Source organism: Streptomyces sp. NPDC001709 (assembly GCF_053596375.1).
In genome coordinates this window covers 54,926-153,356 of record NZ_JBSFGB010000024.1, presented here as the reverse complement: position 1 = coordinate 153,356, position 98,431 = coordinate 54,926, and the positions used below count along the sequence as shown (strand labels likewise).

Here is a 98,431-nt window from a genome sequence, read left to right as displayed (position 1 = left end):
GCGACGTGGTGGCTTCGGCCGCGGGCGGGGCACCGCCTTCGGAGACGGAGCGGCGGCGCTTGGGCGCCGCGCGGCGGCCACCGCGCTGTCGCGCTCGTCTCTCTTCCGCTCGTCCCATGGGTTCCTTCGCTCCGCTTCCGTCTCGGGGTCAGCTCCGAAAGCTAACACCCGGCTATATGACAAAGGACGTCCGATCCGTTCTTTTACGGACGTGACAATCAGCACCTGCTCCAAGGGAACCGACGGCTGTGGAGGGCGTGGGGTTGCTTCGGCCCGGAAAAGTGATATCACTTAGCTAGACCAACGATAGGCACCACCGGAACGGGGATCACCATGACCGCCAACGACTCCGCACTCGACGTACCCGAGATGCCCGCGCCACGAGTGCGCGAGTTCACCGCGCACAGCATCGGCGGCGGGCTCGCCCTGCTGCTCGGCCTGCTCGGACTCGGCGCCGGCATCGCCCTGTTCATCACCGCCTCCACCGTCTCCGCCGCCGGGGCCAAGGCCGGGCTCATCGTCCCCGGCATCGCCGTCTTCCTCGCCGCCGTCATCGCGATGCGCGGCCTGAACACGGTGGCGCCCGGCGAGGCCCGGGTCGTCCAGCTCTTCGGGCGCTACCGGGGCACGATCCGGCAGGACGGCCTGCGCTGGGTGAACCCCTTCACCTCGCGGACCCGGATCTCCACCCGGGTGCGCAACCACGAGACCGCCGTCCTGAAGGTCAACGACGCCTACGGCAACCCGATCGAGCTGGCCGCGGTCGTGGTCTGGAAGGTCCAGGACACCGCGCAGGCCACCTTCGAGGTGGACGACTTCGCCGAGTTCGTCGCCACCCAGACCGAGACGGCCGTGCGGCACATCGCGATCGAGTACCCCTACGACGCCCACGACGAGGACGGCCTCTCGCTGCGCGGCAACGCCGAGGAGATCACCGAGAAGCTGGCCGTCGAGCTCCAAGTGCGGGTGGAGGCGGCCGGAGTCGAGATCATCGAGTCCCGCTTCACGCATCTCGCGTACGCTCCCGAGATCGCCTCGGCGATGCTCCAGCGGCAGCAGGCTGGTGCGGTCGTGGCCGCGCGGCGGCAGATCGTGGACGGCGCGGTCGGCATGGTCGAGGCGGCGCTCGGCCGGATCGCGGAGGCGGACATCGTGGAACTGGACGAGGAGCGGAAGGCGGCGATGGTGTCCAACCTGATGGTCGTGCTGTGCGGGGACCGGGCCCCGCAGCCGGTCCTCAACACCGGGTCCCTCTACCAGTGACGGACCCCTCGGAGGCTCCGAAGCGACGGCCGCAGCAGCGCAAGCAGGTGCTGCTGCGGCTGGACCCGTCGGTGTACGAGGCACTCGCCCGATGGGCCGGGGACGAGCTGCGGTCGGCCAATGCGCAGATCGAGTTCCTGCTGCGCAAGGCGCTGGCGGATGCGGGGCGGCTGCCGAAGGACACGGGACCGCTGCCGCGGCGGGGCCGTCCGCCTGTTTCGGAACCGTGACAATCGGCCCCCACCTGCACCACCGTACAGCGGGCCATGATCCCCACACTCCGTGTATACATGCGGCGTATACACCGTGTGTAGAGTGCCTCCCATGTCCATCGGTCACACCCTTCTGGGACTCCTGGAGTCCGGCCCGCGGCACGGCTACGACCTGAAGCGGGCCTTCGACGAGAAGTTCGGTCACGACCGGCCACTGCACTACGGCCAGGTCTACTCCACGATGTCCCGGCTGCTGAAGCACGGGCTCGTGGAGGTCGACGGGATCGAGGCCGGCGGCGGCCCCGAGCGCAAGCGGTACGCCATCACCGACGCCGGCATCACCGACGTCGAGCGCTGGCTCGCGACCCCGGAGAAGCCGGAGGAGTACCTCCAGTCGACCCTGTACACCAAGGTCGTCCTCGCGCTGCTGACCCACCGGAACGCGGCCGACATCCTCGACAGCCAGCGCTCCGAGCACCTGCGCAGCATGCGGATCCTGACCGACCGCAAACGCAAGGGCGACCTCGCGGACCAGCTGGTCTGCGACCACGCGCTGTTCCACCTGGAGGCCGACCTGCGCTGGCTGGAACTGACCGCCGCGCGCCTCGACAAGCTCCGCGCGGCGGTGGCCGCATGACCGGCGTCGCTCCTCCCCCCGGCTCCCTGCTCACCGCCGAGAACCTGCGCAAGGCCTACGGCCCCACGGTCGCCCTCGACGGCGCCGAGTTCTCCATCCACCCCGGCGAGGTCGTCGCCGTGATGGGCCCCTCCGGCTCCGGCAAGTCGACGCTGCTGCACTGCCTCGCCGGCATCGTGCCGCCCGACTCCGGGTCCATCACCTACGACGGCCGCGAACTGGCCGGTATGAGCGACGCCGAACGCAGCGCGCTGCGCCGGTCCGAGTTCGGCTTCGTCTTCCAGTTCGGCCAGCTGGTACCCGAGTTGACCTGCGTCGAGAACGTGGCCCTCCCGCTGCGGCTGAACGGCACCCCCCGCAAGCAGGCCGAGAAGGCCGCGCTCGGCTGGATGGAACGCCTGGAAGTGGACGACCTCAAGGGCAAGCGGCCCGGCGAGATCTCCGGCGGCCAGGGGCAGCGCGTCGCGGTGGCGCGGGCGCTGGTCACCGGGCCCCGGGTGGTGTTCGCCGACGAGCCGACCGGCGCGCTCGACTCCCTCAACGGCGAGCGGGTGATGGAGCTGCTGACCGACGCGGCCCGCACCACCAACGCCGCCGTCGTCCTGGTCACGCACGAGGCCCGGGTGGCCGCCTACTCCGACCGCGAGATCGTCGTACGCGACGGAAAGTCCCGGGACATGGAGCGCGCCATATGAACACCCGCCAATGGGGCCGGGACCTGGGCATGGGCGTCCGGTTCGCCTTCACCGGCGGGCGCGAGGGCTGGATCCGGATGCTGCTGACGGCGGTCGGCGTCGGTCTCGGCGTCGCGCTGCTGCTGCTGACGACCGCGATCCCGACCGCGCTGGCGGTACGGGACCAGCGCAACCAGGACCGCCTGGACTACACCTTCGGCCCGAACCGGCCGAAGGCCGCGAACACCCTGGTGATCTCCGACACCGACAGCACCTTCCGCGGCAGCGACGTACGCGGCCGGCTGGTGGAGCCCGAGGGCCCGCGCGCACCGATCGCACCGGGCCTCACGAAGTACCCGGCGCCCGGCGAGATGGTCGTCTCCCCCGCACTGAAGGACCTCCTCGGCTCGGCGGACGGCAAGCTGCTGCGCGAGCGGCTGCCGTACCGGATCGCCGGGACGATCGCCGAGCCCGGACTCATCGGCTCGCACGAACTCGCCTACTACGCCGGGGCGAAGAACCTCGCCCCGCGCATCAACGGCTGGCGCACGGCCCGGATCGACCACTTCGGTCCGCCGAAGGCCTCACCGGTGGACAAGGCCGACCCGGTACTGATCCTGCTGGTGCTGGTCGTCTTCGTGGTGCTGCTGATGCCGGTCGCCGTGTTCATCGCCACCGCCGTACGGTTCGGCGGCGAGCGGCGCGACCGCAGGCTGGCCGCGCTGCGGCTGGTGGGCTCCGACAGCCGGATGACCCGGCGGATCGCGGCCGGCGAGGCACTCGCGGGCTCGCTGCTCGGGCTGGTCTTCGGCACCGTCTTCTTCCTGCTCGGCCGGCAGCTCGCGGGCTCGGTCGAGATCATGGGCATCAGCGTCTTCCCCAGCTATCTCGATCCCTCCCCCACGCTGGCCGCCCTGGTCGCTCTCGCCGTCCCGGCGGCGGCGGTCCTGGTCACCCTGTTCGCGCTGCGCGGGGTGGTCATCGAGCCGCTGGGCGTGGTCCGTACGGCCAAGCCCACCCGCCGCCGGCTGTGGTGGCGGCTGCTGCTGCCGCTGGGCGGCCTTGCCTGCCTCGCGCCGATGATGGGACAGGGCCGTAACAACGGCACCTTCAACGAGTACCTGGTGATCGGCGGCGTCCTGCTGCTGCTCGTCGGTGTCACCGCGCTGCTGCCATGGGTCGTCGAGGCGGTCGTGGCCCGGCTCGGAAGCGGCGGGCTGTCCTGGCAACTGGCCGTACGACGGCTGCAGTTGAGCAGCGGTTCGGCGGCCCGCCTGGTCAACGGCATCGCGGTCGCGGTGGCCGGGGCGATCGCGCTGCAGATGCTGTTCGCGGGGGTCCAGGACGACTACACCAAGTACACCGCGCAGAACACCGACCGGGTGCAGATGCAGGTCAACCTGTCACGGGGGCTGCCCTTCCTCCCGGCCGCCCGGCAGTTCGCCGCGACCAAGGGCGTACGGAAGGCCACCTCGCTGGGCAGCACCGAGCTGGGCGACGGGCGCTGGAGCTCCGACAAGGGGCCGGCAAACACCGTCGGTCTCACCGTGGGTACCTGTGCCACGCTGCGGGAGATGGCCGACCTGCCGAGCTGCCGCGACGGCGACGTCTTCGCGGTGACCGGCGCAGACCGGGACGCCGACGTGGCGAAGCTCGCCCGGCCCGGCCGCACCCTCCATCTCAATGCGAGCGACGGCGCGGGCAACGGCCCGGACGTCGTGTGGACCGTGCCCGGCGACCTGAAGCGGGGCCGCGCGCTCATCGGTCCGGCCGGCTTCAAGGAGAGCGGTGTGCTGATGACCCCGGCCGCCGTGTCCCACCGGATGAGCGCCACGCTGACCGGATCGGTGTACCTCGCGCTGGACGAGTCGCTGCCGGACGCGCACGAATACGTCCGCAACACCGCGGCGCGGATCGACCCGCTGGCGGACGCGATGGTGTGGTCGTCCTCCGAGCGCTCGAAGCAGTTCACCTCCATCCGCACCGGTACGTTCGCCGGCGCCGTCTGTGTGCTGGCGCTGATCGGCGCGAGCCTGCTGGTGTCCCAGTTGGAACAGTTGCGCGAGCGGCGCAAGCTGCTGTCGTCGCTGGTCGCCTTCGGCACCCGGCGGCGCACGCTGGGCCTGTCGGTGCTGTGGCAGACGGCGATCCCCATCACCCTCGGCCTGCTGCTCGCCTCGGCCGTCGGACTGACGCTGGGCGCGGTGCTGCTGAAGATGGTGGGCGCGACGGTGGGCGTGGACTGGCCGAGCATGCTGTCGATGACCGGTGCCGGCGCGGCGGTCGTCCTCACGGTCACGCTGCTGAGCCTGCCGCCGCTGCTGCGGATGATGCGGCCGGAGGGCCTGCGCACGGAGTAGGCGGCGCAGCCGCCACTGGGGGCGCGGGGGCTGTGTCTGATATGCGGCTACCGCCGCGTGGCCGGTTAGTCGAGGACCCGCACGGGCAGCGCGCCCAGCGCACCGCGCAGAGCCGAGGCCAGCTCCTCGTACTCCGCGGAGCGCGCCGCTCCCGCCCGCATGGCGAAGGCGACGCGGCGGCTCGGGGCCGGGTCGGCGAAGTAGCCGGTGAGGAGGTGGCTGCTGCGGGTGGTCTCCAGCTTCAGGGCCGTACGGGGCAGCAGCGTGCAGCCGAGGCCGCCGGCTACCAACTGAACCAGCGTCGAGAGCCCGGCCGCTGTCGTCGTGACCGGCGCATCCTCGCGTCCCGCCTCCCGGCAGATGTCGAGCGCCTGGTCGCGCAGGCAGTGGCCCTCGTCCAGGAGCAGCAGGTTCAGCTCCTTCAGGGCCTCGCGCGGGATGCCCTCGCGGCCGCCGAGCCAGTGGTCGAGCGGGGTGACGAGCACGAAGTCCTCGTCGAACAGCGGGAGTTCGACGATGCCGGGCACGCCGAGCGGGACCGCCAGCAACAGCAGGTCGAGGCGGCCGGAGTTGAGGCCGTCGATCAGGCTGGCGGTCTGCTCCTCGTGCACCTGGAGGTCGAGGTGCGGGTAGCGCTCGTGGACGAGCCGCAGCACGGTCGGCAGCAGATACGGCGCGACCGTCGGGATCACCCCGAGGCGCAGGACGCCCGTGAACGGCGCCCGGACCGCCTCGGCCTCCTCCAGCAGCGCCCCGACCGCGTCCAGCACCGCCTTCGCCCGCACCGCGAGCCGCTCACCGGCGGGCGAGAGCAGCACCTTGCGCGTCGTACGCTCGAGGAGGGTCACCCCGAGGGTCTCCTCCAGCGCCGAGACGGCACCCGACAGGGCGGGCTGGCTCATCCCGATGGCGGCCGCCGCGTCCCGGAAGTGCAGGTGCTCGGCCACGGCGGCGAAGGCGCGCAGCTGGGCGAGGCTCGGCTGCCTCCGCTTGCCGTTACTCATGGTCACTGATAACTACCTCCGATCAACATGACCGAGTGTAGCTATTTCACTAATCAATCCACCCTGTGCCAACATCGGCGACGTCCAACCCAAGGGAAAGACCCTCAAAAGGGGTCTCTCCTCGCTGCAAGGAGAGCGTGTGCTCACTGTCGGTGACAAGTTCCCCGAGTTCGAACTGACCGCCTGCGTCTCGCTGGAGAAGGGCAAGGAGTTCGAGCAGATCCACCACAAGTCCTACGAGGGCAAGTGGCTGGTCGTTTTCGCGTGGCCCAAGGACTTCACCTTCGTGTGCCCGACCGAGATCGCCGCGTTCGGCAAGCTGAACGACGAGTTCGCCGACCGCGACGCCCAGATCCTCGGCTTCTCCGGTGACTCCGAGTTCGTCCACCACGCCTGGCGCAAGGACCACCCGGACCTGACCGACCTGCCGTTCCCGATGATGGCGGACTCCAAGCACGAGCTGATGCGCGACCTGGGCATCGAGGGCGAGGACGGCTTCGCGCAGCGCGCCGTCTTCATCGTCGACCCCAACCGCGAGATCCAGTTCACGATGGTCACCGCCGGTTCCGTGGGCCGTAACCCCAAGGAGGTCCTGCGGGTCCTGGACGCCCTGCAGACCGACGAGCTGTGCCCGTGCAACTGGAACAAGGGCGAGAACACCCTGGACCCGGTCGCGCTGCTGGCTGGTGAGTGACCCATGTCGCTCGACTCGCTGAAGTCCCGCGTCCCGGACTACGCCAAGGACCTCAAGCTCAACCTGGGCTCGGTCATCGGCAACTCCGACCTGCCCGCGCAGCAGCTGTGGGGCACGGTGCTGGCGACCGCCATCGCCTCCCGTTCCCCGATCGTGCTGCGTGAGCTGGAGCCGGAGGCGAAGGCGAACCTGTCGCCGGAGGCGTACACGGCCGCGAAGGCCGCCGCCGCGGTGATGGCGATGAACAACGTCTTCTACCGGACGCGCCACCTGCTGTCGGACCACGAGTACGGCACCCTGCGCGCGGGCCTGCGGATGAACGTCATCGGCAACCCGGGCGTGGAGAAGGTCGACTTCGAGCTGTGGTCGTTCGCGGTCTCCGCGATCAACGGCTGCGGGATGTGCCTGGACTCGCACGAGCAGGTGCTGCGCAAGGCCGGTGTGGAGCGCGAGGTGATCCAGGAGGCGTTCAAGATCGCCTCGGTGATCCAGGCGGTCGGCGTCACGCTGGATGCGGAAGCGGTGCTGGCCGAGCCGGCCGAGTAATCCGACCCGGCGCGTCACGGCCCCTGCCCACCTGGTGGGCGGGGGCCGTCGCCTGTTCCGGCGTCCTCCCATCGATGTGGTATGTACCACTCGACCTCTCGAGGCCGGAGACCGCGAGTGACCAAGAGGTCGAACAATTGCCCGGTTCTCCCCCTCGCGCGAGGAAGATCCACACGCATAGAGTCACAACGGAATCCAACTCTCCGCTTCATTGTCGAATAGCTGATCGACAGTCGCCGAGGCGATCTGATTGGCTCCGGGGGACCACATTTCAGCCGCCGAACCGCGTGAGGCCGGCGGCTGCTTGAATGCTTTTCAGGGGGGATCCCCATGTCCATACGAAGCCATGTCTCGGCACGAGCCGTGCTTGCCGCAGCCGCAGCCGGCCTGGGCGTCCTCGGCGTGACCGCTCCTCAGGTCGCCGCCGCCGACCAGCCGGTTCCCAGCATCTCGGTCAAGGCCGACCAGCACACGAAGGCGATCGCGGCGGCCCATCCCACCGCTGCCGCGGCAGGCGCGACCGTCTGCGGCACGGGCTACGCCCTCTACAAGGCGGATCAGCTGCCCGACGCCCGGCGCTTCGCGACTCTCTTCGTCTATGTGAAGGGGAACAACCCCGCGAGCAACGACGCCCCCACGTGCGCCATCCTCGACAACAACGCGTCCGGCGCGAAGTGGATGAAGATCAAGCTCTGCTCGAACTACACCGCGGAGGGCTGCGCGAGTGACGCGGGCGTCTACTCCCAGTACGCGGGACCCGTCTACCGCAACCACGGCGGCTGCGGCACGGTCACGTCGTTGATGAGCTCCACCACGTCCAGCTCGGCCCCGCTCCTCGTCAACAACGTTACGGACAGCACGAACTGCAACTAGCGGGTGCTGCACGAACCGTGAACCGGGACCCCACGCATCTCGCGCGTGGGGTCCCGCGGTGTTGCCTCTCAGGGCCGTTCCCGCCCGGGGCGGAGAAAGGCTGGCGGCATGACCACCCCCCGCACCGAACCCGAGCCCCGCACAGAGCCACGGCCCGTGCTGCCGCGCGTGCTGGGCGCGGCCGTCACCGGAGCGGTGGCGGCCACCGGCGCCCGGGCCTACCTCTCCTGGGCCGGGCATCGCAGCGACCGGATCTGCCGGACGACCGAGACCCTCTGCTTCACCGGATGGAACCTGACGGCGCTGCCCCTCATCTTCACCGTCTCGCTGATCGTGCTGCTCGTCGTCTACAAGCGGCTGGGCATCAGGCCGCGGCTCGCCGTCATCCCGCCGACGCTCGTGCTGGCGCCGATCCCCCTCGCGGCCGCGGACACGGCGGCCGGCTGGTGGGCTGTCGCCCTGGCGGGCGGGGCCTGGTCATGCTCGTTCGCGCTCGCCGCGTGGAGCCGCTACCGGATCCCGGCGCTCGCGGCCTCAGCCGCGCTGCTGCTCGCTTCCCTGGTCGTCCTCTACGGCTGACGGCCCGCTCCGGTTCGCGGCCACTTCCTGGGAGTACACGCGCAGGTACCCCACCACCGTGTTCGTCACCGCCACCAGCGGTACGGCCACCACCGCGCCGCCGATGCCCGCCACCATGCCGCCGGCCGCCACGGTGAGGACGACGGCGAGCGGGTGGACGCGGACCGCGCGGCCGAGGATGAACGGCTGGAGCACATGACCCTCGATCTGCTGGACGGCGAGGACGACCAGCAGGGTCATGACGGCCGTGAAGACGCCCTGGGTGACCAGTGCCACGATCACCGCGAGCGCGCCGGAGGCGACCGCGCCGACGAGCGGGATGAACGAGAACAGGAAGATGAAGACGGCCAGCGGCACCGCCATCGGCACGTCCAGGAAGTAGATGCCGATGCCGATGAAGGTCGCGTCGATCAGGGCGACCAGGACCGTGCCGCGCACGTACGCCGTCAGCGTGCGCCAGGCGCGCGGGCCGGCACCGGCGATGGCGGGGCGGGCCGCGGCGGGCACCAGCTTCAGGAACCACTCCCAGATGCGCTTGCCGTCGTAGAGCAGGAACAGCGTCGAGAAGAACACCAGCAGGATGCTGGTGAGGGTCTCGATGATGACCTGAACGCCCTCCAGGCCCGCGGACGTTATCTGGTCGGCGTTGGCGCCGATCGCCTCGCGGAGGTTCTTGGCGATCTGGTTGATCTGCTTGTCGGTGACGTGGAAGGGGCTCTTCAGCAGCCAGTCGCGCAGGTCGTCGATGCCGGACTGGATCTGGGTGGAGAGCGTGTCGATGTTCTCCATGACCTGCCAGGTCACGAACCAGCCCATCAGCCCTATGACGACGAACCCGCTGATCGCGGTGAGCGCGGTGGCCAGGCCGCGCGGCACCCCGCGGCGGGTGAGCCGGGCGACCGTCGGCTGCAGCAGCGCGGTGACGAGCAGGGCGATGACGAAGGCGAAGACCACCAGCTGGACCGCGCTGATGACCCGCATCAGCACCCAGACGGTGCCGGCGAGGACCAGCAGCCGCCAGCCGGCCTCGGCAGCGACGCGTACGCCCCAGGGGACGGCCTCGACGGGGTCGGGGCGCGCACTGGCGGGAGGTGCGGCGGCGTCGGGGGCGTCGGCGGCGCGGGCCGGGGCGGCGGGTGACGGCGGGGTGTCCGAGGGGCCGGGGTCCTGCTCGCGCTCCACCTCCGCACGGCGCTCGTCCAGGCGCTCGCTCATCTCGGTGAGACCTGCACCGACCTTGCCGAGCCACCCTGGCACTCGCGACATGATCCGTCCTCTTCCCCCGCGTCCCCGCGTGCTCGCCACCTCTCCTCCCCCTGGAGGCATCCGGGTACGACCGTACAGGGCGAAAGCCCCTCCCCTAAGGACGGGGAGGGGCTGCGCGAGGTTGAGCGGGCCGGGCGGATCCCCTACGGGACCGGCGGGCGGCCTAGTACCAGTGGTTGGCCTGCCAGAACGACCAGGCGCCGCAGGGGCTGTGGTACCGCTCGTTCATGTAGTTGAGGCCCCACTTGATCTGGGTCGCCGGGTTGGTCCGCCAGTCGGCGCCCGCGGAGGAGTACTTACCGGCGGGCAGGGCCTGGAAGAGACCGTAGGCACCGGAGGAGGCGTTGACCGCCTGGTAGTTCCAGCTCGACTCGTTGTTCACGATGTTGCTGAAGCACTGGAACTGGTCGCCGGCCACCATCTGACGCGCCATCGCCTGGATCTGCGCGACGCTGTAGCTGCTCTGGACCGGGAAGTCGCTGGAGTCGCGGGAGCTGTCACGGCTGGCGGCCTGGGTCTTCGCCTCTGCGCGCTCCTTGGCCTCCTTCGCCGCCTTCTCGGCCGCCGCCTTCTTCGCGATGGCGGTGTCGGCGGCTGCCTTGCGGGCGGCCTCCTCGGCGTCCTTCTTGGCACTCGCGTCCGCGGCGATGGCCTGGGAGTCGGCCTGCTGCGTCAGGGACGCGGACTGCACCTGGGCCTGCTGGCCCGCGGGTATGTCCGCGAGGAGCGTGGTGTCGGCAGCCGTCGCCTCGGCGTCGTTGTTGTTCTGCGCGACGCTGCCCGAGGCAACTCCGACGACGCTTCCGACGGCGGTGACCGCGGTGGCCGAGGCCACTGCGAATCCCCGGACCGAAATCCGGCTCACACGGTTTCCTTCCAGCATCGCCCGCTTCGGTGACCCTGGCGGACGCAATCGTGCCCCTGGCACTGGCCTCCCAACTGCGGGGTCACGGGAGGCGCGGGCCCGGTGGGCAACTCCCGCATCGGGGAGCGCCGCGTGGTGCTCGGGCGGCATACGACGAACTCTATGGAGTTGGTGGTGCTTCTGTGGCGCCGTACCGCTGGGGGTACAGCTGTGTCGTATGCGGGGCCTGACAGGAACGAGACTCTGCCGTAACCGGACGCCGGGTGGCAATTCTGTGTTGCGTGGGAAACGTCACATGCCGTTTGACCCCGGGGATTTCAGGAAAGCTCCACATGCCAAGGCGCCGCCCGGCTAGGCTCTTGCCTTTGCCGGACGGCGCCAACTGCTGTGCGGACTGGGTCAGATGTGACCGTCCTCCAGCATTTCGGTCACAAGCGCCGCAATCTGGGACCTCTCGGACCGGGTCAGCGTGACATGCGCGAAGAGCGGGTGCCCCTTCAGCTTCTCCACGACGGCGACCACACCGTCGTAGCGACCGACGCGGAGATTGTCCCGCTGTGCCACGTCATGGGTGAGAACCACCCGTGAATTTGCGCCGATTCGGGACAGAACGGTGAGAAGTACATTCCGTTCCAGCGACTGCGCCTCGTCCACGATCACGAACGCGTCGTGCAGCGAACGGCCACGGATGTGGGTGAGCGGCAGCACCTCCAGCATCCCGCGCGCGGTGACCTCCTCGATGACCTCGCGGCTGGTGACCGCCGACAGCGTGTCGAAGACGGCCTGCGCCCACGGGCTCATCTTCTCCGCCTCGGTGCCCGGCAGATAGCCCAGTTCCTGCCCGCCCACCGCGTACAACGGCCGGAAGACCATCACCTTCTGGTGCTGGCGGCGCTCCAGGACCGCCTCCAGGCCCGCGCACAGCGCCAGCGCCGACTTGCCGGTGCCGGCCCGGCCGCCCATCGAGACGATCCCGATCTCCGGGTCGAGCAGCAGGTCGAGCGCGATGCGCTGCTCGGCGCTGCGCCCCTTGATGCCGAACGCCTCCCGGTCGCCGCGCACCAGGCGGACATTGCCCTCGGCGGTGATCCGGCCGAGCGCCTTGCCGCGCTCGGAGTGGATGGTCAGCCCGGTGTGCACGGGCAGCTCGGCGGCGTCGGGGACGTACAGATGCCCTTCCTCGAAGAGGATGTCCACCTGCTCGCCGGAGAGCGTCAGTTCGGACATTCCGGTCCAGCCGGAGTTCTCCGTGATGGCGAGTTCGGCTCGGTACTCCTCGGCGAGCAGCCCGACCGACGACGCCTTGATCCGCAGGGGCAGATCCTTCGACACGACGGTGACGTCGTACCCCTCGGCCTGCAGGTTGCGGGCCACCGCGAGGATGCGGGAGTCGTTGTCCCCCAGGCGGTAGCCGGTGGGCAGCACGCTGGGGTCCGAGTGGTTCAGCTCGACACGGACGGTCCCGCCGAGTTCCCCGATCGGGATGGGGGCGTCGAGGCGACCGTTCTTCACCCGGTAGTCGTCCAGCAGGCGCAGGGCCTGGCGGGCGAAGTAGCCGAGCTCCGGATGGTGCCGCTTGGCCTCCAGTTCCGTGACCACCACGATGGGGAGCACGACCTCGTGCTCGTCGAAGCGGGTCAGGGCGTTCGGGTCGGCCAGCAGGACGCTGGTGTCGAGAACATAGGTGCGCCGGTCTGGCTTGTGGCGCTTTGTGCTGGTCACCACGGAAGGACGTACCCCCTCGGATGAGGTCGGGGAGCGACGAGAGAGAGCTGGACCGGTCGACGGCCGCGATGCACGTGCGCGAGCCGAGAACCGGCCCTCCGCGTCTGCTTCCGTGCAGTGACGGCACGGTCGGGCTGGTGCAACGGGCCTCCCGGGCGGACGGCCCCGTGCCGCCCGCTGAGATCCGACACCCGTGGTTCGGGTGTCGACCTGTTTGGCTTATGCCCTCGAACATGCACTGCCATGCAAAAGCGGCCACCTGCGCCCCGGTGAACTCCTCGTTAAGTCCGCCCGAATCCGGGGATGCCGAAGCCCCGCCGGCGTCGCGGCCGGCGGGGCGTTCGCGGTGTCTCAGCCGCCGTAACGGCGGTGACGTGCGGCGTAGTCGCGCAGGGCGCGCAGGAAGTCGACCTTGCGGAAGGCCGGCCAGAAGACCTCGCAGAAGTAGTACTCGGAGTGCGCGGTCTGCCACAGCATGAATCCGGACAGCCGCTGCTCGCCGCTGGTGCGGATGACGAGGTCCGGGTCGGGCTGGTCGCCGGTGTAGAGATGACGGCCGATCATGTCGATGTCGACGGACTCGGCGAGGTCCTCCATCGCCACGCCCTTGTCGTGGGCGTCGAGCAGCATGGAGCGCACGGCGTCGGCGATCTCCTGCCGCCCGCCGTACCCGATCGCGACATTGACGACTATCCCGTCGATGTGGGCGGTGGCCTCCTCGGCCTCCTTCAGGGTGCGCTGCATGCCGGCCGGCAGCAGGTCCATCGTGCCGACGTGGTGCACACGCCAGCGGCCGTCCCCGGCCAGCGTACGGACGACGTCCTCGATGATGCCGAGCAACGGGACGAGTTCGTCCTGCGGCCGGTCGAAGTTGTCCGTGGACAGCAGCCACAGGGTGACGACCTCGACGTCGGTCTCGGTGCACCAGCCGAGGAACTCCTCGATCTTCTCCGCACCGGCCCGGTGGCCGTGGACGGTGGTGGAGCCGGATGCCTTCGCCCAGCGGCGGTTGCCGTCCATGATGACGCCGATGTGCTTCGGCACCTGAGCGTGGTCCAGGTGGCCCTCCACCCGGCGTGCGTAGAGCCTGACGAGCAGGCTGCGCAGAGTGTCGCGCAGGTTCACGTGGCCCTCCGGGGGTTTGGCATGGGGGTTCGGTGCGGCAAGGGTGCCCGAGCCGTTGAGCCTACCCCTGCCGGGGGCTTGGTTCTGGCTCGGGGTTTGGGCATTGGGGTTCGGGGGCGTGCGGTTTCGCCGTCTGGTGCGGGTGTGTGGGGGCTTGTCGCGCCCACGCGGCGGAGCCGCATGTCGAGCACGGCCCCGCGCCCCCGAGTAGAGACGCTGGGCCGGTACCGAGTGGTTCCCGGAGTTCCCCTCGGAAGGCCTGCCGTCGGCGGCACGAAAAACGGGCCGGTCCGTGGGGGGGAGACGGACCGGCCCGAGGGGGGGTTTCCACCATAACCCTTCGTAAGGGATGGTGGGTGCATCGGCGGCACACAACTACTCTCCGGAATCACCCGGCGACGCCCCGGTGGGCGCGGAATGCCGAATTCAAGGGTGTCGCATGGCCGATTCACAGCGGAATCCCAGGGAAACCCGATCAGATACGACGAGATTCAGAGGGATCCGGACGATTTGCGCCAGCTTGCGGGCATGTCGGCGAGTTGCCCCGGGGATCCCCCCGATGGGCTACCCGGTCAGCGAACGGTGACTTGACGGTTCCGCTACGGGTGCGCCGGAAGATCGCCGGGAGATCACCGAGGTGTCACAGCACCGCGCAGCCCCCTCCACTGCGCGGTACCGCCCGCGCGGGTTTGCCTGCGCGAATTTCCTTGGTCTGAACTTATGTGACAGGTGAGGCTGATGTGAACCGCAGCGGATAACAATGTGGAAACCCTGGGCAAACTGCGGGTGAATCAGCCGGTGTTACTGGCCCGCCCCTCGAACCAGGAGAAGTCCCACCCCTCGGTCGGTACGGCGGCACCTTCGGCCACGCCCTCCATGATCGCAGGATGCTGCCTGGCGCGACCTGCCCGCGGAGACGACGGAGCGGATCATGGACATCCTGCGGGGGCGGTGCGGCGGTCGGCGCCGTGCGGCACCCGCTGGTCACCGGCAGGGGCTGATCAGAGACGGGGCCGCCAGGGCGTACGCCTCCCCGGCGGTCGGCGCATCGAGCATGCCGGCGTCCAGCAGCCGCCCCTGGGCGAGGGCGTTGATCTCGGCGTGCGCGAGGTCCGTGCCGGCCGACCCGGCGGGGCGTCGGTCTCCCGGCTGCGATCGCGCCCGGCCGCGATGGCGTTGCCCTCGGGGTCGTACAGCACCGCGCCGATGGGCCGGCTACCGGCCCGCAGCGCTTCCCAGGCCGGCTCGAAGGGCAGTTGCCAGGCCGTGGGGAGGGCCGTCATCCGGGGCGCCCGCTCTCGGGCCCGCCGAGGACGAGGAGGATGTGCTCGTCGTCCCCGTGCCGTACGGTGCCGGACCGCTCGAAGCCGTGTCTCTCCAGCATGCGGACGGAGGCGGTGTTGCCGTGGAAGGGGTCGGCGTACAAGGGCCGTACGCGATCGAGCTCCAGGAACAGACCGAGGGCGCGGGTGCCGACGCCACGTCCCCAGTACGGCCGCCCGAGCCAGTACCCGACGAACCGCCGCTCGCCCTCCGTCCACGACACGACGCTCCCCGCGACCTCACCGCCCACGGTGACCGTGCGCACGAGGACGTCGGGATCGCCCAGCACGCGCTCCCGCCAGTGCCGCAGGAAGGCGTCCTGCGGCCGGGGCGTGAACCTCGACCGCCGGACGGCCTCCGGGTCGTGCTCATAGGCGAGGAAGAGAAACAGATCGTCGTCCGAGACGCCCCGCAGCCGCACGTCGTCATCGGTGGCATCCGTCGCATCCGTCGCATCGGTCGCATCCGTCATGCAGGGCAGTGTGGCAGCCGCCACTGACAACGCGTCCCCACCTGCGGTTACGGCACCAGCGGCCGGACTTCCTCGGCGGCGAACCGCACGAACCCCTCCGGGTCCGGCTCGTCCCCGGTCGGCTGCAGCACGACGGTGTCGGCACCGGCGTCGACGAGCCGCCGTACGGCCGCGGCCACGGCCGCCGCATCGCCCGCGACCCCGACGCCCGAGGCCGACTCCAGTCCCTCGTCCGCGAGTTCGACCCGCAGCCGGGTCTCGGCGTCGGCCCCCGTGGCGGCGAGCAGATAGACGACGACCGGGTGATGTGCACCGCGCCCCGCCTCCTTCTGCCCTTCCTCGATGAGCCGCCGGGCCTGCCGTACGCCGTCCGGGGACGTGGAGGCGGTGAGTACGGTGCCGTCGGCCTTGGCGCCGGAGAGGCGGAGCGTACGCGGCCCGGTGGCGCCGGTGAGTACGGGCACCGCCTGCTCGGGTGGCCAGTCGAGGGCGACGTCGTCCAGGGTCACGTACCGCCCCCGCACGTTGAGCCGCTCGCCGCCCAACAGGGCGCGCAGGGCGTCGAGATGCTCGCCGAGGAGGGTGAGCGGTGAGGCGGCGCGGGCGCCGACCTGGCCCATCCAGTCCTGCACACCGTGGCCGACGACGAGGGTCGCCCGGCCGGGGAACATCCGGTGCAGGGAGGCGGCCTCCATCGCGGTCAGGGCCACGTTCCTGAGCGGCACGGGCAGCAGTCCGACCCCGACGCGCACCCGCTCGGTCCACGCGAGCGCCGCGGCGGCGGTCGAGATCCCGCCCTCACTGAAACAGTCCTCCCACAACCACAGTTCCTCGAGGCCCGCATCATCCGCGAGACGGGCCACCGCCCGCAGTCGCTCGGGCGGAAGCTGGGGACGGAACACGACACCGAGTGCAGTCATGGATGCCTTCCTAGTGGGGAGTAGGTGGTGTGGCAACCGGGTTTCTGTCACTGGCGAGTTGGCGGACCACGCCCGGCGGATGCGGGAGGGGACGAGGCGACATGGCACGACGGTGGCGGGACGGAGCCGGAAGGCTGATCGTGCCGGGAGGTGAGGGCGGCGGGTACCCGGTGAGCCTCCCCCTGGAGATCGCGGCCTCCTACCGGGCCCGGACGAAGGGACTCCTGGGCCGGGACGCGGTGGACGGGGCGCTGTTCCTGTCACCGGCGAGCGGGGTCCACACGTTCGGCATGCGCATCCCGATCGACGTCGCCTACCTGGACCGCCGCCTGACCGTCCTGGCCGTCCGCACGATGCGCCCGGGCCGCCTGGGCCTGCCCCGCCTACGGGCTCGGCATGTGCTGGAGGCGGAGGCGGGGGCGATGGCGGGGTGGGGTCTGCGGGCGGGGGTGCGCGTGGGTGTCGACGTCGAGGGCGATACGGGCGGTGCCGGTGGCTCGGACTGAGGGCGTCGCGTTGTCAGTGGCACGCCCTAGCATCGCGGCATGAAGGCTTCAGGGACATTCAAGGTCGAGGAGTTCACTCCGGCGGAGGTGCGGCTGCCGGAGCCGGTGGTCGAGACGGCGGTGCCGGTCGGGGTGGCCACGATGCGGAAGCGGTACGAGGGTGAGGTCGCCGGGGTGTCGCAGACGCTGTTCACCGCGGCGTACGACCAGTCCAGCGGGACCGGCACCTATGTCGCCATGGAGTCCTTCGAGGGGACGCTGGGTGAGCTGAGCGGCACCTTCAATTTCGCCCACTCGGCGACGGCCCTCGGGGAGGGAAGAGAAGCCGAGTTCTTCGTGATCGTGCCGGGGAGCGGGACGGGGGCCCTGACCGGGATCCGAGGGGCCGGCGGTCTGCGGATCGACGCGGACGGCACCCATCGGATCTCTTTCGAGTACGAGGTGGGTGACGGCGGTTCCTAACAGTCCACCGCCTGCGCCACTGCACTATGCCGCTCTGCCGCGACGCGGAGCAGGATCTCGCGGAGTGATGCGCGGGTACGGCCCCGCGGCAGGCCACGGTCGGTCGTATCGGACGCATGCCTATGTAGTGGTAGTTCCCACTGACGTTGACGGAAGTGTGCCGCCTTGCCTCCCGGCGGTGACTACTGGCTTCGCGGGAACGACACCTCGACCCGTCGGTTCTTCCGCCGGCCCTCCTCGGTGGAGTTGTCGGCGATCGGGTACTGCTCGCCGTAGCCGCGGACCTCGAAGGTGACGTTCGGGTCGTTCAGGTCCTGGTCCAGGACGGCCTGTACGGCGTTGGCGCGCTGCCTGGACAGGATGTCGCCGTGGGCGGACGAGCCCAGGTTGTCGGTGAAGCCGAAGACGCGGATCTGGGTCGCGTTCTGCTTCTTGATCTCGTCGGCGATGGTGGCGATCCGGGACCTCGCGTCGTCACTGAGCTTGGCGCTGTCCTTGCCGAAGAGGACTTCGGCTTGGAGTGCGAAGGTGACGTCGGCGTTGGTGTCCTCCCGCCGCTCGTCCCCGCTCTGGTCTTCCACGACCGACTTGATGTCCAGCACCTTGGGCGTGGCGAGGGTGGCACCCTCGGGGAGCTTGAGGTCGGGGTCGGTGGGGTCGATCTTCACCGGGGCGGTGGCGGAGGGTTCGGTGACGGGGGGCTGACTCGGGTCTGTGTCGTCGGCCCGGGCCGGGGTGGCGGTGAGGACGAGGACGGCGGCGGTGAGGGTGAGGGCGAGGCGGGGGGTGGTCACTTTGGCCTCACCCGGAGATCTTGATGGTGGCGGAGGAAAACGTCGGCAGCTGGAATTCCACTTCGGCCACGTTCGCGGGGGGCGCCGGGAACTGCATGAAGACGGCCAGGGTGGCACCGGCCTTGAGTGTCGAGAAGCCGGTGGTCGTCAGCGGCCGGCCCTCGGTGTCCCGTAGCACGTAGTACCGCTTCTTGCCTTGCGAGTCGACCAACGTGGCCCCGCCCAGGGACTTGCCGTTCTTGATGATCTCTGTCTCATTGCCGCTCAGCGCGGAGGGGATCACCAGGCTTTGCGCGCCATCGTTCTTCAAGGTCCCGTTGACCGTCACGAAGCCGCCCGCATCACGTTGAGCGGAGGTGATCTGGAGCAGCAGGCCGTCCGACCCCTTCAACTCGGCGAGCGGCTGGTCCGACTGCCCTTCCTGGGCGCTGGGGTCAGAGCCGCTTGTCCGGGAAGCGGACGCGGAACTCTCCGGCTTCTTGTCGTCGCCTCCACCGCTTCCACCGCAACCGGCCACGCCGACGGCCAGACCAGCCGCAACGGTCAATGCGACCATTCCCCTGCGGGCCTTCGCAGTGAACCGAATGCTCATCGCTCCGCTTCCTTCGTCATTGGTCGTGCACTCGTCAGTCGGCCAGGTGGACGTCGAAGAGGTCTTCGGGCTTCGGAAGCCCCGTCGTGTCGTCCGGCTTGAGATGCCAGACCTTGTGGTTGCAGGTGAGTTGGGGCAGCGCATCGCCGTCGGCCCCCTCGCCAGGGGGCTTGAAGGTGCAAAGGGACTTGATCTCGGCAGTGGCGGAAGCCTTTGACCGGAAGTTCTCCGACCCCGGCACGACGGACCGGCCTACGGACTTGTTGGTCTGCACGTCGACCCGGTACTTCAGCAACCCCGGTGGAAAGCAGTTATTCAGTACGGCATCGTTCTGCTTGGCGAGTTCGCCGGCTCGTTGGCACGGGTTGGCGAACGTCACCTTGCCGTCGAAGATGTCCTGCCACTTCTCCGGGTCGGCCAGAACATTGATCCACTGGGCCGTGAGTTGGTCCCGCTCATTCTGGGCCGCCGCGAGTGCTGCCGAGTCGGCAGCGGTCTGGGCCCCGCTCCGGTTCACCGATGCCTGGCCGACCGCAAGGTACGCCAACGCAAGAAAGAGCAGGCCCGCCACCACCGTGATGTAGATGGGGAAGGCCTGCCCTGCGTCGCGGGGTGGAGGAATCAGCCGCCGGTTACCTCGGAGATCTTGCTCGTGATCGCGTCGAAGATCGTCTGCCCGATGCTCGTCCCCGTAATCGCCAAAACGATCGCCACCACCACCGCGATAATCCCCAGGTACTCCACCGCCGTCTGCCCCCTGTCGCCGCGAGCGGCGCGGGCCTGCAGGTACGCGGCGGTGGTGTTGAACCAGTTGCTCATGGTGGTCCCCTCCGGGTTCGCCTCCGATCTCGGCAACGTACGGTTCGGCGCTCCGGTCGCCCAAGGGTCCCAGGGCCCAACCCCGGACCCATTTCCCCCGCCGTCCGCTCCCCCGCACCCTCATCTCAAGCCACCCCCAGCCACTTCGCGGCCGCCTGGGACCTGGTGGTGGTGTGGAGTTTGGCGAAGATGCGGTTGATGTGGTTCTTGACCGTCTTCTCGGTGATGAAGCACGCGGCGGCGATCTGCTGGTTGGTCATGCCGGACGCGATGAGGTCCATGATCTCCGCCTCCCTCGCACTCAACCGGAAACGTGAACGGAACGACTGTCCCACGGAGGATTGCAGTTGCGAAAGACTTTGGGGCGAGTTTTTCCCTAAAAATTGCGGGAGTTGAGGTTCAGCGTGTGCAGGTGCACTTGCCTGTAGGTCCATCAGCAACGCCTTCGCCGCCCCTGGAGTGACATGCGGCCGGCCCTCCCGGACATCCCGCACCGCCCTCACCAACTGCTCCGTCGTGAATTCGCCGTGCACCAGATATCCACCCGCCCCCAGCCGCAACGCCTCCCGCACGGTCTCCGTCTCGTGGCTGTAGGTGAGCATCATGACCGGCGCCAGCCGCACCAGGTGCGGCAATGCCGAGATTCCGTCGACTCCGGGCATGCGGACGTCGAGGAGGATGACGTCCGGCCGGTGCCGCAGCGCCGCCTCGTACGCCTCGCGGCCGTCCGCCGCCTCCGCCACCACCGTGGTGTCCTCCCGGTCCGAGAGCAGGGCCGTGAGCCCCGCCCTGACCACGGGGTTGTCGTCGGCCACCAGCAGGCGCAAGGGGGGAGGAGCGGGTGTGGGGGCCTCCGGCCAGGGGTGTACGTGCCGCATGGTGACTCCTCTCAGGGTTCCCGGGGGGATGGACCGTCGCTGTCCAGCGCCGACAGCGGAAGTTCCACGCGGACCTCCGTGCCCCGCGCGTGGCCGCCCTTGCCGATACGGATGCGGGCGCCCGCCTGTGCGGCCCGTTCCACCATGCCGAGCAGGCCGAAGTGGCCGCAGCTGCGCAGCCGTTCGAGGGTGATGCCGGGTGGGAGACCACGGCCGTCGTCGTGGACGGTGAGGCGGAGCAGGTCGCCGTGGACGGCTGCGTGTACGTCCACGTGGGTCGCGGACGCGTGCCGGTGGGCGTTCTCAAGCGCCTCCGAAACGATGGAAAGCAGGTGACGGGCCGAGGCGGACGACACCGGGGGGAGGGCCGTATCGGCTCCGGTGGGCCAGTCGCAGGTCACCCGCAGGCCCGTGCGTGCCGCGAATTGTCCGATGCTGTAGGCGAGTTCCTGCCACAGGGGCTGTTCCTCGGGCATGACAGCCGGCTCGCGCCGCAAGTCCCTGAGCAGTTCCCTCGACTCCGCCGCCGCCCTGCGCGCCGAGCGGGACACCAGTTCCGCCTGCTGCCGGATGCGGTCGCGGTCGGGCACGTCGGTCGAGGCCGTCGCCGCCAGGCCGTCCGCCGCCAGGGCCACGCCGTAGAGCGTCTTGGCCACGGAGTCGTGCATCTCGCGGGCCAGTCGGGCGCGTTCCGCGCTGACCGCCTCCGCCGCCGCGAGGCGCGCCTGGACCGCCGTCAGGGCGTGGGTCGCGGCGCCGAAGCGGAGCATCAGGTTGCGCAGGGTGGAGCCCATCGCGCCGGCGATGACGCACAGGCCCGGGAGGAGGAGCGCTTCCGCGACCGGCGCGTGGCGGTCGGCCTTCAGGGTGGCGTGGACCAACAGCAGGATCAGGGACTGGAGGGAGGCGAAGCACGCCGCGCCCCGCCAGCTGTAGACCAGCCCGGCCAGCAGTGGGGTGCACACGCTGACGTAGGCCAGGGTGGTGTCCGGGCCGGCCGAGATCAGGAGGAACGAGCCGAAGAGGGTGTCGGCGGCCAGGAGGCTGGGGTGGCGCAGGAGGAGCGGGCCGAAGCGCTCCCAGTCGCGGAAGAGGACGTAGGACACCATGAAGGTGACGACGACGGCCGCGCCGACCAGGCGGGCGCCCAGGCCGGGGGCCGCGTGGAGCAGGGCTGCGGGGGCGGCCAGGGCGATCATGGCCAGGCGGAAGCCGAAGACCTGACGGCACATGGCTTGCAGCGCGCTGACCTGGATCTTCATGGAGGGTTCGGGCGAGGCGGCCGCTGTAGCGGACGTCGCTTTCGCACCACTCGGCTTCGCACGGCGTACGAACCAGCCGGTGATTCCCGTCCACCACTCACCGGCGGACCTGCCGCTCCGCCCCGTCACCCCGGCCACCGCCACCGCCGCCTCACTTCCCCGTGAGCGAGCCGAAGTCCACGCCGGAGCCGAGCAGCAGGCCGGCGCCCAGCAGCAGCATCGTGGCCGGGACCATGAACGTGGTGATCATCAGCGTGGCCTTGGGCACCGCGCGGGCGGCCTTGCGGCGGGCGTTCTGGGCGTCGGTACGGCGCATGTCCTTCGCCAGGGACACGAGCGTGTCGACGATCGGCGCGCCCAGTTCCTCCCCTTGCTGCAGTGCGGTCACGAACATCGCGACCTGTTCCGAGTCGTTGCGGCGCCGTAGCTCCGCGAAGGCCTGGCGGCGGCTCATGCCCAGGTCCATCTGGCGCAGGGTGATGCGCAGTTCGTCGGCCCACGGGCCCTCGTAGCGAGAGGCCACGCGGTCCAGGGCCTGGCGGAAGCCGAGCCCCGCGCTGACCACCACCGCCAGCACGTCCAGGAAGTCCGGCAGCGTGCGCTCGATGACGTCCTTGCGCACCCGGATCGCCGACCAGATGCCGACCTCCGTCCAGAACGCGCCGAACAGCAGCAGCAGTACGGCTACGACCCACTGGCCACGGAGCAGGAACACCACGCAGCCCAGCGCACCCAGCGCCCCGTACACCGCCCGGCGGGCCGCATAGCGGTCGATGGTCAGGCCGCCCGGGTTGCCGGCCTGGTCGATCTTGCGGCGGTACTTGGCCACCAGGCGCGGGCCCATCAGGCGCAGCACGGCGGGGGCGTAGCGCATGCCCATCCGGTCGATGACCGAGCCGACCGCGCCGGTGCGGGTGGCGCCGACCTCCAGGGCGAGGGCGAGGTCGCCGGGGAGCTTGGCGTCCGCGCGGTACATGCGGATGCCGGCGAAGGCGCCCCAGACGGCCACGCCCGTCAGCAGTGCGAGCAGGAGTCCCACCATCAGGCCGGTCCCCCTCACACATCGATCCGGCTCAGCCGCCGGATGAGGACGAAACCGACCGCGTACATGGCGAAGGCGACGATCACGCAGCCCTGGCCGACCGGTGAGCCGGTCATCCGGGCCAGCGCGCCGTCCTTCACGGCGTTCATGAGGAAGAGCGCGCCGACGCCGAGGACGGGGACGGCGTACGACGTCATGGTCACCTGGGAGAGCTGGGTGCGGATCTCGCGCCGGGTCTCCTTGCGTTCCTCCAGGGTCTCGGTCAGGTTCCGCAGAGCCGATACCACCTGGCCGCCCGCGCGGTTGGACAGGATCAGGGTGGTGACGAGGACGACCAGCTCCCGGGACGGCAGCCGGTCCGCCAGCTCGCCGAGCGCGTCGTCGAGGGACTGGCCGATGGCCAACTGGTCGGAGACCTTGGCCAGTTCCTCGCCCGCCGGGGCCTCCAGCTCCTCCGCCGCCATGCCGATCGCGGTGCGCAGGGCGAGGCCCGCCTGGGTGGCGTTGGCCAGGATGCGGGCGAGTTCGGGGAGTTGGTTGATGAAGCGCTCGATGCGTTTCTGCCGCTGCCAGTTGAGGAACTGGACCGCCGCCCAGATGCCGAGGAGGCCGGCGAGCGGGCCGAAGAAGGGGGCCAGGGTGGCCTGGCCGATCAGCCAGAGGGCGGCGACCGTGGCGAGCATGTAGACGAAGAACTCGCCCGGGGTGACGTCGAGACCGGTCGCGGCCAGGCGCAGTTCCAGCCACCGGCCGAAGCGGGTACGGCGCAGCCGCCGGTCCAGGTCGCGGAAGCGGCGCCTGCGGCCGGTCGCCGGTACCGGGCCGGTGTGCGAGAGGCGGTCCACCAGGGCCGCACGCTGGGACCGGCCCGAGGCGTAGGCGTGTACGCCGGCCACCGCCAGGACGCAGGTCAGCAGCGTCACTCCGGTGGTGAGCTGGACGAGGGTGTGGAGTTCCATGGGGCCTACCTGGCTTCTCGGGTGGCGAGCTGGTCCGCGGAGTGGGCGACTCCGAAGGCCTGGGGGATGGGCTGGCTCGCCATGTAGAGGCGGTCGGCGCTGCGGCGGGGCAGCGGGAAGTACTGGAAGCTGCCGTACACGCGGCCGTCGGGAGTCATGGGCTGGGCGTCGAACCGGGCCACGGTCGCGATCCGGTACGGTTCCCCGCCGTGGCTGTCGAGGAGCGCGATCTCGGTGATCCGGCGGGCGCCGTCGGCGAACCGGGTGAGCTGGACGATGACGTCGACCGCGCTGTTGATCTGGTCGTGCAGGGCTACGAAGGGGACCTCGACGTCGGACATCGAGGCGAGGGTCTGGAGCCGGGTGAGGGCGTCCTCCGCGCTGTTGGCGTGCACGGTCGCCAGCGATCCGTCGTGGCCCGTCGACATCGCCTGGAGCATGTCGAGGGACTCGCCGCCGCGGACCTCACCGACCACGATCCGGTCCGGGCGCATCCGGAGGGAGTTGCGGACGAGGTCGCGGATGGAGACCTGGCCCTTGCCCTCGACGTTCGGCGGACGCGACTCCAGGCGGACCACGTGCGTCTGCTGGAGCTGGAGCTCGGCGGAGTCCTCGATGGTGATGATGCGCTCGTGGGACGGGATCAGCCCGGACAGGGCATTGAGGAGGGTCGTCTTCCCGGTGCCCGTCGCGCCCGAGACGATGATGTTGAACTTCGCCTGCACCAGCCCCGCCAGCAGGTACACCATGTGCTCGTCCAGGGAGCCGAAGGAGATCAGCTCCTGGAGGGTGAAGGAGCGCGGGAAGCGGCGGATGGTGAGGATCGGACCGGTCAGCGACAGCGGCGGGATGATGACGTTGACGCGCTCGCCGGAGGGCAGGCGGGCGTCCACCATCGGGTTCGACTCGTCGACCCTGCGGTTCACCGTGGAGACGATCCGCTCGATGGTCTGCATCAGCTGGTCCGCGGAGACGAAACGGAGCGGCAACTGCTCTACCCGGCCGCCGCGTTCGACGAAGATCGCGTCGGGGCCGTTCACCATGATCTCGGTGATCGAGGCGTCTTCGAGGAGGGGCTCCAGGATGCCGAGGCCCAGCGCCTCGTCCACCACCCGGCGGATCAGCTGCGAGCGCTCCACGGTCGACAGCACCGGGCCCTCGCGGCTGATGATGTGGCCGAGCACCCGCTCGAGCCGCGCCCGGCGCTCGGCCGCCGCCAGCGAACTCATCTCCGCGAGGTCGATCTCCTCCAGCAGCTTGGCCCGGTAGGAGGCGACCAGATGCCCGTCCTCGCCCCGGCTGCCGTGCTCCTCCGGAGTGCTGATGCGTGCCCGCAGGCTCATGTCGGCATCTCCTCGGTCAGTGGTCGAGCGGCATGGTGGCGGACTGGGTGGCGTAACCGAAGTCCCAGGCGATCCTCGGGATCTTCACCTTGGCGGTGACGGTGACCGAGCCGGCGTCGCCACCGCTTGTCCCGCACGTCACGGTGAGTGCGCCGCTGACCGCCTGTGCACAGGCCGCCTGTGGGTCCTGTCGCAAAGAGGCCGCCCGCGCCCCCGCCCGCGCCGCCGTACTGGCCTGCTCGCCGGCGTAGGCGATGGCCCCGATCTGGATGCCCGCCATGGCCACGATCAGCAGGATCGGGATGAACCCGAGGTACTCGATGGCGACTTGACCCGCGTCCCGCCCCGTGCGCCGGTACGACATCTCAGCGCTTCACCTCCTCGACGGCGCCGGCGTGGCCGGTCACCGTGGCCGGGAAGTCGATCAGGCCGGGGAACAGGACGGGTACGTGAAGCCTGACGTCGGCCGTCACATATCCGCTTCCGCCGCAGGACACTTTTGCGCTCCCCTTCCACGCCGCCGACAGGTGCTCGAGCCCCGCCGCCGAGCAGGCCGCATCCCTCGCGCCACCGGGCGCCGTGGCCGTCCCCGCCCGCACCGCCTCGTCCGCAGCATTCCCGGCGAGCGTGAAGGTGTACCCCACGAGCACGGCCTGCCACACGAGCACCAGCGTCAGAACGATCAGCGGCGTCATCCCCAGGAACTCGATGCTCACCTGCCCGCGATCGCGCTCCCGGTCCCCACCCGGCCTCCTCATGACCCGCTCACTCCTTCCGCCGCCGGAATCCGCCCGAGCCGCGCCCGCTCCCGCGATGGCCCGCAGCCCCCTCGGCCGCCTTCACCAGGCCCAGCTCCCCCGCGAGCGCCCACAGCGCCTGCTTCACGGAACTTCGGCTGTCCAGCTCATGCACCCGCCCCGCGTCCACGACGCCCTGCAGTTCCTTGAAGTTGGCGGGTACGGCCGTACGCGCCACCGCTGTTCCGGTGATGCGCTGCACCAGCGCCGGCTGGATCTCCGTACTGCGCGTATGCCGGTTGACGACCACCGTCGTCTCCTCGGCCTTGCGGATCTGCAGCCGGTCCCACATCCGTACCGTCCGCTTGGCGCCGCGCACGGCGACGACGTCCGGCGTGGTGACCAGCAGCGCGGTGTCGGCGATCTCGATGACCGCCGCGCCCGCGCCGCTGAGCTGGGCGCCGCAGTCCACCACGACCACCTCGTAGCGCGAGCGCAGGGCGCTGACCATCTGGCGGGCGGCACGGTCGGTGACCTCCTCGCCGCGTTCGCCCTCGGCGGGGGCGAGGAGCAGGGCGAGCCCGGTGTCGTGGCGGAAGACGGCGTCGGCGAGGACGCGCGGCGAGATGTCGGTGATGGCGGCGAGGTCGACGACGGACCGGCGGAACTGGATGTCCAGGTAGGAGGCGATGTCCCCGGTCTGGAGGTCCAGATCGACCAAGGCCGTCGCTCGCCCGGAGGCCTGCGCGGCAAGGGCGAGCTGAATGGCCGCCAGGGTGGCGCCCGTTCCCCCCTTGGCGCCGCTGACCGTGACGACCGTACCGCCGACTCCGCCGAGCATGTCGGAGGCGCCGTGGCCCAGATGGCGCCGTACCCCCGTCGACCACTGGGCGACGGCCTGGACGCGGCTGGCGAGTTCCTCGTACGACAGCGGGAGCGCGACCAGGCCGCGGGCGCCGGAGTCCATGGCGGCGGAGAACAGACCGGGGCTCGCGTCGGTGGTGACGAGGATGACGCCGACGGCGGGGAAGCGGAGGGCGACCTCGCGGATCAGTTCCAGCGCCGGGACCGGGCCGATCCGCTCGTGGACGACCACGACCTCGGGCAGTTCGTCCACGGACTCGGCGGCGAGGCGGGCGAGGGTGTCGACCAGCTGGGTGGAGTCGCCGACGGGTGGCTGGGGCTCGGCGTCCGGGAGCTGGCTGAGCAGGGTGGTGAGGGAGCGGACGGCGTCCGGGTCCGCGCCGGCCGGGAGGATCCTGGTGGGCATGCGGGCCGCCTCTCACTTGTCCGTCGCGAGTTCGTAGGTGCGGTCCTTGTCCGGGACGCTGGTCTCGCTGCCGGGGGCCACCAGCGCGAGCCGGACGCGCTGGGCGAAGGACTCGGCGTAGGTGATGCGCTGGGCGTCGAGGGTGGACAGCGCGAAGGTGATGGGGACGGCCTCGCTGGGCTGCTGCTGGTTCTTGCTCTGGTCCGGGTCGAGGGCGGTGATCTGGCCGACGTCGAGGACCCGGGCGTCGGTGACGATGATCTTCGACTGGTCCGGGTCGCCTTCCTTCTTTCCGCCGAAGGTGGCGTACACGTTGACGTGCGATCCCGGGGTGATCTTGCCGGCCACGCCCGTCGCCGCGTCGATCATGATGGCGACCTCCTGCTGTCCGGGCTGGAGGGCGGGCTGGTCGACGATCATGTCGGTCTGGAGCAGGGAGCCGGCCCGCAGGGTGGTCACGGCGATCTTGTTCTGGATCTGCCCGAGATCGGTGACGGCGGTGCCGGACAGCCACCGCTTGGGCATGCTGACCTTCTCGAACTGGCCCGGCGACAGCGCGGTGTACGGCTTGACGTCGGACCTGACCCGGTAGGCGGTGACCTCGGGGCCGACCTTGGAATTCACGTCGTGGACGACGGAGAGCACGCCGGCGAACGCGCCCAGAGCGCACAGGACCGACAGGATCAGGAGTATCACGCCGCGGCGCTGACGGGAGTTCATGAGCCGTGCAACCTCATTGGGGGAATCGGTCGAGCGGGATGTGTGCTTGCTGGGCTGGTCAGGCGGGCGTGCGCTGTTCCAGGGCGCGGGGCGCGGCGGGTTCGTGGACGGGCGGGGTGGCGGAGCAGAAGACGCAGCGGTCGCCGATGACGTCCAGGCCGCACCAGTGGCAGCTGGACTGCCGTACCGATGTGACCAGTTGGTACAGAACGGACAGATCGGCGAGGTAGCTGCAGAACTCGGTGATGCGGCCGGTCCCCCACCACACCGGGGACTCGGCGGGCAGCGGGACCTCGCGCAGCCCGTGCACGCTCCACTGCCCCGCGAGCCCGGCGACCCAGTCGCCCTGCGGTTGCTGCCCTTTGGCGACGAGCATCCAGGTGTTGAACTCGGGCCCTTTGAGCGTGACGCCGGGCGCCATGCGCACGAGCTGCGGCTCGGGATGCGCGAGCACGGCGAACTGGCTGCCGGGCACCCAGGACTTGGCGTGCGCCTTGAGTCCGACCGGCACCCGCTCCAGTCTGGCGACGGAACCCAGTACGGCCCCGGCGTGGATGTAGTGGGTGAGCAGCCGCCCGGCGGAGGCGAGCAGGCCCGGGCTCAGGTCGCAGGAGGCGAGCTGCCGCAGCTGCCGGGCGAGTACGGCGATGCCCAGCGGGGGCAGTTCGGGCCGGAAGAGGGCGATGCGGTCGCTCTCCAGCAGCGAGCGCAGGGTGTGCAGCCGTCTCAGGACGGGCTCGGGAGCGGCCTGGGAGCAGACGACGACGAGGTATCCGTACTGCTCGATCAGGGTGTGGAGTTCGGTGAGCGTGTGCTCCAGCGGCCGCTGGTCGAGGCCGCCCAGCACGACGGCCGGCATGGTCCGTTCGTCCTGCGCCGGCAGTGCCATGTCGGCACTGGTCACGGCAATGGCAGTTGGCACGCGCAGCTCCCCGCTCTTCACACCCGCCGACCCACCGGGGTAACTCCAGTGCGCCAGGACGACTTCACTGCGTGACTACGTGAGCACTGTATCCACGGCCGAATGACCGGAGAACAGCGTTTGTGAAGCTCGCGTGGAACTCTCTCGTCGCAAGTCCCGCCAAATCCGGACAGGTTGCGCGGCGATCCGGAAACGCATTTGGTCTGGACCTCTTGACACCTGGATTGGTCTGGACCAACTTGTAGCCCAACGGTGGCCACCGCTTCTCCCCCTCCTCCCTCCCCGCCAAGGCTCCCTCGCCGGGCTCGACTTCCCCACCGGAGGCCCCAGTGGACCATGCACCAGGCATACCCAGACCCCGTGGACGGCGAATCACCCTGTGGTCCGCCGCCACGGCCCTGGCCCTCTCCGTCGCGGGCCTCACCGCGACCGCCGGCCCGGCCGCCGCGGCGGACGTCAACAACGTCAAGAACGCGGGCTTCGAGTCGGGCCTCGCCGACTGGACGTGCACGGCGGGCAGCGGCACGACGGTCTCCTCCCCGGTGCACGGCGGGACCGCCGCCCTGAAGGCGACCCCGGCCGGCCAGGACAACGCTCAGTGCACCCAGCCCGTCGCGGTCAAGCCCAACTCGACGTACACGCTGAGCGCGTGGGTCCAGGGCGGCTACTCCTACCTGGGCGTGACGGGCACGGGCACGACGGACGTCTCGACGTGGACCCCCGACACACCGGCCTGGAAGCAGCTGTCGACGACCTTCACCACAGGTGCCTCCACGACGTCGGTCACGATCTACACCCACGGCTGGTACGGCCAGGCGCCCTACTACGCCGACGACATCTCGGTCTACGGCCCCGACGGCGGCGGAGGCGGCGACCCGGCCCCGACGGTCCCGTCCGTGCCGTCCGGCCTGGCGGTCTCCGGTACGACCTCCTCGTCCATCTCCCTGTCCTGGTCGACGGTCTCGGGCGCGACGGGCTACAACGTGTACCGCAACGGCACGAAGGTGACCTCCGTGCCGGGCACCTCGGCGACGGTGACGGGCCTGTCGGCGTCGACGTCGTACAGCTTCCAGGTGACGGCGACGAACGCGGCGGGCGAGTCGGCGAAGTCGGCGTCCGTGACGGCCACGACGGCCCCGACCGGCGGTGGTGGCGGCGGTGCGCTGCCCAAGCACGCGGTGACGGGCTACTGGCAGAACTTCAACAACGGCGCCACGGTCCAGAAGCTGTCGGACGTCCCGTCCGCGTACGACATCATCGCGGTGGCCTTCGCCGACGCGACGTCGACACCGGGAGCGGTGACCTTCAACCTGGACTCCTCCGGCCTGGGCGGCTACACGGTCGACCAGTTCAAGGCGGACATCAAGGCGAAGCAGGCGGCCGGCAAGAAGGTCATCATCTCGATCGGCGGCCAGAACGGCACGGTGTCGGTGAGCGACTCGACATCGGCGACGAACTTCGCGAACTCCGTCTACTCCCTCATGCAGACGTACGGCTTCGACGGCGTCGACATCGACCTGGAGAACGGCCTCAACGCGACGTACATGACACAGGCGCTGCGCGCCCTGTCGTCGAAGGCGGGCTCGTCGCTCGTCATCACGATGGCCCCGCAGACGATCGACATGCAGTCGACGTCGAACACCTACTTCCAGACGGCCCTGAACGTCAAGGACATCCTGACGGTCGTCAACATGCAGTACTACAACAGCGGTTCCATGCTCGGCTGCGACGGCAAGGTCTACAGCCAGGGCTCGGTCGACTTCCTCACGGCCCTGGCCTGCATCCAGCTCCAGGGCGGCCTGGCCCCGTCCCAGGTGGGCCTCGGCCTCCCGGCGTCGACGAGCGCGGCGGGCAGCGGCTACGTCTCCCCGTCCGTGGTCGACAACGCCCTGGACTGCCTGACGGCCGGCACGAACTGCGGCACCTTCAAGCCGTCGAAGACCTACCCCGACCTGCGCGGCGCGATGACCTGGTCGACGAACTGGGACGCGTCGGCGGGGAACGCGTGGTCGAACGCGGTGGGGGCGCATGTGCACGCGCTGCCGTGACGTGAGATCCGGCTGGTGACGCACCGGTGGCGGGACGACGCCCGGGCCTTCGGCGGCCCGGGCGCCGTCGCACGGTGCCGCGGGTGGAAAGCCGGTGACCTGGACGGCTCGATCCGGCGATCATGGATGGGTCACCGGTACACCCAACCGCCGAGGAGCCGCGCGCGATGCCCGTACCCGCCGACCCGACCGTCCTGCATCCGATGCCCGGGCAGCCGCGGGTGGTGCTGCTCAAGCCGCTGGTGAAGTCTCCCCTGATCGAGGTCGGGGAATTCTCGTACTACGACGACCCGGACGACCCGACCGCGTTCGAGACGCGCAACGTGCTCTACCACTACGGGCCGGAGAAGCTGGTCATCGGCAAGTTCTGTGCGCTGGGCACGGGCGTGCGGTTCATCATGAACGGCGCCAACCACCGCATGGACGGCCCCTCGACCTTCCCCTTCCCCACCATGGGCGGCTCCTGGGCCGCCCACTTCGACCTGCTCACCGGCCTGCCGAACCGCGGGGACACGGTCGTCGGCAACGACGTCTGGTTCGGCCACGGCACGACGATCATGCCCGGCGTACGGATCGGACACGGCGCGATCATCGCCTCCGGCGCGGTGGTCACCACCGACGTACCCGACTACGGCATCGTCGGCGGCAACCCCGCCCGCCTCATCCGCACCCGCTACGACGACCAGGACATCGCCCGCCTGCTGGCGGTGGCGTGGTGGGACTGGCCGGCGGAGCGCATCACCGAGCACGTGCGGACGATCATGTCGGGGAGCATCGACGATCTGGAGTCGGCCGCGCCGCCGGTATGACGCGCGGACGGGGGGTCTCCCGCCCGACGAAGTCATCGAGCGGGAGACCCCCCGGAACAAGCCCATTACTGCGGCTGGGCGGTGGCGGTCAGCCCACGGTGAGCGGGCCGGCCGTGTACAGGGCCTCGTCGAAGGCCTGCCCGGTGGTCGGGGCCGCGCCGAGCGGGAACGCGGATACGGCCCGGCCCCCGACGATGGAGGTGGAGATGTAGTCGCCGACCATGCGGCCCTGGTTGGTGTTCGCGATCTGGGAGAGGGGGAACGGCCCGGTCAGCGTCGTGGCGGTGGTCCAGGTGACGCCCCGGTCGGCGGAGGAGATGTAGCCGACCTGGAGGCGGCAGGTGGTCGAGGTGCAGTTGGCGACCGGATAGAAGTAGTAGTACAGGCCGATCCGGGTGGTGCTCCCGGATGTGGTGCGGTCGACGCCGAGGCCGGGGAGGAAGTGGTCGACGCCGCTGGTGGTGGCGTCGATCGGGACACGGCGCACGGTCTCCCAGGTGACGCCGTCGAACGAGGTGGAGTAGACGATGTCGTTGGCCGTGCAGTTCGCGCGGAAGCGGCAGTCGTGCCACGCGACGAAGATCCGGCCGGAGGCGCTGATCTCCGCCGAGGAGATTCCCCGGATGGCCCGCAGGCCGCCCGCGACGGTGTGGGCGCTGACGGAGGCGATGAGTGAGGTGCCGCTCCAGGAGGCTCCACCGTTGGTGGAGTTGAAGACGCGGATGGCGCTTCCATTGGCCGAGTACGGTACGACGACGGTGCCGTTCGGCCGGACGAGCGGCTGCCCGGCCAGGCCGCTCGGGGCGCCGGACGGAGTGACCGGTGCCGACCAGTGGAGTCCCCCGTCGGTGGAGGTGCTCATCAGGATCCGGTTGCCGGCCGAGTTGTTGTCGACCTCGATGTAGCAGCGCCCGTAGAACGGGCTGGTGGGGGTGTTGTCACAGGTGATCCACGGCTTGTCGTAGTTCGGCCCGTTGAATCCGACCGCTCTGACGGGGCTCTGCCAGCTCACGCCGTCGGTGGTGGAGCGGCTGACGGTGACTCCGGCGCCGATGACGCCGCTTGAGGTCGCGTTGAGGGCGAGGCCCGCGGTCAGCCAGGTGCCGTGCCGGGCGTCGTAGCCGACCGACGGGTCGGAGACCCGGGAGAAGGGGCCGCCCTGGTAGACGGTGATGCCGGGGATGGTGCCGTGGGTCCAGGTGACCCCGCCGTCGGCCGACCGGGCCCAGCCGAGGCCGGAGGCGCCGCCGCTGAAGAAACGGCCGTTCTGGGCGACGGCGATGACCGTGTTGCCGGCGGCGAAGGTGTCGGGCTCCACCACGGTGGCGTGCTGGCTGGCGGAGTTGGTGAAGGGGTCGGTGTCGATCCGGGTCAGGGGATCGGCGGTGAGCTGGACGTCGTCGTAGCGGGTGAAGGTGCGGTGGGCGGCGGGGTGATCGCAGTGGTGGGCCAGGCGGAGGGTGTAGCTGTGGCCCGGCCTGACGGCGGTGCTCGCCTTCTGCCAGCCGCGTCCCTGGGTGCAGGTCTTCCGCACGACGGTGGTGGTCACGCCGGTGGTGTTGTCCCGCAGCCGGGCCGTGGCCCAGTTGCGGGCCGCGGAGCCGTGGCAGCTGACGTCGTACCAGAACGACAGCCGGCGCTCGCCCGTACGCGCGCGGAAGGTCTGGGTGATGGCGGAGTCGCCGTCCGCGGCGCCGGCTCCGCCGACGCGTGCGGCGTACCTGCCGCCGTGGGCACCGGAGCTGACCATGGCGGTGGCACCGGCCCGGGTCCAGCCGGTCAGGGTGCCGTTCTCGAAGCCGCCGTTGGCCACGGCGGCGGAAGCCGGGGGTGCGAGCAGGAGGGACGGGACGGCAAGGGTGGCCGAGGCCGCGAGGGCGAGGAGGCTGCGGGTGCGCAGCGTGGAGAGGGAGAACACGACCGGATCGTCGTCGAGCGGACCGCGACCCGGTGGGCGACACACGGACCCGTCCCCCGCACGGACCTGCATCCGGGGTGTGCGGCCCCGAACGCTTCCACGGTCCGTTCAGCCGCCCCCGGTCACAACGGGCGAACCGTCGTCCTCAGTCCGAACCGTCGTCGAAATACGCGTCCAGCACGGCGTCCAGCTGCGCGTCCCACTCCTGGAAGCGGGCCCTGGCCGCCGCCTCGATCTCGATCGGGTACCAGCGGCGGTCCGGGGTGTGCACGGTGATCGTGTAGCGCTTGCCGAAGCGGGGGGACTCCGTCTCGACCGCGGCGATCTCCTCCCAGCGGAATTCGCAGGACTCCTCGTCCAGGCGGAGGCGGACGCCCTTGCGGTCGGCCACGATCTCCGCGCGGCGGTCGGAGGCCTCGAAGACCGGCCCGTCGTCCGGGCCTTCGTCGTCCGTGCTCTCGTCGCTCTCGTCGGTCTCCGCGGTCTCCCCGGGCGCTGCCGAGCCCTCCGGCCGAGCCGCCGCCTCGCCCGGCAACGCCGAATCCACCGGCTCCGGCTGGGCGTCCCCCACCTCCTCTGACGTGGCCGGGGCCGGGACGGAGATCCCGGGGATGAACGCCGGGTCGAAACCGGCGCCCGTCACGGGCCCGGCCTTCAACGGCTCGGTCCCGGACGGCTTGCTGCTCGCTCCTATGCGCTGCTCCACGGCGGCAGTATGGACGACTTCCCTGTGCCGGAACCAGTCAGCCCGCTCATCCCCGGTTTCACTCACATCACGTTCACACGAAGACGCTCACCACCGCCGCCACCGCGAACCCCGCCACCGACAGCACCGACTCCAGGACCGTCCAGGTCCGCAGCGTGTCCCGTTCGGTGATGCCGAAGTACTTGGCGACCATCCAGAAACCGCCGTCGTTGACGTGCGAGGCGAAGATGGAGCCTGCCGAGATGGCCATGATGACAAGCGCCACGAAGGCCTGGGAGTGGTGGCCCTCGGAGAGGAGGGGCGCCACGATGCCCGCCGTCGTCACGATCGCCACCGTCGCCGAGCCCTGGGCCACCCGCAGGGCCAGCGAGATCAGGTACGACAGCACGATCACCGGCAGGCCTACGCCGTGGAACGTGTCCGACAGGGCCTGGGCCACGCCGCTCGCCTTCAGTACGGCGCCGAAGACCCCGCCCGCGCCGACCACCAGCAGGATGTTGCCGACCGGCTTCAGCGAGGAAGTGGACACCGTTTCCAGGGACTTGCGGGACCAGCCGCGGCGGATGCCCAGGAGGTGGTACGCGAGGAGAAGCGCCAGCGTCAGGGCCACGAACGGGTGGCCGAAGAACTCCAGGACCGAGCGGGCGGGGGACGGGTCCAGGGCGATCGAGGAGAAGGTCGCGGCGAGGATCAGGATCAGGGGCGTGCCGATGACGGCCAGGACCGTGGCGAGCGGGACCGGACGCTCCTGCGGTGCCACGCCCTGCGCGCGCTGTTCGGCCACCACCGCCCGCTTCGCCTCCTCCGCCGCCTCCACCATGTCCTGCGGTACGGCGACGAAGATCCGCTGTCCGATCCAGGCGGAGAACGCCCAGGCGGCCAGGACGGCCGGGATGCCGCAGACGATGCCCATGAGGATGACCCAGCCGAGCTGGACGTGGAGGAGGCCTGCGGCGGCGACCGGGCCGGGGTGCGGGGGCAGGAAGGCGTGGGTCATGGACAGGCCGGCGAGGAGGGGGAGGCAGTAGAGCAGGATCGACCTGCCGGTGGGGGTCCCCCCGGGACGGAGCTCTTCGGAGTCCTGGGGGAGTTTGGCCGCCGCGTAGACGAGCGGGGCCAGGACGAAGATGCCCACGTCGAAGAAGACCGGGATGCCGAAGATCAGGCCTGTGAGGCCCATGGCGAGGGGGGCGCGCCGCTCGCCGAACAGGGCCAGCAGGCGGGTCGCCAGTACCTCCGCTCCGCCGCTGACCTCCAGGATCGCGCCGAGCATCGTACCGAGGCCGATGATGATCGCGACGTGGCCGAGGATGCCGCCCATGCCGGACTCGATGGTGGAGACGGCGTCGGAACGCTGGACGGTGCCGAAGAGTTCGGTGACCGGGAGTCCGGCGAGCAGGCCCACCGCTATGGAGACGGCCAGGAGGGCCACGAAGGGCTGCAGCCGGACCTTGATGATCAGGAACAGCAGGAGGGCTATGCCGAGGGCTGCGACCGTGAGGAGGCCGGGGGTGCCGTTCAGGAGGAGGAGCAGGCCTCCGGTGTGGGGTGGGGTGGCGGGCGCGGCTGCGGCCACGGAAATGCCGGGAACGAGGGACATACGGGGGGTCCTCTGCGTAAGAACATGGTGCTTTCGGGCAGGGGGGATCGCGGTACGGCGGCCCGGGGGTGAGGGCCGCCGTACCGTGAAAGGACGTGCGGGAAGTGAGGGACCGTCGGGCGCTCAGCCGAGTACGGCGAGTGCGTCGATCTCGATGAGGAGGCCGGCCGGGAGACCGACGTAGACCGTGGTCCGGGCGGCGGGCGGCTGGGTGAGGCCCTGCTCCTCGAAGTAGGCGTTGTAGATCTCGTTCATCTCGGCGAAGTGGTCCACGTCCGTCAGATAGACGCGGATCATCATCACGTCGTCCCAGCTCGCGCCGCCCTCTTCGAGGATCGCCTTGACGTTGGCGAGGGTCTGGAGGGTCTGCTCGCGCAGGGTGGGACCGGCCGGTGTCGGGGGCTTGCCCTCCTCCGCGGGCAGGAAGCCGACCTGGCCGGCGACCTGGAGGATGTTGCCCTTCCGCACGCCGTGGGAGAACTTGGCGGGCGGGGTGGTGTGGGTCTTCGGGGTGAGGGCGATCTTTTCCGTCTTGTCCGTCATTCGCGGTCCCTTGCTGGTGTTCTGCCGGAGTACTCGCCGCTGATCGCGTCCGCGGTACGGCGGACCTGCGGGAGCAGGGTGAGGAGTTCCTCGGCGGTGACGACCACGTTCGGCGCGGACACCGACATCGCGGCGACCACCCGGCCGTCGGCACCGCGGATGGGGGCGGCGACGCAGTTGATGGACTCCTCGTGGCCACCGAGGTCGGTGGCCCAGCCCTGTTCGCGCACCGTGGCCAGTTCCTTGAGGAAGGCCTCGGCGTTCGGGGTCGAACGGGGCGTGTACGGGGGGTAGTCGAGCTTGTCCGCGAGGGCGTGGCGCTCGGGTTCGGGCAGGTCGGCGAGGAGGAGTTTGGCGACCGCGGCCACCGTGATGGCGACCGGTTTGCCGATCCGGGAGTACATGCGGACGGGGTAACGGCTCTCCACCTTGTCGATGTAGAGGACCTCGCCCTCCTCGTACACCGCCAGGTGGACCGTGTGCCCGCACTGCTCGTTCAGCCGTACGAGGTGGGGGTGGGCGATCTCGCGGATGTCGAGGTTCTCCATCGCCTCCTGGGCGAGGGCGAACAGGCGGGCGCCGAGGCGGTAGCGCTGGTCGGACTGGCGGTAGACCAGGCCGTGTTCGTGCAGGGTGCGCAGGAGGCGGAGTGCGGTTGATTTGTGCACGCCCAGGCGGTCGGCCACCTGGCCGAGGTCGGCGGGGCCCTCGGCGAGGAGCGGCAGGATGCTCAGGGCGCGGTCTACGGTCTGACTCATGGGGTGTTCGCCTCCTCCGTCGCCCGCACGGCTTGCGTCCAGCCGGGGGCGAGTCGAAGTCTCCCCCATGCGGTGTCGTCCAGGGCGGACAGGCGGTCGGCGTGGTCTCGGGTGGGGGGCGGGGCGAGGTCGGCGGGGGTGGTGAGGGCGGCTGCGGCGAAGAGGTGGCCGAGTCGGAGGCGGGTCCTCAGGGGGAGCGCGCGGAGGGTGCCGGAGAGAAAGCCCGCGGCGAAGGCGTCTCCGGCACCGGTTGTCGCTACGACGTCCACGCGGGGGGCCGGTTCGAAGGTGCCCGGGGCTACCGTCGGAGCTTCGTGGGTCGGCTGTGCGGCGCCCGGGGTTACGGTGGGCCGAGGGTCGTCCGCGCGGCCCGGCGCCGGCGGGATGCCGCCTTGCCCGGGGACGGGGGCCGCCCCAACGGCACGACTGCCCGCGGGCTGACGGCACGGGTCCGCACCGTCAGCGACCGCGGGAACGACCGAGGAGCCTTGCACGCCGTCCACGCTCACCCCAGCAACACGACCGCCCGCAGACTGACCACGCAGGTCCACGCCCCCCTCAGCCACGGGGCCGATCGCGGAGCGCTGCGCGGGGAGTGCCGGCCGTTGCTCGCCGCGCCCGGCCGCCCCAGCCGGAGGGCCGACCGCGGACTGGCCGCGCTCGAACGCCGTCGCCCCCTTCGCCCCCTGTTTCACCACCAGCACCCCCGGCTCCGGAAGTGCCGCTCGGATCGCCTCGGGTCCGCCCGTGATGCCCCAGGCCTGCTCCGCCTCGTCCTCGCCGACGAAGACGATGTCCGCTCGGCGGGCCAGGTCCAGCAGGATCAGGGGTCCGTCCGCGGTGGGCCACAGGGGTGGGCGGTAGTTGATGTCGAAGGAGAGGAGGGGGCGCCCCGGGCAGGGGGCGGTCAGGGTGTGCATCAGGGCCAGGCAGTCGTGGGACAGGGCCGCCGTGATGCCGGACAGGTGCAGTACGCGGCCCGCTCGCACCGCCGCCAGGTCCACGTTGCCCGCCGACATCGCCGACGCCGCCGAACCCGCCCGGTAGTACGCCACCTCGTGCGCACCCGTGCCCCGGTCGCCGGCCGTGCGGAAGTAGACGCCGGTCGGGCGGGCCGGGTCCCGGGGCACGGAGGTGACGTCGACGCCGTACCCGGCGAGCCGCTCCACCAGGTGGTCGCCGAAGCCGTCCGCGCCGACCCGGCCGACCCAGCGGGCGGTGTGCCCGGCGGCGGCCAGCGCGCAGGCCACGTTGGACTCGGCGCCGCCGATCGCGCGGTCGAAGGAGGGCACGTCCGCGAGGCGGCCCGGCCGGCTGGGCAGGAAGGTGACCATGGACTCGCCGAGCGCCACCACGTCCACCACCTCTGCCACGTCCGCCACGTCCACGGCATCCATGTCCGAAACCTTCACGGCGTAAGCAGCGTCGTTGATGATGACTCCTGTCCGATGACCGGGTAACCACTCCGTTGACCTGGTGTCGGCGAGATGCTAGACACCAGTTGGCAACACATGCAATGGGCGTTGCAGAGAATGCAACGAACCGATGAAAGGGGCCCCATGAGCAGCAGCGAAACGCTCGCCCGGCTGGCCGAGGAACGCGTCGACCACCGCTTCAAGGGCCTCCCGCCGGACGCCGACGGCCTCACCGTCGGCGAGCTGGCCGCCCAGCGCCGCAACCTCTTCACCGGCGGCTTCACCACCCCGGTCCTCGCCCTGTCCGCCGAGCGCCTGGAGCACAACCTGGCACTCATGGAGACGTACACGATCCGGCACGGCCTGGCCTTCGCCCCGCACGGCAAGACCTCGATGGCCCCGCAGCTCTTCCACCGCCAGATCGAGCACGGCGCCTGGGGCATCACCCTCGCGCTGCCCCACCAGGTGCGGGTGGCCGGGGAGTTCGGGATTCGGCGGATCTTCCTCGCCAATGAACTGGTGGACGCCTCCGCGCTGCGCTGGATCGCCGGTGAACTCGCCGCCGACCCGGAGTTCCGCCTCGTCTGCTACGTCGACTCCGTGCGCGGGGTGGAGCTGATGGACGCGGCGCTGACCGGCGCGGCCCGGCCGGTGGAGGTCGTGGTGGAACTGGGCGCCGGCGACGGCGCCCGCACCGGTGTGCGCACGGAGGCGGACGCGTGGGCGGTGGCGGACGCGGTGGCCCGCACCGAGACGCTGCGGCTGGTGGGTGTGGCGGGATACGAGGCCCAGGTGCCCGGCGCCGACCCGGAGCGCGTGCGGGAGTGGCTGACACGGCTGGTCACGCTCGCCGCCGAGTTCGACAAGGCGGGGCGGTTCGCCGGGGCCGGGGAGATCGTGGTGAGCGCCGGCGGCAGCGAGTGGTTCGACGCGGTCGCCCACGCCTTCGCCCGGATCCCCGCGCTCTCCCTCCCGGTCCTGAAGCTGCTCCGCTCGGGCGCCTACGTCTCGCACGACGACGTGCATTACAGGAAGCTCACGCCGTTCAACCGGGTGCCCGAGGAAGGTGCCCTGGAGCCCGCGTTCCGGCTGTGGGCGCAGGTCGTCTCCCGCCCCTCGGCCGACCAGGCCTTCGTCAACGCGGGCAAGCGGGACGCCGCCTACGACCTGGACCTGCCCGTCGCCCAGGTGGTACGCCGGGACGGCACGGAGCACGCGGCGACCGGGATCGAGGTGACCGCCCTCTCCGACCAGCACCTGTGGCTGGGCACCGCCCCGGAAGCGGACGTGGAGGTCGGCGACTGGGTCGGCTTCGGCCTGTCCCACCCGTGCACGTCCTTCGACAAGTGGCAGCTGATCCCGGTCGCCGAGGCGGACGGGACGGTCGTGGACTACATCCGCACCTACTTCTAGTACCTACCTCTAGTACTTCTAGGGAGCCATTCGTGGAGGACCTGGTCATCCGGGACGCCGACGTCGCCGACGGCAGCGGCGAACCCTCGTACCGGGCCGATGTGGTGATCGACGGCGGCCGGATCGTCTCGATCGTCAAGGAGGCCGCCGCGGCCGGCTGCCAGCGCCCGCGGGCCATGCGGGAGCTGGACGCGGAGGGCCTGGTCCTCTCCCCCGGCTTCATCGACATGCACGCCCACTCCGACCTCGCCCTGCTGCGCGACCCCGACCACAGCGCGAAGGCGGCGCAGGGGGTCACCCTCGAAGTCATCGGGCAGGACGGGCTGTCGTACGCGCCGGTGGACGATCGCACGCTGGAGGAGGTGCGGCGGGCGATCACCGGGTGGAACGGGTACGGCGACGACGTCGACTTCGACTGGCGCTCGGTCGGCGAGTACCTCGACCGGCTGGACCGAAGCATCGCCGTGAACGCCGCGTACCTGATCCCGCAGGGCACGGTCCGCGCGCTTGTCGTCGGCTGGGAGGACCGGGGGGCGACGCCCGAAGAGCTGGCCCGGATGCGGCGGTTGGTCGCGGAGGGGCTGGAGCAGGGCGCCGTCGGGATGTCCTCCGGGCTCACCTACACACCCGGCATGTACGCCCCGGACGCCGAACTGACCGAGCTGTGCCGGGTGGTGGCGTCGTACGGCGGCTACTACTGCCCGCACCACCGCTCCTACGGCGCCGGCGCCCTGGAGGCGTACGCCGAGATGGTCGCCCTGACGCGGGAGGCAGGGTGCCCGCTGCACCTGGCGCACGCGACGATGAACTTCGGCGTGAACGAGGGTCGGGCGCCCGAGCTGCTCGCCCTGCTCGACGCCGCCCTGGACACCGGCGCGGACATCTCGCTGGACACCTATCCCTACACCCCCGGCTGCACCACCCTGGCCGCGCTGCTGCCGAGCTGGGCGAGCGAGGGCGGCCCGGAGGAGGTCCTGGCCCGGCTCACCGAGCCGGCGACGGCCGCGCGGATCCGGCACGACCTGGAGGTGACCGGCTCGGACGGCTGCCACGGCGTGCCCGTGGAGTGGGAGACGATCGAGATCTCCGGCGTCGCCGACCCCGCGCTGGGCGATCTCGTGGGCCGTACCGTCCGGGAGGCGGCGGAGCTGCGCGGCGAGGCGCCCTGGGACACCGCCCGCCGGCTGCTGGTCGAGGACCGGCTCGGTACGACGATCCTCCAGCACGTCGGCCACGAGGACAACGTCCGCACGATCATGCGGCACCGTACCCACACCGGCGGCTCCGACGGCATCCTCCGGGGCGACAAGCCGCACCCGCGCGCGTACGGCACGTTTCCACGCTATCTCGGCCACTACGTACGGGAGTTGGGGATCCTGTCCCTGGAGGAGTGCGTCGCCCACCTCACCTCCCGGCCCGCGGCCCGGCTGCGACTGCCGGACCGGGGGCTGGTGCGCGAGGGGTACCGGGCCGACCTGGTGCTCTTCGACCCGGAGACGGTGGCGCCCGGCGCGACGTTCGCCGCGCCCCGCACGCTTCCCACGGGAATCCCGCACGTCCTGGTCGACGGCCGGTTCGTCATCGAGGACGGGAAGCGGACGGATGTGCTCGCGGGGCGGGCGGTCCGTCGTACGGACGTCGGCTAGGGCTTGGGCAGGATGCAGCCGGCCGCGCTGAGGTCCAGCTTGTTGCCCGTGGTGAAGCAGGCGGGGATCTGGTAGGTCTCCTCGGCGTAGTTGATGCCCTGGTGGATGGTGACGTTGCCGCTCTCGTCCACCTCGCACGGGTTGTTCTCCGTGCAGGTCTCGCCGTCCTCGTTGCCGGTGTTGTTGACGGCGACGACCTTGCCGGTGCTGGTGTCGATGACCGGGGAGCCCGAGGTGCCGCCGATGGTGTTGCACGACGAGGTGTAGCGGACGGAGTCCTTCCAGGTCCAGTCGCCCTCCTTCAGCCGGTACACGAACCCGTCGATGCTGCAGCTGTACGTCCGCTTCCAGTAGCCGGAGACGACCTTGATGGCCGTCCCGGCGGTGGGGTGGGTGTCGTTCACGGTGAGCGGACTGATCCCGTACGAGCTCTTGATCTGCGCGTACGTGGTGGTCAGCCGGTAGATCGTGACGTCCGTGTCCGTCATGGTCGAGTAGACGACCTGGTTGGCGCGCAAGGTGGCGACCTTGCTGCCGGAGGCGTTAAGCAGGCCGAAGCTGCGGCTGGAGGACTGACCGGTGATGACCTCGCCGGGGCCCGGGAAACCGGTCTCCAGGCAGTGGCCGTTGGTGAGCACGAGCGCCGGGTCGCTGTCGGCGGAGTTGGGGAAGCGGATCACAGAGCCGGAGCAGTTGCTGAGCGAGACGGTGCCGGCGAAGTTGACGGTCGCCTTGGGTTTGGCGGTGGCAGCGGCGGTGGTGTGCGGCGCGGCAACCGCGGGGGTCGCGCCCAGCCCGGCTATGGCCAGGGAGGAGAGCGCGGCAAGGAGAGGCTTGTTCATGTGGGGGTCCCCTCTTACGACTTGGGCGACCGGAGTTCTCCGGCCGCCCCTCGTTTGTCATGCGCATTGTCGATGCATCGGAGGGGCGGGAACAAGAAGCCGGCTCAGGTCATAGGGGTTTCCCTGTGCGACGCCGATGTCGTCCGGGACCACGATCCCGGTGCCGCCCCGGAGCGCGGACGTCGTCGGACCGGCCGTCAACACGGTGAGCTCGGGCGGCAACAGCACCCGCCGGCCGGCCCGGATACCTCGTCACACCACGCCCGCCCCAACCCCAGCCGCCAAGAGGCCCGGCGCGGACATCATCCGACCAACCGTCAACGCGACAGCCTCACGCGACACAGCACCCACCGGTCAGTGCAGGTGCTTCGTCGCACCACGACTCCGACCACAGCCACCGGGAAAGCCCGGCGCGAACCTCATCCGACCAACCGTCAACTTGACGGCCTCACGCGACACGGTGCCCGTCGGTCAGTGCGGGTGCTTCGTCGCGCCGTGGCCATGGCCGCGGCCGCTGGGGAAGCTGGGCGGGGAGGTCGTCGGACCGGGCGTCGTCGGGGTGGGCTCGGGTGCGCGGGACGTCGTGGGGGCCGTCGCGGTGGAGGCGGAGGCGGTCGGGGTGTCGGCCTGCCCCTGGGGGGCGCCGGCGGCCGGGGAGGCGGACGAGTCGGACGGCTTGGCCGAGGGGGCGTCGGCGGCGGCCGTCGAGGCCGCGGACACGGCCGGGGAGCCGGCGTAGGTGCGCGGGGTCGCGGTGGTGGAGCCGGCGACACCCGGGCCGGACCCGTCCGAGGCGGGGGAATCCGAGCCGCCCGCCAGAGCGGCGATCGCCGCGATCGTGCCGGCCACTCCCAGCACCCCGGCGACGACCGCCACCCGGCGGCGGCCACCCGTGCGCCGATCGGCGCGCCGCCGCGCGGCCCGCCCCTCACCCGGCCGGGACCGGCCGGCCGACGCGACCGGATGGGCCGACCTGGCCAACTCGGGCAGCTCCGGCGACTCGGGCCACTCGGACAGCTCGGTCGGCACGGGCCGCTCCGTCGGCTCCGTCAGCGGGGGCAGCTCGCGGGTCTCGTCGTAGGCGTTCTGCCAGCCGTGGGCGGCGGCGGGGTCGGCGTACTCGTCGTACGCGGGAGCGGAGGCCGCCCGGGGGAGGTACACGTTCGGCGGGGCCGAGCCCGACGGCGCGTGACCGGCGTGCGGCGGGACCTGGGGCGGCTCGGTGTCGTACACGTTCGGCCGCGCCTGGGTCGGCTGCGCGTCATCCGTGTTCGGCGGGACCTGGGGCAGGTCGGCGCCGTACACGCGCGGCAGCGCCTGGGTCGGCTCGGTGGCGTGCAGGGTCGGCGGATCCTGGGGCGTCGGCGCTTCGCCCGGTCCGTGTCTGCCGTTCATGCCCGTGTCTCCGTGCATCCCCGCCCCACTCCGCCTCGCTGTGCACACAAGCCGCCCGCTCGGGCCCGCCCCCGCCGTACCGGGCCGATCCGGCGGAGCGGCACCGCATTTTAGGGACGCGAGTGGCTCCTGAGACAGCCATGGACGATATCCGGACAAATCTCCGCGTCTCACGTGTCGGAAAACACGACCCACGAGGCATTACCGGGCCGTAAGCTCACGGATATGCAGGTGATCCAGTCGACCAAGCTCGCCAACGTCTGTTACGAGATCCGGGGTCCGGTTCTCGAGGAGGCCATGCGGCTTGAGGCGGCAGGCCACCGCATCCTCAAGCTCAACACCGGCAATCCCGCCGCCTTCGGCTTCCAGTGCCCCCCGGAGATCCTCGAGGACATCCTCCGCAACGTCTCCAGCGCGCACGGCTACGGCGACGCCAAGGGCCTGCTGGCCGCCCGCCGCGCGGTCGTCATGCACAACCAGACCCTCGGCATCGAGACGGACGTCGAGCACGTCTTCATCGGCAACGGCGTCTCCGAGCTGATCGTGATGGCGATGCAGGGCCTCCTGGACGACGGCGACGAGGTCCTCGTACCCGCCCCGGACTACCCCCTGTGGACCGCGGCGGTCTCCCTCTCCGGCGGCACCGCCGTGCACTACCGCTGCGACGAGCAGTCGGACTGGATGCCCGACCTCGCCGACGTCGAGCGCAAGGTCACCGACCGCACCAAGGCCATCGTCATCATCAACCCGAACAACCCCACGGGCGCGGTGTACGACGAGGCCGTGCTGAGGGGCCTGACCGACATCGCCCGCCGGCACAACCTGCTGGTCTGCTCCGACGAGATCTACGACAAGATCCTCTACGACGGCGCCACGCACACCTCGACCGCGAAGATCGCCCCCGATCTGCTCACCCTCACCTTCAACGGCATGTCGAAGGCGTACCGGGTGGCCGGGTACCGGGTGGGGTGGATGTCCGTCTCCGGGCCGCGCGCGCACGCCGACTCCTACATCGAGGGCCTGACGATCCTGGCGAACATGCGGCTGTGCGCCAACATGCCGGGCCAGCACGGCGTGGTCGCCGCGCTCAGCGGACGCCAGTCGATCAACGACCTGGTGCTGCCGGGCGGACGCCTGAAGGAGCAGCTGGACACGGCGTACGACCTGCTGACGCAGATCCCGGGCGTGAGCTGCGTACGACCCAAGGGCGCGCTGTACCTCTTCCCGCGCCTCGACCCCCAGGTCTTCAAGATCAAGGACGACCGGCGGATGGTCCTGGACCTGCTGCGCCAGGAAAAGATCATGGTCGTCCAGGGTACGGGCTTCAACTGGCCCGAGCCGGATCACTTCCGCGTGGTGACCCTGCCGACGATCGGCGATCTCCGGGACGCGATCACCCGGATCGGGAACTTCCTGGACGGATACAGCCAGCCGTAGTCGACGGACTTCATTCCGTGACACGACTCAACTTTAGACGAAATCTAAGCTAGGATGGCTTCCTGTCAGAGCACAGGAGGCCATCCCATGTACGAACCGATCCGCGCCAAGTCGGTCCACAGCACGATGGCCGACACCGCCTCCGACTTCCCCCACCGGTCACGCGAGGAGGAGCTGGACATCCAGCTCGCCGGACACCTCGCCGCCCTACTGGCCGTCACCGACGAGCTGCGGGGGTTGACTCCGTCGGCCGATCTGGAGGCCGCTGCGGAGCGCCTTGCCGGCGAGGTGAGCAGGCTCCGGGCGGGTCGTACGCCGGCGCGTGCGGTACCGGCCTCGGCCGGTGAGCCTGCGCCGCTGCACCGGCGGGCGCATGCCCTCGCGGGCCGTGCGCTGGTCGTCGCCGCGTCCCGCGCGGACACCGCCGCGGCGATCCTCGCCGCGGAACGCATGGACGCCCACGCCGCCGCCCTGGCCGACCCGAAGGAACTGAGCACCGCCCACTGACCCCTTCCGAGGGTCCCCCGATCGGCCCCGGTCCGCGTGCACCCGCAGCGACGCGCGGACCGGGCGCCACAGCACTGCGTCGGCTTCGGCCGGCTTCTTGGCGTGCGGGACGTTTCGTGGGCCCGGTTGACCCGGCAGCGTCCACCCACACGGCGGAGCCGCATATCGATACAGCCCCGCGCCCCTGGCGGGGGTCCGGCAGGCGCCCACGTCCGGACAAGGCGGAGCACCTCGTCTCGGCGCTCCGGGGCACGGAAGCGCGCAGGCAGGAGTCACATACGCGGTATCCGGGACCGTGGCCGGTGGAGACAGGCGAAGGCCTGCCGTCGTGCTCCCGCGGGGCGAGCGGGAACGTGACGACAGGCCCAGGGCCCCCACGCCGTTGTGCGGGCCTCGCCGGCTTGTCACCACGGCCGGCCGGGACGATCGCTGGTCAGGGCACGGCGGCCGGCCGTGGAGTCTCGGGTGGGACTAGCCCAGGCGCTTCACCAGCGCGTGGTACTGGTCCCACAGCTCCTTCGGGGTGTGGTCGCCGAAGGTGTTGAGGTGCTCGGGGACGAGCGCCGCCTCCTCGCGCCAGACCTCCTTGTCGACCGAGAGCAGGAAGTCCAGGTCGGAGTCGGCCAGTTCGAGCCCGTTGGTGTCCAGCGCCTCGCGCGTCGGCAGCACGCCGATCGGGGTCTCCACGCCCTCGGCCTTGCCGTCCAGGCGCTCCACGATCCACTTCAGGACGCGGGAGTTCTCACCGAAGCCCGGCCAGACGAACTTGCCCTCGTCGTTCTTCCGGAACCAGTTGACGTAGTAGATCTTCGGCAGCTTCGCCGCGTCCGCGGACTTGCCGACCTTGATCCAGTGGGCCATGTAGTCGCCCATGTTGTAGCCGCAGAACGGCAGCATCGCGAACGGGTCGCGGCGCAGCTCGCCGACCTTGCCCTCGGCGGCGGCGGTCTTCTCGGAGGCCACGTTGGCGCCGAGGAAGACGCCGTGGTTCCAGTCGAAGGACTCGGTCACCAGCGGCACCGCGGTGGCGCGGCGGCCGCCGAAGAGGATCGCCGAGATCGGCACGCCCTTCGGGTCCTCCCACTCCGGCGCGATGATCGGGCACTGGGAGGCCGGGACGGTGAAGCGGGCGTTCGGGTGGGCGGCCGGGGTCTCGGACGCCGGCGTCCAGGCGTTGCCCTTCCAGTCGGTCAGGCGGGCCGGGAGTTCCTCGGTCATGCCCTCCCACCACACGTCGCCGTCCTCGGTGAGCGCGACGTTGGTGAAGACCGCGTTGCCCCACAGGGTCTTCATCGCGTTGGCGTTGGTGTGCTCACCGGTGCCGGGCGCGACACCGAAGAATCCGGCCTCGGGGTTGATCGCGTACAGCCGGCCGTCCTCGCCGAAGCGCATCCAGGCGATGTCGTCGCCGATGGTCTCCACGGTCCAGCCGGAGATCGTGGGCTCCAGCATGGCGAGGTTGGTCTTGCCGCAGGCGCTCGGGAAGGCGGCGGCGACGTACTTCGCCTCGCCCTGCGGCGGGGTGAGCTTGAGGATCAGCATGTGCTCGGCCAGCCAGCCCTCGTCACGCGCCATGACGGAGGCGATGCGCAGCGCGTAGCACTTCTTGCCGAGCAGGGCGTTGCCGCCGTAGCCGGAGCCGTAGGACCAGATCTCGCGGTCCTCGGGGAAGTGGGAGATGTACTTGGTGGAGTTGCACGGCCACGGAACGTCGTGCTGGCCCTCCTCCAGCGGGGCGCCGAGGGAGTGGACGGCCTTGACGAAGAAGCCGCTGTCGCCGAGCTCGTCCAGGACGGCCTGGCCCATGCGCGTCATCGTGCGCATGGACACGGCGACGTAGGCGGAGTCGGTGATCTCCACGCCGATCGCGGACAGCGGGGAGCCGAGCGGGCCCATGCAGAACGGGACGACGTACATGGTGCGGCCCCGCATGGAGCCGCGGAACAGGCCTTTCTCGCCGCTGAAGATCTCCCGCATCTCGGCGGGGGCCTTCCAGTGGTTGGTCGGGCCCGCGTCCTCCTCCTTCTCGGAGCAGATGAAGGTGCGGTCCTCGACGCGCGCGACATCGGTCGGGTCGGAGGCTGCGTAGTAGGAGTTGGGGCGCTTGATCGGGTCGAGCTTCTTGAAGGTGCCCTTGGCCACCAGCTCCTCGGACAGCCGGTCGTACTCGGCCTCGGAGCCGTCACACCAGACCACGCTGTCCGGCTGGGTCAGTTCGGCGATCTCGTTGACCCACGAGATCAGTTCCTTGTGATGGGTGGGGACGGGAGCCGCGATGTCGCGCGCCACGATTGCTCCTAAGTGAGGGATTTTTGCCCTGGTGAGGGATTTTTCCTTGGGGCCCCGTGGGGGCTGCGACCCGGATGCTTCGCAGTCGTTCGACTGTGGGCGCTCATCCGGTGCCGACCGCACTCATTTGATCATCCGTCCCGAGTGCGCATATGTCCAGGGGGAGTCACAGGTGAGCGGCGTGAGGAAGGCCACGGTTTTCGCATCCTTCCTGCGTACCTCCACGTCCCTTTACGTGCACGTTGAGTTCGCCTGAAAGACTTTTTGAACACGGCCGTGGCGTTTCGCATGAGACGATGGCCACTCCGCGACGCTCCGCCGACCGCACTGACCCGTAACTTACGGTTCCGTAGGTACGATGCGGCCCATGACTGCGTCCGCCCCCGACGCGCCCACGGACTCGCCGGCCGCCGGCCGCGGTCCCGTCGCGCTCTCCGTGCCACTTCCGGTCAAGCCCATGCTCCGCGGCTGGCTGCACCTCGGCATGTTCCCGGCCGTACTCATCGCGGGCCTCGTGCTCACCGCGCTCGCCGACTCCACCAGAGGCCGTGTCGCCTGCGGGATCTACGTCCTCACGGCCTGCCTGCTCTTCGGCGTCAGCGCGCTGTACCACCGGGGCAACTGGAGCCCCCGGATGGACGGCGTCCTGCGCCGCCTGGATCACGCCAACATCTTCCTGATCATCGCGGGCACCTACACCCCGCTGACCCTGCTCCTGCTGCCCGGCGCCAAGGGCCAGTGGCTGCTGTGGGGCATCTGGGCCGCCGCCGCGGCCGGGATCGTCTTCCGCGTCTTCTGGGTCGGCGCCCCACGCTGGCTCTACACCCCCTGCTACATCGCGATGGGCTGGGCCGCCGTCTTCTTCCTGCCCGACTTCCTGCGCACCGGCGGCATCGCCGTCCTGGTCCTGGTGGTCGTCGGCGGCCTGCTCTACAGCGCCGGCGGCCTGGTGTACGGCATCAAGCGACCGAACCCCTCACCGCGCTGGTTCGGGTTCCACGAGGTCTTCCACTCCTTCACGCTCGCCGCGTTCGTCGTCCACTACGTCGGCATCTCGCTGGTGGCCTACCAGCACGCGTAAGGCTCCGCCAACTCCCCTTCCCGGCCACGGCTCACCAGCCGTGGCCGTTTTCGTATGCCTGAAACCGGCTCTCCATTGACAGCTTCATGATTTTGCGAGTTACTCTCATTTCATGGCTACTGTCACTCACCCGGACGACACGCGGTCCGACCCCCGCCGCTGGTGGGCCCTCGGAGCCCTGGTCGCGAGCATGCTGGTGCTCGCCTTCGACTCGACGATCCTCAACGTGGCCCTGCCGACCATGGCCGGGCAGCTCGGCGCCACGACCGGGCAGCAGCAGTGGATGGCGGACGCGTACGTCGTCGTCTTCGCCGCGCTGATGCTTCCGGCGGGCCTGCTCGGCGACCGGTTCGGCCGGCGCCTGATGCTCATCGCCGGACTCGCGGTCTTCCTCGGCGGCTCGGTACTGGGCGCCCTGGCCGGTGATGTGAACGCCGTCATCGCCGCCCGCGCGGTAATGGGCATCGGCGCCGCGCTGATCATGCCGCTGTCGCTGGCCGTACTGCCCGCGATGTTCGCCCCGGACGAGCGCGGCAAGGCCATCGGCATGATCTCCGCCGCCTCGGCGCTCGGCATGCCGCTCGGCCCGCTGGTCGGCGGCTGGCTCCTGGGCCACTTCTGGTGGGGCTCGGTCTTCCTGATCAACATCCCGATGGCCGCGCTCGGCATCGCCGCCTGTCTCTTCCTCCTCCCCGAAACGAGCGACCCGGCGAGCCCGAGGGTCGACACCGTCTCCACCGCGCTCACCGCGACCGGCCTCGGCGCGCTGATCTACGCGATCATCGAGGCCCCGGACCGCGGCTGGGGCGACGGCCTGGTGCTGGCGATGTTCGCCGCTGCCGCCGTCCTGCTCACCGCTCTCGTCCTGCGCGAACGCCGGATGAGCCGCCCCATGCTCGACATGGGCCTGCTCACGCACCGCGGCTTCCTGCTCAACACCACCGCCGCGACCCTGGTGATGTTCGTGCTGTCGGGCCTGATGTTCACCGTGCCGACCTACCTTCAGGCGGTGCTCGGCCATGACGCCTTCGGCACCGGCCTCCGGCTGCTGCCGATGACCGGCGGGCTGCTGATCGCCGCCAAGGGCGCCCAGGCGGCCGTCGCCCGGTTCGGGGCGCGCGCGGTGGTCAGCGCGGGACTGGTCGTGCTCGCCTTCGCCGCCCTGCTGGGCAGCCGTACCACCACGGACTCCGGTTACGGCTTCACCGCGCTGTGGCTGTCGATCACCGGACTCGGCTTCGGCTTCGCGGTCGTCCCGGCGATGGACGGCGCGCTCGGCACGCTGCCCGCCGACCGGGCCGGCAGCGGCTCCGGGCTCCTCATGACGTTCCGCCAGGTCGGCGGCGCCATCGGCATCGCCCTGCTCGGCAGCCTCCTCGCGGGCGTCTTCCGGGACCGGCTCGACGTGGCCGGGCTGCCGGGCGCGGCGGCACACTCCGCCGGGGAGTCCGTGGTCGCCGCGCACGCCATCGCGGCGCAGAGCCGCTCGGCCCACCTGGCGGCCTCCGCGAACAGCGCGTACGTCCACGGCATGACCGTGGTGCTGCTGGTGTGCGGCATCGCCGCCCTGCTGGCCGCCCTGCTCGCGGCGCTGCTGCTGCCGAACGCCCCGGCCGTCCGGCACGCCGGGCGGGAGGAGGCCCCGGCCATGGCCGCCCCCGTGGCGGATGCCGGACAATGACCGGCATGACGGCCGCACGCTCCCCCCGCTCCCCCCTCTCCCCCGCCGACCGCCCGCAGCTGGGGCTGCGCGAGCGCAAGAAGATCAAGACCCGGGAGGCGATCCGCGCCGCGACCTACGCCCTCGTGCGGGAGCAGGGCTACGACGCCACGACGATCGACCAGATCGCCGAGCGCGCCGAGGTGTCGCCGTCGACCGTCTTCCGGTACTTCCCGACCAAGGAGGACATCGTCCTCACGGACGAGTACGACCCGGTCATCCTGGCGGAGATCAAGGCACGGCCCGCCGACGAACCCTGGTCCGACACCATCCGGTACGTCCTGCACCGGGCCGTCGAGCTGGGCATGACCGAGGATCTCGCGGTCTCCCGGCTGCGCACCCACCTCATGGTCCAGGTCCCCGCGGTGCGCTCGCGGATGATGGAGAGCATGTCGGCCAGCGGCCGCATGCTCTGCCAGGCCATCGGCGAGCGCACCGGCCGCGACCCCGACAGCCTGGAGGTCCGGGTCTACGCCATGTCCCTGATCGGCGGCCTGATGGAGACGTCCATGTACTGGGCGGAGAACGACCACCGGGACGACTTCACGGCCCTGATCGACCGCACCCTCGACGTCCTGGAGCACGGCCTGCCGAGCGAAAACCGCTGAGGTTCGGGCGGCCCCGCGTGCGATGCTGACGAGGTGAACGGACCCGAGATCCACGTCGAAGTCGCCCCCGCGCTCCACCTGTTCGTGCCGCACGCCCGACGGGCCGGCACCACACCCCTGGCCACGGACGGCGTCTCGACCCTCGGCCATGTCATCGAGTCCCTCGGCGTCCCGCTCACCGAGGTCGGCGCGCTGGTCGTCGACGGCCGGGAGGTGCCGGCGTCGCACATCCCGAAGGCGGGCGAGACGGTGCGGGTACGCCCCGTCGACCGCCCCCAGCGGGTCCCCGGCGCCCCCCTCCGCTTCCTCCTCGACGTCCACCTCGGCACGCTCGCCCGCCGCCTGCGCCTGCTCGGCGTGGACACGGCGTACGAGTCGACCGACATCGGCGACGCGGCGCTGGCCACCCGCTCGGCCGCCGAGCAGCGGGTCATGCTCAGCCGCGACCGGGGCCTGCTGCGCCGCCGCGAACTGTGGGCCGGCGCGTTCGTCTACAGCACCCGCCCCGACGACCAGCTCCACGACGTCCTCGACCGCTTCGCCCCCGACCTGCACCCCTGGACCCGCTGCACCGCCTGCAACGGCCTGCTGAAACAGGCCACGAAGGCCGAGGTCGCCGACCAGCTCAAGCACGGCACCCAGCGTTCGTACGACGTGTTCGCCCAGTGCACGGACTGCGGCCGCGCGTACTGGAAGGGCGCACACCACGACCAGCTGGAGGCTGTCGTGGAGCGGGCGTTGAGCATGCGTACCCAGGCGGATTGAGTACGGCAGCCGATCTCCGCAACCGGCCGGCGCGGTGGGATGGCTTCATGAACACCACGACCGAACAGCACGTGACGCCGACCCCGCAGCACAAGGACCGGTTCATCACCGGCTGGGCCGTCGCCGGACTGCTCTCGCTCCTGCCGATCGTCGCCCTGTCCTGGATCGTCGTGCTCTCCGGTGAGCGCGGCTCGAGGTGCCTGGAGTACGGCGAGCAGTGTTCGACGATCCCCGGCTACGCCCTCTACGACGCCTTCTGGCTGGCGGTGTTCGCCGGTCTGGTGGCACTGGTGTGGCCCAGAGCCCGGTGGACGTACGCCAGGCTCTGGGCCGTGTTCGTGCAGTGGGCCGCTCAGCTCACCCTCGGGGCAATGATCCTCAACGGCGCCTGACGTCGCCCTTTCCGCACGCCACCCCGTCCCGGTTCCGGTCCAGGCCCAGTGGGTCGTCGGCGCCGTTGACCTTCAGCCGGCCGTAGTCGTTCTGCTGAAGCCAGGCGCAGCGAGCCGCCGCCGTCTTCCTCACCTCGGGCGGGAACACCGTCGGCACGCACACGTTGGCCGACCCGTAGTGCCGGTCGCAGCCGGAGATGGTCGGGCTGACCCGCTGCGAGGCGCGTTTCCCGGCCGGGCCGGAGACCTGGCCCGACAGGGAGTCGGCGAAGGCGTGGATGTGCGGGGACGCGGCGGTGAGGGCCGTCGGGCCCGTCAGGTGGACCCACTTGGCCACCGAGGGCACCCCGTTGGCGTCGACCGCGAAGAGCATGTACCAGCCGGGCGGGGCGATGTTCGGGTTGTTCGTGACGTTCAGGTCGACGTTGTTGCCGTCCACGCTCAGCGGCAGATCCACGAACCGCTGGTTCGGATCGGACGAATGGGTCACCGCGGCCGGGCGGATCAACTCCGCCTTGGCGATGGGACGGTCGACGGTGATCCGCTGGGTGTCGCCGTACTTCCACTCCTGGTTGATCACCGAGGTGATCGTCGGACGCGTGCCCTTGTAGAGGTAGGGCGGGGTGTAGATCGACACGTTGTGGTTCCAGGTGCCGTTGCCCGGGTTGTCGCCGGTGGCCATCACCCGGCCGTCGGGCAGCAGGAACGCCGAGGAGTGGTAGCCGCGGGACTCGGGGTCGGCGGCCACGGGGTCGAAGGTGTTGGTGCCGGGGTCGTAGATCGAGGACTCGTACACCGGGTTGGCCCGGTTGTGCAACGCGCCGCCGGTCTCCAGCACCTTGCCGTCGGGCAGCAGTACGGCGGAGACGTACATCTTGCCCTGGTTGCCGGTCTCCGGCTGGGGCCCGTTGCCGAGGTCGACGGTGCCCTGCGGGACGGGCGGCCCGGCGAGGTACGACGGGTTCGCCTGCTTGAGGTCGATCAGGTCGGTCAGCCGGTTCGCGTCCGGGTTGGAGTCGATGTTGCCGCCGCCGATGGTGAGGACCTTCTGGTCCTGGGCGGGGGGCAGCAGCACGCTCGCCGACTGGTCGCGCTGGTCCTTGTTCTGCAGCCCCGGGATCTGCGTGATCGTGTTGGCGCCGTAGTCGTAGATCGCCGAGCCCGTGCCGGGGATGTTGTTGCCGAAGACATGGCTGCCCGTGTAGAAGAGGCGGCCGTCCTGCATCAGGATCATCGCCGGGTACAGGCCCCAGTACGACCAGGTCTGGTTGACCTGCGACAGCGGCAGCCACTGGTTCTGCGCGGAGGAGAACCTCTCGGCGGTCACCGATCCGGAGGAGTCCTCGCGCAGCCCGCCGAAGGAGATGACGTCGCCGTTGCCCAGCTCGGTGGCCGACGGGTACCAGTGGCCGTCGTTCAGGTCGTTGGTCTTGGTGTAGGTCTCGGTCGTCGGGTCGAAGAGGTACGAGTCCTTGAACCCCTCGTAGCCGTGCCCGCCCGCGACCGGGTACGCCTTGTTGCCGCTCAGCACCAGCACCCGGCCGTCCTGCAGCTGGACGTGGCCCGCGCAGAACATGTCCTTCGGCGTCGGGATGACCTTGTACGTGCCGTTCGCCGGGTCGTACACCGCCGAGGTGAACGTGCCGGCGTTGAAGTTCTCCTCGCTGTTGCCGGAGCCCGCGATCAGCAGCACCTTGCCGTTGTTCAGGACGACGGAGTGCATGGAGCGGACCGGGTTCTGCGTCGGCAGCACCGACCAACTGCCGCCTGCGCACTGGTCGGCGGTGCCGGTGCACTGGGCCGGCGGGAGCGGGTCCGGGACCTGGTCCATGGTGTAGTCGTCGGTGGTCGCCGAGCCGGTGCCGTAGACGGAGACACCCCAGGTGATGCGGTCGGTGCCGGCCGGGACCTCGGGCGTGCGGACGGTGGCCTGCGTCCAGGCGGACGCCATGTCCAGGGTCTTGAGGTCGGTCCAGTACTGCCAGCCGGTGGTGGCGTCGTGCCGGAAGAGGGTGATGTTGGCGTCGGGGGTCGTGGTCTTGTACCAGAGCCCGAGGTCGTACTGCCTGCCGGCGGACACGGCGGGCGCGCAGTCGGTGGACTCCGTGATCAGCGCCTTGCGGTCACCGTTGACCCGCCGGGTCAGTGTGACCTTCATGGCCTTGGTCCCGGAGTGCGCCTCCGAGGTGGTTGCGAAGCTGAAGTCGTTGTCGCCCCAGCCCGACTTCTCCCAGCAGTACGGCATGCCGTCGCTGCCGGCGGTCTCGAAGCCGGGGTTCTTGATCAGGTTGGCGGCCTCGGCCGGCTGGGGCGCGGTCAGGAGCAGACCGGTGGTCAGGGCGCCCACCCCGGCCAGCGCGGTCCGTCTGCGGTACTTGGCTCTCACTCGGCTCTCCTTGCTCGGCTCCCCCGGCGGCGGGGGAGGTAGACCAGCGCCTCGGTCCCGACGAAGCGCAGGACGAACGTCAGGACCAGCGCGAGCGCCGTGGCCGGCAGGGCGCCCATGCCGAACCGGCCGACGAGCAGGGCGATCAGCGGGATGCGCAGCACCAGGTCGGCGTTGGCCAGCAGGGTGAACCGGCCGAGCCGGTCCCACCAGCGGCGGTGCGCGCGCCGGTTGCGGAACAGCAGCTGCTCGATGAGCAGGAAGTTCCAGGCGACCCCGAACTGGTTGGCGAGGATCTCGGCGGGCAGGTAGTGCATCCCGAGGACGGTGAGCGCCCAGAGCCCGACGAGGTTCGGCACGAACCCGCTCGCCCCGATCAGCCCGAAGCCGATCATGCGGGCGACCGGGGAGGCGGTGCGCAGACCCGCCAGGTGGCGCAGGAAGCGGAAGCCCTCCTGGGCGGTGGACTTGGACTCGCCGGCGAACCGGTCCTGGAAGACGAAGGGCACCTCGGCGACCCGGCGCGGGCGGCTGCGGACGGCCAGTTCCAGCAGGATCTTGTAGCCGAGGGGCTTGAGGACGTCCGCCGCCACCGCGCTGCGGCGGATGGCGAAGAAGCCGCTCATCGGATCGCTGATGCCCCGCAGTCTGCGCGGGAAGAGGGCCTTGGCCAGCCAGGTCGCGCCGCGCGAGACGGCCACCCGGTAGCCACCGGCGAGCCCGGCCCGGCTGCCGCCCTCGAGGTACCGGGAGGCGACGACGAGCGCGGCGTTCGCCCGCTCGCCGGTGGCCACCAGATCCGGTATCAGGGACGGTGGGTGCTGGCAGTCGCCGTCCATGACGACGATCCACTCCGAGGTCGCCGCCTTCAGCCCCTCGACCACCGCCCCGCCGAGCCCGCCGACGGGTTCCTCGCGGTGCAGTACGGCCACCGGGAACGGGCAGTCCTGGGCGGCCTCGCGGATGACCTCGGGGGTGTCGTCGGTGGAGTCGTCCACGAAGACGACCTCGCAGGGCAGCCGCGCGGGCACCGACTCGGTGATCCGGTGCAGCAGCTGTCGGATGTTCGCGGACTCGTTGAAGGTCGGTACGACGACGGTGACGGCGCCCGGCTCCGGAACCTCGACGGCGTCGAGACCGGGGACGGGGGCGGTGTACTCATGGCCGTTCATCGGCCCGCTCCCACGGCCTGGATCTGCCGGATCTCGATGCGGTCGGGACCGCTGCCGAAGGTGGCGACCGGGGTGGAGTGCCGGATCGCGGCCCTGACGACCGGCAGGTCCTTGGCGTCCCGGCGGACGGTCGGCGAGGCGACGACGTAGTCGATGTCCTGCCAGCCGTGCGGCATGGTCCTGGTGACGGCCGGGTCGAGGTCGGCCTTGTAGAACCAGATGGCGCCGAGCCCGGGCCGGTACCCGGCGTGCACGAGGTCCAGCCAGAGGGCGTCGTCGACGAGGACACGGGTGTCCTTCGGGTCCGCCACCTTCGTGCCGAGCCAGTGGGAGGCCTGCCGGTAGGGCTTGTTGGCGTCGGCGGTGACGGCGGTGCGGTCGCCGTCGTACCAGTGCGGTACGACGTAGGCGCCCGCGGCGAGCGCGAGGACGGCGGCGAGCGCGTACCGGCCGCCGGTGAGGTACCGCTTCTCGCTCTCGGCGCGCCCCCTGCGCAGGACCGCGTGCGCGACGGAGGCGGCGCCGCCGGCCAGCACCAGGGCGAGGAAGGGCAGCGCGCCGATGACGTACATGGCGGGCAGATAGCCGCTCGGGCGCAGGGCCACGGCGGCCAGGACGGCGACCGTCAGCGCGGGTCCGGCGAGTGCGCGGGCGGTGACCGACCAGCGCCAGGTGAGCAGCAGGAGCAGGGCCGCGGCGAGGCCGCCGAGGGGCAGGACACGGTCGTAGTACAGCCAGGCGTGCAGGACGCCGTACGAGCCGGATCCCCGGTCGAGGATGAATCCCGAGCCCGGCCTGGACATCTGGTACGTGATGCCGTCCCACAGGGACACGTGCCCGGCGCCCGGGAACAGTTCGCCCTTCAGCAGGGCGAACAGCGGGTAGGAGAAGCCGATCAGGGCGCAGGCGGTGACGGCTCCGGTGAGGGCGAACTTGCGGGTGTCGCGGTGGCTGTGCCGCCACATGGTGACGAACAGGGCGGGCAGGACGACCAGCATCGTCTCCTTGGTGAGCACGCCCGCGGCGGCGGCGAGGCCCGCCCCGAAGTGGTGCCACAGATGGCGGCTGGGCGAGGCGGCCAGGCAGAACGCCAGCAGCAGCCACATCACGGCGATGTTGTCGAGGAAGATCTCCCGGCTGAGCACGACCGCGAGCGGGGAGAGCCCGAACAGGGCCATGCCGAGTCCGGCGGCCCAGCGGGGCAGGGAGAGCCGGCGGCCGAGGACGTAGACGAGGACCGCGCTGACCCCGGTGATCCCGAGCATGACGAGCCGCATGGTGCCGACGGTCATCGAGCCGGGGCTGACCGCCGAGGGGATCCAGCTGAGCAGGGCGATCTGGATCCAGCCGAGCGGCGGGTGGTCGTACCAGTAGGTGTAGTGGGCGAGGCCGCGGCCCTGCTGGACGGCCCAGGCCTGGGCGAGGTAGGTGCCCTCGTCGTCGCTGAGGGTCGGGTAGTCGGCGATGTTCCAGCCCTGGACGACGAGGATCGCCGTGAGCAGGGCACCGCAGAGCAGCAGGTCGGGGCGGGAGGAGCGGAGTCGTGGTGGGCTTGTCCGACCCGTCGGACGGCCATCCGGCACAGGTGGGCGCTGCGCGGGGACCTTCGCTGTGGTCACCGCGGGGAGTGTGGAGGTCACGCGGGAACGTCCTCTCGGATGGGCTCGGCCGCGGTGAGGTGCGCGCCGACGTGGGTCGTCAACTCCCAGTCGTTACGGCCGCGTTGCTCACGCCACACGGCGCGGATCGCGGCACCGGCGAGGAGGACCTGGTAGAAGGGGCCGCCCACGATGAGCTTCACGTAGTGGCCGAGGCGGACCTTCAGGCCGTACTGCTTGCCGAAGTCGTGCAGGCCGACCACCTCGAAGACGAAGGTGACGACGGCGGTGACCAGCGGCAGGAAGGTGAGGAAGGCGATCCCGACGGGCACGTCCAGGAAGAGCGCGACGGCCGCGTTGAGCGGGATGATCACACCGGAGAAGGCTTGCATGAACGGTGTCATCAGGGTGTACCGGGCGAGCAACCGCTGCCTGAGCGAGGGCAGTTGCTTCCAGTCCTTCTTCCGGTACACCTGCAGGAAGCCCTGGTTCCAGCGGGTGCGCTGCTTGAGCAGCGACATGAGGGAGCCCGGGGTCTCCTCCTTGGTCACCATGTCGGAGTCGTAGGCGACGACGACCTTCTTGCCGACGCTGGAGAGGCGTACGCCCAGGTCGCAGTCCTCGGCGAGGCAGTTGGGGTCCCAGCCGTCCGCTTCCCTGAGGACGTCGGTCCGCACGAACACGGTGTTGCCGCCGAGCGGGATGAACCCCTTCTGCGCGTGCAGGTGCAGCCGGGAGCGGAACCAGAAGAAGTACTCCAGGCAGTTGCGCAGGCTGTACCAGCTGGAGTGGAAGTTGATGAGCTGTACGCCGCCCTGGACGACGTCCGCCCGCGTCGTCCGGAAGGCGTGGTCGACGTGGGCGAGCAGCTCCGGGTGGACCTGGTCCTCGGCGTCGAAGACCCCGACGACGTCGCCGCGGCAGTGCGGCAGCGCCGTGTTCATGGCCTTCGGCTTGTTCTTCTTCTCGTGGGTGTCGACGACGACCCGGACGCGCGGGTCGCGCGCGGCGGCCCTGTCGGCCACCTCCGTCGTCTCCGGGTCGTCGTGCCCGACGATCACGATGATCTCGAAGTCGGTGTGCGTGGATTCCAGCAGCCGCTGGATGGTGTGGTCCAGCACCGCCTGCTCGTGCCGGGCGGGCAACAGCAGTGAGAACGACAGGTGTTCGTCGCCGTCCGGCCTGCCGAACCGGGTGGAGGCCAGCACCTCGGGCGTGCGCCACGCGTGCATCTGCCACCACAGGGTGAACGCCGCCATCCAGAACAGGGCCAGTGAGACTGCGGCGATGAAGACAGACGTGAGCAAAAAGATCCCCCCAGATCCCTGAATTCCCCCCTGTGCGGGCGACGGTGAGTGACCATCCGTCGACCCGCTGTGGAGAGACTAGGGGGGATCTGTGAAGTGCGGGAGCTCTTCCGATAAATAGCTTGTTTCGGAATGGTGGTGCGGGTAGTGGGATCTATCCGAACACGTGCTCCGTTTCGGACAGTTCACACCATCCCGCGCCCGGGAATCCGCGTGCTCAACGCCTGTTCAGGGTCATGCGCAGCCGTTCCGGATCGGTCGTCGGCGCGTCGCAGGTGAAGTTACGGCAGACGTACGCGGTCGGTTCGCCCTGGTGCAGGGGCCGGTCGGCGAGGAGCGGAAACTCGTCACTCTGCGCAGCGCCGACGGCGACGACGGCACCCGGGGCGGTGCCGAGAAGTGCCGTGCGGTGCAGGGCGGTCGTCCGCTCGTCCGCGAGGCCGGGCCCCGGTCCGACGACGGCGACCTCCTTGGGGCCGTCGAGGAGGGCCTCGGCGACGGCGAGCCCCCAGCCGATGAACCGGGGCACGCGCGGCCCGAGGGCGTGGACGACCCCCAACGCCCGTTCGGCCGCGGTCCGGTGGGCCTCGGAGCCGGTGTGCGCGGCATAACCCAGCAGGGCGCCGGCCGCCGCGGTCCAGCCCGAGGGGGTGGCGTTGTCGGTGGGGTCCTGCGGCCGGCGGATGAGCTGCTCGGCGTCGGCGGCGGTGTCGTAGAGCGCGCCGGTCCCGGGGTCGGTGAAGCGGGCGAGCACATGGCCGAGCAGCAGCCCGGCGAAGTCCAGCCAGACGCCCTCGCCGGTCACGGAGGCGAGCGCGAGGAAGCCCTCGGCGACGTCGGCGTAGTCCTCCAGCACACCGGCGTTGGGGCCGACCCGGCCGTCCTTGCTGGTCCGGGCGAGGCGGGCGTGCTCGTCCAGATGCACCCGGACGAGGAGATCGGCGGCACCGACCGCGGCCTCGACGAGATCGGGCCGGTCGAAGTAGGCGCCGGTCTCGGCGAGCGCGGCGATGGCGAGGCCGTTCCAGGCGGCGACGACCTTGTCGTCCCGGCCGGGTGCGGGGCGTGTGGCGCGCTCGGCGAGGAGCCGCTCTCTGATGGAGGCGATCTTCCCGGCGTCGAACACGGTGTTGTCCTGCGGCAGTTGGAGGACGGACTGCCCGTGCTCGAAGGTGCCCTCGTCGGTCACGCCGAAGTACTGGGCGGCGAGGTCGCCGTCCGCGTCCCCGAGGACGGCGCGCAGCCGCTCGGGCGTCCAGACGTAGTACGCACCCTCGACGTGCCGCCCGCTGCCGTCATCGCTGTCGGCGTCGAACGCGGAGGCGAACCCGCCTTCGCCGGTACGCAGTTCACGCACGAGGAAGTCGGCGGTCTCCAGTGCGACACGCCGGGCGAGATCCGATCCGGTGGCCCGCCAGAGATGGGCGTAGACGCGGCAGAGCAGCGCATTGTCGTACAGCATCTTCTCGAAATGGGGCACGACCCAGTCACGGTCGACGGAGTACCGGGCGAATCCGCCACCCAGCTGGTCGTAGATCCCGCCCCGGGCCATGCGCTCACAGGTGTCCTGGGCCATCTGCAGCGCGCCCTCGGCGCCGGTCCGCGCGTGATGCCGGAGCAGGAACTCCAGCACCATGGACGGCGGGAACTTGGGCGCCCCGCCGAATCCGCCGCGCTGCGGGTCGTACTCGCGGGTGAGTCCGAGCAGCGCCTGCGCGAGCTCCTGTTCGCCGGGCGGCTGCGGGGCCTGGTGGCTGATCTCCCGCTGGGCGAGATCTCGGACGATCTTCCCGGCGACGTCCGCGACCTCGTCACGGCGGGTGTCCCAGGCCTGCTGCACACCCTCCAGCACCTGCCGGAAGGACGGCATGCCGTGCCGGGGGGCGGGCGGGAAGTAGGTGCCGAAGTAGAAGGGCTCGGCGTCCGGGGTGAGGAAGACGGTCATGGGCCAGCCGCCCTGCCCGGTGGCGGCCTGTACGGCCTCCATGTAGACGGCGTCGACGTCCGGGCGCTCCTCCCGGTCGACCTTGACGCTGACGAAGTGCTCGTTGAGGTAGTCGGCGGTGGCCCGGTCCTCGAAGGATTCGTGAGCCATGACATGACACCAGTGGATTGTCAGAAGCATAAGTGGCAGGACGCATAACCCACGCTCAAGAGCACAGGTACGTCCCGCCGCTTAGCTTCTTCCATCGCCTCCTTCCCCCATGGCCACCAATCCACCGGGTTGGAGGCGTGCTGGAGAAGGTACGGCGACTGGGAGTCGGCCAGTCGATTCATATCGGCATCGTCGCACGATCCGGAGCGTCCGGCCCCGCAATCGCGGGCCGGACCCGGGTGTAATTGGATGGACACGGAACGTAGCCAGGGTGCATGCCCACGCCCCGGCGGAGGAGGCGAGCCGTCAGTGCAATCATCGACGCGCGCTTCGCATCGTCCGACCTTGACGTCGACGATCGCTTCGCGCAGGGTCTCGGGGCGGAGATCTGCCCAGTCCAGGAAACCCTTTTAACAAGTCTGCCGAATCCACCAGGATCGGTACATGTATGTTCTGGATGCTCAGCTTCTCAGCGATCTCGCCGGGTACAGACCCCAAAGCATTGCCGTCTGAAATGACCCGTGCGCCCGCGGCGGCGACGCGGGCGCCGAGCCGTCAGGCGGGCTGGACGGTGATGGTGCAGAGGCGCTTGGTGGCCCGGGTCAGGGCTACGTACAGGTCCCTTTCCCCACCGGGTCGGGTCGTGGTGATTTCCTCGGGGTTCACGACGACGACCCCGTCGAATTCCAGGCCGCGTGCTTCGGACGCCGGCACGATGCGTGCGTGGTGAGCGATGCCCTGGGCCGTCAGCTCGCTCACCCTGGTGTCCGCGCAGATCACTCCCAGAAGCTCGCCCGGGTACGCGGTGCTCTGGGCGCGGAGTTCCTGAACGACGGCGGTGCCCAACCCGTCCGCGGGTGTGGTCACGGTGCGCGGGCTCTCACCGTTTCGCAGTGACCGTGTGGGCTTCTGGTCCGGAGCGATCCGCGTGAGCAGGTCCCGGACGCTCTCCAGAATCTCCTGCGTTGTCCGGTAGCTGACGGTCAGATCGTGCAGTTTGAACCGCGGTTCGACGTGCGGGCTCAGTGCCTCCTTCCAGTCGCGTGCTGTCGCGACCGGGCCTGCCTGGGCGAAGTCACCCACCAGCGTCATCGACCTTGACGGGCAGCGGCGGACGATCATCCGCCACTGCATGGCGGTCAGTTCCTGCGCCTCGTCGACGACGACGTGCCCGTACGTCCGCTCGGGGGGGCCGTCGACCAGGCTCGCCGCCTCGTCCAGCAACGGCACATCGGCATCGGTCCACGGGTCGTCCGCACCGCACAGCAGAAGGGACCGCTCCTGCGCGGTCAGGCGGGGCAGGCGCTCGGCGAGAGCGTCGGCGTTCGTCAGGAGCGCCTTCACGAGGTCACCGGGTACCAGCCGCGGCCACAACGCCTCGACCGCTGCGTCGACGCCGGCGTCGTCGAGGAGATCGGCCCGGATGGTGTCCAGGTCCAGCTCGTGGACCGGACCCGGGTCGGCCGCACCTTCGACACGGCGCTGGGCGACTCCCGTGAACCGGTCGAGGTCGATGCCCGTCATCCTTTCGGCATCGGCGTCGATCTGCTCCAGGAGGTCGCCCATGTCCCGTTGCATCGCGTCGGTGACGGCGTCGACCAAGAGCTCTTTGAACACCTGGCGCGCGGGGTTGTGCCCCTGTACGGCTGCCAGGGCGGCGTCGCGTGCCGCGGCGACTTCCCCGGCGGGGAGGTGAACCAGTTCCTGTCCGACCCGCACGGTGAAGTCACCGGCGGGGGCTTGGTGGACGCGCAGCAGGCCGGCCAGGGCGTCGGCGAGGTCGGAGCCGCCCTTGAGACGCGCCGTGCCGAACGGGCCCACCGCGTCCGGGGACACCCCGGCCAGTTCCCGGCAGGTCGCCAGAACGACGTCGTTCTCTCCGAGCGAGGGAAGGACCTGGGAGATGTAGTCGAGGAACCGGGCGTTCGGGCCCACCACCAGGACACCGTCCTCCGCGGCGCGCGGGAACGCGTACAGGACGTAGGCCGCCCGGTGCAGCGCGACCACCGTCTTGCCGGTGCCGGGCCCGCCCTGCACGACGGTCACCCCGCGGTGGGCGGAGCGGACGATCTCGTCCTGCTCGGCCTGCAGCGTCGCGACGGCCGCGTGCATCCTGCCCGTACGCCGTGCCGACAGAGCCTCGGTCAACGGGCCGTCCCCCACGACGTCCTCGTCGGTCGGGGCGGTCCCGTCCAGCAGTTCGTCGCTCACCGAGACGACCGTGCGCTCCTCGAGGCGCAGGTGCCGGCGCCGCCGCAGGTCCATCGGGTGGACCGGTGTCGCCTCGTAGAAGGGCCGCGCCGCGTTCGCGCGCCAGTCCACGAGGAGAGGCAGCTCATCCTCCTCCGTCTGCAGTCCGATCCGCCCGATGCGCAGGGCCGTGCCATCCGTCCAGTCGATGCGCCCGAAGACCAGGCCCTTCTCGGCGCCCTCCAGTCGGCCGATTTCCTTGGACAGACGCTCGGCGGCGATTTCCCTCTCGTATGCCTCACCGGCGCTTTCCGCCGGGGCCTTCAGCACACTCGCGCGCTGTGCTCGCGCCTCGGAAATCCGCTCGGTGAGCAGCTCATACAAGGAGGACACATAATCCTGCTCCGATGCAACCGCACGCACAGCGGGATCATTCGTTTTCGACAACAAGGGTCTCCTTCGATTCACACCGGACCATGCCGGCGAAAACCCGAGCGCGCCCTGCAGGTAGAACGCGTTGTAGAAGGTGATGGCGGCCACACCGAAGAGCAGCAGTCCGAGCGCCACGTTGCCGCCACCGCATGTGCGCTGCGCGAACAGTCACGGATCAAAGCTGGGCGCCTCGAGGCGCAGTTCCACGAGTACGAAAACGGCCAGCAGAACGGCCAGCAGAACCAGACCGACAACGATCGGCGCCCAAACCCGCGCGGGCCCGGTAAAGGTCCACATGAGGATGGCCATCGTGGCGGGCGTGATCAGCGCGCTGCCCACCCCCATCGCGGCTCGGGCCGCGATGCTGGGCCGGACCGCTTGCGTACGCCGCCCGCAGCGAGGACGCGGCGAAGATCACCGACCAGGACGGTGTTTTCTATCCAAATCAGCAGCGAACACGGCATGAGAATGGAAAGAATCAACTGCTGCCTGGATTCCGGCAATGCGAGAGGCGCGGTCATGAACACCTTCGGATATCGGTCGGCGGGGACTTGGCCGCCTGGAATATAGGCAAGCTCCACAACGCTGTCAAGCTTGGATTTTCTCGCCAAAACCATTGCGGCCGAACGAACTATGTGCCTCTGCCGGATTTGCGGACTGAGCAGATTTATGCCTCTGGCGGATTTGCGAGTCGACGGATTTCACTTCCGGATGGTTGCGACCGGGCGGACTTCATGTCTCCGGGGGTCGTCGCACCGCGTCACCCGTGACCTTTCGGGTAGGGATGTCGTGTTCGCGCAGTTTGTTCAGCACGGTCGCACGTCCGGCACCAGCCGCCGCGGGACCGCCGAAGAAGCGGAACGCGATCGGCCTCCCGGAGCCGTCGAGGGATTTCGACGGCTCCGAGGTGCCCGACCCCCTCAACCCGGGCACCGGCATTGCTCATGGGGAACTCGACCGATTCTCCAGGGAGCCTCTGGTTCGAGCGTGGCCGGCAGCGGCGGTGCCGGTGGCCCCTTGAGGCGTCGGCACGAAACCCTCACCCACCCCCTGATCGCCGCCCCCTCGCCTTCCCGTCTCCCCCGAAGGACACTCGTGGACAAGGGAGTTGCCGCCAGAGGGGGACGAGACATGCGGGACGGTCACCGGGTGGAGGCCGAGCGGCTGCTGGTGCGGGCTGTCGAGGAGGAGGTGCGGCGCTCGGGCGGGCGGGTCGACGGGCAGGTGCTGCTGTCGCGGGCGCGCGGTGCGCTGGAGGCGATGGCGGGGGCGGCCGGCGAGGAGTACGAGGCCTATGCCCGTGCACTGGACGAGGCCGAGGCCGGCCGGCTGACCTTCGGGCAGCGGTACGCCCGCGAGGGCGCCGGAACGGCCTTACTGGTGGCGGTCGTCGCGGCCGTGGCCGCCGCCGTGGCCGACCTTGCTCTCGGCACCGGCGCCGGCACGGCCGTCGGCGCGGGCGTCGCCGCGGGCGTGGTCGGTGCCGCCGCCTCCGTGGTGAAGGTGGCCGGGGCCCATCTGCCCGCCGCGCATCACGACGCGGGCGCGGCCGGCCAGCCGGGTGGGGCCGAGCAGCTGCGGCTGCAGTGGCTGACCGCGCTGGAGGTGCGCGGCATCCGCCCGTTCCTCGACCAGCAGCGGGTGCTGAGCTCCTCCACGGGTACGAAGAAGCCGGGTGGCCCACCGTTGCGCGGCGCGGACAAGAGCGCGGCGGCCCGCCGGCGCTCGGTGCTGGAGCAGTCGTTCGGGCAACTCCCCGACGAGGCCGGGCCGTTCGCGGGGCGCCGGGCGGAGCTGGCGCGGATGCGGCAGTGGGCGCAGGCGGCCAGGGCGGCCACGGAGACCCGGCCGACGGTGGTCGTGCTGCACGGCGAGCCCGGCTCCGGCCGGACCACGCTCGCGGTGCGCGCGGCGCACGAGCTGCGGGACCACTTCCGCGGCGCGGTGGTCGTGGATCTGCGCGGCGGCGGGCGGGAGGAGAAGCCGCTGCCGACGCGGGACGCCCTGCTGCATCTGCTCAACCGGCTCGGCGCGCCCCGCGAGCAGCTGCTGTTCCGGGAGCGCTCCTCCCCGGATCAGCAGGTCAAGCGGCTCGGCGAGCTGTACCACCAGCATCTGACCGGCCTGCCGGTGACGATCGTGCTGGACGACGCCTCGGACCCGGAGCAGGTGCGGGCGCTGGTGCCCGAGCGCTCCGACAGCCTGGTCCTCGTCACCGCCCGCAGCGCCCTCGACCTGCCCGCGGACCTGCCGGCCTGGGTGCACCACCTGCCGGTCGAGCCGCTGGACGCGGCGGGTGCCGAGGAACTGCTCGGGGCGGCCGCGCAGGACGCGTCCGGCCCGTACGACGCCGAGTCCGCCGACCGGATACGGGACCTCACCGGCGGGCTGCCGCTGGCGCTGCGGATCGTCGGTTCCGCGCTCGGCCCGCGCTCGCCCCGGCAGCTGGCGACGGACCTGGGCGCGTACGGCCCGGTGGAGCCGGTGGAGCGTGCCCTGTGGCTGCGCTACACCGACCAGCCGGAGGCCTCGCGCCGGCTCCTGCGCAGACTCGCGCTCGCGGGCCGTGCCTCGCTGGGCGCCGCGGCGGCCGCCAGTCTGCTCGCCACGGACGAGGCCGAGGCCACCCGGCATCTCGTCGCCCTCGCCCGGGCCGGGCTCATCGACCATGTCCGCGGCAGCCGCTACCGGCTGCACGACCTGGTGCGCGGCTTCGCCCAGGCCCGGCTGCTGGACGAGGAGGACCCGGCCGAACGCACGGCGGCGCAGGAACGGCTGATCGTGAACTACGCGGAGCTGGCCGACTCGGTGCTGCGCCTGGTCGACGGGAACATGTCGACGCGCTCGCACCAGTTCGGCCCGCACGGCTTCACCTCGCTGGACGAGGCGCTGCGCTGGCTGGACGACGAGTCCAGCTTCATCACCGCGGCCCTGCGCCACGCGGAGGGCGTGAACCAGTCGGCGGTGCAGAACCTGCTGGGCGCGCTGTGCGACTACTGTCTGCTGCGCGGCGACCTGTACCGGCTCGGCGAGATCAGCGAGTTGGCGCAGTCCGTGGACCAGGGGCTGCTGGTGCGCTCGGTGCAGTGGCGTACCGGTATCGCGGCCCGGCAGCTGGGCGAGCTGGACAAGGCGCGTACCACGCTGGCCTCGGTAGTGGACCTGTACCGGGAGGCGCACCATGACGCGGGGGCGGCCCGCGCCCTGTGCTCCCTCGGCATCACCCTGCACCACCAGGGCAATCTCACCGAGGCCGCCGCCAAGCTGCAGGAGGCGCTGGATCTGCAGGCGGCACCGGAGCTGGCCACGGACCGGGCCTGGACGATGCACGCCCTGGCCGCCGTCCAGCGCGACCGGGCCCGGCTCGCCGAGGCGCTGGAGCTGCTCACCCGCTCCCTGGTCCTGCACCGCGAGGGCGGCTCGGTGCACGGCGAGGCCTGGGCGCACTTCCAGCTCGGGCAGCTGGCCCTGCGGATGGGGGACGTACCGCGCGCGGAGACCGAGCTGCGGGCGGCCCTGGAGCGGTACGGCAGGACGCAGGACGCGCGCGGGGAGGCGTGGGCGCTGACCCAGCTGGCCCGGGCCCGACTGGTGGACGGCGATGCCTCACCGGCCGTGGACAGCCTCAGGCAGGCCGCCGCCCGGCACCGGGAGAACGAGGACGCGCGCGGTGAGGCGTGGACGCTGTACTACCTGGGCCAGGCACTGGAGGAGTCCGGCGATCTGGACCAGGCGGTGCGTGACCTGGAGCGGTCCCGCACGATGTTCTCCCGGATGCGGGACGTCTACGGCCTGGCCTGCGCCCGGCACCATTCGGCCCGGGTCACCCGCGACCAGCGGGCCGCGCAGACCGGCTCGCTGCGCAACTCCGGCTTCGCCCGGCAGCTCCTCGTGGACGCCCGCGCCGACTTCCAGCGCATCGGCGTCGCCCACGGGGAGGCGTGGACCTGCCTGGAGCTGGCGGTGGTCGACGCCGGAAACGCCCGTACGCAGGCGGCGCTCGCCCTGTCCGACGAGGCGCTGGACCTGTTCGCCTCCTACGGCGACCGGCGCGGCGAGGACTGGGCCCGCTTCCTGCGCTGCACCCTGCTGCCGTACGCGGCGCCGGGCGGGGTGGAGGTGGGCACGGCGGTCGCCCAGGAGGAGCTGGCCCAGCTGGCCCGCGCCAGCCATCGGCTGCGGGACGAGAAGCTGGCCGACTATGTCTCGGCGTACGCCCTGCTGCTGGAACGCGGGGTCAGCCTGGAGGACGGCTGGCAGGCCTGGCGCCTGCGCATGACCCCGGACCGCCACGCCCGGGAGGTGATGGGGGTGGCGGTACCGGACGGGCGCTGAGGTGCGGGTCAGCCCCGCTGTGCCGCGGAGTCCGTCTTCTGCTCGGCCTCCGTGTCCGGGGCCTCCTTGAAGTCGACCTTGTTCATGTGCTTGCTCATCGACTTCATCAGGCCCCACACCGCCAGGGCCATCACCGCGAAGACGATGAAGCCGAGGACTCCGGGGGTGACCTTGTTCTCGTCGACCTCCTTGGCGAGGGGGACGAGGTGCGTCACTGCCAGGCTCACGCTTGCGCTCATGTCAGGCATTGTCGCGGATGCCCGCGAAGAGGTCGTCCTCGGGGAGGGAGGTGTCGACGAGAGACTTCGCCAGCTCGTACTCCTCCGTCGGCCAGACCTCCCGCTGCAGCTCCATCGGGACCTTGAACCAACCGCCGTCGGGGTCGATCTGCGTGGCGTGTGCGATGAGCGCCTTGTCGCGGATCTCGAAGAAGTCCGCGCACGGAATGTGCGTGGTCAGCGTGCGCTCGGTGCGCTCGAACTCCTTCCAGCGCTTGAGCCACTCCCCGTACGGCGACTCCAGGCCACGGTCCAGCATCGCGTGGTGCAGCGCCTCGGTGCGGGGGCGGTTGAAGCCCTGGTTGTAGTACAGCTTCAGCGGCTGGTAGGCCTCGCCGAACTCGGACTCCGGGTACTTCTCGGTGTCCGCCGCGCCCTCGAACGCCACCATGGAGATCTTGTGGGTCATGATGTGGTCGGGGTGCGGGTAGCCGCCGTTCTCGTCGTAGGTGGTGATCACCTGCGGGCGGAAGGCGCGGATCTTGCGCACCAGCTCGCCGGCCGCCTTGTCGACGTCCTCCAGGGCGAAGCAGCCCTCGGGAAGCGGGGGCAGCGGATCGCCCTCGGGCAGGCCGGAGTCGATGAAGCCGAGCCATTCCTGGCCGACGCCGAGGATCTCGCGGGCCTCGTCCATCTCCCTCTTGCGCACCTCGTGGATGTGCTCCTCGATGTACGTGTCGCCCTGGAGCTTGGGATTGAGGACGGACCCGCGCTCTCCGCCGGTGCAGGTCACCACCAGCACGTCCACCCCCTCGGACACGTACTTCGCCATGGTGGCCGCGCCCTTGCTCGACTCGTCGTCGGGGTGCGCGTGAACGGCCATCAGTCGCAGCTGGTCAGTCAAGACTCAATCCTCGGTAAGTCGGCGCCCCGTGGTCTCGGCGCGATCGGCGGCTTCTATAGTGACGGAATCGGGGGGCGAATAATTCCGAGACCGGCTCCTGCCGAGAGGACGATCATGAGTACGGCGAGCGCGCGGCTGCCCGAGGGCCGCTACGGCCGTTCCTCGGACGAGCGTGCGGACCGCAAACTCAAGATCGCCGGTGCGGTGCTCGGCACGGCCCTGCTCGCACTGGTCGGTTACTTCGCCTACCACTACGTCGTGGAGAGCGGGATCAGCGCCCAGGTGATCACCTTCGACGCCACGGACAACGCGGTGCGGGTGCATCTGGAGGTCCACAAGGACTCCGGCACCGACGGCTACTGCACCCTGCGCTCCCAGGCGGCCGACGGCTCCGAGGTGGGCCGGGCCGACTTCCGCTTCACGGGATCGGCCACGCGTATCGACAAGGTCGTTACGCTGCGTACGACGGCGAAGGGCACGACGGCCGAGCTGCTCGGCTGTCACACCGGCTGAGGACGGCGAGCGGCGCGCACTCCCCGGCCGTCACCCGGAATACGTACACGCTGACCTGCGTTGATGTGATTCTGATGGCTTATGTCCTCCCCCTTCCGGCCTTGAATTGTTAGGCTCGTGGTTTCGCCCATCCAAGAGAGAACATGCTTCTGGGGAGGGCGATGCTTTGTATTCCCAGTACCGACGAGGAGCACCCTGTGACCCAGACCAGCGAGAACGTCACCTGGCTGACCCAGGAGGCGTACAACAAGCTCAAGAACGAGCTTGAGTACCTTACTGGTCCTGCGCGCACGGAGATCGCCGCCAAGATCGCGGCCGCGCGCGAGGAGGGCGACCTGCGCGAGAACGGCGGGTACCACGCGGCCAAGGAGGAGCAGGGCAAGCAGGAGCTGCGCGTGCGGCAGCTGACCCAGCTTCTCGAGAACGCCCAGGTGGGCGAGGCCCAGGTCTCCGCCGACGGCGCCGTCGCGCCGGGCATGGTCGTCACGATCGCCTTCGACGGTGACGAGGACGACACCATGACGTTCCTGCTCGCGTCCCGTGAGTACGCGAGCGCCGACATCGAGACGTACTCGCCGCAGTCCCCGCTCGGCGCCGGCGTCATCGGCCACAAGGTCGGCGAGGACGCGGAGTACGAACTCCCGAACGGCAAGAAGGCCTCGGTGAGGATCCTGAAGGCCGAGCCGTACTCGGGCTGATCCACTCCCCTGACCTCGAGCCCCCGGTGTCCGCCGGATTCCGCCGGACACCGGGGGCTTTGCCGTACCCGCAGCGTGCCCGGAGCCGTCAGGCGGTGGCCGAGCGGTACTTGCGGACGGCGAGGGTGCGGAAGACGGCGATGATCAGGATCGAGTAGATCAGCGAGGCCCAGACCGGGTGCTCCATCGGCCAGGCGTGCGAGGTGGACCGGCCGGGGTTGGCGAAGAGCACTCGGCAGGCCTGCGCGGTGGCACTGAAGGGGTTCCACTCGGCTATGTGCCGCAGCCACGGGGTCATGTGACCGGGGTCCACGAAGGCATTGGAGATGAACGTGACCGGGAACAGCCAGATCAGCCCGCTGGACGTGGCCGCCTCGGGGGTGCGCACGGACATGCCGATCAGCGCGCCGATCCAGGTGAACGCATAGCCGAGCAGGAGCAGCAGGGCGAAGGCGGCGAGGACCTTGCCGACGTTGGTGTCGCCGTCGGATCCGACGCGCCAGCCGACCACCAGGGCGACCACGGCGAGCACGACCAGGGTCACGGCCGTCTGCACCAGGTCGGCGAGGGTGCGCCCGGTCAGCACCGCACCGCGTGCCATCGGCAGGGAGCGGAATCGGTCGATGAGCCCCTTGTGCATGTCGTCGGCGATGCCGGCGCCGGAGCTTGCGGTGGCGAACGTGACGGTCTGCGCAAAGATGCCCGCCATCAGGAAGTTCTTGTAGTCGATGGCGCTGGCGCTGGCGCCGATCCGCATGGAGCCGCCGAAGACGTAGGTGAACAGCACCACGAACATGATCGGCTGGATCAGCCCGTAGATGATCATCTCGGGGATCCTGGACATGCGGATCAGGTTGCGCTTCGCCACGACCATGGAGTCGCGGAAGGACCGGCTGATGGGATTGCCCGGCGGTGCCACCCGCACGGCTTCGCTGACGGCGCTCACTTCACGGCCTCCTTGCCGGTCTGCGCGTGACTCTCGTCCTGGTCGTCCTGAGCGGCGGTCTCGGCCACGTGTCCCGTCAGCGACAGGAAGACGTCGTCGAGGGTGGGGCGGCGCAGCCCGATGTCGTCTATCTCGATCCCGCGGGTGTCCAGCTCGCGGATGATCTCGGCGAGCAGCTTGGCGCCGCCGGTGACGGGGACCGTGAGCTTGCGGGTGTGCTCCTCGACCGTGACGTCGCCCTTGCCGAAGCCGCGCAGCACCTCGGCGGTGTCGGTGATGTGTTCACGCTCGTGCACCACGATCTCGACGCGCTCGCCGCCGGTGCGGGCCTTGAGCTGGTCGGAGGTGCCCTTGGCGATGACCCGGCCGTGGTCGACCACCGCGATGTCGTGCGCGAGGTGGTCGGCCTCCTCCAGATACTGCGTGGTGAGCAGCAGGGTCGTACCGCCGGAGACGAGCTGTTTGATGACCTCCCACAGCTGCTGGCGGTTGCGCGGGTCGAGGCCGGTGGTCGGCTCGTCCATGAACATCACCGGCGGCGAGACCACGAGGGCCGCGGCGAGGTCGAGCCGGCGGCGCATGCCTCCGGAGTAGGTCTTGGTGGGGCGGTCGGCGGCGTCCGCGAGGTTGAACTGCTCCAGCAGCTCTGAGGCGCGCTGCCTGGCCGCCTTGGCCCTCATCTGGTACAGCTGCCCGACCATCTGCAGGTTCTCCCGGCCGGTCAGGTATTCGTCGACCGCGGCGAACTGGCCGGACAGGCCTATGGAGCGGCGTACCGCGTCGGGGTCCTTCAGCACGTCCACGCCCGCGACGACCGCCTTGCCGCTGTCGGGGCGCAGCAGGGTCGTCAGGCAGCGGACGGTCGTCGTCTTGCCGACGCCGTTCGGCCCGAGGAGGCCGAGGACCGTGCCCTCGGGCACGTCCAGATCTACGCCGTCGAGAGCCCTTACGTCGCCGAAGGTCTTCACCAGGCCTTCGGCATGGATGGCGCCTGGCATGTCTGTCTCCACGTCATCGGGGATCGTCGTGCGGGATTTCTTCGGAAAGGCTAGGTTTGCGCGCTCCCGATCCGCCCGTGGTTTTTCTGCGGGCAGACGACCGGTGGCCGGCCGCCCACACACCGTAACGCGATGTATCGCGTCTCTCAATGGGTTTGGGCCGGGGATTGACTCGAACGAGTGATCGATGGAGTTGCGGTCCCGGGAGCCGGGGCTCTCAGCCGATGACGGTGTAACCCGCGTCCCGCAGGGCCTGGCCGACCTCGGCGCAGTGCACCGGGCCCTTCGTCTCGAGGTGCAGCTCCACCTCCGCCTCCGTGAGCCCGAGCCGGGGGTCGGTTCGGACGTGGCTCACGTCGAGGACGTTAGCGTCGACCACTGACAACACCCCGAGGAGCGTGGCGAGGGCACCCGGGCGGTCCGTGAGCCGGAGCCGAACGGCCAGGTAGCGGCCCTGCGCGGCCATGCCGTGGCGCAGCACGCGCTGCATCAGCACCGGGTCCACGTTGCCGCCGGAGAGCACCGCGACGACCGGGCCCTCGAAGGCGTCCGGCGCGGCCAGCAGCGCCGCGACCGGGCTCGCCCCAGCCGGCTCGACGACCAGCTTGGCCCGCTCCAGGCACAGCAGCAGCGCGGCCGACAGCTGGTCCTCGCTGACCGTGCGCACCTCGTCGACCAGCTCGCTGATGATCCCGAACGGCACCAGGCCGGGCCGGCCCACCTTGATGCCGTCGGCCATCGTCGCCGGGTTCTCCACCGACACCGGATGCCCGGCCGCCAGCGAGGGCGGGTAGGCCGCCGCGCCCTCCGCCTGGACACCGACGATCCTGACCTCCGGGCGTATCGCCTTCACCGCCACCGCGATCCCGGCCGCGAGCCCGCCGCCGCCGACACCGACGACGATCGTGCGCACCTCCGGGCACTGCTCCAGGATCTCCAGGCCGACCGTGCCCTGCCCGGCGATGATGTCCGGGTGGTCGAAGGGGTGGATGAACACCGCGCCCGTCTCGGCCGCGTACTCCTCGGCGGCGGCCAGCGTCTCGTCGACCACCTGGCCGTGCAGGCGCACCTCGGCGCCGTAGTCCCGGGTCGCGCTGACCTTGGGCAGCGGGGCGCCCTTCGGCATGAACACCGTGGAGTGCACACCGAGCAGCGAGGACGCCAGCGCCACGCCCTGCGCGTGGTTCCCGGCGCTCGCGGCCACCACGCCGGCCGCCCGCTCCTCCGGCAGCAGCCCGGCGATGCGCACATAGGCGCCGCGCAGCTTGAACGAGCCGGTGCGCTGGAGGTTCTCGCACTTGAGCTGCACCGGCGCGCCGACCAGCTGGGACAGGTGCCGGCTCCCCTCCATCGCGGTTACCCGTGCCACGCCCGAGAGCATCTTCCGGGCGCCGCGCACATCGTCGAGGGTGACGGAACGCAAGGTGTCAGCCGTGCCGTAGCTCATGACTCCAGCATCGCAGTTCACGGTCGTACACGACTGGAGTGACCAAGCTCCGAGACCGGTTTGCGCAGCGCCGGTACGACCCGCCGCCGGGCCGCGTACCCTGTCCCCCAACCCAGCAGCCCTTCATGAAGCGAGCCTCCGGCCATGCCCACAACACCTGAAATGTCGATGGACATGACGACCGTCGGTGACACCGGTCTCCTCGACACCCTCCAGCACGAGGTGGCGGTGTTCGCACGCCGTGCCGAACAGACGCGGCTCGGCGGGGTCGGGCAGGTGCGCAACTCCATGGACCGGGCGGCCTATCTGCTGCTCAACCGCCTCGACAAAGAAGGCCCGATGGGGGTCAAGGCGCTCGCCGCGAGCATGGGCATCGACTCCTCCACGGTGACCCGGCAGGTGGCTCCGCTGGTCGACACCGGGCTCGTCAAGCGCACCTCGCACCCCGAGGACGGGCGTGCGGTGGTCCTTCAGCTGTCCCCGCGCGGGATCGCCCGGCTGGAGGAGGTGCGCTCCTCCAGGCGTCAGTTGATGGCCGAGCTGACGCAGGACTGGGCACCGGAGGAACGCGAGCAGTTCTGCACGCTCCTGACCCGCTTCAACCGCGCGCTCTCCGCGCGGATGACGCTGGGGACCGCGCCGGCGGATCAGCCGCCGGCCTCCTGAGGGCGGACGCCCACCGGGTACCCGGACCGGTCGGTGCCGGAGTCTTGACCCCGGGCCGCCGCTGGCCTCATATGAGACGACCGGGTCCTGTGTCGTTCGTACGCGGTTCACCTGTCCCGTACCGGACAGGGCCCCTTCAGGGGGAGGCGCGGTGCGTGATCGGCAGGTGTTCCGGGGTGCCCGCCGGGCCCGGGAGTTCGAGGCGTTCGTCGCGGGCGCGGCCGGACGTCTGCTGCATGCCGCCACGCTCCTCACGGCGGAGGCACCGAACGCCAACCCGCGCGCGCGGCGCCTGCTGACACTCGCGCTCGCCCACACCTACGCGCGCTGGGACCGGCTGCACGGCGAGGACCCGTACGACTGCGCCCGCCAGTACCTCGCCACCCGGTTCGCGCGCACGACCTGGCACCACTACGGCGCCTTCGGCCGCGCCCGCCCCGATCCGCGCAGCCCGCTCGCCGTGCTCACCCCCCAGGAACGCCTGGTCCTCGTACTTCGCCTCTACGAAGGCGTGGCCGAGGAACAGGCGGCGGCCCTCCTGGGGCTGCCGGTGGAACGCGTCCACACCATCTGCGACCGCGCGACAGCCACCCTGCTCCATCCACCCCGCCCGGCTCCGCCGCGAACGGCGGGCAGTCAGGTGGCGCCCTCATGAACCGGATCGAGCGGGAGGCCGCCGCGCGGCAGATCATGGAGCAGGTCCCGGCACCGGTGCCGCCGGACCTGTGCGTGGAGGCGGTACGCCGTGGCGAGCGCCTGCTGAGGCGCAGGCGACTCGTCCGCCGGGTGATGTGGATGCTGGCCCTGGCCGCGGCCGTCGCATTCAGTGTGTGGGCGGCCCGTGTGCACCCGTGGACGCAGCCGCCCTCGCAGACGACACCGCCGATCACCGGCTGGTGACCTGGCGGGCGGACAGCAGTGGGACCCGGACCGGCGGTCGGTACGTCCACGCGCCGGAGGGGCTACGGCAGGACGGCGGCGGTACGGCCCGTGCGCGCGGCCGGGGCGAGCCTTGTGACCGGCGCCCGGACGCGCGCGTCCGTCTCGGTCAGCCCAGGGCCTGCTGGAGGTCTGCGAGCAGGTCGTCGACGTTCTCGATGCCCACGGAGAGGCGCACCAGGTCGGCGGGGACCTCCAGCGCGGAGCCGGCCGCGGAGGCGTGCGTCATGCGGCCGGGGTGCTCGATCAGGGACTCGACGCCGCCGAGCGACTCGCCGAGGGTGAACACCTTGGCGCGGTTGCACACCTCGACCGCGGCCTCCTCGTCGCCCTCGACCCGGAAGGACACCATGCCGCCGAACGCCTTCATCTGCTTCGCGGCGACCTCGTGGCCGGGGTGCTCGGGCAGGCCCGGGTAGAGCACACTGGTCACGCGCGGGTGCCGGGTCAGCATGTCGGCGACCTTCGTGGCGTTCTCGCTGTGCCGGTCCATGCGCACCGCGAGGGTCTTGGTGCCGCGCAGCACCAGCCAGGAGTCGAAGGGACCGGCGACGGCGCCCATCGCGTTCTGGTGGTAGGCCAGTTCCTCGCCGAGGCCCTGGTCGGAGACGATCAGCGCGCCGCCGACCACGTCCGAGTGACCGCCCATGTACTTGGTCAGGGAGTGGACGACGACGTCCGCACCGAGCGCCAGCGGCTGCTGCAGGTAGGGCGTGGCGAAGGTGTTGTCGACGACGAGCTTCGCGCCCGCGTCGTGCGCGACGGACGCGACGGTGGCGATGTCGGTGATGCCGAGCAGCGGGTTGGAGGGGGTCTCCACCCAGACGGCCTTGGTCTTCGGGGTGATCGCGGCCCGCACGGCGGCCGGGTCGCTGGTGTCGGCGACGGACCACTCCACGCCCCAGCGGGTGACGACCTTGGCGAAGAGGCGGAAGGTGCCGCCGTAGGCGTCGTTCGGGATCACGACGTGGTCACCGGGGCTGAGCAGCGTGCGCAGCAGGGTGTCCTCGGCGGCCAGGCCGGACGCGAAGGCGAGGCCGCGACGGCCGCCCTCCAGCGCGGCGAGGTTCTCCTCGAGGGCGGTACGGGTGGGATTGGCGCTGCGGCTGTACTCGTAGCCGCCGCGCAGCCCGCCGACGCCGTCCTGCTTGTAGGTCGAAACCTGGTAGATCGGCGGTACGACCGCGCCGGTGAGGGGATCCGCGGTGTTGCCCGCGTGGATCGCGAGGGTCTCGAAATGCTGACTGGTGTGCCTGTCGCTCATGGGAACCGAGCGTAATGCGCTGGGCCGGATGCTGACGCCCGCACGGCCCGGGCAGCACCGGCCGAAGGGATTTCCCTGTACGGGGACGGCGCGCCCAGGGTCCTCGGGAGACGACCCACGGCCCTCGGGAAACGACCCAGGACACTCGTGGAAACCCGCCCCCAGGGCATCCCTGTCATGACCCGGACCGGAGTTTTCCACAGACCCGCGGCGGGGTTCGCCAATTGTCGGCGGCGTCTGGTTCGCTTGGGGCATGGCGATTCTCTGGCTGCTGATGGCGCTGCTCATGCTGAGCTTCGTGCTGCTCCCGCTCATGCGGCGCAGGCGCGGGGTGATCGAGCAGGTTCCCCCGGGACACCCGGACGCCGCCGACCCGGCGGCCTACGGCTTCGTGCGCCAGGAGGAGCTGGACGTGCGCATGCCGGGCCCGGACCAGGACCTGCTCGACGTCCTGGAGGTGGTGCAGCGCACCCAGGACTATCGCGCGGCCTCCCAGTTGCTGGCCGGCACCGAGAAGGAGGGCGAGCGCCGCTGGCAGCGGGTGCAGGCCTTCGCCGGTGCCGCCGCCCTGGAGCTGCGGCAGCGGCCCGGCGGGGTGCACGAGACACCGGGCGGCCAGTGGCTGCGGGTGTGGCGGGCCGAGCAGCCCAAGGACGCGGGCGCCGCCGCCGTCTACGCGGAGTTCCTGGTGCAGCAGGCCTGGCGGACGTCGACGCCGGGCACGGACGACTTCCGGATCATCATGGAGGAGGCCCGGGACGCGTGCGCGCAGGCGGCCCTGCTGGCCCCCGGTGACCCGGTGCCGTACATCATCGAGCTGTCCGTTGCCCGTGGACTCGCCTACTCCCAGGCCGAGTTCGACCAGCTGTGGCTGAAGATCCTCGACCGTGCACCGCTCCACATGGGCGCGCATCTGGCCGCGCTGCACCACTGGTGCGAGAAGTGGCACGGCTCGCGTGAGCAGGCGTACTCCTTCGCCGAGGCCGCCGCGGCCCGCGCCCCGCAGGGCTCGCTGCTCGCCGCGCTGCCGCTGTTCGCGGTCTTCGAGCACCTCCCCGAGGTGAACCTGGTGGCGGGCTTCTACCAGAGCGAGGTCGTCACCAAGGCGATGCACGGCGCCCTGCACGCGGTGCACTCGGCCCGTCCCGACGACCCGGTGCTGGCACACGTCCGCCATCTGCTGATCTTCTTCCTGGTCCGCGCCGAGCGCTGGCAGGAGGCCATGCACCAGCTGATACACGTCGACGGACACGTGGGCGCGCTGCCCTGGACGCTCTCCGCCGACCCGGCAGCCGAGTTCGCCGTGTACCGCGCCCTGGCGGTGGGCGGCTACGAGGCGAACGGCGGCAGCCCGGCCACCCTCCCCGGCTGAGCCGCCACCGGGGCCGGCGCCCCGCCGTATCCGCATTGCCGTTCTGACCTGCGGTAGGGCATACTCCGGCATCCCCCCACACGCACCGCACGAACCACAAGCACCACACGCACCGACCCCCGCCCACCACCTCGGCCAGGTGCCGCGTGATGCCCTGTTTCGTCATGTCCTGTTTCTGAGGTCCTGTGGGGGGATCTGCCCGATGGGCGCAACTCTGCGCGCGCTGCGCGCTCTCGTACTGCTGCTCGGTTTCTATCTGCTGAGCCTCGTGCTGCTCGCGGCGTTGCTCGGTCTCGACATCGCCATGTTCACTTGGGGGCACGGTCCGGTCGTCGCGAAGATGGCCGTCGTGTCGGTGCTGCTGGCCATCCCCGTCGTCCGCGGCTTGTTCATGCTGCGCACGCCCAAGGGCGAGGACGGCCCCGGCATCCCGGTCACGGAGGCCGGCGAGCCCCGGCTGTGGGCGCTGGTCCGGGAGGTCGCGGCGGCGTCCGGCACCCGCGTCCCCGACCGGATCCTGCTCACCGGCGACGTCAACGCGTCCGTCAGCGAGGAGCCGCGGCTGCTCGGCCTGCGCCCCGGCCCGCGCCGCCTGCGCCTCGGCGTTCCGCTGCTGACCGGCCTGACCGAGGCCGAGCTGCGGGCCGTACTCGCCCACGAATACGGCCACTTCACCGGCGGCGACACCCGGCTGTCCGCACTGGTCGTGCGCGGCCGGGTGCAACTCGCCCGGGTCATCGGGCAGTTCCACGCCAAGGCGGACGGCAAGGCGGCCGCCGAACGGGCTCGGCAGGAACAGGCCGCCGCCAAGCGGATCGCCAAGGGCAAGAAGGCCAAGCAGGTCGACACCAGCGGCTCGGGGGCGACGTACCGGATCATGGCGGCGATCTACACCGCGTACGCCAATTTCTATCTGCGTGCCTCGCTGTCCACCGCGCGCGGCCAGGAGTTCGCCGCCGATCTGGCCGCCGCGCGGATCGCCGGACGCGACGCGACGGCGTCCGCGCTGCGCGAGATCCCGGTGCTGTCCGCCTCCCACGGCTTCTACCTCGACTCCTACGCCACCCTCGGCCTGCAGGCCGGGCTGCTGCCGCCGCGCGGCGAGTTCTTCGGCGGCTTCGGCAAGCTGCTGACGGCCCGTGAACGGGAACTGGTGCGACTCCGCTCGGAGCTGCCGGAGGAGCCGGCCTCGCCGTACGACTCGCACCCGCCGATCGCCGAACGGGTGCGCCGTATCGAGGCGCTGCCCGCCGACGGACGTACCGAGGAGGCCAAGGGCGCGGCGCTCGCCCTGCTCACCGACCCGGACCGGACCCTGGCCGCACTGGAGGACGCCGTCCTGACCGACGAGGTGCTCGCCTTCCGGCGCACCGCCGCCTGGGAGGAGCTGCTGGACGCCTCGATGGCCGCGGGCCTGTCCTCCGCGCAGACCCCGCTGCACCGGGTGCTGGCCGACTACACCGGGCAGCCGCCGACCCTGGCCGCACTGCTGGCGGTCATCGACGACGGCCGGTTGTGGCAGCTGGCCGAGCGGCTGCCACTGTCGGAGGAGGCGGTGGCCGCGAAGGGGCGGGTGTTCCGGGAGTTCGCACGGCCCGTGCTGGCCAGGTCGGTGCGGACGATGGTGCTGGCCGAGTTCAGCGTCCGTTCACTGCTGCACTGGGAGTTCTCCTGGTCCCGCCCGGCCGCCGTACGACTGCCCGGCTGGGGTTCGCAGACCGCGGAGGACGAGGGCCCCGAGGCCGCGCTCGACGAGGCGCTGGACGCGGCGCTCGCCGACCACCCCGACACCGCGCCCCTGCGCGCCCTGCTGCCGCCGACGACACAGCACGCCTGACGCCGGCCGGCGCCCTCCCCCGCCGACGAGCAACGAACCACAAACGAAGAACGAAGACCGAAGAACGAGAACGGATCGAACCCGCCGATGACCGTCCTGCTGTGGATCCTGGGCATCCTGGCCCTCCCTGTCGTGATCGCCGCCGTGTGGTTCACCGGCGTGTTCGTGAAGGAACTCTTCTCGCCGAGTCCTCCCGGCCCCGACGCGGCGGCGCAGACCGCGGAGCGGCTCGGCCTGCTGCCCGCCGAGCGGCAGGACACCGAGCACTGCGCGCCGCTGCCCGACGCGTGGTCGGCCGCTCTCGCCGCGGTGCGCGGCGGCGAGTGGCGGCCCGCCGCCGAACTCCTGCGGACGATCGGCCGGGACTGGGAGCGCCGTTCGACGGTCACCGGTCTGCTGGGCACGGTCGCGGCCGAGGAGGACGCCTGGCTGCTGGGCTGGGAGGCGGCGCGCCCGCAGGACCCGGACGCGGCCGTGGTCAGGGCGCAGAGCACGGTGTACCTGGCCTGGGAACTGCGAGGTGCGCTGCGCGCCGAGAACACCACGCGGGAGCAGTTCGACGGCTTCCATCGCACGCTGGCCACCGCGCGTGAGGAGATCGCGCGGGCGGCCGCGCTGAATCCCGACGACCCGACGCCGTACATCACGGAGATATGGGTGGCGCTCGGACTCGGTTACCCGCACGCGGAGATGGACAAGCTGTGGGCGGAGATCACCGCCCGTGCCCCGCACCACTACGGCGCCCATCACGCGGCGCTGCAGTACTGGTGCGCGAAGTGGCGGGGATCGCAGGAGCTGGCCTTCGGCTTCGCCGAGCGGGCGGCGGCCGGGGCGCCGCTGGGCAGTCTGCTGACGGCGCTGCCGCTCATCGCGCACTTCGAGCACGACAGGTCGACCGATGTCGCGGCCGACGGCACGCCCGAGATGGTGGCCCGGGTCGACGCGGGCCTCGCGGACGCGGCGGCCGCGGCAGCCGCGGATCCCGACCGGCCGGGCCTCGCCCAGCTGCGTCACCTGCTGGCCTTCTACCTGCATCTGCAGGATCGGCACGCGGCGGCGCTGGAGCAGTTCAAGCTCGTGGACGGGTATGTGGACGCGCTGCCGTGGAGTTACCGGGGCGACGACGCCGCGGCGTATTACTGCCGGGTCCGCAATGAGACGGCCCAGGCGGTGGCGGCGGCGTCCTGACAACGACGTGTGAGTCGGCCCCTCGGGCTTCAGAGGAGCGCACCCCCACGAGACGAACGCGGGGGCGCGGTGCTGCGGCCGGAGCTCTCCGTCGCGGCGGGCAGCCGTCGAAAATCAGTGGCCGCCTGAACCGGTCGACCCCACGCTGTACGGCATGGAAGAACCGCAACGCAGGATCCGTGCGGCCCACTCGGAATCCACGATCACCGTCTACCAGGCGTACTGCCCGGAAATCGGCCTGCCCGCTGTTCGCGACGGCCGCTTCCCGGCCGTGTGGAAGCGGGACAGGATGACGTGGATCAAGCCGTCGTTCCTGTGGATGATGTACCGCTGCGGCTGGGGCACGAAGCCGGGGCAGGAGACCGTGCTCGCTGTCGAAATCGCCCGTGACGGCTTCGAGTGGGCGCTGCGCCACGCCTGTCTGTCGAGCTACGCCCGCGAGGTCCACCCCGACCGCGCCACCTGGCAGCGTCAGTTGAGGCGCGCGCCCACCCGCGTGCAGTGGGACCCGGAGCGGGACCTGCGCCTGCAACCCCTGCCGTACCGGTCCCTGCAACTCGGCCTCTCCGGTGAGGCCGCACGACGCTATGCGGACGAGTGGACGGTCGCCATCCGCGACGTGACCCCACTCGCCCACGAGATCCAAGCCCTCGTCACTGGTGGGGACCTGGACTCCGCCGCCAGGCTGCTGCCCCAGGAACGCCCCTATCCCATCGGTGACGAGCTTCTCGCCCACCTGAGCGGATGACGGACTGCTCCACCCCGCGGCCCCGCACCTCCGACTCGGTGAGTCCTTCGCGGTGTCCTGCCCCATCGGTGTCGCCCGGGCCGAGGGCTGACTGACTCGGATGGGCTTCGGGACGTACGCGCGAAGGGTGTGGGACGAGCGGTTGCCGCTCCCCCGGCGGTACACGGCGCTGCGGTGTGCCGTCGGGCAGTACTGTCCGCTCGGCTTCAACGCGACCTGGGCCTACCTCGCCGCCATGGCGCGGCCCTCCCCCGATCTGCGCAGGGATCCCGCGGCGATGATCCGGGCGCTGGACACTCTGGAGGCCGGGCGCGCGGTCCGGCTCGCGCAGGTGCGGGCGTTCGCCGCTCGCCGCAGGGTGGAGAAGGCGGCCGGCCGGCGGACCCCCCGGTCCGCCGACACCGCACTTCTGGCAGGGCCTTACCGGCCCGGCGCGTCGGCGCCCGAACGGCTCGGGCTCATCGCCGCCGTGGCGAACCGCCACGCCGACTTCAAGCGTTTCCCCCCTCCCGACGAATCGCGCCATCACGGCCGTCAAGCCACCCACCACGACGGTCAGGCAGGGCGACTCGCCGATCAGGCAGCGCGACTCGCCGGTCTGCACGCCCGTCTGGACGCGTGTGCGACGGCGTACCTCACCGGACTGGGCCGGATGGACCAGCCGGCGCGGAAGGCCTTGGCCGACTGCCTCGACGGGATCCGTGCCCTTCTCCGTCCGGGCCATGCGCCGCTGAACAGCCATCTGCTGGTGTGGCAGCGCTTCGCCGTCCTGCTCGCATACGCCGCGGACATGTCCGGAGAGGCACCGCCAGAAAGCTGATCATGGGGTAGACGGGCGGTCGGGGACGGTCCGCACCGCCCGGCCACGGGGCCCGGATCGGAAGCGTATCGGAAGCGCGAAACCGGCTTCCGCTCCGCGGATGTCGGGCAAGGTGGCTCTCGCCACGCCGTTGGAACAAGCCAAACCCCGGTTGTCCACCGGGAGTTGCGAGGGCCCATGAACCACAGTTACGAGCCGCCCGGTCTCCTGCCCGCAGAGGGCCAGGAGAGAACCTACGCGCTGGCCATAGCCGGTGCCCCCCTGCTGCTGATCCTGCTGATGGTGTTCATGCTCCATCTCGCCTCGGGTGAGGACAGCGCGGCCGGAGCCACCTCGGTGACCGGCCAGGGCGGCTACTCCTACGAACCGCAGCCGACGGATTCCTGGACACCGGACACCTCCACGGCGTACGGCACCGAGCCGTCCGCGCCCACCGCCGGCGACGACGCCACCGACCTGTACCCCAGCACGCTGGACACGCAGAGCACGGACACCACGCCGAGCACGGACAGCACCGACGGGACCACCGGACCCGCCGCGACCGTCACCCGTTTCTTCGACGCCATCAACGCCCACGACTTCCAGACCGCATGGGAGCTGGGCGGCAAGAACCTCGACGAGTCGTACGACGCCTTCCAGTCGGGCTTCGCCACGACCGAGCACGACGAGGTCACCGTCGAGTCCGTCGAGGGCGACACGGTCTCGGTGAGCCTGGTGGCCCAGCAGACCGACGGCACGGAGAAGTCGTTCAGCGGTCAGTACACCGTGGCCGACGGGGTCATCACGCACGCCACGATGGCCTCGGCCGGCTGAAGGAAGCGGAGAACACAGCCATGGCCAATGACATCATTTCCTCCCTTCCCGCTCCCGCGCCGGAGCCGGACGGGCAGGTCACCGGCCGCCCGTCCGTGGACGCCAACAGCGACGCCACCCGGCTGCTGTGCGCCGGCACCTACCTGGACCCGGTCTACCGCACCACCGTCATCCGAGAGTTGCTGACCCACCGGTTCCGGGTGGTGGCACCGTCGTACGGGTACGACGCGGTCCCCGTGCTCGCGCACGCCCTGGCGGCGCGCCGGCTGCACCGCATCCGGCTGGCCCTGCTCGGGGCGGGCCTCGTGGTCACGTACTTCTTCATGGCCGTCGGCGTGCTCAACGGCTTCGCCGCGCTGCTGTTGGCGGCGTGGCTGCTGTGGGTCACCGCGTTCCTGCGGCGGGTCGTCACCCTGCAGCAGCTCTCGACCCGGCTGGCCCGCCGCACCGGCTCGGAGGGCCGCCGTGGGCGGGGGTTCGACGGCTCCTACCCCGCGCATCCCGAGCTGACGGACCACCTCATCGCCAAGATCAACCGGGAGCAGACCTCCGACAGCAGCCAGATCTGCTACGGCGGCTACAAGCCGTTCGTCGGCGCGGGCGATCAGGTGCGGCGCTGGTCCACCGCCGAGCTGCTGGTCGGCGCGCCGCTCGGCGTGTTCGAGGGCCGGCAGGCTCCCGGCATGCCCGGTATGCCCCCGGCGTCCGGCGCGGTCGGGACGAGCGGCTCTGCCCACGCGGCCGGTCAGGAGCCGCGGCGCAAGGAGATCATCCCCTTCACCGTCGAGGACATCACCGACTACATATCCGCCCGCATGCGGTCCGAACTGCGCGACCAGGCCACCCGGTTGGCGCGGATCGAGGGGCTCGCCGTCGAGCGGAGCACCTTCACCACGGCCGTCACGACCCTGCGCGGCGCGTTGACGGCGATCCCGGCGCAGAGCGTCGACCACTGGCGGGACGCCTACGGCTCGGGGCGCGGCTACCTGTGCATCCGGGTGGGTTCATGGAACCAGGAGCTGGTCACCACGGCGTTCGTGGGCTTCGACCTCAAGGGGAGCACCCTGCACACCGAGTTCTACTCCTATGTGCTGGGGCCGATCCGGGGGAGTTTCCACCTGGTGGACCGGCTCCCCGCGACGCTGGACGGCCGGACCCTGCTCAAGGTCGGCTGGCACACCCTGCGGGCCACGCCCGAGGCCGCGCTGCGGTCCCTCGTCTCCCGGGCGCCCGCGGCGCTGTCGGGGCTGCTGCCGTGGCGGAGGAACCGGATCGAGCTGCCGCAGGCGGCCGACTCCAGCGAGTTCGGTCTGGGCCGGTACGCGGACACCGTGGTGAACCGCGGGGCGCTCACCAGCATCCGGGAGCTCGCGGCCAGCGGTGCCTTCCACGTCTTCTTCCAGGAGACGGACACGATCAAGTACACGCAGATCGTGGAGCGTCAACTCCTGCACATCGTCCGTGAGTTCCTGCAGGAGCACAACGTGGACCTGGCGGAGCACGAGGCCCGCCAGACGAACATCCTCAACTACGGCAGCAACAACAGCTTCGTGAACGGCAACAACAACACCACCAACTCGGGCACGCAGAACCACTTCGGCGGCTCCGAGGGCGGTCGAGGGGCGGGAGCGGCATGACGGACACCTCCACGGGCACGGGCGGTCCCAGCAGCAATTACGGGAGCGGCAACACCTTCGGCAGCAACAACAGCTTCGTCACCGGCAACAAAAACTCCACCAACTCGGGCACGCAGAACTTCTACGGCACTGCCCCGGGCGGCCCCGAGCCGTCCCGTGGGGACCGGGAACGCCCCGGGCCCTCCCCCGACCGCCGCCGCAACGTCTTCGTCGTCCACGGGCGGGACGAGGAGGTGCGCACGAAGATGTTCGGCCTGCTGCGCCGGCTCGATCTGCGCCCGCTGGAGTGGGAGGACCTGGTCAGGGCCACCGGCAAGACGGCACCGTTCCTCGGCGAGGTCGTCGCCAAGGCTCCCGAGCAGGCCCAGGCGGCCCTCGTGCTGCTCACCCCGGACGACATCGTCCAGCTGCACCCGGACCTGCGGGGCAGGCACGAGCCGCCGTACGAGATCGAGCCGACCGGTCAGCCCCGGCCGAACGTGCTGATCGAGCTGGGCATGGTCCTGATGGCCTACCCGGAGCGCACGCTGATGGTGGAGGTCGGTGAGCTGCGCGCGATCGCCGACATCGCGGGCCGGAACGTCATCCGGTTCGACGGCTCGGAGGGCGCCCTGAGCAAGATCGTGCAGCGGCTGAAGCTGGCGGGCTGCACGGTCGACGACACCGGCTCCGAATGGCGCGAGACCTGGCCGTACAGCCATCTGTCGGCGTACGGCCGTACCGGGCGGGGAGTGCCGCCGGTCCACTGAGCCGCGGTACGGGCCCGGTGGTCGATCTTCCACGGCCGGGGGAGGGCCCGTACCGCCCAGGCCCTGTCGTCGAGTTCCCGTCGTCCGCCCGGAGGGGGGCCGGCGGCGGCTGGTGGCCCCGACCGCGTTGCCGGGCCGGGGCCACCTCCCGGCGAGCGCCGGGGGAGGGAATCCGACGACAGGGCCCAGCCCCCTCGGGTGTGCCGAGGGGGCATCCGGCGTCGGACGTCAGATGTGGCGCCGGGCGCCCGCCGCCAGGCCGGCCAGGAACGCGCCGGTCTCCGGCAGGTCTATCCGCCTCAGCTCGCCGGGGCGGACCACCACATGCAGCTCACGGCAGACCGTCCGCTCCCAGGAGTGCGCCACGAACGACAGCAGGATCAGCCGCAGCAGGGTGTCCTCGTCGAGATCGTGCAGCCGGGCGAGGCCCGCTCCGGTGAGCGGCATGGTGACGCGTTCCAGCTGGCCGTGCCGGTGCACGGCGTCCCACAGCCGGTCCAGGCCGAGCCACAGTTCCTGGACCCCGGAGGAGGCGACGCAGTCGTTGCCCATCCGGCTGTAGGCGACGGCGAAGACGAGCTGCGGGCGGCTGCCGAGGACGGCGACGGTCCCGATCGGGTACCGGGCGCGCTTGCCGCGCGGCTTGTCCCGCGCGCTCTCCCGAGCCACCGGGGCGACCCCGTCCAGCGCGGCGGCGAGCTCCGCGTCGAGCAGGTGGGCGTCCCCCGCGTAGCGGCGGGCGAGCAGCTGTCCCTGGACGCTGTCGTCGTTGATGACGACACCGTCGTCCACGAGGGTGTCGAAGGTGTCGGTGAATCCCACCACCAGATGCCCGGGCTGGTCGAAGAGGTCGCCCTCCTCGACCACCACGGTCATGTGGGGACGGGTGAACTCCTGCCGTACGGCCGCCTGCGGACGCGCCCGGGCCAGCCCCCAGCCCAGGCACAGTGCGACGGAACCGGCGAGCACCGCCCCGGGCCGGGACACGGTCTGCGGGAACAGCTGGCTGACGAACTGCACGACGGCCGACACCGCGCCGAAGGCCACCAGCACGTTCCCCAGGAACACCCGCCACCCGCGCCAGGACCGCGGCAGCCGGGATCGCACGGGGCGCGGCGACGGGCGCGGCGGCCGGCGGGGCGACGGGTGCGGAACGGTCAATCGCACGCTTGCCTCCAGGGCATCTTGGTACGCTGGCAACAGTGTTGACTAGGTGTCATGCGGCCGGAGGGGGCGAGGCGCGTGCAGACACCGTCCGTACGCGTGAGCGTCCTGGGCCCCGTCCGGCTGGACGTGAACGGCGCCCCGGTCCGCCTGACCCCGCTGACCGCGCGTCTGCTGCTCCGCCTGGTCGCCGCCGAGGGCGAGGCCGTGACCGCCCGCCGGCTGTACCGGGACGTCTGGCAGCAGACCGTGGAACTGCCGCACCAGGGCCTGCGCAACCGCAACGAGGTACAGAAGCGGATCCTGGAGCTGCGGCGCGCGTTCGATCTCGCGGGGCCGGGTCAGGGTGCGCGGATCGTGCGGACCGGCCAGCTGCCGACCGCGCGCGGCGCCGAGAGTACGTACCAACTCGACCTGTCGGTCGAGGAGTTGGACAGCACGGAGTTCACCCGTCTGGTGGGCGACGCGCTGCACGCGGCACCGGCGTCGGCCGTCCGGCTGCTCGCGGAGGCCCTGGCGCTCTGGCGCGGCCGGCCGCTGGCCGAGGTGGACGGTGAGGAGTTCGCGACCGTGCCGGTGCGGCGGCTGACCGGGCTCAGGGAGACCGCGCGGCGGGAACTGATCGCGGGGCACACGGCACTGGGCCGCTACGACCTCGCCCTCCCGGTGGCCGAAGGGACGGTCCGGGAACGGCCGGACGACCCCGAGGCCGCCGCCGTGCTCGCCCGGCTGACCGCCCGGTTGCGCGAGCGGCACGGCGATGAGCTCCTCCGCCACACCCTGCGGGGCCTGCGGGTGGACGTGGTCGTGCTGCGCGGCGACCTGTTCGACCAGGAGGACGCCAATCTGGTCGTGGGGTTCTGCGACACCTTCGACACCTTCCCCGACGACGTGGTGATCAGCCGGGAGAGCGTGCAGGGCCAGTTGGTCGACCGGCTCTTCGAGGGCCGGCACCGGCTGCTCGACGACAAACTGCGCCGCGGGCTGAAGGAGTTCACCCCGCGGGCCACGGAGAGCGTCCGGGCGAAGCGGCGCGGCCGGCGCACCCGCTATCCGATCGGCACGGCGGTGGCGGTGCCGGACGGCAAACGCCGGATCTTCGCGCTCGCCTACTCCCAGCTGGGCAACGACCTGCGTGCCCGGTCCGCACCGGCGGACCTGCGGCTGAGCCTGGAACGGCTGTGGCCGGCGGTGGCCCGGCACGGCATGTTCAAACCGGTGGCGATCCCGCTGATCGGCGCGGGCCTGTCCCGGATCGTGGAACTCGACCGCACCCAGCTGCTGTCGCTGATCATCGAGACCTTCGTCCGGAGCCTGCACCAGGATCCCGCCGTCTCCCCCGAGTTGCGCGTCGTCATCCCCGCCGGCGAGCTGGAGCGGACCGATCTGTCGTCGGTCGAGGCGTTCCTGCGTGACCTGGACGAGCGGGGGCTGAAGCTCCCGCCCAGCGCTGCCGGTTGACCTCTTCACTCTCCCAGCAAAGATCCGCCGCCGCTTCCGCCGACAGCCACCGCCCGCTTCCGGAGCACTTCCGGAATACTTCCGGACCGAAACCGAGCGGATGAACGACAAGGGGGAAGCCGGATGAGCACGTTTCTGATCGGTGGCGGGTGGGACACCGCCGAGGTGTACGAGCCGTTCGTGTCCGCGGCCGGAGGGGACCGGCGGATCGGGTGCCTGATCCTCGACGAGGGGGACGGGGCGGCGCAGTTCGAGCGGTATGCCGAGGTGTTGCGGAAGGCGGGGGCGGGCTCGCCGGTGCCGTTGCTCGTGCCGCTCGGCGGCCGGTTCGAGCCGGAGGAGGCGCTGGAGGGGATCGACGGGCTGCTGGTGTGCGGCGGGCTGACGCCCGCCTATCAGGAGGCGCTCGGAGAGTGTCCGCAGCGGCTGCCGGGACTGCTCGCCGGGCGCGGGATGCCGTACGCGGGCTTCTCGGCCGGTGCCGCCGTGGCCGCACGGCGGGCCGTGGTCGGCGGGTGGCTGGTGGACGGGGTGCCGGTGTGCCCGGAGGAGACCGGGGAGGATCTGGCGGAGGTCGAGGTGCGGGCGGGGCTGGGGCTGGTGCCGTTCGCGGTGGACGTCCACGCCGCCCAGTGGGGGACGCTCGCGCGGCTGGCCACCGTGGTCGGGCGGGGTGCGGCGCCCTACGGCATCGCCGTGGACGAGAACACCCTGCTCGAGGTGGCGGACGGCGAGGTCCGGGTGACGGGTCTCGGCCGCGCCCATGTCGTACGGCCGGGTGGGGCCGACGCGGCTGTGCTCGTGCGCTCCTACGGCGCCGGAGAGCGGTTCCCCGTCGAGTAGGCGGGGGGCAGGGAGACCGACGGGGGGACCGACGGCAGACCGATCACGCCCGGATACGGGCGCGGGAGGCCTGCCGGCCGGCTGCGGCTCCGGGTGGGCGGCACGGTGTCATCGGCGACTCCGGCGCCCTCGCCTCCGGCATGGGCTCGGACACCGGCGCCGCGGCCGCGAGTCGTGCGTGCGTGCGTCGAGGTTGCGGGCCGTCCTGGCCGTGTCCGTTGTGGGAGGCCTGCCGGCCGGCTGGGGCTCGGACGCCGGGGAGGGATCCGGCGCAGACGCGGCGGACGGGGGTGGGCGGCACGGTGTCGTCGGCGACTCCGCGGCCCCTTCCGCCACTCCCGCATGGGCTCGGGCACCGGTGCCGCGGCGGTCGGCTGGACGACCTGCTCTTCCTCGGCAGCGTGGCCGCTCCGCGACCACCGCCACCCGGCCGGCCACACCCCGTCGGCCCGATCAGATGGTCGCCGTGTCGATCACGAACCGGTACCGGACGTCGCTCGACAGCACCCTCTCGTACGCCTCGTTGATCTCCGCGGCGCTGATTAGCTCGATCTCGGCGCCCAGGGTGTGCTCGGCGCAGAAGTCCAGCATCTCCTGGGTTTCGGCGATGCCGCCGATCATCGATCCCGCGAGGGTCTTGCGGCCGCCGATCACCGAGAACAGGTTCAGGGCGACGGGCTCCTCGGGCGCGCCCACGTTGACCAGCGCGCCGTCCACCTTCAGCAGCGACAGCAGCGCGCCGAAGTCCATCGGTGCCGAGACGGTGGAGACGATCAGGTCGAAGGTGCCGGCCAGCTCCTCGAAGGTCTTCGGGTCGCTGGTGGCGTAGTAGTGGTCGGCGCCCAGCTTCAGGCCGTCGTCCCTCTTGCGCAGGGACTGCGACAGGACGGTCACCTCGGCGCCCATCGCGTGCGCGATCTTGACGGCCATGTGGCCCAGGCCGCCCAGTCCGACCACGGCGACCTTCTTGCCGGGGCCCGCGTTCCAGTGCCTGAGCGGCGAGTAGGTGGTGATGCCGGCGCAGAGCAGCGGGGCCGCCACGTCCAGCGACAGGCCGTCGGGGATGCGCACGACGTAGTTCTCGTCGACGACGATCTTCTCGGAGTAGCCGCCGTAGGTGGGCTCGCCGTCCTTGCCGATGGCGTTGTACGTGCCGACCATGCCCTTGAGGCAGAACTGCTCGAGGCCCTTGAGACAGTTCTCGCACTCACGGCAGGAGTCGACCATGCAGCCGACGCCCACCCGGTCGCCGACGGCGAACCTGGTCACACCGGGGCCGACCTCCAAGACCACGCCCGCGATCTCGTGGCCGGGCACCATCGGGAAGATGGCCTCGCCCCAGCCCTCGCGGGCCTGGTGGATGTCGGAGTGGCAGATACCGGCGAACTTGATGTCGATCAGGACGTCGAACTCGCCGACGGCGCGCCGCTCGATGGTGGTCCGCTCCAGCGGAGCCTTCGCGGCGGGCGCGGCGTACGCAGCAACAGTGGTCATGCCGGGGTTCTCCTAGCAGGTGTTCCGTGCCCGGTTGCCTTCCGACCGGGTACGGCTGCCAGCCTGCCGCGGCCTGGGCCGGCCACCCAGACCACGCCTTTGCGTACGACCGCTGTGCCTACTACTGGCGGGGTCAGGCTCGTGCACGTACGACCAGGAATACTGGACGTATGGCACACAGGGACTCGGAACCGCAGGTCGCAGCCGCCGTCGGGCGGCCGCTGGACCGGCGGGCCGAGCTGAGCGAGTTCCTGCGCAGCCGGCGAGCCCGGCTGAAGCCGGAGGACGTCGGCCTGCCGGACTTCGGACGGCACCGGCGGGTGCCGGGGCTGCGCCGCGAGGAGCTGGCGCAGCTGGCCGGGGTGTCGGTGGCGTACTACACCCGCCTCGAACAGGGCAACGGGCGGAACGTCTCGGCGGAGGTCCTGGACTCGATCGCCCGGGCGCTGAGGCTGTCGGACGCCGAGCATGCGCATCTGACGCATCTGGCCAAGCCGAAGTCGCACAAGAAGAAGCCGGCGGCCAGGCAGCAGCCGGTGCGGCTCGCGCTGCGGCAGCTGCTGGACACGATGGACGGCGTACCGGCGTACATCGTCGGGCGCCGCTCGGAGATCCTGGCCTGGAACCGGATGGCGGCGGCGCTCTTCGGCGACTGGGCGGAACTGCCGGCGGCCGAGCGCAACTGGGCCCGGCTGGTGTTCCTGCGGCCGGACTACCGGGACCTGTTCCTCGACTGGGAGCAGAAGGCGATCGACATCGTCTGTGCCCTGCGCATGGATGCGGGCTGCTATCCGGACGACCCGAAGCTCTCGGCGCTCGTGGGCGAACTGTCCGTGAAGAGCGAGGAGTTCCGCCGGCTGTGGGCGACGCACGACGTCAAGGAGAAGACCCATGGCGTCAAGCACCTGCACCACCCCCTGGTGGGCGATCTCTCCCTGAACTTCGAGTCCTTCCGGCTGACGGACGACTCGGACCAGTCCCTGATCACCTACCACGCCGAACCGGACTCCCCCTCCGCCGACTCCCTCCGCCTCCTGGCCAGCTGGAGCACGGACACCGGCCGCCCGGTCCCGTCCGCCTAGTCGTCAACTCCCAGATCGACCCGCATCACCCGCCGCATGGTGGCCAGCAGCGGCTCGGCCTCCTTCAGTTCGAGCAGCGCCCGTTCCACGGATTCCCCGTCCCGGGCCAGGCCCCGGTCAAGGCGTTTGACGACCGCGTCGGTACCGGCGAGGACACGGTTGACGGCACGCGACGCCTCCAGGATCCGCTCCGGTACGACCATCTGGGCCTCGGCGTACTGATCCCGGTACTCCCGGCGGGCCTCCTCCACCTGGTCGCGGTCCTGCTCGGTGTAGACACCGTCGCGGAGCCGGTGGAGGGCGTCCTTCAGGAGCGTGTGGAACTGCCGCGAGGCCCGGTTCATATGGGTGTACGCGGTGCGCCGCTCCTCGAAGACCCGCCTGCGCTCCGCCTCTTCCGCCTCCCGGGCGCGCTGCCGGCCGGAGTACCTCTGGCCGAGCAGCGGCGCGAGGAGCGTACCGAGGACGCCGACGACGGCGGTGATCATGGCGGTGAGGGATGCGGTCACGGGTAGCGACCCTATGGGCTGAGGGCGGTCTCCGTACGAAGAAGGGGCACCCGGAGTCCATGCTCCGGGTGCCCCTCGGCTCGTCAAGCGGTGTGCGGGTTACTTGCCGAAGTACGCGTCGTAGATGGTGATCTCCGACGTGTTGCCCTTCTTGTCGGTGATCTGGGAGCGGAGGGAGATGGACTTGCCCTTCGCCGGGTTCTTGACGGTGATCTTGCCGTTGCGGACGTCGACCTTCTTGAAGGTCTTGCCGTCGTAGGAGACGTACACCGCCAGCGACTTCAGGTTGCTGCCCGCTGCCGCGCCCTCGACGGTGACGGGGTAGGTGACCGTCGCGCCGGCCGCGACCCTGCTGTCCAGGCCGGTCGTGACGCCGTAGTGCAGGACGGAGGCGGGCAGCTGGACGGGGGTGCCGGCGACCCTCTTGGAGCGGAAGGTCCAGGCCGCGTCGATCCGTGAGGAGGCCTGGGCGACCTTGGCCGAGCGCTTGACCGAGGTGGTCAGCTTGTACCCGGCGTCACCGGCCGGGACCTTGAAGGTGGCCTCGCCGAAGAGCGGGTCGTCGTTGGCGCCGACCTTGGTGCCGTCGCGGTACAGGGTCGTGTTCACCGAGGTGAACTGCGAGGACCCGGCATGCTTGCCGGAGTCGGCGAACAGCGGCAGCGAGCCGTAGATCTCGTTGCCGGTGCGGTACAGGCCGAGGTCCTTGTCGACATGCGGGCCGAAGACCGCGGTGTTGACGGTCCTGGTGTAGGTCCGGCCGGCCTTGAAGGTGGACTCGCCGAGCTCGTACCCGGCGTCGGGGATCGGGAAGCCGTCCTGGTCGCGCCCGCCGTACTGGGTGAACTGCAGCCCCCACAGGACCCCGCCGCCGGTGGACACGTGCAGGGTGCGGGTGCCGGGCAGCTTCTGCGGGATGTCGATCGAGGAGGCGCCGAAGCTGCCGGCCAGCCAGCCGGTGGCGCTGATCGAGCCGGTCTTGCCGCTCGTGGCGGCGCCCAGCCGGGCCTTGACGGTGGCCAGCTCGCTCGCCTTCCAGTGCTTGGTGTAGCCGGTGGCGAGCTGCCTGACCGGGCCGCCGGAGGTGACGTCGTACTCCTCGCCGCCGCCCTTGGTCCAGTGGCCGTCCCACTGCTGGAACAGCTGGCCGACGGGCAGCCGCGGGCCCAGGTGGGCGGTGCGGAAGTTCTTGTACGAGTCCAGGAACCAGCTGTAGCCGTACTCGTTGCCGCCGAGCGTGAGGGAGTACCCCGGCGAGGCGAACTGCGAGGTCACGCCCGAGGCCGGGACGCTGATGTCCACCGGCTCGGCCTTGCGCGCGTCGATCGTGATCGTCTGCTTCTTGGCGACGGTCAGCTTCGGCTGGGCGATCCAGTCGAGGCCCTTGCGGGCGTCGTTCGGGTCCACGTCGACGGAGGAGTTGAGGATGTACGTGCCCTTGGGCGCGCGCACCTTCACCGTGCCGGACGCGTCGTACGGGCTCAGCTCCGTGCCGTTCGCCAGACCGGAGACACCACTGAGGTCGGCGGTGTAGTACGTGGCAGGCTTGCCGTCACGGCCGATGACCTTCAGCGTGATGTCGTACGACTCCACCTCGCGCTGCACCGCGGCGGCCGTGCGGACCGTCTGGCCGCCGGCGGTCGCGGTCACGTACGCGGAGTACGCGCCGTCGAGGGTGCCGCCCAGCCTGGTGTTGACGGTGAGGTCGACGGAGGCCTTGCCGTGCGCCGGGACCGTCACCTTGGTCGCGCCCAGCTTGAAGAAGCCCGACGGGGCCGCGTGGCCCTTGGGGTCGAGGGCGGTGCTGCGCAGGGTGAGCGTGACGTCCTTGTCGGCGAGGTTGCGGTACGTCACCTTCTTGGTGACCGGCTTGTCGTCGGTGTGCGGCCACTGCTGCATCCCGAAGTTCACCGAGACCGGGTCGGCGATCACGGTCTGCCGGTAGGCCTTGTCCACCGCGATACGGCCCGAACCCTGCTGGTACGGCGTGTAGTTCCCGCCCTTGGCGGAGCCGGTGAGCGCGCCCTTCAGCTCGGCGTAGCCCCAGTCGGGGTGCTCCTGCTTCAGGATCGCGGCGGCGCCCGCGACATGCGGGGTGGCCATCGAGGTGCCGGAGATGGTCAGGTAGCCCTCGGGCTTCTCGCCGACCTCCTGGTCGATGACGCTGCCCTTGGCCGCGGCGGCGGTGATGTCCACGCCGGGCGCGGTGACGTCGGGCTTGATCGCGCCGTCGCCGAGGCGCGGGCCGGTGGAGGAGAAGTCGGCGAGCTTGTCCTTCTTGTCGACGGCGCCGACGGTGAGCGCGGCGTCCGCGCTGCCCGGCGAACCGATCGACTGGGGGCCGTCGTTGCCCGCGGCGATCGCGAACAGGATGCCCTTGGTGGCGGAGAGCTTGTTGACCTCGGCCTCGAGCGGGTCGATGCCGGGGCTGTCGGAGCCGCCGAGGCTGAGGTTGACGACGGAGGCGCCCTGCGCGGCCGCCCACTCCATGCCGGCGAGGATGCCGGAGTCGTCACCGGAGCCGGTGTCGTCCAGAACCTTGCCGTTGAGGATCTTGGCGTCCGGAGCGACACCCTTGTACTTGCCGCCCGACTTGGCGCCGGTGCCCGCCACGATGGAGGCGACGTGGGTGCCGTGCCCGTAGTGGTCGGTGGCGTCGGCGGCGCCGGAGAAGTTCTTGGACTCGATCACCTGGTCCTTGAGGTCCGGGTGGCTGGTGTCCACCCCGGTGTCCAGGACGGCGACCTTCACGCCCTTGCCGGTGTAGCCGGCCTTCCAGGCGACCGGCGCGCCGATCTGCGGCACGGACTTGTCGAGGGAGGCCTTGCGGACGCCGTCGAGCCAGACGTGGGCGATGCCGGAGGCGGCCTGGTCGCCCTTGGTGACGGCGTGCCACAGCTCGGCGGTGTCCTTGACCGGCGTCTGCACGGCGTCGGCGTTGAGGGCCGTCAGGCTGCGGCGCAGCTGGGCCACGTTCCGGACGTCCGCCTTGGCGGCCGGGGCGGAGCCGCTGTAGCCGACGATGACCTTCAGGCCGTTCTTCTGCGACCGGCGGGTGGCGGCCTTGTTCAGCTCGGTGACGTCGAACAGGCGCTGGTCCAGCTTGCCGGAGGCCACCAGATGGGCCGCGTCGACCGGGATGACCAGCGTGTGACCCGGGGTCCTGCGGACCTGGAAGGGTATGTGCTCACGGCCCTTGGCTCGCTCCAGACCGACGAGCCGGCCCTTGGCGTCGAGGGCGATGCGGTCACCGGTGATGAGGGTGACATGGGTCTTCGCGGTGAGCGCGGAGGCGGCGGCCGGGATGCGCTCCGCGGGCTTCGCCGACGCCGGGCTGGTCATACCCGCTGCGAGGGCGACGGCGGCGGCCGCGGCGACACCGGCCGCGGCCGCACTTTTCACTTGTCTGCGCAAGTTCTCCCCCTGGAGATGGAGTACCGGGCGAATTCCCCGTCACCCGGCCGGGGGCGGTCTCGTACGCATACACGTCACCCCCCGGGTCACGCAGTATGCCGGGGGGTGATCAGAGGGCTCAATAGACGAGAGGAGGGTAAGAAAAAGCGACGGAAAACTGTTACGCCGCGGGCGGGACACCGTTACAGAACCGCGAAGTGCCGTGTGAGCAATCGGTGTTGTGCGCCGTCAGGTGCCGGCGTTCTCTCTCACCGTGATCTTTCCCTTCCGGATGGTGGCAAGCCGCGGGGCCTTCTTCGCGATCGCGGAGTCGTGGGTGACCACGATGAAGGTCAACCCGTGTTCCTTCCACAGGCGTTCGAGTACGTCCATGATCTCGTCCCGCATGCCCTCGTCGAGGTTGCCGGTCGGCTCGTCGGCCAGCAGCACCTTGGGTTTCTTCACGACGGCCCGGGCGATGGCGACGCGCTGCTGCTGCCCTCCGGACATTTCGCCGGGGAGATGGGCGAGACGTTCGCCGAGGCCGACGGACTCCAGCGCGTCGGCCGCGAGTTCGCGGCGTTCCTTGGCCTTGATGCCGAGGGGGACGAGGGCCGTCTCCACGTTCTCCTGGGCGGTGAGGGTGGGGATGAGGTTGAAGGACTGGAAGACGAAGCCGATGTTCTCGCTGCGGACCCGTGTCAGCCGGGCTTCACTGAGCTTGGCCAGATCCGTGCCGTCCAGCACGACTTCTCCGGTGGTGGGGCGGTCCAGGCCGCCGAGCATCTGCAGGAGGGTGGACTTTCCGCCGCCGGTGGGGCCCTGGATGACGAGTCTGTCTCCGTCGGCGATGGTGAGGTCGACTCCGTCGAGGGCGTGGACGGTGTCTTTGCCGCGGGTGTAGCGCTTGGTGACGTTATTGAGTTCGTACATGGTGGCTCCTGGGTGGGGTTCGGGGGTGGTGCGCTTCGTCGTCGGCTGCGGGTGGGTGGGGGCTGCTCGCGCCCACGCGGCGGAGCCGCATATCGGTACCGCCCCGCGCCCCTTCGGGGCGCCTGCGCAGCCGACTTCGGCTACTCGACCCGGCGCAGGGCATCCGCCGGACGGAGCCTGGACGCCCGCCAGCCACCGAAGGCTCCGGCGACGAGGCCGCCCGCCACTGCCAGGGCCACCGCCAGCGCGATGGTCGTGACGCTGACCGGGGCCGTCAGGGCAACCTCCAGCGATCGCGCCGCCTGTCGCCCCGGCCCGCCGAAACCGCCGCCACCGGGCCCGCCGCCGAAACCGCCACCGGCAGCCGTGCCGCCGCCCAGCTGGGCCTGCAGCGTCGGGCTGATCGCCGTGACGGCGTACGCGCCGGCCAGGCCCAGGGCGATGCCGAGCGCTCCGCCGACCAGCCCGTTGACGACCGCCTCGCCGACCACCTGCCGGGTTACCCGGCCCGACTTCCAGCCCAGCGCCTTGAGCGTGCCGAACTCACGGACGCGGCGGGAGACCGCCGAGGAGGTCAGCAGGCCGGCGACCAGGAACGCGGCCACCAGGACGGCGATCGACAGCCACGTGCCGACCTTGGTGGCGAGGGAGGACGCGGTGGACAGGGACCCCGAGACCGTCTTGGCGAGGTCGGAGGAGGTGGTCACCGTCGTACCGGAGACGTTCTTCTGGATGGCGCCCTTGACGGAGTCGATCTTCTGGGAGTCGGTCGCCTTGACGTAGATCGTGGTGACCTTGTCCTTCTCGTCCGCGAGGGTCTGCGCCTGCTTCAGCGGGATGTACACATCGGCCGCCGAGTCACCGCTGTCGGCGGTGGCGATGCCGATCACCTCGTACTTGGTGCCCTTGACGGTGACGGTCGAGCCGACCTCGTACTTCTTCTCCTTGGCGTACGCCGAGTCGACCACGGCCACCTCGGCGTCCGTCTCGGTGCTCCTGAAGGTGCGGCCGCTGGTGATCTTCGAGGAGGTCAGCGGGCCGAGCGCGGTGTGGGCGACGTCCGTACCGAAGACCGTGTACTGGTTGATGTCGAAGTCGGCGCCACCGCCCTTGACTTCACCCTGCGGCCGGCCGCCGCCGCGCTGGAATCCCCCACCGCTCCCGTTCTGCTGGAACTGGCCGCGCGTGAACTGGCCGCTGACCTTGAACACGTTGAGGCTCAGCCCGCCGACGGCGCTCGAGACGCCCTGCTGGCCGGCGACCTTGCTGACGGTCGAGGAGGACAGGGTGGTGAAGCCCTGCACCATGACCCGGTCGCTGCTCTGGGTGGAGCTGTCGTCGTCGTTCCGCGCGCCGAACTGGAAGCGGGGGCGTTGCGAGCTGCTTCCGCTCGGCGTCTGCGCCTTGGTGACGGTCATGTCCGTGCCCAGGCCGTACAGCGACTGCAGGACCTTGTCCTGGGCCTTCCCCATGCCGTTGGACACGGAGTCGACCACGATGACCAGCGCGATGCCCAGCGCGAGTCCGGAGGCGACGACGAGGGC

Annotated in this window: 87 protein-coding genes and 1 pseudogene (1 of these 88 only partly in view); 39 read left to right on the top strand and 49 right to left on the bottom strand. The window is 70.7% G+C overall.

The genetic code is table 11. From position 1 onward, the window contains the following. The first annotated feature begins 333 nt into the window (after positions 1–333). The 5 genes from ACWC0C_RS30910 (at position 334) to ACWC0C_RS30890 (ending at position 5,146) form a co-directional block, all read left to right on the top strand. Positions 334–1,263 carry an SPFH domain-containing protein gene (locus ACWC0C_RS30910; RefSeq protein WP_450867331.1) on the top strand — a complete coding sequence of 310 codons (930 nt, stop codon included), beginning with the start codon at positions 334–336 and terminating at the stop codon, positions 1,261–1,263. Beyond that, entirely contained in the window at positions 1,209–1,493 is a 285-nt protein-coding gene (locus tag ACWC0C_RS30905; protein ID WP_450867330.1) for a hypothetical protein, read from the top strand. The genes ACWC0C_RS30910 and ACWC0C_RS30905 overlap by 55 nt, the downstream gene beginning before the upstream one ends. Positions 1,494–1,587: 94 nt before the next feature. Next, positions 1,588–2,112 carry a PadR family transcriptional regulator gene (locus ACWC0C_RS30900; protein ID WP_449195747.1) on the top strand — a complete coding sequence of 175 codons (525 nt, stop codon included), beginning with the start codon at positions 1,588–1,590 and terminating at the stop codon, positions 2,110–2,112. Further along, positions 2,109–2,807 (top strand): ABC transporter ATP-binding protein, encoded by a 699-nt coding sequence (locus ACWC0C_RS30895; protein WP_449195748.1) that lies wholly within the window; start codon positions 2,109–2,111, stop codon positions 2,805–2,807. Before ACWC0C_RS30900 ends, ACWC0C_RS30895 begins: the two co-directional genes overlap by 4 nt. Then, the gene (locus tag ACWC0C_RS30890; protein ID WP_450867328.1) at positions 2,804–5,146 is read left to right on the top strand and encodes an ABC transporter permease; all 2,343 of its coding nucleotides are present in this window, start codon (positions 2,804–2,806) and stop codon (positions 5,144–5,146) included. Before ACWC0C_RS30895 ends, ACWC0C_RS30890 begins: the two co-directional genes overlap by 4 nt. Positions 5,147–5,211: 65 nt before the next feature. Here the strand turns inward: ACWC0C_RS30890 and ACWC0C_RS30885 are convergent, their stop codons facing one another. Then, on the bottom strand, positions 5,212–6,150 hold the full coding sequence (locus tag ACWC0C_RS30885) for a LysR substrate-binding domain-containing protein (RefSeq protein ID WP_450867352.1): 939 nt from the start codon (positions 6,148–6,150) through the stop codon (positions 5,212–5,214). 139 nt (positions 6,151–6,289) lie between these two features. Between ACWC0C_RS30885 and ACWC0C_RS30880 the strand changes: the two genes are divergently transcribed. The 4 genes from ACWC0C_RS30880 (at position 6,290) to ACWC0C_RS30865 (ending at position 8,842) form a co-directional block, all read left to right on the top strand. Next, on the top strand, positions 6,290–6,844 hold the full coding sequence (locus ACWC0C_RS30880; RefSeq protein WP_351209104.1) for a peroxiredoxin: 555 nt from the start codon (positions 6,290–6,292) through the stop codon (positions 6,842–6,844). Between the two features lie 3 nt (positions 6,845–6,847). After that, the gene (locus ACWC0C_RS30875) at positions 6,848–7,390 is read left to right on the top strand and encodes an alkyl hydroperoxide reductase (protein WP_450867326.1); all 543 of its coding nucleotides are present in this window, start codon (positions 6,848–6,850) and stop codon (positions 7,388–7,390) included. Positions 7,391–7,720: 330 nt separating this feature from the next. Continuing rightward, on the top strand, positions 7,721–8,263 hold the full coding sequence (locus ACWC0C_RS30870) for a hypothetical protein (protein WP_450867324.1): 543 nt from the start codon (positions 7,721–7,723) through the stop codon (positions 8,261–8,263). A 108-nt stretch (positions 8,264–8,371) separates the two neighbouring features. Beyond that, positions 8,372–8,842, top strand: a complete 471-nt coding sequence (locus tag ACWC0C_RS30865) for a hypothetical protein (RefSeq protein WP_450867322.1) — start codon at positions 8,372–8,374, stop codon at positions 8,840–8,842. On the opposite strand, the gene ACWC0C_RS30860 is transcribed toward ACWC0C_RS30865, so the two are convergent. The 6 genes from ACWC0C_RS30860 to ACWC0C_RS30835 form a co-directional block, all read right to left on the bottom strand. Next, positions 8,798–10,108 (bottom strand): AI-2E family transporter, encoded by a 1,311-nt coding sequence (locus ACWC0C_RS30860; RefSeq protein ID WP_449195754.1) that lies wholly within the window; start codon positions 10,106–10,108, stop codon positions 8,798–8,800. The genes ACWC0C_RS30865 and ACWC0C_RS30860 overlap by 45 nt on opposite strands. A 163-nt stretch (positions 10,109–10,271) precedes the next feature. Then, positions 10,272–10,973 carry an aggregation-promoting factor C-terminal-like domain-containing protein gene (locus tag ACWC0C_RS30855; protein ID WP_449195755.1) on the bottom strand — a complete coding sequence of 234 codons (702 nt, stop codon included), beginning with the start codon at positions 10,971–10,973 and terminating at the stop codon, positions 10,272–10,274. A gap of 399 nt (positions 10,974–11,372) precedes the next feature. Continuing rightward, positions 11,373–12,698 (bottom strand): PhoH family protein, encoded by a 1,326-nt coding sequence (locus ACWC0C_RS30850; protein WP_449195756.1) that lies wholly within the window; start codon positions 12,696–12,698, stop codon positions 11,373–11,375. 351 nt (positions 12,699–13,049) lie between these two features. Continuing rightward, the gene (locus tag ACWC0C_RS30845; RefSeq protein ID WP_449195757.1) at positions 13,050–13,823 is read right to left on the bottom strand and encodes an isoprenyl transferase; all 774 of its coding nucleotides are present in this window, start codon (positions 13,821–13,823) and stop codon (positions 13,050–13,052) included. A gap of 1,279 nt (positions 13,824–15,102) precedes the next feature. Further along, the gene (locus tag ACWC0C_RS30840) at positions 15,103–15,618 is read right to left on the bottom strand and encodes a GNAT family N-acetyltransferase (RefSeq protein ID WP_450867320.1); all 516 of its coding nucleotides are present in this window, start codon (positions 15,616–15,618) and stop codon (positions 15,103–15,105) included. 47 nt (positions 15,619–15,665) lie between these two features. After that, on the bottom strand, positions 15,666–16,538 hold the full coding sequence (locus ACWC0C_RS30835) for an LLM class flavin-dependent oxidoreductase (protein WP_450867318.1): 873 nt from the start codon (positions 16,536–16,538) through the stop codon (positions 15,666–15,668). 101 nt (positions 16,539–16,639) lie between these two features. On the opposite strand from ACWC0C_RS30835, the gene ACWC0C_RS30830 reads away from it, so the two are divergent. After that, positions 16,640–17,044 (top strand): DUF192 domain-containing protein, encoded by a 405-nt coding sequence (locus ACWC0C_RS30830; protein WP_450867316.1) that lies wholly within the window; start codon positions 16,640–16,642, stop codon positions 17,042–17,044. Positions 17,045–17,083: 39 nt separating this feature from the next. Beyond that, positions 17,084–17,506 carry a DUF3224 domain-containing protein gene (locus tag ACWC0C_RS30825; protein WP_449195762.1) on the top strand — a complete coding sequence of 141 codons (423 nt, stop codon included), beginning with the start codon at positions 17,084–17,086 and terminating at the stop codon, positions 17,504–17,506. Between the two features lie 182 nt (positions 17,507–17,688). Here the strand turns inward: ACWC0C_RS30825 and ACWC0C_RS30820 are convergent, their stop codons facing one another. The 14 genes from ACWC0C_RS30820 to ACWC0C_RS30755 form a co-directional block, all read right to left on the bottom strand. Further along, positions 17,689–18,300, bottom strand: coding sequence for an OmpA family protein (locus ACWC0C_RS30820; protein WP_450867314.1), 612 nt, complete (start codon positions 18,298–18,300; stop codon positions 17,689–17,691). A 7-nt stretch (positions 18,301–18,307) separates the two neighbouring features. Further along, positions 18,308–18,892, bottom strand: a complete 585-nt coding sequence (locus ACWC0C_RS30815) for a hypothetical protein (protein WP_450867313.1) — start codon at positions 18,890–18,892, stop codon at positions 18,308–18,310. A 34-nt stretch (positions 18,893–18,926) separates the two neighbouring features. Beyond that, positions 18,927–19,514, bottom strand: a complete 588-nt coding sequence (locus ACWC0C_RS30810; protein WP_450867350.1) for a pilus assembly protein TadG-related protein — start codon at positions 19,512–19,514, stop codon at positions 18,927–18,929. Then, complete coding sequence (locus tag ACWC0C_RS30805) at positions 19,514–19,711, bottom strand: Flp family type IVb pilin (RefSeq protein WP_450867348.1); 198 nt, start codon at positions 19,709–19,711, stop codon at positions 19,514–19,516. The genes ACWC0C_RS30810 and ACWC0C_RS30805 overlap by 1 nt, the downstream gene beginning before the upstream one ends. Positions 19,712–19,836: 125 nt before the next feature. Then, positions 19,837–20,589: a response regulator gene (locus ACWC0C_RS30800; protein ID WP_449195765.1), complete on the bottom strand. Its 753-nt coding sequence runs from the start codon at positions 20,587–20,589 to the stop codon at positions 19,837–19,839. Positions 20,590–20,600: 11 nt separating this feature from the next. Next, complete coding sequence (locus tag ACWC0C_RS30795; RefSeq protein WP_450867311.1) at positions 20,601–21,851, bottom strand: sensor histidine kinase; 1,251 nt, start codon at positions 21,849–21,851, stop codon at positions 20,601–20,603. A 151-nt stretch (positions 21,852–22,002) separates the two neighbouring features. Then, entirely contained in the window at positions 22,003–22,890 is an 888-nt protein-coding gene (locus tag ACWC0C_RS30790) for a DUF5936 domain-containing protein (RefSeq protein ID WP_450867346.1), read from the bottom strand. Positions 22,891–22,907: 17 nt separating this feature from the next. Beyond that, complete coding sequence (locus ACWC0C_RS30785) at positions 22,908–23,852, bottom strand: type II secretion system F family protein (protein ID WP_450867309.1); 945 nt, start codon at positions 23,850–23,852, stop codon at positions 22,908–22,910. 5 nt (positions 23,853–23,857) lie between these two features. Then, entirely contained in the window at positions 23,858–25,195 is a 1,338-nt protein-coding gene (locus ACWC0C_RS30780) for a CpaF family protein (protein WP_450867308.1), read from the bottom strand. A 16-nt stretch (positions 25,196–25,211) separates the two neighbouring features. Further along, a complete protein-coding gene (locus ACWC0C_RS30775; RefSeq protein WP_449195769.1) occupies positions 25,212–25,559 on the bottom strand; it encodes a TadE/TadG family type IV pilus assembly protein in 348 nt (115 codons plus the stop codon). A 1-nt stretch (position 25,560) separates the two neighbouring features. Beyond that, positions 25,561–25,953 (bottom strand): TadE/TadG family type IV pilus assembly protein, encoded by a 393-nt coding sequence (locus ACWC0C_RS30770; RefSeq protein WP_450867306.1) that lies wholly within the window; start codon positions 25,951–25,953, stop codon positions 25,561–25,563. 7 nt (positions 25,954–25,960) lie between these two features. Next, positions 25,961–27,202 carry an AAA family ATPase gene (locus ACWC0C_RS30765; protein ID WP_450867305.1) on the bottom strand — a complete coding sequence of 414 codons (1,242 nt, stop codon included), beginning with the start codon at positions 27,200–27,202 and terminating at the stop codon, positions 25,961–25,963. Positions 27,203–27,214: 12 nt separating this feature from the next. Continuing rightward, the gene (gene cpaB / locus ACWC0C_RS30760; RefSeq protein WP_450867303.1) at positions 27,215–27,922 is read right to left on the bottom strand and encodes a Flp pilus assembly protein CpaB; all 708 of its coding nucleotides are present in this window, start codon (positions 27,920–27,922) and stop codon (positions 27,215–27,217) included. A gap of 58 nt (positions 27,923–27,980) precedes the next feature. Further along, positions 27,981–28,811 (bottom strand): hypothetical protein, encoded by an 831-nt coding sequence (locus tag ACWC0C_RS30755; protein WP_450867344.1) that lies wholly within the window; start codon positions 28,809–28,811, stop codon positions 27,981–27,983. Between the two features lie 362 nt (positions 28,812–29,173). Here ACWC0C_RS30755 and ACWC0C_RS30750 point away from each other — a divergent pair, with 362 nt between their 5' ends. Together ACWC0C_RS30750 and ACWC0C_RS30745 are read left to right on the top strand one after the other, a co-directional pair. Beyond that, on the top strand, positions 29,174–30,892 hold the full coding sequence (locus ACWC0C_RS30750) for a chitinase (protein WP_450867301.1): 1,719 nt from the start codon (positions 29,174–29,176) through the stop codon (positions 30,890–30,892). Positions 30,893–31,059: 167 nt separating this feature from the next. Then, positions 31,060–31,701 carry a CatB-related O-acetyltransferase gene (locus ACWC0C_RS30745; RefSeq protein ID WP_450867299.1) on the top strand — a complete coding sequence of 214 codons (642 nt, stop codon included), beginning with the start codon at positions 31,060–31,062 and terminating at the stop codon, positions 31,699–31,701. An 88-nt stretch (positions 31,702–31,789) separates the two neighbouring features. Here the strand turns inward: ACWC0C_RS30745 and ACWC0C_RS30740 are convergent, their stop codons facing one another. The 6 genes from ACWC0C_RS30740 to ACWC0C_RS30715 form a co-directional block, all read right to left on the bottom strand. After that, positions 31,790–33,619 carry a sialidase family protein gene (locus ACWC0C_RS30740; RefSeq protein ID WP_450867298.1) on the bottom strand — a complete coding sequence of 610 codons (1,830 nt, stop codon included), beginning with the start codon at positions 33,617–33,619 and terminating at the stop codon, positions 31,790–31,792. Positions 33,620–33,764: 145 nt separating this feature from the next. Then, the gene (locus ACWC0C_RS30735; RefSeq protein WP_450867296.1) at positions 33,765–34,325 is read right to left on the bottom strand and encodes a hypothetical protein; all 561 of its coding nucleotides are present in this window, start codon (positions 34,323–34,325) and stop codon (positions 33,765–33,767) included. 73 nt (positions 34,326–34,398) lie between these two features. After that, the gene (locus ACWC0C_RS30730; RefSeq protein ID WP_450867295.1) at positions 34,399–35,925 is read right to left on the bottom strand and encodes a GntP family permease; all 1,527 of its coding nucleotides are present in this window, start codon (positions 35,923–35,925) and stop codon (positions 34,399–34,401) included. 123 nt (positions 35,926–36,048) lie between these two features. Then, positions 36,049–36,468 carry a RidA family protein gene (locus ACWC0C_RS30725; protein ID WP_450867294.1) on the bottom strand — a complete coding sequence of 140 codons (420 nt, stop codon included), beginning with the start codon at positions 36,466–36,468 and terminating at the stop codon, positions 36,049–36,051. Continuing rightward, a complete protein-coding gene (locus ACWC0C_RS30720) occupies positions 36,465–37,226 on the bottom strand; it encodes an IclR family transcriptional regulator (RefSeq protein ID WP_450867293.1) in 762 nt (253 codons plus the stop codon). The genes ACWC0C_RS30725 and ACWC0C_RS30720 overlap by 4 nt, the downstream gene beginning before the upstream one ends. Continuing rightward, entirely contained in the window at positions 37,223–38,623 is a 1,401-nt protein-coding gene (locus tag ACWC0C_RS30715; protein ID WP_450867292.1) for a PfkB family carbohydrate kinase, read from the bottom strand. Before ACWC0C_RS30715 ends, ACWC0C_RS30720 begins: the two co-directional genes overlap by 4 nt. Before the next feature lie 162 nt (positions 38,624–38,785). On the opposite strand from ACWC0C_RS30715, the gene ACWC0C_RS30710 reads away from it, so the two are divergent. Both ACWC0C_RS30710 and ACWC0C_RS30705 read left to right on the top strand, forming a co-directional pair. After that, positions 38,786–40,054, top strand: coding sequence for an alanine racemase (locus tag ACWC0C_RS30710; RefSeq protein WP_450867290.1), 1,269 nt, complete (start codon positions 38,786–38,788; stop codon positions 40,052–40,054). Between the two features lie 32 nt (positions 40,055–40,086). After that, the gene (locus tag ACWC0C_RS30705) at positions 40,087–41,700 is read left to right on the top strand and encodes an N-acyl-D-amino-acid deacylase family protein (protein WP_450867288.1); all 1,614 of its coding nucleotides are present in this window, start codon (positions 40,087–40,089) and stop codon (positions 41,698–41,700) included. Here ACWC0C_RS30705 and ACWC0C_RS30700 read toward each other — a convergent pair. Both ACWC0C_RS30700 and ACWC0C_RS30695 read right to left on the bottom strand, forming a co-directional pair. Next, positions 41,697–42,542 (bottom strand): trypsin-like serine peptidase, encoded by an 846-nt coding sequence (locus tag ACWC0C_RS30700; protein WP_449195783.1) that lies wholly within the window; start codon positions 42,540–42,542, stop codon positions 41,697–41,699. The genes ACWC0C_RS30705 and ACWC0C_RS30700 overlap by 4 nt on opposite strands. A gap of 471 nt (positions 42,543–43,013) precedes the next feature. Continuing rightward, positions 43,014–43,937, bottom strand: coding sequence for a hypothetical protein (locus ACWC0C_RS30695; RefSeq protein ID WP_450867286.1), 924 nt, complete (start codon positions 43,935–43,937; stop codon positions 43,014–43,016). A gap of 225 nt (positions 43,938–44,162) precedes the next feature. Between ACWC0C_RS30695 and ACWC0C_RS30690 the strand changes: the two genes are divergently transcribed. Continuing rightward, positions 44,163–45,374, top strand: coding sequence for a pyridoxal phosphate-dependent aminotransferase (locus tag ACWC0C_RS30690; RefSeq protein WP_450867284.1), 1,212 nt, complete (start codon positions 44,163–44,165; stop codon positions 45,372–45,374). Positions 45,375–45,461: 87 nt separating this feature from the next. Then, a complete protein-coding gene (locus ACWC0C_RS30685; RefSeq protein WP_449195786.1) occupies positions 45,462–45,881 on the top strand; it encodes an SCO4983 family protein in 420 nt (139 codons plus the stop codon). Positions 45,882–46,352: 471 nt separating this feature from the next. On the opposite strand, the gene ACWC0C_RS30680 is transcribed toward ACWC0C_RS30685, so the two are convergent. Next, positions 46,353–48,170, bottom strand: coding sequence for a phosphoenolpyruvate carboxykinase (GTP) (locus tag ACWC0C_RS30680; RefSeq protein ID WP_449195787.1), 1,818 nt, complete (start codon positions 48,168–48,170; stop codon positions 46,353–46,355). A gap of 367 nt (positions 48,171–48,537) precedes the next feature. On the opposite strand from ACWC0C_RS30680, the gene trhA reads away from it, so the two are divergent. The 5 genes from trhA (at position 48,538) to ACWC0C_RS30655 (ending at position 52,736) form a co-directional block, all read left to right on the top strand. Continuing rightward, the gene (gene trhA, locus ACWC0C_RS30675) at positions 48,538–49,251 is read left to right on the top strand and encodes a PAQR family membrane homeostasis protein TrhA (protein ID WP_449195788.1); all 714 of its coding nucleotides are present in this window, start codon (positions 48,538–48,540) and stop codon (positions 49,249–49,251) included. A gap of 112 nt (positions 49,252–49,363) precedes the next feature. Then, on the top strand, positions 49,364–50,932 hold the full coding sequence (locus tag ACWC0C_RS30670) for an MFS transporter (RefSeq protein ID WP_450867282.1): 1,569 nt from the start codon (positions 49,364–49,366) through the stop codon (positions 50,930–50,932). A 5-nt stretch (positions 50,933–50,937) separates the two neighbouring features. Beyond that, a complete protein-coding gene (locus ACWC0C_RS30665) occupies positions 50,938–51,579 on the top strand; it encodes a TetR/AcrR family transcriptional regulator (RefSeq protein ID WP_449195790.1) in 642 nt (213 codons plus the stop codon). Between the two features lie 33 nt (positions 51,580–51,612). Next, positions 51,613–52,344 carry a Mut7-C RNAse domain-containing protein gene (locus tag ACWC0C_RS30660; RefSeq protein WP_450867280.1) on the top strand — a complete coding sequence of 244 codons (732 nt, stop codon included), beginning with the start codon at positions 51,613–51,615 and terminating at the stop codon, positions 52,342–52,344. Positions 52,345–52,391: 47 nt separating this feature from the next. After that, the gene (locus ACWC0C_RS30655; protein ID WP_450867279.1) at positions 52,392–52,736 is read left to right on the top strand and encodes a hypothetical protein; all 345 of its coding nucleotides are present in this window, start codon (positions 52,392–52,394) and stop codon (positions 52,734–52,736) included. Here ACWC0C_RS30655 and ACWC0C_RS30650 read toward each other — a convergent pair. The 7 genes and pseudogenes from ACWC0C_RS30650 to ACWC0C_RS30620 all read right to left on the bottom strand — a co-directional run bounded on the left by ACWC0C_RS30650 (position 52,723) and on the right by ACWC0C_RS30620 (position 64,261). Then, a complete protein-coding gene (locus ACWC0C_RS30650; protein ID WP_450867277.1) occupies positions 52,723–55,122 on the bottom strand; it encodes a galactose oxidase-like domain-containing protein in 2,400 nt (799 codons plus the stop codon). The genes ACWC0C_RS30655 and ACWC0C_RS30650 overlap by 14 nt on opposite strands. Next, entirely contained in the window at positions 55,119–56,294 is a 1,176-nt protein-coding gene (locus ACWC0C_RS30645; RefSeq protein WP_450867275.1) for a glycosyltransferase, read from the bottom strand. Before ACWC0C_RS30645 ends, ACWC0C_RS30650 begins: the two co-directional genes overlap by 4 nt. Continuing rightward, the gene (locus ACWC0C_RS30640; protein WP_450867274.1) at positions 56,291–57,934 is read right to left on the bottom strand and encodes an ArnT family glycosyltransferase; all 1,644 of its coding nucleotides are present in this window, start codon (positions 57,932–57,934) and stop codon (positions 56,291–56,293) included. The genes ACWC0C_RS30645 and ACWC0C_RS30640 overlap by 4 nt, the downstream gene beginning before the upstream one ends. Continuing rightward, positions 57,931–59,199 carry a glycosyltransferase gene (locus tag ACWC0C_RS30635; RefSeq protein ID WP_449195796.1) on the bottom strand — a complete coding sequence of 423 codons (1,269 nt, stop codon included), beginning with the start codon at positions 59,197–59,199 and terminating at the stop codon, positions 57,931–57,933. The genes ACWC0C_RS30640 and ACWC0C_RS30635 overlap by 4 nt, the downstream gene beginning before the upstream one ends. A 217-nt stretch (positions 59,200–59,416) precedes the next feature. After that, positions 59,417–61,476, bottom strand: a pseudogene (locus ACWC0C_RS30630) (thioredoxin domain-containing protein). Positions 61,477–61,849: 373 nt separating this feature from the next. Continuing rightward, positions 61,850–63,877 carry a HelD family protein gene (locus ACWC0C_RS30625; protein ID WP_450867273.1) on the bottom strand — a complete coding sequence of 676 codons (2,028 nt, stop codon included), beginning with the start codon at positions 63,875–63,877 and terminating at the stop codon, positions 61,850–61,852. Positions 63,878–64,084: 207 nt separating this feature from the next. Next, the gene (locus tag ACWC0C_RS30620) at positions 64,085–64,261 is read right to left on the bottom strand and encodes a hypothetical protein (RefSeq protein WP_450867271.1); all 177 of its coding nucleotides are present in this window, start codon (positions 64,259–64,261) and stop codon (positions 64,085–64,087) included. 786 nt (positions 64,262–65,047) lie between these two features. Here ACWC0C_RS30620 and ACWC0C_RS30615 point away from each other — a divergent pair. After that, positions 65,048–68,251 carry a tetratricopeptide repeat protein gene (locus tag ACWC0C_RS30615; protein WP_450867270.1) on the top strand — a complete coding sequence of 1,068 codons (3,204 nt, stop codon included), beginning with the start codon at positions 65,048–65,050 and terminating at the stop codon, positions 68,249–68,251. An 8-nt stretch (positions 68,252–68,259) separates the two neighbouring features. On the opposite strand, the gene ACWC0C_RS30610 is transcribed toward ACWC0C_RS30615, so the two are convergent. Next, complete coding sequence (locus ACWC0C_RS30610; protein ID WP_450867268.1) at positions 68,260–68,499, bottom strand: hypothetical protein; 240 nt, start codon at positions 68,497–68,499, stop codon at positions 68,260–68,262. Next, positions 68,492–69,352 (bottom strand): mycothiol conjugate amidase Mca, encoded by an 861-nt coding sequence (gene mca, locus ACWC0C_RS30605; RefSeq protein ID WP_450867342.1) that lies wholly within the window; start codon positions 69,350–69,352, stop codon positions 68,492–68,494. Before mca ends, ACWC0C_RS30610 begins: the two co-directional genes overlap by 8 nt. A gap of 135 nt (positions 69,353–69,487) precedes the next feature. On the opposite strand from mca, the gene ACWC0C_RS30600 reads away from it, so the two are divergent. Then, complete coding sequence (locus ACWC0C_RS30600; RefSeq protein ID WP_450867266.1) at positions 69,488–69,886, top strand: DUF4307 domain-containing protein; 399 nt, start codon at positions 69,488–69,490, stop codon at positions 69,884–69,886. Positions 69,887–70,083: 197 nt separating this feature from the next. Then, complete coding sequence (greA, locus tag ACWC0C_RS30595; protein WP_449195801.1) at positions 70,084–70,584, top strand: transcription elongation factor GreA; 501 nt, start codon at positions 70,084–70,086, stop codon at positions 70,582–70,584. Positions 70,585–70,672: 88 nt separating this feature from the next. Here greA and ACWC0C_RS30590 read toward each other — a convergent pair whose 3' ends face one another. The 3 genes from ACWC0C_RS30590 to ilvA all read right to left on the bottom strand — a co-directional run bounded on the left by ACWC0C_RS30590 (position 70,673) and on the right by ilvA (position 73,975). Next, positions 70,673–71,530, bottom strand: coding sequence for an ABC transporter permease (locus ACWC0C_RS30590; RefSeq protein ID WP_449195802.1), 858 nt, complete (start codon positions 71,528–71,530; stop codon positions 70,673–70,675). Next, positions 71,527–72,528, bottom strand: a complete 1,002-nt coding sequence (locus ACWC0C_RS30585) for an ATP-binding cassette domain-containing protein (protein ID WP_450867264.1) — start codon at positions 72,526–72,528, stop codon at positions 71,527–71,529. The genes ACWC0C_RS30590 and ACWC0C_RS30585 overlap by 4 nt, the downstream gene beginning before the upstream one ends. A gap of 217 nt (positions 72,529–72,745) precedes the next feature. Further along, positions 72,746–73,975, bottom strand: coding sequence for a threonine ammonia-lyase (gene ilvA / locus ACWC0C_RS30580; RefSeq protein WP_449195804.1), 1,230 nt, complete (start codon positions 73,973–73,975; stop codon positions 72,746–72,748). Positions 73,976–74,137: 162 nt separating this feature from the next. On the opposite strand from ilvA, the gene ACWC0C_RS30575 reads away from it, so the two are divergent. The 3 genes from ACWC0C_RS30575 (at position 74,138) to ACWC0C_RS30565 (ending at position 75,541) form a co-directional block, all read left to right on the top strand. Further along, positions 74,138–74,641 (top strand): MarR family winged helix-turn-helix transcriptional regulator, encoded by a 504-nt coding sequence (locus ACWC0C_RS30575; protein ID WP_450867340.1) that lies wholly within the window; start codon positions 74,138–74,140, stop codon positions 74,639–74,641. Between the two features lie 151 nt (positions 74,642–74,792). Further along, positions 74,793–75,296 carry a sigma factor-like helix-turn-helix DNA-binding protein gene (locus tag ACWC0C_RS30570; RefSeq protein ID WP_449195805.1) on the top strand — a complete coding sequence of 168 codons (504 nt, stop codon included), beginning with the start codon at positions 74,793–74,795 and terminating at the stop codon, positions 75,294–75,296. Continuing rightward, on the top strand, positions 75,293–75,541 hold the full coding sequence (locus ACWC0C_RS30565; RefSeq protein WP_450867261.1) for a hypothetical protein: 249 nt from the start codon (positions 75,293–75,295) through the stop codon (positions 75,539–75,541). The genes ACWC0C_RS30570 and ACWC0C_RS30565 overlap by 4 nt, the downstream gene beginning before the upstream one ends. Positions 75,542–75,689: 148 nt before the next feature. On the opposite strand, the gene ACWC0C_RS30560 is transcribed toward ACWC0C_RS30565, so the two are convergent. Next, the gene (locus ACWC0C_RS30560; protein WP_450867260.1) at positions 75,690–76,844 is read right to left on the bottom strand and encodes a cystathionine gamma-synthase; all 1,155 of its coding nucleotides are present in this window, start codon (positions 76,842–76,844) and stop codon (positions 75,690–75,692) included. 253 nt (positions 76,845–77,097) lie between these two features. Between ACWC0C_RS30560 and ACWC0C_RS30555 the strand changes: the two genes are divergently transcribed. The 8 genes from ACWC0C_RS30555 to ACWC0C_RS30520 all read left to right on the top strand — a co-directional run bounded on the left by ACWC0C_RS30555 (position 77,098) and on the right by ACWC0C_RS30520 (position 86,008). After that, entirely contained in the window at positions 77,098–78,216 is a 1,119-nt protein-coding gene (locus ACWC0C_RS30555) for a hypothetical protein (RefSeq protein WP_450867259.1), read from the top strand. Positions 78,217–78,418: 202 nt separating this feature from the next. Continuing rightward, positions 78,419–80,053, top strand: a complete 1,635-nt coding sequence (locus ACWC0C_RS30550; RefSeq protein WP_450867257.1) for a M48 family metalloprotease — start codon at positions 78,419–78,421, stop codon at positions 80,051–80,053. Positions 80,054–80,140: 87 nt separating this feature from the next. Continuing rightward, on the top strand, positions 80,141–81,241 hold the full coding sequence (locus tag ACWC0C_RS30545; RefSeq protein WP_450867255.1) for a hypothetical protein: 1,101 nt from the start codon (positions 80,141–80,143) through the stop codon (positions 81,239–81,241). Positions 81,242–81,395: 154 nt separating this feature from the next. Further along, complete coding sequence (locus tag ACWC0C_RS30540; protein WP_450867253.1) at positions 81,396–81,989, top strand: DUF4291 domain-containing protein; 594 nt, start codon at positions 81,396–81,398, stop codon at positions 81,987–81,989. 100 nt (positions 81,990–82,089) lie between these two features. Further along, the gene (locus ACWC0C_RS30535) at positions 82,090–82,809 is read left to right on the top strand and encodes a hypothetical protein (RefSeq protein ID WP_450867252.1); all 720 of its coding nucleotides are present in this window, start codon (positions 82,090–82,092) and stop codon (positions 82,807–82,809) included. Positions 82,810–82,986: 177 nt separating this feature from the next. Then, positions 82,987–83,622 (top strand): hypothetical protein, encoded by a 636-nt coding sequence (locus ACWC0C_RS30530; RefSeq protein ID WP_450867250.1) that lies wholly within the window; start codon positions 82,987–82,989, stop codon positions 83,620–83,622. 20 nt (positions 83,623–83,642) lie between these two features. Beyond that, on the top strand, positions 83,643–85,259 hold the full coding sequence (locus ACWC0C_RS30525) for a hypothetical protein (RefSeq protein WP_450867248.1): 1,617 nt from the start codon (positions 83,643–83,645) through the stop codon (positions 85,257–85,259). Then, on the top strand, positions 85,256–86,008 hold the full coding sequence (locus ACWC0C_RS30520) for a TIR domain-containing protein (protein ID WP_450867246.1): 753 nt from the start codon (positions 85,256–85,258) through the stop codon (positions 86,006–86,008). The genes ACWC0C_RS30525 and ACWC0C_RS30520 overlap by 4 nt, the downstream gene beginning before the upstream one ends. 228 nt (positions 86,009–86,236) lie before the next feature. Here ACWC0C_RS30520 and ACWC0C_RS30515 read toward each other — a convergent pair whose 3' ends face one another. Continuing rightward, positions 86,237–87,076 (bottom strand): macro domain-containing protein, encoded by an 840-nt coding sequence (locus ACWC0C_RS30515; RefSeq protein WP_450867245.1) that lies wholly within the window; start codon positions 87,074–87,076, stop codon positions 86,237–86,239. Between the two features lie 195 nt (positions 87,077–87,271). Here ACWC0C_RS30515 and ACWC0C_RS30510 point away from each other — a divergent pair, with 195 nt between their 5' ends. Further along, positions 87,272–88,633, top strand: coding sequence for a macro domain-containing protein (locus ACWC0C_RS30510; protein ID WP_450867243.1), 1,362 nt, complete (start codon positions 87,272–87,274; stop codon positions 88,631–88,633). A 123-nt stretch (positions 88,634–88,756) separates the two neighbouring features. Beyond that, complete coding sequence (locus ACWC0C_RS30505; RefSeq protein ID WP_450867241.1) at positions 88,757–89,476, top strand: hypothetical protein; 720 nt, start codon at positions 88,757–88,759, stop codon at positions 89,474–89,476. Positions 89,477–89,929: 453 nt separating this feature from the next. Here ACWC0C_RS30505 and ACWC0C_RS30500 read toward each other — a convergent pair whose 3' ends face one another. Next, a complete protein-coding gene (locus tag ACWC0C_RS30500) occupies positions 89,930–90,970 on the bottom strand; it encodes an NAD(P)-dependent alcohol dehydrogenase (RefSeq protein WP_450867240.1) in 1,041 nt (346 codons plus the stop codon). A gap of 170 nt (positions 90,971–91,140) precedes the next feature. Here ACWC0C_RS30500 and ACWC0C_RS30495 point away from each other — a divergent pair, with 170 nt between their 5' ends. Further along, on the top strand, positions 91,141–92,052 hold the full coding sequence (locus ACWC0C_RS30495; protein ID WP_449195820.1) for a helix-turn-helix domain-containing protein: 912 nt from the start codon (positions 91,141–91,143) through the stop codon (positions 92,050–92,052). On the opposite strand, the gene ACWC0C_RS30490 is transcribed toward ACWC0C_RS30495, so the two are convergent. The 4 genes from ACWC0C_RS30490 to ACWC0C_RS30475 all read right to left on the bottom strand — a co-directional run. Then, positions 92,049–92,561: a hypothetical protein gene (locus tag ACWC0C_RS30490; protein ID WP_449195821.1), complete on the bottom strand. Its 513-nt coding sequence runs from the start codon at positions 92,559–92,561 to the stop codon at positions 92,049–92,051. The two genes, ACWC0C_RS30495 and ACWC0C_RS30490, sit on opposite strands and share 4 nt — an antisense overlap. 99 nt (positions 92,562–92,660) lie before the next feature. Beyond that, positions 92,661–95,903 carry a S8 family peptidase gene (locus ACWC0C_RS30485; protein ID WP_450867338.1) on the bottom strand — a complete coding sequence of 1,081 codons (3,243 nt, stop codon included), beginning with the start codon at positions 95,901–95,903 and terminating at the stop codon, positions 92,661–92,663. A 300-nt stretch (positions 95,904–96,203) separates the two neighbouring features. Beyond that, positions 96,204–96,887, bottom strand: coding sequence for an ABC transporter ATP-binding protein (locus ACWC0C_RS30480; RefSeq protein WP_450867239.1), 684 nt, complete (start codon positions 96,885–96,887; stop codon positions 96,204–96,206). A 140-nt stretch (positions 96,888–97,027) separates the two neighbouring features. Next, positions 97,028–98,431, bottom strand: partial view of an ABC transporter permease gene (locus ACWC0C_RS30475; RefSeq protein ID WP_450867237.1) — the 3' portion only. The gene runs 48 nt beyond the window's last position; the window shows 1,404 of its 1,452 coding nt (coding positions 49–1,452); its start codon lies off the right edge, out of view; it ends in the stop codon at positions 97,028–97,030.

What these genes read in the sequence shown, in the direction of transcription:
- ACWC0C_RS30895 (WP_449195748.1), top strand. Translation starts at nt 2,109, where the DNA reads ATGACCGGCGTCGCTCCTCCCCCCGGCTCCCTGCTCACCGCCGAGAAC.
- ACWC0C_RS30620 (WP_450867271.1), bottom strand. Translation starts at nt 64,261, where the DNA reads ATGGGGGTGGGCAGCGCGCTGATCACGCCCGCCACGATGGCCATCCTC.
- ACWC0C_RS30910 (WP_450867331.1), top strand. Translation starts at nt 334, where the DNA reads ATGACCGCCAACGACTCCGCACTCGACGTACCCGAGATGCCCGCGCCA.
- ACWC0C_RS30805 (WP_450867348.1), bottom strand. Translation starts at nt 19,711, where the DNA reads ATGAGCAACTGGTTCAACACCACCGCCGCGTACCTGCAGGCCCGCGCC.
- ACWC0C_RS30870 (WP_450867324.1), top strand. Translation starts at nt 7,721, where the DNA reads ATGTCCATACGAAGCCATGTCTCGGCACGAGCCGTGCTTGCCGCAGCC.
- ACWC0C_RS30765 (WP_450867305.1), bottom strand. Translation starts at nt 27,202, where the DNA reads ATGCCCACCAGGATCCTCCCGGCCGGCGCGGACCCGGACGCCGTCCGC.
- ACWC0C_RS30715 (WP_450867292.1), bottom strand. Translation starts at nt 38,623, where the DNA reads ATGGATGCCGTGGACGTGGCGGACGTGGCAGAGGTGGTGGACGTGGTG.
- ACWC0C_RS30755 (WP_450867344.1), bottom strand. Translation starts at nt 28,811, where the DNA reads ATGGCACTGCCGGCGCAGGACGAACGGACCATGCCGGCCGTCGTGCTG.
- ACWC0C_RS30725 (WP_450867294.1), bottom strand. Translation starts at nt 36,468, where the DNA reads ATGACGGACAAGACGGAAAAGATCGCCCTCACCCCGAAGACCCACACC.
- ACWC0C_RS30685 (WP_449195786.1), top strand. Translation starts at nt 45,462, where the DNA reads ATGTACGAACCGATCCGCGCCAAGTCGGTCCACAGCACGATGGCCGAC.
- ACWC0C_RS30645 (WP_450867275.1), bottom strand. Translation starts at nt 56,294, where the DNA reads ATGAACGGCCATGAGTACACCGCCCCCGTCCCCGGTCTCGACGCCGTC.
- mca (WP_450867342.1), bottom strand. Translation starts at nt 69,352, where the DNA reads ATGGCCGTTCACGCGCACCCCGACGACGAGTCGAGCAAGGGCGCGGCC.
- ACWC0C_RS30875 (WP_450867326.1), top strand. Translation starts at nt 6,848, where the DNA reads ATGTCGCTCGACTCGCTGAAGTCCCGCGTCCCGGACTACGCCAAGGAC.
- ACWC0C_RS30780 (WP_450867308.1), bottom strand. Translation starts at nt 25,195, where the DNA reads ATGAGCCTGCGGGCACGCATCAGCACTCCGGAGGAGCACGGCAGCCGG.
- ACWC0C_RS30730 (WP_450867295.1), bottom strand. Translation starts at nt 35,925, where the DNA reads ATGTCCCTCGTTCCCGGCATTTCCGTGGCCGCAGCCGCGCCCGCCACC.
- cpaB (WP_450867303.1), bottom strand. Translation starts at nt 27,922, where the DNA reads ATGAACTCCCGTCAGCGCCGCGGCGTGATACTCCTGATCCTGTCGGTC.
- ACWC0C_RS30535 (WP_450867252.1), top strand. Translation starts at nt 82,090, where the DNA reads ATGGGCTTCGGGACGTACGCGCGAAGGGTGTGGGACGAGCGGTTGCCG.
- ACWC0C_RS30800 (WP_449195765.1), bottom strand. Translation starts at nt 20,589, where the DNA reads ATGCGGCACGTACACCCCTGGCCGGAGGCCCCCACACCCGCTCCTCCC.
- ACWC0C_RS30770 (WP_450867306.1), bottom strand. Translation starts at nt 25,953, where the DNA reads ATGAGGAGGCCGGGTGGGGACCGGGAGCGCGATCGCGGGCAGGTGAGC.
- ACWC0C_RS30890 (WP_450867328.1), top strand. Translation starts at nt 2,804, where the DNA reads ATGAACACCCGCCAATGGGGCCGGGACCTGGGCATGGGCGTCCGGTTC.
- ACWC0C_RS30710 (WP_450867290.1), top strand. Translation starts at nt 38,786, where the DNA reads ATGAGCAGCAGCGAAACGCTCGCCCGGCTGGCCGAGGAACGCGTCGAC.
- ACWC0C_RS30860 (WP_449195754.1), bottom strand. Translation starts at nt 10,108, where the DNA reads ATGTCGCGAGTGCCAGGGTGGCTCGGCAAGGTCGGTGCAGGTCTCACC.
- ACWC0C_RS30665 (WP_449195790.1), top strand. Translation starts at nt 50,938, where the DNA reads ATGACGGCCGCACGCTCCCCCCGCTCCCCCCTCTCCCCCGCCGACCGC.
- ACWC0C_RS30795 (WP_450867311.1), bottom strand. Translation starts at nt 21,851, where the DNA reads ATGAAGATCCAGGTCAGCGCGCTGCAAGCCATGTGCCGTCAGGTCTTC.
- ACWC0C_RS30865 (WP_450867322.1), top strand. Translation starts at nt 8,372, where the DNA reads ATGACCACCCCCCGCACCGAACCCGAGCCCCGCACAGAGCCACGGCCC.
- ilvA (WP_449195804.1), bottom strand. Translation starts at nt 73,975, where the DNA reads ATGAGCTACGGCACGGCTGACACCTTGCGTTCCGTCACCCTCGACGAT.
- ACWC0C_RS30830 (WP_450867316.1), top strand. Translation starts at nt 16,640, where the DNA reads ATGGCACGACGGTGGCGGGACGGAGCCGGAAGGCTGATCGTGCCGGGA.
- ACWC0C_RS30585 (WP_450867264.1), bottom strand. Translation starts at nt 72,528, where the DNA reads ATGCCAGGCGCCATCCATGCCGAAGGCCTGGTGAAGACCTTCGGCGAC.
- ACWC0C_RS30835 (WP_450867318.1), bottom strand. Translation starts at nt 16,538, where the DNA reads ATGACTGCACTCGGTGTCGTGTTCCGTCCCCAGCTTCCGCCCGAGCGA.
- ACWC0C_RS30615 (WP_450867270.1), top strand. Translation starts at nt 65,048, where the DNA reads ATGCGGGACGGTCACCGGGTGGAGGCCGAGCGGCTGCTGGTGCGGGCT.
- ACWC0C_RS30610 (WP_450867268.1), bottom strand. Translation starts at nt 68,499, where the DNA reads ATGCCTGACATGAGCGCAAGCGTGAGCCTGGCAGTGACGCACCTCGTC.
- ACWC0C_RS30495 (WP_449195820.1), top strand. Translation starts at nt 91,141, where the DNA reads ATGGCACACAGGGACTCGGAACCGCAGGTCGCAGCCGCCGTCGGGCGG.
- ACWC0C_RS30500 (WP_450867240.1), bottom strand. Translation starts at nt 90,970, where the DNA reads ATGACCACTGTTGCTGCGTACGCCGCGCCCGCCGCGAAGGCTCCGCTG.
- ACWC0C_RS30560 (WP_450867260.1), bottom strand. Translation starts at nt 76,844, where the DNA reads ATGAGCGACAGGCACACCAGTCAGCATTTCGAGACCCTCGCGATCCAC.
- ACWC0C_RS30775 (WP_449195769.1), bottom strand. Translation starts at nt 25,559, where the DNA reads ATGTCGTACCGGCGCACGGGGCGGGACGCGGGTCAAGTCGCCATCGAG.
- ACWC0C_RS30885 (WP_450867352.1), bottom strand. Translation starts at nt 6,150, where the DNA reads ATGAGTAACGGCAAGCGGAGGCAGCCGAGCCTCGCCCAGCTGCGCGCC.
- ACWC0C_RS30525 (WP_450867248.1), top strand. Translation starts at nt 83,643, where the DNA reads ATGGCCAATGACATCATTTCCTCCCTTCCCGCTCCCGCGCCGGAGCCG.
- ACWC0C_RS30815 (WP_450867313.1), bottom strand. Translation starts at nt 18,892, where the DNA reads ATGAGCATTCGGTTCACTGCGAAGGCCCGCAGGGGAATGGTCGCATTG.
- ACWC0C_RS30840 (WP_450867320.1), bottom strand. Translation starts at nt 15,618, where the DNA reads ATGACGGATGCGACCGATGCGACGGATGCGACGGATGCCACCGATGAC.
- ACWC0C_RS30555 (WP_450867259.1), top strand. Translation starts at nt 77,098, where the DNA reads ATGGCGATTCTCTGGCTGCTGATGGCGCTGCTCATGCTGAGCTTCGTG.
- ACWC0C_RS30745 (WP_450867299.1), top strand. Translation starts at nt 31,060, where the DNA reads ATGCCCGTACCCGCCGACCCGACCGTCCTGCATCCGATGCCCGGGCAG.
- ACWC0C_RS30785 (WP_450867309.1), bottom strand. Translation starts at nt 23,852, where the DNA reads ATGGAACTCCACACCCTCGTCCAGCTCACCACCGGAGTGACGCTGCTG.
- ACWC0C_RS30550 (WP_450867257.1), top strand. Translation starts at nt 78,419, where the DNA reads ATGGGCGCAACTCTGCGCGCGCTGCGCGCTCTCGTACTGCTGCTCGGT.
- ACWC0C_RS30600 (WP_450867266.1), top strand. Translation starts at nt 69,488, where the DNA reads ATGAGTACGGCGAGCGCGCGGCTGCCCGAGGGCCGCTACGGCCGTTCC.
- ACWC0C_RS30900 (WP_449195747.1), top strand. Translation starts at nt 1,588, where the DNA reads ATGTCCATCGGTCACACCCTTCTGGGACTCCTGGAGTCCGGCCCGCGG.
- ACWC0C_RS30690 (WP_450867284.1), top strand. Translation starts at nt 44,163, where the DNA reads ATGCAGGTGATCCAGTCGACCAAGCTCGCCAACGTCTGTTACGAGATC.
- ACWC0C_RS30565 (WP_450867261.1), top strand. Translation starts at nt 75,293, where the DNA reads ATGAACCGGATCGAGCGGGAGGCCGCCGCGCGGCAGATCATGGAGCAG.
- ACWC0C_RS30700 (WP_449195783.1), bottom strand. Translation starts at nt 42,542, where the DNA reads ATGAACAAGCCTCTCCTTGCCGCGCTCTCCTCCCTGGCCATAGCCGGG.
- ACWC0C_RS30575 (WP_450867340.1), top strand. Translation starts at nt 74,138, where the DNA reads ATGTCGATGGACATGACGACCGTCGGTGACACCGGTCTCCTCGACACC.
- ACWC0C_RS30670 (WP_450867282.1), top strand. Translation starts at nt 49,364, where the DNA reads ATGGCTACTGTCACTCACCCGGACGACACGCGGTCCGACCCCCGCCGC.
- ACWC0C_RS30655 (WP_450867279.1), top strand. Translation starts at nt 52,392, where the DNA reads ATGAACACCACGACCGAACAGCACGTGACGCCGACCCCGCAGCACAAG.
- ACWC0C_RS30485 (WP_450867338.1), bottom strand. Translation starts at nt 95,903, where the DNA reads ATGACCAGCCCGGCGTCGGCGAAGCCCGCGGAGCGCATCCCGGCCGCC.
- ACWC0C_RS30530 (WP_450867250.1), top strand. Translation starts at nt 82,987, where the DNA reads ATGAACCACAGTTACGAGCCGCCCGGTCTCCTGCCCGCAGAGGGCCAG.
- ACWC0C_RS30545 (WP_450867255.1), top strand. Translation starts at nt 80,141, where the DNA reads ATGACCGTCCTGCTGTGGATCCTGGGCATCCTGGCCCTCCCTGTCGTG.
- ACWC0C_RS30540 (WP_450867253.1), top strand. Translation starts at nt 81,396, where the DNA reads ATGGAAGAACCGCAACGCAGGATCCGTGCGGCCCACTCGGAATCCACG.
- ACWC0C_RS30695 (WP_450867286.1), bottom strand. Translation starts at nt 43,937, where the DNA reads ATGAACGGCAGACACGGACCGGGCGAAGCGCCGACGCCCCAGGATCCG.
- ACWC0C_RS30720 (WP_450867293.1), bottom strand. Translation starts at nt 37,226, where the DNA reads ATGAGTCAGACCGTAGACCGCGCCCTGAGCATCCTGCCGCTCCTCGCC.
- ACWC0C_RS30480 (WP_450867239.1), bottom strand. Translation starts at nt 96,887, where the DNA reads ATGTACGAACTCAATAACGTCACCAAGCGCTACACCCGCGGCAAAGAC.
- trhA (WP_449195788.1), top strand. Translation starts at nt 48,538, where the DNA reads ATGACTGCGTCCGCCCCCGACGCGCCCACGGACTCGCCGGCCGCCGGC.
- ACWC0C_RS30520 (WP_450867246.1), top strand. Translation starts at nt 85,256, where the DNA reads ATGACGGACACCTCCACGGGCACGGGCGGTCCCAGCAGCAATTACGGG.
- ACWC0C_RS30505 (WP_450867241.1), top strand. Translation starts at nt 88,757, where the DNA reads ATGAGCACGTTTCTGATCGGTGGCGGGTGGGACACCGCCGAGGTGTAC.
- ACWC0C_RS30825 (WP_449195762.1), top strand. Translation starts at nt 17,084, where the DNA reads ATGAAGGCTTCAGGGACATTCAAGGTCGAGGAGTTCACTCCGGCGGAG.